Raw genomic sequence first — 110,441 nt, 5'->3', positions numbered from 1 at the left:
AGGCAGGGAGGGCTGTCCGAGCGGCCGATGGAGCCAGTCTTGAAAACTGGTGGGCAGAGATGTCTCTAGGGTTCGAATCCCTAGCCCTCCGCCACGTCTTTACTGGGATCCGCTGGGGTCGGGTGCCGAATCGACACGAGGTGCTCCGGACGTGATCCCCGCGGAAACCCCGCGGTGCCTACGCGGTGATCGCGAACTTCGGTCCCTGGAACTGTCGAGCCCGCATGCCATCATGTCTGCATGACACGGCCGCTCATCCAACACTTGTCGATGGTTTCTGTCCCTCTTGAGGTCTACGCCGACGAAGAATTACTTGGATCAGCGACTGGCTTCATCGTCGCTAGCGGCGACCGTCTCTATCTAGTTACAAATTGGCACGTTCTCGCGGGAAAAGATCAAATGACAGGTGAATCGCTGGGCAAAAAGAATGCGATTCCGACGAAGGTCAGGATTACAACGGTGAGGTCCGAAGGTAATCTTGTAAAGCAGCATGTAGAGGAAGTTTCGATCACATGTCAGAAGGACCCTGACGATGAGAGCGAGTGCTTGTGGAAGATGCATCCGACGTACGGCGCTAAGGTGGATGTCGTTGCACTTCCACTGCCCGAGAACTTTCAGTATGCGCCAGAACCGCTCGATCTTGACAAACCGCACCACGCCAATCATCCTGAACTCATATTCGATATTTCCGTACCTGATCGGGTAGTAATAATCGGATACCCGCGTGGCATCGATGGCGGTACTCCGTGGGCAGGTGTGTGGATGCAAGGCAACATCGCGAGCGAGTTCGGCATCGGACACGGAGGTTTGCCGAAGTTCTTAGTGGACTCGCGTACAAGGACCGGGATGTCCGGTTCGCCCGTCTATTTCTATCCTCGCGGACAGAGGGCGTATTTCACTGACGGGTCATACGACTATCTCAACCCTGACGCGAGTATTGTGATCGGGGTTTACTCGGGACGAACCGACAGCGAGTCGGATCTCGGTACCGTCTGGCGAATTTCTCTCGTGCGTGAAATCCTGGAGTCGGGCGTGCCGGGTTTGCCGTATTTGTAGCGGTCTCATCGGGCGGCGACGAACGCCTCGAACTGGGCAATCCGCAAGTTGTAGTCGGCTTGGTACAGGTGGCCGTAGATGCTGTCGGTCGTGGCGACGGACCCATGCCCCATCCACCGGCTCACCTCGTAGGGCTTGAACCCTGCGGCGAGCATCAGCGATGCGTAGGTGTGGCGGAGGTCGTGGAAGCGCATCTGCTCCGCGATGTCGAGCCGTCGTGCTGCGGGGACCAGGTGGTATTGGCGCACCCGACCCAAGTCCAACGGCTGCGTCCAGTCCAGGGCGCGCGAACGAGTGTTGCCCGGGAAGAACAGCGCGTTGGGGTCGCCCGGGGCGGGGTGGGCTACGAGCAGCTCGCGCAGCTCTCCAACCAGCGCCCGGCTCAGTAGCGGAACGTTGCGCGTGCTGCGGGCGGACTTGGGCGTGCCGACGGTCCAGACGCCGTTCAGCCGCTTCAACGTCTGGCGCACTTGAACATGCCCGGCTCCAAGGTTCACGTCGCGGATGCGGAGGCCGGTGATCTCGGCGGACCGGAGCCCCGTCTGCGCAGCGAAGCGCACTGCCGTCCCGTGCGGGGCGACGGCGTCGAGGGCTGCGGCAATGGACGCCACCTGCGCCGCGGACAGGAACACGGGCGCGAAGTCCTCAGCGGTGCCTGCACGCGGAACCTGGACGGCGTCGCAGGGGTTGTGGCTGATGAGCCGGTGGCGGACGGCGTACCGGAACACCTTCGACACCGCGACGTAGTGGTTGCGGACGGTGTTAGTCGACAGCCCCTGATCAATCAGCCCGGCAATCCACTTCTCGACATGCTCGGAGGTCACGGCGGCGATGCGCTGCTTCCCGAAGTGCGGCACGACGCGCGCCTTGTACAGCAGCACGTAGCCCTCGTACGTCGTCGCCTTCAGTCGCGGGCTCCTCGCAGCCAATGATGCGTCGAGGACGGCTTCGAAGGTCTTGCCCCGCCCGGCCAGCGGCTCAGTGCTCGCGCCCGCAGCCTGCTCGCCTTCCACCTTCATGGCGAACCGATCCGCCTCACGCTTCACGGTGAACGTGCGCTGGCGCTCCTTGCCGTGCTCCCTCCACCGCACCTCGTATGCGGCGCCGCTCTTCCGCTCGACCGGTCGCACATGCGCCATCAGACAGCCCTCCGCACTTCGCGAGATGGGTCGAAGTCGCCCAATTTCCACGGTGTCTCACTCGGGTGCTGCCATGCGTACCGGCCGTAGACGTAGCAGCGGGACAAGCCACCGTTCCGGTCTTTCACTCGACCGACGCGAGTGACCACGACTGGGTAGCTGGGTGCCTCCATGACCACGTCGCCCACTTCGAGCGTGCGGACCGGGACGTAGCGCGTCGGCGGGTTGAAGTTGATCTGGCTCTTGTCCACGGCAGGTGGGGCTAGGTAGAGCCCCAGCCCCTTCGCTTCGATGTAGTCGCGGACGTCGATGGGCTTGCCGCGTCTCTTCGAGCTCATGCGACGGCCTCCTTGGAAGGGTGGCGGGACAGGATGCGGGAGACGATGGCGCTCGACCACTCGCCGCCGCGCTTGGTGGGGTGGCCCTCCGCGGCCAACGTGGAGGAGATCACTCGCGTGGTGGCACCTGCGGCGCGCAGGGCGCACATGCGCTTCAACGCCGTCTGCTCCAGCGGGATGGGGATGAGGTCGCCGTCGATGGCGGCCCACCCGTACGGGGAGCGGCCGACCGCGTGCCCGCCGCGTGCAGCCCTGGCCTTCCGACCGTCGCGGAGGCGCTTGGAGATCGTGGCGCGCTCCAACCCGGCGAACACGCCGACCATTTCGCGCATCGCCGTGCGGAGCGGGTCGTCCGGGTCGTCGCGTTGGACCTCGCCGCTGCTGACGGTGAACACGCGGGACTCCGGTCGGCGCCACACCTCAGCCAACAGCGCCTCCTGCGTGGTGACAGAGCGGGCGAGCCGGTCGAGGTCCTTCACGACAATGCCGTCAGCGTCGCCGGTCTGGACAAGGTGCAGTGCGCTGGCCAGGCCGGGCCGCTCGGTGACGGGCTTCACGCCAGAGATACCTGCGTCCACTTCCGTGGCGACGACCTCGTGCCCGTTGCGGGTGGCCCAGGCGGCGATCATCCGCTCCTGCACGTCCAGGCCGTTGCCCTCTTCGACCTGCGTGTCCGTGGACACGCGGAGGTAAGCGACGAGCCGCATCAGCGCCACCCCAGCTCTGCGCTCGCACTGCCCGGGAGGTAGCCGACGTGGCCCGCTTCGGGCAGGTACACGACCGAGCCCTCGTCGGTGGTGACGGCGACGAGTTCGCCCGCCTCGTATTCCATTGGGTACGACGGCTGGGATGCGAGGCGCACTTCGGCGTCGCCGGGCATGTCGCTGAGGAAGTCGATTAGCTCCGCAACGGTCAGCTTCTGCATCATGGTCTCTCCTTGGTTTCTGTGGGGCGCCGCTATTTCTTCAGAATTGGCGGCGGAGCTACTCTCGCTCGCTGCCCACAGGATCAAAACTCCCGGTCAGAGATCCGATTCTCTGGCCAGAGAATGCCTCAGCTCACCCCGGAGGGCGCTCTAGGGGTTCTCGTGGGCGTATGGGTGGTTAATGGGCCAGCGAGGCACATGCCCGCGTCGCGGTCGGCGGGTAGGTTCCGCCGCTGGCCCGTCTCGGGTGCCTAGGCGAGGTCTCTGCGGCGCCGGTGCTCGCGTTAGAGTCGGCGCTGCGCAGCGTGGCGCCCAGTCGGCTCGTCGGTCACCCGCGCCCGCAGCTCGGCCTCCGACAGCCGCGGGTGCTCGTCGGACGCCTGCACCTGCATCGGCTGCACCTTCCGCGGCTCGTCATCGCGGCGCATCGGGCTCGCCTCAGCCACGGTTCTCGACGCCTTCCGCCGGGTGGAGCTTCCGGCGCACTGCCGCAATGGCGCGCCAGCCGAGGTCTATGGCTTCCTGGTCGAGTTCCGGGTCGTCGGCCACGTACAGCGCGTCGGTCAGCAGCTTGAGCATCGCGTCGCGGTCCAGGGTTGGGCGAGGGTCGCCTGCATCAGTCATCGGTCAGCCCTTCCGTCGCTGCACGTTGCGGTGGTGGCGCCTGCGAGTGGTGTCCTCGTCAGCAATCTGCTGGTCGTCCTTCGGGCGATAGGCCCGTTCGAGCGTCGCCGCCTCGATCTCGTCGTCGGTCCGCGTCTGCATCGGGCGCGCCCGCTCGTCCTCGACCACCGTTGCTTCCAGCTCGGGAAGGTTCTCGACGTCCATCAAGATGTCCCCGGAGATCTGCTCGAACTTGGAAACCCGCACGTCCATCGACAGCTCCTGCTTACTGGTGAAGCCGTTCCTGTCCAGAAGGTCCTTGGCGGCGGCGATCTTGTCGCGATCCGATGTGTTTAGATTCATCATGATTTGCTCCATCGTGAAAGCGGCCTTGTCTGCTGCTTCTGCAATGCGCTGTTGAGCTCGTCGCCGAACCTGCGGCGCTCTCCCTCCGTGGGTAGAACAGACATTCCTGCCCTTCATGGGTGGTCGCTTACATGGGTCACCATTCCTCCGATGCGCAATGCACAGCACGCTCGGCGTTCTTCCATCCGCCCAAAGGCCCCCACTCTGGCCTCCGGAACTTCCGACGGCTCCAACCCGGCTAGCGACCGCCCACGGCCGATGAACGCGGCGGAGCAGCGGCGGGAGATGTTCCGGGCGCCCACCCTCTCGGTGCCGGAGGGTGAGACCGCAGCTGAGCGCACGCGACGCCGCCAGGCCGGAGGGTACGGGCGCCAGGTTCGTCGCTGAGCGCCCAACGCTGGGCCGCTCCGGCACACCCGCGGAGCGGCTCGGTGTCGGCGGTGGCTGGCAGACTGCCTGCGTGACGAACTATCGGGTCTGGGGTCGAGTTGCCGGGCACCACCTTCCGCAGCAGAACGTGAAGATCGGGCACATCGGCCTCGGGCCGGGCACCGGCCTGCGCACCGTCGGGCTGCGCGTGGAAAACATGGACGCAACCTTCTCCGACTACTCCGCAGCCAACGGCCCCTCGCTATCGCTCAACGTCCAATCGCCCTGTTTCATGTGGGTCGACGTCGAGGCCGACACTGCGCGCGCGGCCCAGCATCTGGTAGCGGCGAACGAGATGCCGCTGCTCGTGAGCATCTTGTCGATGCGCAGCCCTGGTAGCGGTTACTGGGCGGAGATCACGGGCTCATTCGACACCGTCAACGGCACCAACGGCGAGCTGAGCGGGCCGGTGTCGATCTTCGCGCGCTATCCGGAGAGCCCGATGACCTTCGAGGCGCTCACCACCCACGCGCAGGACTTTGCCACCATCGCGGCGCATCCGCCGCTCGCCGTCGCGTCCAAGTTGCTCGCACGCGGGTTCCGGCTCGCGTCGTATGGCGGGCATGTGTTCGAGCAGTCCGCCGCGCTGCTCGCCTACTTCCAGGTGTTGGAGGCGTGCGCTCGGATCGTCCCGAGGGACGTGGAGAACAGCACTGCCGACGCTCAGATCCAAGCTGCGTTGCTCACGCTGCGGCGGAAGCTGGCGGTCGGAGCCAAGCAGCATCGACAAGTCGAGGATGTGCGCACTGCTACCAAGGCGTTCAACCGTGCGGAGCTGCGCTTCGTGTCGGACCAGATCGACAACGCGGCGCAGGTGCTCGGGCTTCCGAGCGAGTGGAAGGTCCGCGCGCACGCCCTGACGGCGCTGCGGAACAAGCGCCTCAGCCACCCCGGCGGAGAGGCGACAGAGGCCGAGCTGCTGCCCTGGTTTCCTTCGCCGAGTGCCCCGTCCGGCGCCTTCGAGGTGGCCCGGGCGATCCTCGTCGCCACCGTCGAGTGGTTCCAGCGCTCCGACGCCTGAGCGCATCCCCGCGGAAAACCCCTCCAACCACGCCGCACCACACTGATCCGCAGTGAACCGGAACGTACCGCTGCGCACCCTCGAGAGCGGGGCGGATCCCAGTGTTTAGGCGGATAGAGCGGCTCAATGTGGTGCGATCCGGTTCGTAGAGGACTGGTCGGGTAGCGGTGCCTCCGAAGTCTTGAAAACTGGTGGGCAGAAATGTCTCTAGGGTTCGAATCCCTAGCCCTCCGCCATCTGAGAGCCCGTCCTTCTCGCCGACGCGGCCGTGCGCCGCGGGAGGGCTCCGCTGCGCGGGCACCGGGCTCGTAGGGCCGACGTCTCCCTCTCCTGGCGTGCGATGTCCTCTCCCTCGGTGCCGTCGCTAGCCTGACGTTCTTCCGCAGGCGGACCTGTGCCTCTGCAGCGTGGTCGCCTCGGCGATGCGGGCTGCCCGGCGGTCGAGAAGGAGAGCTCGTGACCGACGAAGACGTCCCCGGACCCCGGACCGAGCGCCTTCGCGCGGGCGTGTACGCCTCGCACGACGGCACGGGCACGACCGTGATGGCGTGGCCCCGGTCCCTGGCGCTCGGGGACGGCGCGGCGGTCGACGGGCGGCTGCGGCAGCTCGTCGAGGGCGTGCCGGGCGGCGCCGACGACCCCGTGACCGCGCGGCTGCGCGAGGACGGCTGGCTCGTCCAGGAGTTCGGCGACGAGGACGGTGCCGGTTTCGTCATCCGACCGCTGCGGGCCGCGGCGGAACCCGCTCCGGCGCCTTCCGCGGACCTCGACCTCGACCTCTCGAGGTTCGCCGTGGTCCGCCGCGACGGCCCGGACCTGCTGGTGGAGTCGCCGCTCGCCAGTGCCGAGATCGTGCTGCACCGGCGGTCGCTCCTCGCCGAGGCGCTCTCGGGCGGCAGCGGGCTCGCCGCGGCCCTGCACCGCGAGCTACGCCGGCACGGTTTCCTCACGGCACCGGGCGGTCCGGAGGACACGGAGCTCCGCTTCCGCCAGTGGGCACCCCACGAGCTGCTCTTCTGGGATCGGAGCCGACCGGGCCACCGCGGGGCGATCGGCGACTTCGGGGGCACGTGGTGGGGCGGGAAGGCGGGCTTCGCCCCGGAGGGCGCCGTCCCCACGCCGTTCGGCGGGCGCCGGGCCGCGCTCCCACCGGTCGACATCGCCGCCCTGAGGGCGGGCGACCCGCCCTACGCCGAGGTGGTCGAGCGAAGAGCGTCCCTGAGGCAGCACGACGAGTCCGCGCCGATCGATGTCGCCGAGCTCGGGGAGCTCCTCTTCCGGACGGACCGGGTCCGCGGGACCCGCGTCGACCACGGGACGGAGGTGGTCTGCTCGCCGCGACCGTCCGGCGGCTCGCTCGCCGAGCTCGAGCTGTACCTGGTCGTCTCGCGCTGCGCCGGGCTCGATCCGGCGTTCTACCACTACGACGCGCACCGCCACGAGCTCGAGGAGGTGTGCGGCATCGGCCGTCCCGCGGTGCGCAGGATGATCCGCGGCGCGAGCCGGGCGTCGGCGACGGACGCCGTCCCGCAGGTCCTGATCGTCGTCTCCGCCCGCGTCGGCCGCGTGATGTGGAAGTACGAGAAGATGGCGCTCGAGCTCGTCATGAAGGACACGGGGGTCCTCTACCAGGCGCTCGCCGGAGCGTGCAGCGCGATGGGGCTGGCGGGATGCCCGCTCGGCGTCGACGACCCCGTCGCCTTCGCCGAAGCGACCGGTCGCGATCCCCTCCTCGAGTGCAGCGTGGGCCAGTTCCTCGTCGGCTCGAGCCCGCGGTCGACCCCGGCGGTGGCGGCGTGAGCCTCGTCGTGGACACGAGCGCCTGCGTGGTCGACCGGGAGGGCTGCACCTACGGCATGACCGCCTCCGGCGACGTCGTCCTCACGGGCGAGATCGCCGGCTGGATCCGCCTCGTCGCCGCCTGGACCGAGGCGGGGATCGACGTCGACGAGCGCGCGCGGTCGCTCGATCCCGTCCGGGCCGATCAGCTCCGGCGCGTGCGGAGCGCGATGCTCTCCCTCGGCGTCCTCCGCGAGGCGCCCGTCGCCGGTCGCGTCAGCTTCCTCGGCGAGACGGCCCTCGCGGAACGGGCGGTGGTGCTCAACGGCCGCGCCCTGCCCGAGTCCTGCCTCGCCGTCGGCCCCGTCGCGGAGCGGTGGCTGATCGACGAGGTCCGACAGCATCGGGAGCGGACCTTCGGGGCGGTCCTGCTGCACGCGGGCGGGGCGCTCGTCGTCGGGCCGGCCTCCGGGTCGGACCTGCTCCCGGTGCTCGTCGCCGTGGCGGAGCGCGGCGTCGAGGCGGGCAGGCCCGTCGAGGGCGTCGTGCGACAGGCCGTCGCTCAGCTCGCCCGCCGCGTCGAGGCCGGCCGCACGGACCCGTGGCGGGCCAGGACGGTGACCGCGGCGGGATCGGTGCTCACCCGCATCAGCCCCCATCCGTGGCAGGCCGGGCAGCCGGAGGCGACCGGCCCGTTCGAGGAGCGGGCGACGACGGTCGTCGATCCCGACTTCGGGGTGCTCCGGCTGATCGAGGAGGCGGATCTGCCGCAGGTCCCGCGCCACCACTCCCGGGTCCGCGTCGCCTGCGACGCCGTCGTCGCGAGGCGCGACGTCGAGGTCGTCGGCGAGGGCGCCGACTTCGCGGCGGCGCGGTCCGACGCGGTCCGCCGGGCGCTCGCGGTCCGCGCGGAGTCGGTCCTCGATCCGCGCCGGGTGCTCGACGGCGCCGGTCGGGCGGTCGCCGCTCCCACCGCGAGCCTCGAGGAGCTGCGCGAGGCCGTCCGCCGCGTGGTCGCCGCGCCCACGGCGTCCACGGTTCCGGGCCGGCTGCTGGCCGACGGTTCCACCCTCCGCGTGCCGGTCTCGCTCGCCTTCCGCTGCTCGGACGCGGCACCGGCGACCGGAGGTCTCGGAGTCGCCGAGACGGCGGAGGAGGCGCTGAGGCTCGCCCGGGAGACGGCTCCCGCCTCCGATCCGCGGGCCGTCGTCGTCGACCTGGACCACGACCCCGTCGTGGCGAGACTCGGACTCGTCGTCCGGAAGGTGGTGATCCTGCCGTGAGCGCGAACGAGACCGTGGTCGCCGGCCAGGAGGACGGACTGCTCCAGCGAGCGCTGGCCGGCATCGGCGCAGCGAGGGGCGTGACCGTCCGAGCGTCCGACACCTGGCGGATCCCCGACCCTCCCGCGAACGAGGTGCCGTGGCTGCCTGCGCACGTCGAGGTGAACCGCCTCGTGATCGGGCCCCTCGTGCGTCCCGGCGTCCCCGGGTGCCCGCGGTGCCTGGCGCTCCGGCGCGAGCGCCTGGGCGGCGCGGAACCCTGGCGGCGGCAGCTGCGAGAGGAGTGCGCGGAGCAGCTCGAGGGCCGGCGCCCGGAGGCGCTCGACGAGCTGGCGGCCGAGGTCGCGGCGATCGCGCTCGAGCGCCTGCTCGCTCAGGAGCGGGACGACGCGGGCGCCGCGCGGCGGGTCGCCGTGGTCCGCCTCGACACGCTGGAGGTGGAGTCGCACGCCTTCCTCCCCGAGCCCCTCTGCGAGCTCTGCGGCGACCTCCCGGACGACACCGCCGTGCTCGCCCAGCACGTCCTCACGCCGCAGCCCAAGTTCACTCCGTTCGGCGCGCGGATCCGCGACGTCGTGCGCGAGGCCGACGTCCTCCGCTCCCTCTACATCGACCCCTTCTGCGGGACGATCGCCGCCACGCGCCGCGGGGACGAGGGCGGGCTGGTCATGGCGGCCGCGCCGATGCCGATGCGCCTCGACGGTCTCGTCGAGCCGGGCTACGGGCGCGGCCGCGACTACCGGTCCGCCGAGGTCACCGCGGTGCTGGAGGCGCTCGAGCGCTACGGGGGAGTCGCCCCGGGCGGGCGCCGCTCGACGGTGCGCGGGAGCTACCGGGAGCTCGCCGCCGAGGCCGTGCACCCCGACGTCTTCGGCCGCCACCCGGACGAGTCCTACGACGATCCGGCCTTCCGCTACCGGCGTTTCGACGAGGACGTGCCGATCCAGTGGGTCTGGGCGCACTCCTTCGCCGAGGGCCGCGCGCGCCTGGTCCCCGAGGCCCTCGCCTACTACTTCTCGCAGCGACTGCGCGGGGACGACCCCGTCTCGTACTACGAGGTCTCGAACGGCTGCGCGCTCGGCTCCTCCTGGGAGGAGGCCGCCCTGCACGGTCTGCTGGAGACGGTCGAGCGCGACGCGTTCCTCTGCACCTGGTACACCCGTAGCACGCCCGCCGGCATCGACCTGACCAGCTGCCGCGATCCCCTCGTCCCCGCTCAGGCGGCGGCGATCACCGCGGCCACCGGCTACGACATCGCCGCCTTCGACGTCACGACGGACTGGGGCATCCCCGCGGTGTGGCTACTGGCGACGCGGCAGGGCGGCTCCGGACCGGCCGCCCTCTGCACCGCCGGGGCGGGCCTGGACCCCGAGCGCGCCCTGCTCGGCGCGCTGAACGAGCTCGGCCCGATCCTGGCGGACCTCCTCCGGCGCTACCCGGGCGAGGAGGCGCACGCCGCGGAGATGGTGCGCGACCCCTCCGCCGTGCGGACGATGCTCGACCACTCCGCCCTTTACGCGCACCCGGACGCCCGCCACCGCCTCGACTTCCTCCGCGGCGGTCCGAGGATCTGCGCCGACGACATCGGTGGCGCGGACCGCGTGCGCCCGGACGCCGCGGACCTCGCGGTCGATCTCCGTGCCGCGGTGGACCGGATCGGCGAGGTGCTCGTCGTCGACCAGACCACGCCGGAGCACCGCGCGGGCGGATTCGCCTGCGTGAAGGTGCTCGTGCCGGGTGCCGTGCCGATGGCGTTCGGCCACCGCAACCGCAGGATCGACGGGCTTCCCCGGCTCCTCGAGTTGCCGCGGCGGCTCGGCACGCTCGACCGCGATCTGCGCCCGGACGAGCTGAGCCCCGATCCGCACCCGTTCCCGTGACGTCCGCATCAGGGAGCGAAGGCGCGTGGAACGACCCGGATCTCCGGGGCTCGGAGGTCGCCCATCCGCGCCGACCCGAGACCGCCGACCCGCGGCGGCGCGAGCGCATCCTCGACGCGATGCGCGATCTCGTCCTCCGCTGGGGCTACCGCAAGGTCTGCATGCAGGACGTGGCCGACGCCGCGCACGTCGGCAAGGGCACGCTCTACCTGCACTGGAGCAGCAAGGACGAGCTCCTCGACGCCGTCCTCGTCCGCGAGGCGGGCCGGATCGACGCCGAGCTCGGGGCGGCCCTCCTGCGCCGGCCGGAGCTGGTCGCGTTCGGCCTCACGGCCGCGATGCTCTACCACGGGACCATGGCGGTGCCGCTGCTCGGCGCCTACAACCGCGGAGACAGCGCGGTCCTCGGTTCGCGCGGCGCCCGGCCCGGAGCGCCCGACCGGCTCGGGCTCTCGCTCGTCTCCCGGCTCTCCGACCCGAACTACCTCGGTGCTCTCAGCCGGCACCACCTCGTGCTCGGCGATGCGCGCTCGGAGTCCGGGCGGCTGGCCGTCGGAGCGGTCGTCGGCGGCTTCGTCCTGCGGCCCGAGGGCGCCGGCGACGCGGATCGGGACGGCGACTGCGCCCGGCTCCTCGGCACGGTCCTGCAGCGGTCCTTCGGGCAGCCGACCCACGACCGGCACGCCGAGTACGCCGCGGCGGTCGCCGAGACGGTCTCGCCGGAGGGCCGGTGGACTGCTCCGTCGACATCGCCGCGGACAGCAGAAGGCTCCCGTCTTGCGTGAAGCGGGACGGGAGCCCGGTGCGGCACGCGGAGGGACGCGTGCTCGCGAGCCGTGCCGAGGGGTCGACCGGCGCGCACTCGGCGGTCAGGCGGCGGGGCCGCCGCAGCAGATGTAGCAGACGCAGTTGGAGTCGGCGAGCTCCTTCATGCCGTGACCGGCGGTGAGGGACTCGACCACCCCGCCCTGGTCCGCCACCTCGAACACGGTCATCGGCAGGTCCCGGACGTCCGTCAGGTGCTTCTCGTTCATGGTCTCTACTCCTTCACTCGGTGCGCGTCGCGCCCGGGACGATCCCCGAGGCGTCTCCTCGACTCTGCGCCGGTCTGCGTCGGGCCCACCCCTCCGATGAACGGGTGACCGGGATCCGCGCTCGGTCACCCGACCGCTCGGCGCATCCGTGGTGGCGCTGTCATCCGCCAGATGGCGGGCGAAAGCGCGTCGCTGTCCGGATGACTCCGGGCCGCTGCGTCGGCAAGGTGGCCGGTGGCGTCGATCCCCTCGCGAGGAGTCGCCCCACCCGCACTGCCTGTCGAAGGAGACACGATGCACGTCCACGGACCCACCACGAGATCCCGCCGCCTGACGTCGGCACTTGCCGCGGCCGCGGTGGTGCTGCTGCCGCTGACCGGCTGTCAGAGCGCGACCCCGTCGCCCCCGGCCGGCGAGCGCCCGGCCGAGTGCGACGGCGTCGGGCTCACCCGCGTCGGCTACTCGCCGTACTCCAACTCGGGCGGCTACTTCCCGCTGGTCGAGAAGGGACTGCAGAGCGTCCTCGGCGACTGCGGCATCGACGTCGTCACCTCCGACCCCGACGGCGAGTCCGGCGAGCAGGTCTCCGGCATCGAGAACCTCGTCGCGGCCGGCGCCAAGGCGGTGATCGTGTGCCCGACGGACCCGAAGGCGATCTCGCCGGTGGCGCGCCGCCTGGCGGGGCAGGACGTCCTCGTCATCGGCCTCGCGACCGACATCCCCGAGGCGGATGTCGTCTTCAACCTCGACGACCGCGCCTTCGGCGAGCTCGAGGGCGAGAGCGCCGGCGGCTGGCTCGCGGCGAACCGCGCGGACGAGAAGCCCACCGTCGCGATCCTGCACCAGGACTCGGGCGGTGCACCGCTGATCGCCCGGCACGAGGGCGTGATCGCGGGGCTCGACGCGGCGCTCGGGGAGGGGGAGTGGACGCTCGTCAGCGAGGTCGAGGCGTATCAGGAGGACACCGGCAACGCGCAGACCTCGACCGTCCTGCAGGCGCACCCCGATCTCGACCTGATCGTCGGCCTGAACGACTCGAGCGCGCTCGGGGCGCTCTCCGCGGTCAAGGCCTCGGGACGCACCCCCGGCGAGGACGTGGCGATCGTCACGGGCGGCGAGGACGCGCGGATCCTCCAGGGAGTCCTGTCCGGGGAGGTCGTCTCGACGGTGGGACTCTTCCCGGTCCAGCAGGGCGAGATCATCGCCCGGGCGGTCCTCGAGCTCTCCTCGGGCGGCGACGTGGAGCGCGAGCAGATCGTGCCCGTCGAGCTCGTGACGGCGGAGAACGCCCAGGGGATCCTGGACTCCCTCGGATGACGGCACCGCACGGCAGCGCCCCCGTCCTCACCGTCTGCGGAGTGAGCAAGTCCTTCGGCGGGGTCGCGGCCCTCACCGGCGTCGATCTCACGGTGCACGCGGGCCGGATCCTCGGACTGGCCGGCGCCAACGGGGCGGGCAAGTCCACCCTGATCAACATCCTGACCGGCCAGCTGCCACCCGATTCCGGCGAGCTGCGGGTGGACGGGGAGCCCGTCTCGTTCTCCAGCCCTCGGGAGGCGCAGCAGAAGGGCATCGGCGTGGTGCGCCAGGAGCTGGATCTCGTTCCGGATCTCACGATCGCCGAGAACCTCTTCCTCGGCGATGAGCGGGTGTTCCAGCGGGCGCTGCGGCTCGACCGGCGGCGGATGCGCGAGGCCGCTCGCGCGCTGCTGCGCCGGATGGGGCTCGAGAACGACGTCGACACCCCGGTGCGCGACGTGTCGATCGGCGACCGCCAGCTGATCGCGGCCGCCCGCGCGCTGCGCAGCGCCGGATCCGTCCTGCTCCTGGACGAGCCGACGTCCTCGCTCACGCCGTTCGAGGCGGCTCGCCTCTTCCGCGTGATGCGCTCGCTCAGCGACGAGGGCGTCGGCGTCGTCTTCATCTCGCACCGGCTCGACGAGGTCGTCCAGCTCTGCGACAGCATCGTCGTGCTGCGGGACGGGCGCGTCGCCGGCGAGTTCGGCGCCACCGCGGCCGTGCTGCCGCAGGTGGTCGACGCCATGGTGCCCGGGTCCGCCGCTGTCACCCGGGTCGAGCGGGCGGCCGTCTTCGGCGAGCCCGCCTTCGTCGGCAGTGCTCTGGTGGTCAAGGGACGCCCGCCCGTCGACCTCGCGATCCGGCGGGGCGAGGTGCTGGGCGTCTTCGGGCTCGTCGGCGCGGGCAAGTCGTCGATCGGCCGCTCGATCGCCGGGCTGGAGGCCCTGCAGTCCGGCTCGATGCAGCTGGCCGGCCGGCCCTACCGTCCCCGCTCCGCCGCCGCCGGCTTCGCCCGCGGTGTCGCGTACCTCTCCGAGGACCGCCGCAGCGAGGGAATCCTGCCGCACCTCAGCGTGCGGCGGAACATGATCGTCCGGGCGCCGCGGAACGTCGCTCGAGGCGGCGTCTTCGACCGGCGCGCGGTGACCGCCCTCGTCGCCGAGATGACGTCCCGGCTGCGGATCAAGGCCGCGAGCGACGCCCTCGACATCCGCTCGCTCTCCGGGGGCAATCAGCAGAAGGTCCTCGTCGGGCGCCTGCTCGCCGAGGACCTGTCCCTGCTCGTCCTCGACGAGCCCACCCACGGCATCGACGTCCGGGCCAAGGCCGATCTCATCGACACGGTCTGGGATCTCACCGCGCAGGGCGTCGCCGTCCTGCTCATCAGCTCGGAGATCGCCGAGCTGCGCGCCGCCTGCGACCGGATCGTCGTCGTCCGCAACGGCGCCGTCGTCCGGGAGCTCCCGGCGACCACAGCCACCGAAGGAGAACTCATGTCCGCAGCGACCGGAGGCGTGTCATGACCCGCCTCGACACGCCCGTTCCCGGAGTGGCCCGCGCTCCGCGCCGCGGGTTCGACCAGGAGCGCCTCGCCACGATCGTCCTCCCGGTGGCGCTGGCCGTGATGATCGTCGTCTTCGCCGTCAGCTCGACGACGTTCTTCACCGTGGACAACCTCTTCGTCGTGCTGCGGCAGTCGGCGGTGCTCGGCGTCGCGGCGATCGGCGCGACGATCATCCTGATCGCCGGCCGGCTCGACATCAGCCAGGGCGCGCTGATCGCGGCGTCCGGGATCACCTGCGTCTCGCTCCTGCAGGCCGGGCTGCCGCCGCTCGTCGCCGTCCTCGGGGCGATCGCGCTCGGGGCCCTGCTCGGCCTCGTCAACGGCGTCCTGACCGAGAGCCTCCGGATCCCGGGGTTCATCTCGACGCTCGCGGTGGCGCTGGTGGTGCGCGGTGCCGCTCAGGTCTGGACCAGCGGGCAGTCGATCGCGGCGCCGGTCGTCGAGGGCTTCGACCTCCTGCTCTGGGTCGGCACCGGGTCGATCGGCCCGCTCCCGGTCGCAGTGGTGCTCGTGACCGTCCTCTACGTCGTCGCGTGGCTCGTGATGCGCACGACGACCTGGGGACTGCGGTCCTACGCGATCGGCTCGTCCGGGCGGGCCTCGAGGGTCGCGGGGCTGCGGGTGAACCTGCACGCGATGCAGGTCTTCGTGGTCGCCGGGGCGCTCTCGGCGGTGGCCGGCGTGCTCCTCGCGGGGCGGCTCGGCTCCGGATCCGCGAACAACGGCCAGGGCGCCGAGTTCGACATCTTCGCCGCGGTCGTACTCGGCGGGACCTCGCTCTTCGGCGGCCGCGGCAGCATTCCGCGCACGGCGCTCGGCATCGTCTTCCTCTCGACGCTGAGCAACGGCCTCGTGATCCTGAATGTATCGTCCTACTGGCAGGGCATCGCGACGGGGACCGTGCTGGTGCTCGCCCTGGCGATCGACCGGTTGCGAGCACGCGATGACGAGTGAGGCTGTGACGCATGGAGGGTCTTCTCCGGCGGCTGTCCGAGGGCGGCGAGAGCGGTGCGGACGCGCTGCGCGTCGTCAGCTTCTTCGACAAGCTCCAGCAGTTCCGGGCCGGAATCGACGAGCTGGTGCGCTCGACGGCAATGCTGATCGGGACCGAGGCGGGGTTCGCTGGTCCGGGCGGCGGCTGCGGCTTCGACAGCCTCGGACGCGCGAGGCCGCACGATCCGCCGACCGTGGCGATCAGCACGGCGATCGGCGGGGACACGGCGGACGCCGGCCTGGTCTGGGTGGTGCCCGCGAGCAGCGACCCGGACATGGCGCAGCTGATCCTCGAGCGCATGTCCCTGACAGCGGCCACGATCCTCATCCGGCAGGCCGACGCGGCCCGGCTGGGCGACGGCGAGCCGCTGCGGATGCTCATCGAGGCGCTGCCCTCGATCACGGAGCACCGGGAGGAGGCGCTCCGGCGGCTGGGCTTCCGGCCGGACTGGCGCGTGCGCGTCGTCCTCGCCCGGGGCGCGAGCGGACCGCTCTCGGATCCGCGCGGCTGGCGGGAGTGGTGCGGGCCGGAGCACCGCTGCACCGCTCCCGTGCGCTTCGGGACGGCGCACGCGGTGCTGCTGCACGGTCCCGGGACGCGGCCGGGCACGCTCCCCGAGGGCGCCGAGACCGTCGCCGTCGGCGCGACGGCCTCGGCGCTCTCGCCGCGGGACTCCTACCTCTCCGCGCTGCGCACGCTGCGGCTGTGCTCGCCGGTGCTCGGTCCGCGCGCGCTCGCGCACGACGCGCTCGGCTCGTTGCGCTGCCTCGCCCGGGTCTCCCCGGCGGAGGCCGCCGGCTCGGAGCTTGTGCAGCGGATGCAGCTCCTGGTGCGGACGCCCGTCGGTCTGGGCGAGATCCTCGCCCTGGACGCGTACTGCCGCCACGCGAACGTCCGCGCGGCGGCGACGGAGCTCCTGCTGCACCACAGCTCGCTGGGGCACCGGCTGAAGAACGTGGGCGCGAAGCTGGGGATCGACGTGTTCGACGCCGTGCAGCGCAACGACGCGTGGCTCGCGCTGCAGCTGCTGCGCATCGCCGAGGCGGAGCCGGACGAGGCGTGAGCGCCCTGGGCGCGGCAGGCGGTGGCCGCCGTGGACGCTGAGCTCGCCGCCGCCACCGAGCTGATGCTCCGGCCCGATCTGAACGACGTCGAGGGCACCCGGCGACTGATGGGCTCGTCGACGATGCAGCCGTCGTCCGCCGAGGTGGAGTTCGGCGGGTCCGTCGCGATCGAGTCGCGCTCGGTGCGCCTCGACGGACACGACATCGGCCTCCGGCTCTATCGCCCGTCGGCGTCCGTCGGGTCCGCGCTGCTCTTCCTGCACGGCGGCGCCTTCGTCGCGGGGGACACCCTCTCCGAGAACGCCCGCTGCCTGCGCTACGCGGGGGACGCGGGCTGCCTCGTCGTCTCGGTCGACTACCGTCTCGCGCCGAAGCACGCGTATCCGCACGGCCTCCGCGACTGCCGGGCGGTGCTCCGGTGGATGATCGAGCGAGCGGCCGAGCTCGGGATCGATCCCGCCCGGATCGCGGTCGCCGGCGTCAGCGCCGGCGGCGCACTGGCGGCGGGAGTGAGCATGCTCGCCCTCGACGAGGGGGAGCGGGTGCCGCGGGCGCAGCTGCTGCTGTTCCCCGTGCTGGACGACCGCCTGCACAGCACGTCGATGCGGGAGTTCGACGCCACGCCGGTCTGGGACAACCGCAACGCCGCGGTCATGTGGCGGCTCTACCTCGCCGGTGCGCCGGCCGACGAGTACGCGGCACCGGCGCGACGGGAGTCGCTGATCGGACTGCCCGAGACCTATCTCCTGGCCGCCGAGCTCGATCCCCTGCGCGACGAGGCGCTCCGATTCGGAGCGCGGCTCCTCGAGGACCGGGTCCCCGTCGATCTGCGGCTCTGGGCCGGCACGTACCACGTCTTCGATCAGCTGGTGCCGGACGCCGCCGTGTCGCAGGCCAGCCTCGAGGATCAGGTGCGGTTCCTCCGGCGGACGCTGCGGCCCTGAGCCCGGGCGTCGGCGCGTCGGTCAGCCGGTGTCGTCGCCCGGGCGCGCGGCGTCCACTGCTCGCGCGGCCAGGCGGGCGAACGCCGCGCGGAGCTCGACCGGCTCCACATCGGTGATCGGCGCGTCGAAGCGGGCGATCGACGCGGCGACGCCGGGCCAGGACCAGGAGCCGACGCGGATCCGGCAGCGGCCGTCCGGCTCGACGCTCAGCGTGCCGTCGCCGAGGTACGGGGCGATCTGCACGGCGTCGGCGTCCAGGATCGCCGAGCCCCGGCACGGCCAGGTGTCCGCTCCGGTCGAGCCCTTGAAGCGAGCGGAGAGGAACGCCGCGGGATCACCGCCGGGCACCGTCCGCGGGGTGAAGGCGGCGCCGGTGTGACTGCGGAGCCGGATCCGGTCGACCCGGTAGGTGCGCCAGTCGTCGCGCTCGGGAGTCCAGCCGATCAGGTACCAGCGGCCGCCGGCGAGGACGAGGTGGTGCGGCTCGGTCGTGCGGGCGGCGGGTTCGGCGTCGGCCGGTCCTGCGGGGGAGTCGTAGTCGAAGCGGAGGGTCAGCGCGTCCCGGATCGCGTCGCCGATGCGCAGCAGCACGCCGGCGTCGGCGCGCGCCTCGGCCGGGCGGGTCGCGGTGCCGGCGCTCGCCGCGAGCCCGTCGATCCGGTGCGCGAGGCGGGTCGGCAGCAGTCGGCGGATCGTCAGGAGCGCCCGCTCGGCCGCCTCGTCCAGGTCCGTGCCGAGGGTGCCGGCGGTCCGCAGCGCCAGGGCGATCACGACGGCCTGCTCGTCGTCGAAGAGCAGCGGCGGCAGCTCCGTGCCGGCGGCCAGGCGGTAGCCGCCGTCGGGGCCGCGCGTGGTCTCGATCACGTAGTCGAGCTCGCGCAGGCGCTCGACGTCGCGCCGGACGGTGCGCTCGCTCACCTCCAGCCGCTCCGCCAGCACCGGAGCGGACCAGTCGCGGCTCGACTGCAGCAGCGACAGGAGGGCGAGCAGCCGCTTGGAGGTGGAGGGCGACGAGGAGGAGGGCATGGAACGATCCTCGCGCGCGGAGCGGACGTTCCCTGGCCGGTACCGACGAGATCGTGGTGTCAGCCCCGGAGGAACGGGGAGAACCGCGGCCCCACCACCGCGCAGCGAAGGAGCACACCATGACCGCAGCAGTCGTCGCCCACCTCAACTTCAGCGGAGAGGCCCGCGCCGCCCTCGAGTACTACGCCGCCGTCTTCGGCGGCCAGGCCGTCGTCCGGACGTACGGCGACTTCGGGATGCCGGCGGGACTCCCCGACACCGATCGCGTCGTCCACGGCCAGGTCGTCGGCGCGGGCGGCTTCACCGTGATGGCGTACGACGTCCCCTCGAGCGAGGCGGACCTGCAGGCGGGAGCCGCGCGCCGCGAGAACGGCACGACGATCACCGACCGTCCCTTCTTCCTGGCCCTGCAGGCCGAGACCCTCGAGGAGGCGACCGGCCACTGGGACGCGCTCGTCGACGGAGCGAGCGTCGTCGAGCCACTCGCAGCGTCGGCATGGTCGGCCGGCTTCGGCATGCTCACCGACCGCTTCGGGGTGGTCTGGGCGATCAGCGTCGTCGAGCAGCAGGGCTGAGCGCGGGGCGGGTGGCCGTCTGGCGCGGCCGCCCCTGCCCTCCGGCGCGAATTCCGGGCGACGGATGGCTTTCCGGAGCGCTCTGGGTACTATGTCCCGACGCGGTGGGAGTCCCCTCCTCCGCGCCCGCGGGTCCCAGGCCCGCCCTCAGCTCCACACCCCAGCCCCACCAGCCCCAGCCCACAGACGAACGGGAGACGGATGCGCACGACGCGCCCTTCGACGGACCACTCCGCCGCGGACGAGTCGGCGCGCACGCCGCGACCCCACGTCCGGCACGGACGGCAGAAGCGCCACAGCCTGCCGCGGACCCTCGTCAAGGCCGCTGCGACCGTCTCGGGAGTGGGCATCGTCGCCTCGATCTCGATCGTCGCGATCGCCGCGACGCTGCTCGTGCAGTCCGCCCAGCCGTCCGTCAGCCTGCACCCGATCGCGGCGGGCTCCGAGGTCGCGGCCGGCTCGGTCCCCGAGATCGGCGCCCTCGAGGGCGGCTTCAACGTCCTCGTCGTCGGCAGCGATTCGCGCCAGGGTCAGGGCGACGCCTACGGCGACCCGGACGAGGAGACCAGCGTCCTCAACGACGTCAACATGCTGATGCACGTCTCGGCCGACCACAGCAACGCGACCGTCGTCAGCTTCCCCCGCGACATGTACGTCGACATCCCGTCCTGCGTCAATGCGGTGACGGGGGAGACCATCCCCGCCCGCTACGACACCAAGATCAACGAGGCGATGGGCAAGGACGTCAGCCTCGGCTGCGTCGCCGGCGTCGCGGAGGAACTGCTCGGCGTCCGGGTCGACTACGGCGCGGTCGTGCAGTTCAACGGCGTCATCGAGATGTCGAACGCGATCGGCGGAGTCGACGTCTGCGTCGCGACCGAGATCGCCGACCCGTACACCAACACCTATCTCGAGCCGGGCGTGCACTCGCTCGAGGGCATGGCCGCGCTGCAGTTCCTCCGCAGCCGGCACGGCATCGGCGACGGCAGCGACCTGACCCGGATCAGCAACCAGCAGGTCTTCCTCTCCTCGCTGGTCCGCCAGGTCAAGAGCGCCGACACGCTGCTCAACCCGGTCGCGCTCTACGGACTCGCCAAGGCCGCCCTGGGCAACATGACGCTCTCGGACGAGCTGAACAACGTGAACACCCTCGTGCAGATGGGCCTCGCGCTGAAGGACGTCGACATCGCGAACGTGGTGTTCGCGCAGTACCCGACCGGCTCGGTGTCCGGCGGCGTCGTCCCCGACCGCACCGCGGGCGACGTGCTCGCCACCGCCCTGCAGACGGACCAGCCGATCGCCCTCACCGGCGGCACCGGTGCCGGCGCGACGACCACGGGTGAGCCCGCGTCCCCGGCGGCGACCGAGGCCCCCGCCGCCGGCCCCGCCACGACCGACCCGCTCGCGACCGCGGAGGCCACTCCCGGCGCGACCGCCGCGCCCGGCACGCCCGCGGCCGGCGCACCGGTCGAGCTGCCGGAGGCCATCACCGGCCAACCCGCCGATCAGCAGACCTGCTCGGTCGGGTTCTTCGGCTGACGCCGGAGGCGGATCCGATGACCGACCCCGTCGTCTCGCGCCGGACAGCGGCCCGTCACGGGCGGCTGCGGCCGCACAGCGGCCTCCGGTTCGCCGGGCGGATCCTCGCGGCCTGCGTCGGCGTCGGCGTGCTCAGCACGATCTCGATCGTGGTGATCGCCCTCTCGATGATCGCGGGCAGCGCGCGTCCCTCCGTCGACCTCGGCATCGGCTCGACCGACGCCGGCTCCGCCGTCCCGGAGATCGGCGCGATCGAGGGCGGCGTCAACATCCTGCTCGCGGGCAGCGACAGCGCCGAGGGCTCCGCGGCGGGCGCGTACGGCGACCGCTCCGAGAACCTCAACGACGTCACGATGCTGATGCACATCTCCGAGGACCACTCCACGGTCGAGGTGATCAGCTTCCCCCGCGACATGTACGTGCCGATCCCGTCCTGCACCGACCCGGCGACCGGCACCGTCTCGGACGCGCTGCGCTCCGCCAAGATCAACACGTCGCTCAGCTACGGCGGGCTCGCCTGCACCGTGCAGACCGTGGAGCAGCTCACCGGCCTCGACATCCCCTACGCAGCGCTGATCCAGTTCGACGGCGTGATCGAGATGTCGAACGCGGTGGGCGGAGTCGACGTCTGCGTCGCCACCCCGATCGAGGACGAGTACACCGGTCTGAACCTCACCGCCGGCACGCACACGCTGGTGGGCGCGGAGGCGCTCGCCTTCCTGCGCTCCCGGCACGGCGTCGGCGACGGCAGCGACCTCACCCGCATCTCCAGCCAGCAGGTGTACCTGTCGTCGCTGGTGCGCAAGGTGAAGGACGCCTCGACGCTCTCGAACCCCGTCGCCCTCTACGGCCTCGGCAAGGCGGCCGTCTCGAACATGCAGCTCTCCACGTCGCTCGAGAACGTCAACACCCTCGTGTCGATCGGCCTCGCGGTGAAGGACGTGGACCTCGCCAGCGTCGTCTTCGTCCAGTACCCGACCTACATCGACGGCGACGGCGTCTACCCGAGCGAGGAGGCGTCGGCGACGCTGAACGCCGCCCTCCTGGCCGACCAGCCGATCGCCCTCACCGGCACCACCGGCGGCGGCTCGGAGTCGGCCGACGGGTCGACGCCCGCCGCGACCGGCTCGGCGGCTCCCTCGGATCCGGCCACCTCCGACCCCGCTGCGACCGCGGACCCGGCGACGCCGGCTCCGGGCGAGACCGCCGTCGCCCTCCCGAGCGACGTCACCGGTCAGACCGCCGACCAGCAGACCTGCACCGTCGGACGCACCCTCGACGAGCAGTAGCGCCGCAGCGCCGGGTGTCACGCCCGGCTCCCGGGTGCGGTTATAGTGGTCGTCGTGCGTTCGCCTGGCGGGCGCTCAGGAGACGTCGCATAGTCCGGTCGAGTGCACCACCCTGCTAAGGTGGAGAACCCTTTATTGGGTTCCGTGGGTTCAAATCCCACCGTCTCCGCACTCCTCGAGAGCCCGCTTCCCCGCGGGCCGATAGCCCTCTGCTCCTCCGGTGCCTGCATCGTCGAGGGTCGTGCAGCACTCGTCTCAGCGCATCTTTCTCGCTCGACCGGCTAGCCTGGCGGGATGTCCAGTGCGATCCTCGAGGCCCTGTCCGCAGCTCCCGCCCGGCGGGACGTCGCGTCGATCCGCGGGGCCCTCGCGGAGGTCTCGATCGGCGACTCGGTGCGGGTGCTCGTCCGCTCGCCGCGCTACGGGCTCTACGGCATCGAGGGCGTCGTCCGGCAGGCGGTCGGCGGCGAGCTCGTCGTCGCCGACGTCTTCCTCAACACGGGGACCGAGATCCAGAGCATCGCGCTCGCACCCGAGCCGGACGCGGGAGCCGACGGGAACCGGTCCGTCGACGGGCTCGCCCACGGAGACCCGGTGCGGGTGACCTTCTCGACGCCGACGATCGGCTCCTTCACCGTGACCGGGCCGCTCACCGCCGGCGGCCGCGACCCCTACCTGCTCGTCGGCAGTTGGATCGTCGCCGAGGACGCGAGCGCCGCCCGCCACGTCGACCGGATCGAGCGGCTCAGCGACGTCGCCCTGCACGTCAAGCACGTCCCCGGGCACCGCTCGGCCGCCGTCGAGGAATAGCGGGCACGCAGCGCGACAGCGCCGGGCGTCAGGTCTGGCAGCGCGGACACCAGTAGGTGACCCGCAGCTGCAGCTCGTCGTCACCGAGCTCGCCGCGGCGGATCGCGGTGCCGCAGCGCCGACACGGCTTGCGGTCGCGGCCGTAGACCCAGAGCTGCTGGCCGGGGCGGAGGTTGCCGGTCGTCGTGCGCTCGATGCGCTCGCGGTTCACGGTGATCAGCTTCTTCGCGAGCGCGATCGTGCGCACCAGGTCGCCGCTCTCGCCGACCGGGCGCGTGGGCAGCACGCCGCGGAGGAAGCAGAGCTCGGCCCGGTAGACGTTGCCGAGCCCGGCCATGATCCGCTGGTCGAGCAGCGCCAGGCCGATCGGCCGCTCCGGGTCGGCGGTGAGGCGCCGCAGCGCCTCGTCGGCGTCCCAGTCCGCACCGAGCAGGTCGGGGCCGAGGTAGCCGACGACGTCCTCCTCCGCGGCGCGCGGCACGATCTCGAGCAGGCCGAGTTCGAAGCCGACGGCCTGCCACTCGTCCGTCTCGAGCACGATGCGCGCCTGGAAGGCGGGGCGGTGCCACTTCGGCCGGTCGCCGGTCAGCGAGTAGAGGTGCCAGCTGCCCTCCATCTTGAGGTGCGAGTGGATCACCGCGTCGCCGATGCGCATCAGCAGATGCTTGCCGCGCGGGACGACCGAGTCGATGGTCTCGCCGGTCAGGTCGACCGTCGCGAACTTCGGCACCCGGACGTCGCAGCGGGTCAGCACCTGGCCGTCGAGGGCGTCGGCGAGGTTGTGGGCGGAGCGGTAGACGGTGTCACCCTCGGGCACGGGCGCTCCTCTCGAGGCGGCCGGCGCTCACGCGCGCAGCCTCAGGCCGCGCGGGTTCGCGACGAACCCGGCGGCGGTCAGGGCGTCGCCGAAGGGCGTGCCCAGGGCGAAGACGCCGTCGATCTTCTCGACGGTGAGCTTCTCGACCCCGCGGGAGCGGACCAGCTGCGCGAGCGCTCCGGCCGCATCCGCGAGGACGGTCTCGTCGGAGGAGAAGGTGAGCGCGGTCTTGCCGCCGCGCTCGAGGTAGACGGCGAGCTCGCCGTCGACGACGGCGACCAGAGCGCCCGCCTTGCGACCGGGCCGGTGGCCCTCGCCCTGCGGCCACGGCAGTGCCGCGCCGAACGGGTTCGCCGGGTCGGTCGCGGCCAGCGCGAAGACGGGCCGGGCGCGCTGCTGGGCCTCGTCCTGCGGCGCGAAGGTGCGCAGCCGGTCGACGCTGCCCGCCGTGCCGAACTGCGCGGCGCCGAGCTTCTCGATGAAGTAGCCGCGGCGGGCGCGGCCCTGCTGCTCGAAGCCGCTGAGCACCTTGTAGGCGAGCGCGAAGCCGCCGAGCACCCCCTCCGCCTGGACGGAGCCGCGGGTGACGATGCCGTAGCGCTCGAGCAGCGTCTCGCCGAGCGCGTGCCCGCGGATCGTCGCGTCCGACTCCGCCAGCGGCACGATCGACCAGCGGCCGCCCGCGGTGGGCGGGCCGACGCGGGTCGCCATGGTGGGCCTGGCGGTCATCCGGCCGCGTGGCGCCCTGGCGCGGGCGGGGGCGCGCGGCTGCCGGTGCGCGCCCCCGGTGGAGCCGACGAGGGTGCGCAGCGGAGCGAGCGTGTCGTTCGTGAGCAGGCCCGCCCAGACCAGCTCCCACAGCGCCTCGACCAGCGTCTTGTCGTCGGTGGAGCCGACCGCGTCGGAGAGCTGCCGGAAGAAGTAGCCGCCGCCGGAGCCGAGCACGCCGACGATCTCCTGCTGCAGCTCCCCGAGCGGCACCGCCTCGGCCGCGGGGACGGGCAGCGTGAGTCCGGCGGTGTCGGCGAGGTGCAGGCTCACCCAGCCGTCGTTGCCGGGGAGGGTGCCGGCGCCGGCCCAGAGGACCTCGCCGGTGGCCGTCAGCTCGTCGAGCATGGCGGGCGAGTAGTCGCGCACCCGCGCGGGGAGGATCAGCGACTCCCAGGCCGAGGCGGGGATGGGCGCACCCGCGAGCTGGTCGATGACGGAGGCGACGCCGTCGATGCCGCGCAGCGAGCCGCCGAGGTGCTGCCAGGCCGGCAGGAAGCGGCCGTAGGCGGCGGCGTCGACCGGCTCGACCTCCTTGCGCAGCGCGGCGAGCGAGCGGCTGCGCAGGCGCCGCAGCACCTCGCTGTCGCACCACTCCGAGCCGGTGCCGTTCGGGCGGAACTCGCCCTCGGAGACGCGCCGCTCGCCGGAGAGCCGACGGAGGGTGTCGTTGACGACCGCGACGCCGAGGCCGAGCCGCTCGGCGACCGCGACGGCGGTGAACGGGCCGTGGGTGCGGGCGTAGCGGGCGACGAGGTCGCCGAGCGGGTCGCGCACCGGGTCGATGAAGGCGACGGGGACGCCGATGGGCAGCGGCACGCCGAGGGCGTCGCGCAGGCGCGAGGCGTCCTCCATCGCGGCGTAGCGCTGCTCGCCCGCGAGGCCGACCGGCAGGACGCGCTTGGCGCGGACCAGCTCGGCGACGATCGCCTCGAGCGTCTCGCGCGCGATCGGCGCGGCCTTCGCGACGTCGGCCGACGTCACCGATTCGTCGACCAGCCGCTCGCCGAGCTCGTCGATCGTCAGCGGGCCGAGCAGGCGGAGCAGGTCCGCCGCACCCTCGAGGCCGCGCAGGCGCCGCTCCGGCTCGACCCGCTGCAGCTCGCGCTCGATCTGCGCGAGCACGAGCGGGTCGAGCAGCTCGCGCAGCTCGGCGCGGCCCAGCAGCTCGCCGAGGAGCGTCGCGTCGACCGAGAGCGCGGCCGCGCGGCGCTCGGCGAGCGGGCTGTCGCCCTCGTACATGAACGCGGCGACGTAGCCGAACAGCATCGAGCGGGCGAACGGGCTCGCCGTCGGCGTCTCGACCTCGAGGATCTGCAGCTCCCGGCCGTCGAGCCGCGCGGCGAGGCGCAGCAGCGCGGGCAGGTCGTAGACGTCCTGGAGGCACTCGCGCACCGTCTCGAGGATGATCGGGAAGGTCGGGTAGGTGCGGGCCACGTCGAGCAGCTGAGCGGCGCGCTGGCGCTGCTGCCAGAGCGGCGAGCGCTTGCCCGGGTTGTAGCGGGGGAGCAGCAGGGCCCGCGCCGCGCACTCGCGGAACCGGGCGGCGAAGAGCGCGGAGCCGCCGACCTCGCTGGTCACCAGCTGCTCGAGCTCGTCGCGGTCGAAGAGGAAGAGCTCGGCACCGGGCGGCTCCGACTCGGTGTCGGGGATCCGGACGACGATGCCGTCGTCGCCCGCCATCGCGGCGCCGTCGACCCCGTGCCGCTCGCGGACCCGCGCGCCGATGGCGAGGGCCCAGGGGGAGTGCACCTGCATCCCGTAGGGCGAGTGCAGGACCAGCCGCCAGTCGCCGAGCTCGTCGCGGAAGCGCTCGAGCACGAGCGTGCGGTCGTCCGGGATGCGGCCGGTGGCCAGCCGCTGCTCGTCGAGGAAAGAGAGCAGGTTGTTGGTCGCGTACTCATCCAGGCCCGCGGCGGTGCAGCGCTCGCGGGCGGTCTCGACCGCGGCGCCGCCGATCTCGCGGGTGAAGGCGCCGATCGCCTCGCCGAGCTCGGCCGGCCGGCCCTGCGAGTCGCCCTTCCAGAACGGCAGGCGTCCCGGCTCGCCGAAGGCGGGCGTGACGATGACGCGGTCGTAGGTGATCTCCTGGATCCGCCAGCTGGTCGCGCCGAGCGCGAAGACGTCGCCGACGCGCGACTCGTAGACCATCTCCTCGTCGAGCTCGCCGACCCGGTTGCCGGTCGAGCCGGGCTCGCCGACCATGAAGACGCCGAACAGCCCGCGGTCGGGGATCGTCCCGCCGCTGGTCACCGCGAGGCGCTGCGCTCCGGGCCGGCCGGTGAGGGTGTTCTCGTCGCGGTCCCAGACGACGCGGGGCCGCAGCTCCGCGAACTGGTCGGAGGGATAGCGGCCGGAGAGCAGGTCGAGCGTCGCCTCGTAGGCCGAGCGCGGCAGGGCCACGAAGGGGGCGCTGCGGCGGACGGTGTCGAACCACTCGTCGACGTCGAGCGACTCCAGCGCCGTGGCGGCGACCGTCTGCTGCGCGAGGATGTCGAGCGGGTTGGCCGGCACCATGATCGCCTCGATCAGGCCGGCGCGCATCCGCTCGGTGGTGACGGCGGAGTGCAGCAGGTCGGCCCGGTGCTTGGGATAGAACGAGCCGCGGGAGACCTCGCCCACCTGGTGCCCCGCCCGGCCGACGCGCTGGAGCGCGCTCGCCACCGACGGCGGGGTCTCGACCTGCACGACGAGGTCGACGGCGCCCATGTCGATGCCGAGCTCGAGGCTCGAGGTGGCGACCACGCAGCGCAGCCGGCCCGACTTGAGGTCGTCCTCGATGATCGCGCGCTGCTCCTTGCTGACCGAGCCGTGGTGCGCGCGGGCGAGGAGCGGCTCGTCCTCGGGAGCGGCCTGACCGGTTCCGCTGGTCGCTCCGGCGGCGCCCATGGTGGCGGCCGGAGTGCGGCGGGCCGAGGCGCCGACGACCCCCTCGAGGAGTGCGCCGACCGCGACCGGCTCGCCGGCCTCGCGGGCGCGCTCGGCCTCGGCCTCGCGCCGCTCCGCGTAGATCTCGTTGAGCCGGGCCGTCAGCCGCTCGGCCAGCCGCCGCGAGTTCGCGAAGACGATCGAGGAGGTGTGCGCGAGCACGCGGTCGACGATCGACTCCTCCACGTGCGGCCAGATCGAGCCGCTCTGCGGGCCGGTGGCGCCCATCGTCGAGCCGTCCTGCGAGGCGGTGGAGCCGAGCTCGGACATGTCCTCGACGGGGACGACGACGCTGAGGTCCCACTGCTTCTCGGAGACCGGGGCGACGATCGTGACGGGGGAGCGGCCGGCCAGGAAGCGCGCGACCTCCTCGCGCGGACGGACCGTGGCCGAGAGCCCGATGCGCTGCACGGGCTTGGGCAGCAGCGCGTCCAGCCGCTCGAGCGAGACCGCGAGGTGCGCGCCGCGCTTGGTGGAGGCGACCGCGTGCACCTCGTCGACGATGACCGTCTCGACCCCGCGCAGCGACTCCCGCGCGGCCGAGGTGAGCATCAGGTAGAGCGACTCGGGGGTGGTGATCAGGATGTCCGGCGGCGTCTTCTGCAGCACCCGGCGCTCGGCCGCGGGGGTGTCTCCGGAGCGGACGCCGACGGTCACCGTCGACGGCGCGCTGCCGATGCCCTCAGCACTCAGCCGGAGCGCGGTCTGCGTGACGCCGACGAGCGGCGAGCGGAGGTTGCGCTCGACGTCGACGCCGAGCGCCTTCAGCGGCGAGACGTAGAGCACGCGGGTGCGGTGCTGCGGGTCCTCCGGCGGCGGGCCCTGGACGAGCCGGTCGATCGCCCACAGGAACGCCGACAGCGTCTTGCCCGAGCCGGTCGGAGCGACGACGAGGGCGTGCGCGCCGCTCGAGATCGCCGACCATGCGCCCTCCTGGGCGGCCGTGGGCGCGGGGAAGGCGCCCTCGAACCAGGCCCGCGTGGCGGGGCTGAAGCGATCGAGGACGTGCGGCATGCGTGAATCCTCCCTGCCACCACCGACATTGCCGTGCGCGGGCCCCGCGGGCGAGCCCTTGACGAGCGGCCGAGGCGGCCGGTGATCGTCCGGGGGCACCGGAGTCAGGCGAAGCCCAGCCGCACGAAGGTGCCGATGTCGGCGAGCTCGGCCTGGCTCACGCCGTGGGCCACGCCCTCGTAGACCCTCGCGTCGAGCGCGGTGTGCGCCGGGAACCACTCCGCCGCCGCCGCGACCAGCTCCGGCGGGATCACGGCGTCCCGTGTGCCGCGCCCCCAGAACACCGGCGGACGCTCCTCGGCGAGGGCCTCGTCAGCCGCGTCGCCCTCCGGCAGCGGCACCACGAAGCCCGAGAGGGCCACCGCGAACGCGAACCGCCCGGGGGCTCGCCGCAGCAGCTGCACGGCCAGCGCCGCGCCCTGCGAGAAGCCGAGCAGGCCGACGGGACCGTCGTGCTCGAGCGCGTCGAGCCAGTCGAGGACGCCCTGCGCCGCCGCCTCGACCGCGACCGGGTCCGCGCGCGGCTGATCCGGATCCAGCGGGACCCGCAGCGGCCACCAGGCGTTCGCGCCGCCGTCCAGGGCCAGTGGCGCCCGGAGCGAGGCGAGCACCGGCTCCAGCGGCAGGTAGGCGCCGAGCGAGAACAGGTCGCCCTCGTGCGAGCCGTAGCCGTGCAGGAGCACCAGGAGGGGCCGCCCGGCCCGGTCCTTCGCGGAGGAGGACCACAGCACTGCGTTCGCGTCGATAGCCATCGGACCATCATCGCCGAGCCCGCCGGATGCGAGCCGAAACCGGACTGACATGAACGTCGGGTAAGAATGGCCCTATGAGCGTGCGTACCCCTGATCCCAACTCCGGGTGGCTGTCCGACGATGAACTCGCCGAGATCCGCCGTCGGCTCCCGCTGCTGTACGTCGAGGCGGTGCCCGTGCGCGTCGACGGACTCGGCCAGGTGACCGAGGTCGGGGTGCTGCTCCGGGCGACCGCCTCGGGGCAGATCACGCGCACCATCGTCTCCGGCCGGGTGATGTACGGCGAGACCCTCCGCGACGCGCTCTTCCGCCACCTCGAGAAGGACCTCGGCCCGATGGCGTTCCCACTGCTGCCGGCCAGCCCGCTGCCCTTCCACGTCGCCGAGTACTTCCCGATGCCCGGCATGGGCCCCTTCACCGACGACCGGCAGCACGCCGTCTCGCTCGCCTACGTCGTCCCCGTCACCGGCACCTGCGACCCCCGCCAGGACGCCCTCGAACTGACCTGGATGACCCCCGACGAGGCCTGCTCCGACGCCGTCTCCGCCGAGATGGAGGGCGGGCGCGGCGCGTTGCTGCGGGCAGCGCTCGCATCCGTAGGGAAGCTCCGCTGAAGGAAGGCCCGCAGCGTGCCTTCTCGCGCGCCGCGGGGCGGCGCGCCGCGGTCGGCACTCGCAGGTGGTCGGGTTCCGTAGAGCGTCCGACGTCCGCCTAGCGGAATTCGCTGGCACGCGAATTCCGCCTCCGGCTCGAAGCGCGCTCTCGCGCCGAGACTCGGGCGCCAGAGGGCTTCGCGCCTCAGGGCTCTGTGGTCGCGGCGATTCTCGGGGAGAGCCGTCCGCTCTGGGCTGGCCGCGCTTTCGCGCGGGCACTCCGATAGAACGGGAGCTGCGCATCTGCCGCGTGGGCGACAGACGCTGCGCGATCATGTCCCCCCGCCCGTCTCGAGGGCGAGACGGGATCCTGCTCTACATGCGCGCATTCGCCGCCAGCTGGCCTGAGCCGGGAATCGTGCAACAGCCTGTTGCACGATTGCCCCGGGGCCATATCACGGTGCTCCTCGACCGGCTCGACGAACGGGATGCACGCGACTGGTACGCCGAGACGGCGGTGGAGCGGGCCTGGTCACGGAACATGCTGGCCAACCAGATCATGAACCGCACCCGCGATCGGATCGGCGCGGCACCGACCGACTTCACGGACCGACTCACCCTGTCCGACTCGGACCTCGCGCGGGAGCTCGCGAAGGACCCCTCCGTGTTCGACTTCCTCGACCTCTCCGAGGACGCCGCGGAGCGAGACCTCGAGCAGGCCCTCATGGATCGCATCGTCGACACCCTCCGCGAGCTCGGCGCGGGCTTCGCGTTCATCGGCCGCCAAGTGCATTTCGACGTCGACGGTGACGACTTCTCCCTCGACCTGCTGTTCTTCCATGTGGACCAGCTCCGGTACGTGGTCATCGAGCTCAAGACCGGCAGATTCCAGCCCGAGTACGCGGGCAAGCTCGGCGTCTACATCGCCCTCGTCGACGACCGACTCAGAAGACCGGTGCACGCTCCGACGGTAGGGATCCTGATCTGCGGCAGCCGCAACGAGCACACCGTTCGATACTCACTGGGACGCGCCGATTCTCCGATCGCCGTCTCGACCTACTCGTACGACGCTCTGCCGGCGGCAGAACGAGCCGCCCTGCCCGACGCCGAGCGACTCGCTGAAGCGCTCGACTGGGAACGAGAAGCCCCCGCCTGACGACAGTCGGAGCAGCGCCGACTGCCGTTCCTCCTTCGCCACCGCCGCAGAAGAAGCACCCTCTCCCGGAGACGACGAAGGCCGGGACCCCGACCCGCGACTCCGTCGCGGGAGGACATCCCGGCCTTCACTGACTGGCTTAGTGCAGTCGTCGGCGCACGCGCACGTCGTCAGACGCTGCGCACCCGGACCAGCCGCCCCTCACGAGGCGGACCGGCGATTCGCGTGCCAAGCGAATCGCCGTAGCCGTTCGCAACCCGCTCTGCGGAACGCGACCGTCCACCCAGCCGACCGCGGCGCGCCGCCACGCGGCGCGCAAATGGGCTCAGCCTTGAGCGCGTCGCGCAGGGCGGCGCTCGGCGCCGGCCGGGGCGGAGCTGCCGGAGCCCGAGCCGGTGCTGTAGTACGAGCGCGAGCCGCCCGAGGTGGTCGCTGCGGCGGCGGAGCGGCCGCGGCCGCCGCGCTGTCCGCCGCGAGCGGCGCCGTCGGAGCTCCCGCCGGTGCCGCGGCGGGGACGGTCGGAGCCGGCGCCGGCGGGAGCCGCCGAGCGCTCACCGCGTCCGCCGCGGGGGGCGGTGCCGCCGTCGGTGCGCGCGGCGCGCTTGCGCTGCGCGTTGGCGCCCTGCGAGCGGCCGCCCTGCGACTGGCCGCGGACGGGCTCGACGACGGCGGTCGGGGTGACGTACGCCGCGACGTCGCCGACGAGCTTCGACACGGCGGCCGAGTCGGCGGTGACGAGCTGCGGGGTGACCTGGATGGCCGCCTTCCGCAGGAGAGTCTTCACGTCGCCGCGCTGGCTGGGCAGCACGACGGTGACGACGTCGCCCTCGCTGCCGGCGCGGGCGGTGCGGCCCGAGCGGTGCAGGTACGCCTTGTGCTCCATCGGCGGGTCGACGTGGATGACCAGCTCGACGTCGTCGACGTGCACGCCGCGGGCGGCGACGTCGGTGGCGACGAGCACCTTCACGGTGCCGGCGCCGAAGGCGGCGAGGTTGCGGTCGCGGGCGACCTGCGAGAGGTTGCCGTGCAGGTCGACGGCGGGGATGCCCTGGCCGGTGAGCTGCTTGGCGAGCTTCTTCGCGTGGTGCTTGGTGCGCATGAAGAGGATGCGGCGGCCGGTGCCGGACGCCAGGGTCTTCACGAGGGCGTTCTTGGCGTCGAGGCCGTCGACCTCGAAGACGTGGTGGGTCATCAGCGCGACGGGCGAGTTCGCCTCGTCGACCGAGTGCAGCACCTCGTTCTGCAGGTACTTCTTCACGAGCTTGTCCACGCCGTTGTCGAGCGTGGCCGAGAACAGCAGGCGCTGTCCGCCGCGGGGGGTCTTGTCGAGGATGCGCGTGACGACGGGCAGGAAGCCCAGGTCGGCCATGTGGTCGGCCTCGTCGAGCACGGTGATCTCGACGGCGTCGAGGTTGACGAAGCCCTGCTTCATCAGGTCCTCGAGGCGGCCGGGGCAGGCCACGACGATGTCGACGCCCTGCTTGAGCGCGGCGACCTGGCGCTGCTGCGAGACGCCGCCGAAGATCGTGGTGGTGACGATGCCGTAGGCGTCGGCGAGGGGCTGCATGGCCGCGGTGATCTGCGTGGCGAGCTCGCGGGTCGGCGCGAGGATCAGGCCGAGCGGGCGACCCGGGCGGCGGCGTCCGCCGGCGAGCGCGCCGCCGAGACGGGCGACCATCGGGATGGCGAACGCGAGGGTCTTGCCGGAGCCGGTCTTGCCGCGGCCGAGCACGTCGCGGCCGTTCAGGGTGTCGGGGAGCGTGTCCACCTGGATCGGGAAGGGCTCGGTGATGCCGTTCGCGGTCAGGGCGGTGACGAGGGGTGCGGGGACGCCGAGTGCGGCGAAGGTGGGGATGGTCGACATGGATGGTGCCTTTCGGGGCATCATGCCGATCTGACAGCGCAGGCGGTGGCCGGGCGCGGGTGATCGGCTGTTCGGGCGAAGGTGACGGTGGTCACATCCGTTCGCCGTACGAAGCGGTGCGCGCGGCCGGGGGCCTCATGCACGTGCGCCAGATGGTCGGGATCCAGAGGGATCCGCAACGGAAAATGGGCGTTCTACGACGCGGGGGAGCGCAGTCGTCGCGCTCGCACCTTCCCACCCTAGTGGGTGCCGATCCATCCCCGCATGGTCGACTGCACGCGGGAGCCGTCGAGGTCGGCCAGCTTCAGGCCGACGAAGTCCCGCGCCCAGTCCGAGGTCTGCACCCGGAAGGGCGGCTCCGGATCGCGCAGGGTCTGCAGGATCACGGCGGCGACCTCCGCCGGCTCCTGGGCGTGGCTGGAGGAGAAGGCGGAGGCCGTGCGGTCGAGGTAGGCGCCGAGCGCGCCGGCGTAGGGGCCGGCCTCGGCCATCAGAGCGGAGGAGTCGATGCCGACGTTCTCGACGAAGCTGCTGCGGACCGCGCCCGGCTCGATCAGCGAGACGTGCACGCCGACGGCCGCGGCGACGGGCGCGAGCGCCTCGAAGAAGCCCTCGATCGCGAACTTCGCGGCGCAGTAGTCCTCGTTGAACGGCTGGCCGACGGCGCCGCCGACGCTCGACACCGTCACGATCCGACCGCGCGAGGAGCGCAGCAGCGGCAGCGCGGCGCGGGTCACGGCGACCGTGCCGAAGAAGTTGACCTCCATGACGCGGCGCAGCTCGGCCGGGTCCTCGAGCTCGGTGATGCCGACGTGACCTGCGCCGGCGTTGTTCACCAGGACGTCGAGCCCGCCGTGCACGGACTGGATCCGCTCGAGGCACGCGGTGACGGAGTCGGAGTCGGTGACGTCGAGCCGCTGCACGTCCAGCTCGACCCCGGCACCGCCGATCGCTTCGCGGAGTCCGTCGGCGTGCTCCACGTCGCGGACCGTCGCGACCACCTGCCAGCCCGAGCGGGCGGCCTCGATCGCTGTCGCGCGGCCGATGCCGGTCGAGGTTCCAGTGACGAGGAGGACGGGTCGGGGCATGCTGATTCCTGCTTTCCGGCGCGGGGGCGCGCCGCCCGGAGGCTATCGGCGGAGCCTCCGAGAACGGTCAGCATCGGCGACGGGATCTCGATACGCCCTCTGCGAGGGCTACTCGATCAGCATGTCGGCGCCGCGTCAGCCCCTGTAGCGCTCGCCCACCGGCACCTCGACCGGCAGCGTGTTGCCGGCCTGCGCGAGCGGGCAGGCCCAGGCCGGGTCGTACGCGCAGGAGGGGTTGTAGGCGAAGTTGAAGTCGAGCACGAGCGTCGACGGCGTCGCTCCGGTGCCGAGGTCGGCGCCCTTCACGGTGTCGAGCAGGTAGCGCCCGCCGCCGTAGGTGCCGCCCGGCGTCCCGGCCAGCGCGTCCTTGACGGGCACGAAGAGCCCGCCGCCGTAGGAGCCGAGCTTCCAGACGTCCAGGGTCCCTGCGGAGGGGACCTCGACGGTCCCGACCAGCTCGAACGGCACGACGCCGTCCGTCCCGGTCTCCACGTCCATCCGCCGTGCCTCCTCGGCCGGCGCGACCTCGAGCTCGAACCGCCAGGCCGCGTCGTACGGTGCGATCGGCAGCGAGCGGAAGTGCGCCCGGTCGGCGGGCAGCAGCGGAGTGGCGGGGTGGCGGTCGAACAGCGCGTTGCGGGCCCGGATCCACGACGCGTGCGCGGCGAGCAGGTCGACGTTCGACAGCCGGCGGACCTCGGCGTACATCGCCTGGACGTGGCGGCGCCAGTCGGCGACCTCGATGGCGGAGGCGAGCCGGCGCCGCGGCGACACGGCGTCTTCGTCCTCGCTCCCGTCGTCCTCGCCGGAGGGCCAGCGGAAGCGCAGCAGGTCTGCGCGGGACAGCTCGACGGCCTCCTCGGCCGATCCGTCGGGGCTCACGGTGCGTCCTCTCCTCGGGGGCGGGTATCGGCGCCGACGTCGTGGCGCCAGGTCGGAGCCAGGGCGCGGATGCGGATCCCGCGCCACTGCCAGAACGCCCACATCGACGGCCAGAGCGCCGGCGAGGCGAGCCCGGCGCTGAACTCCAGCCGGTCGCGGAAGAGCGTGCGCCCGTCCGGGAGCGGCGCGACGGCCATCCGGTGGTCCCACGCGGTGATCAGCCGCAGCGCGCCGGACAGCGGAGCGCCGTTGTCGCGGAGGATCCGGACGTCGGGCATCGACGGGACGCGGCGGTAGGAGAGGTCGATCTCCTGCGCGCCCACCGGCACGATCCCGAGGGCGTCCATCGCGACGTCGTGCGGCCCGAGGCCCCAGGTCGGCCGGAAGCCGCCCTCGTCGAGGGACGCGGCGGTCAGGAACGGGGACATCACCTCGCGGAACACGGCGGGACTCTGCAGGGCGCGCCAGGCGGAGTCGGGGTCGGTGTCGAGCACGTGCTTGAGCATCACCTTCACGGGGACCATCCTCCTCCGGGTTCTCCCGGGCGGGAACCGGGTGCGCGCCGAGCCGCGGGCGTGTAGGCGGCGGCGGAGCGGTCGGTACCGTGGAGGCGTGAACGCCGCGCTCCCCGACTCCGACCGCACCGCCGCCGCCCCGGCCGCCGCCCTCGACCAGGGGTCGTACCAGATCCGCTTCGACTGGGGCGCCCGAGGCCTCCGGGACCTCGCCCCGGCACACATCACCGTGCTGGTCGACGCGCTCCCGGGAGGAGCGGACGACGTGATCGACCCCGACGCGATCGGCGGCCACGTCGTCCGCGCCGGCCTGGCCGACCGCACCGCCGTCGCCCGTTGGATCCTCGAGCGCCAGCACGAGAACGGCGGGCGAACCAGCGTCAATGTCGTCGCCGTCGGCGAGGTCGACGCGGCGGGCGAGCCGCGCTTCGCCGTGGAGGACCAGCTGGCCGCGGGCGCGCTGATCGACGCCCTGATCGGACTCGGCATCGACCACGTCTCGCCCGACGCGGCCGTCGCCTCGGCGTCCTACGAGGGTCTCCGCCGCGCCTGCGTCCACCTGCTGACCGCCTCCGCCACCGGCCGCCTGCTCACGGCGCAGGGCCGCGGGGCGGAGATCTCCGCCGCCGCCCGCGCGGACACCGTCGACACGGTGACGGTCCTGCGCTCCCCGCGCTGACGGACCGCGCCTGAGCGTCTCCGCAAGGGGTGCGGCCGCTCTCGACCGGTAAGGGCGGAGCGGCGTAGCGTTCCCCGGGAGCGGAGGACCGCCTCCGCCGACCGTCTCCGCGACAGGAAAGCTGGCCCGAATGAAAGCCGTCCTCAACGACGTCGTCATCGCCGACGCCCCCGACTCCGACCTCATCTCCATCGAGGGCAACTGGTACTTCCCGCCCACGAGCGTGAACAACGACTACCTGGTGCCGAGCAGCACCCAGTACACCTGCCCGTGGAAGGGCGAGGCCCAGTACTACGATGTGAAGTCCGACGACGGGATGCTCAAGGACCGCGCCTGGTCCTACCCGACGCCGTACCCGACCGCGTTCGACCGCGTCGGCAAGGACTTCTCGGGCTATCTCGCGTTCTGGAAGGACGTGAAGGTCGTCGACTAACCCTCGACGCGGTCCGCGCGCTCGGCGCTCCGGCGCCGGTGCGCGCGGACCTTCGCCCGGTTGCCGCAGCGCTGCATCGAGCACCAGCGCCGCGAGCCGGCCCGGGAGGTGTCGAGGTAGAGGATGCGGCAGTCCTCCGCGTCGCAGCGGCGCAGCCGCCCCGGGGTGCCGCCGCCGAGCAGGTCGACCGCCTCGCGGGCGAGGGTCGAGAGCGCCTGCCGCGCTGCCGCGTGCGAGCGGCCGGCCTGGCGCGAGCCGCCGGAGAGCGACGGCGGCACGTCCGGCATCGCAGCGAAGAGGTTGACGACGTCGACGTCCGCCGGGTCGCCCGCGGCACCGCGCTCCGCGGCGACGGCCAGCCGGGAGACGGCGCCGCGGAGCATCAGCGCGTCGTCGAGCCGCGCGTCGCGGGCGGTGGCGTCGACGGCGTCGAAGCGCTCGGCGAGCCAGGCCGCCAGGGCCTCGTCGGAGTCGAGGCGCTCGCCGGGGATCCCGCGCAGCGGCCCGGTGCAGGCGAAGTCGAGCGCCAGGCTCCCGGAGTCGAACCACCAGCGGAGCCCGCCCGCGTCGACCAGCCACTGCCCGGTGCTCGGCACCCGGCCGCGGACGACGCGATGCGGTGCGCCCTCGCTCACGCCGAGCGCTCGCTCGCGGCCGGTCGCGCCGGCACCTCGCGGCGCCGCCACTCGATCGCGTTCGCGGGCTCGAAGCGCCGGGCGCACCTCCCGCAGGCCAGCGGCCGGCTCGGGCGGCGGTGCCGGTAGAAGAGGTGCCCGCTCGGGCAGCTGCCGACCCACGGGGCGAGCTCGTCCGCGGTCGGATTGCTGTGCGTGCGGTCACCGGTGTAGCCCAGTGCCGTCGCCGCCCGCCGCCAGGCCGGACCGTGGCCGGCCTTCGGGCCGGCGAGCGCGTGCGCGACCTCGTGCAGCAGCGTCTGGTGCACCTCCTCGTCGCTCCACCGCGCGGCGAGGTGCCGCGACACGGTGATGCGCCGGTCCTTCCAGTGGCAGGCGCCGCCGCGGGTGCGGGCGTGATCGAAGGCGAAGCTCCACGAGTCGTCCAGGTGCTCGCGCAGCAGCGCGTCCGCCCAGCGGGCGACCTGGTCGAGCTCAGCCATCGGTCGGATCGGCTCCGGGGCTCAGGCCTCGTCGCCCTCGGCGCGGCGGCGGCCGCGCACGGCGCCGTCCGCCCGGGGGCCGCGGGTCGACTCGTCCTGGAACTCGGACGCGGCGGCGAAGCCGAGGCGCGCGACCTCGAGCTCCTCCTCCTCCACGCCGACGCGCTCGCCGAGCGCGGTGGCCGCGTCGAAGTCTCGCGCCGCCTGGCTGTACTCGCCGCTCTCGAAGAGCGCGAGCCCGCGGTGCTTGAGCGCGAAGGAGTGCTCGACGTGCCACTCGTGCGTGCGCGCCTCCTCGACGCAGAGCGTCAGCTCGGAGAGTGCCTCGTCGGAGCGGTCGCGGAGCTGCATCAGGCGCGCGCGGCGGACGCGCGCGGTGAGCAGCTCGGCGCGGTCGCCGGAGAACCGGGTGCGGCGGACGGCCTCGGTGGCGATGTCCCAGGCCTCGTCGAGGCGGCCGAGCAGGCGCAGCAGCTCGGCCTTCTCGGTGAGCGCGGCGAGGGAGCGCAGCGCGCCGATCTCCTCCAGGCGGTCCTGGGCGGCGTCGACGTCGATCTCCTCGCGGAGCGTCGCGGGGTCGTGGCGGATGATGATGCTCAGGGCGGTTCTTCCTCGTGGATGCGGATCCGGATCGGCGCACGCGGCGGCGAGAGGACGGAGGGGGCTCTGGCCCCCGTCCACTGTACGGGCAACCGGGCCGGGCCGCCCGGCCCGGGCGCGCTCAGCCCCGGCGGACCTGGAAGATGCTGCGCGCCGGCAGCGGCGACGGCGTGGCGGTGTCGTCGGTGACGACCGAGGCGCCCCCGAGGAAGTTCTCCAGCTCGCGCCCCTGCACCAGCTTCGCCGGCGCCGGGTCGGAGGCCAGCCGCCGCGGCAGCCCGTCCACCGGCAGCGGGGAGGGCGAGGCGAGCATCACCACGTTGCCGAAGCGCTTGGCCTTCAGCATCTGGGTGTCGGTCATGATCGCCGTGTGCGCGAAGACCGCCGCGAGCGTGGCGGCCTGAGCCCGGGCGAAGGCCAGCGCCCCGCCGTCGGCCACGTTGACCGCCACGACCCCGGTGGGCGCGAGCAGCGGAGCGATCTCGCGGTAGAACTCGGCGCTCGTGACGTGCGCGGGCGTCCGGGCGCCGGAGAAGATGTCGACCACGACGACGTCGACCGTGCCGAGCAGCCCCGGCGGCAGCTTGCCGAGCACCTCGCGGGCGTCGCCCTGGCGGATCCGGATCTGCGCGCCGCGGGGCAGCGGGAGCGCCTCCCGCACCAGGTCGACCAGCGCCGCCTCGATCTCGACGACCTGCTGCCGTGAGCCGGGCCGGGTCGCCGCCACGTAGCGGGGGAGGGTCAGCGCGCCGGCGCCCAGGTGCAGCGCCGTCACGGCCTCGCCCTCGGGCGCGAGCAGGTCGATCGCGTGGCCGATCCGCCGCACGTACTCGAAGGAGAGGTGCGTCGGGTCGGCGAGGTCGACGTGCGACTGCGGGGTGCCGTCGACGACGAGGGTCGCCGCGTCGGCGGAGTGCCGGTCGGGCTCGATCTGCGCGAGGAACCCGCTGGCGAGCACGGCGCGGGGGTGCTCGGAGTCGTCGCCGCGTCGGCGACCGGTGCGTTCGGCCATCCGACCAGTCTGCCTTGCCGCGCAGGACGGGAGGCGGAGCGGGGGAGGCGGGGAGGGCGGGACCCTCGACCCGGCCGTATACCCGAGCCCCGTGCCGGACGCAAGCACCTGCACTTGCGCGGCGTGGCGCGGTGCATCTATAGTTGTACTTTGCGCTCCCGAGTGCCGAGTCGTCATATTGCGGTCGACCAGCCATCGGAACCCGGCATCAGATGGTGGATGCCGATGCCACACTCTAGCCCCCGCCCCGAAGGCCGCGTCAAACCGGTCGCTTCGTCGCTGCGGCCGCGTCACCGCGGTCACGGCAGGGGAGCAGGACGTGTCGGCCCGCCCGGCGGGAGCCCACTCCACACATCCCACAGATTGAGACCCGCGAGGGTCTACGGAGGTTCCTTCCTTGGCTGCTGCGCCCAACGCAACCACCACCTCACCCAAGAACGGACGCGGAGCTTCGCGTCTCTCGTTCGCCAAGATCAGCGACACCCTGACGGTTCCGGATCTGCTCGCGCTGCAGACCGAGAGCTTCGACTGGCTCGTCGGCTCGGAGGCGTGGAAGACCCGCGTCGCCGAGGCGAAGGCCGTCGGCCGGGAGGATCTCCCCGCCAACTCCGGACTCGACGAGATCTTCGAGGAGATCTCCCCGATCGAGGACCTCAGCGAGACGATGCAGCTGAGCTTCACGAACCCGTACCTCGAGCCCGAGAAGTACACGATCGAGGAGTGCAAGGAGCGCGGCAAGACCTACGCCGCTCCGCTGTACGTCGAGGCCGAGTTCATGAACCACCTCACGGGTGAGATCAAGACCCAGACGGTCTTCATGGGCGACTTCCCCCTGATGACGGAGAAGGGCACGTTCATCATCAACGGCACCGAGCGTGTCGTCGTGTCCCAGCTCGTCCGCAGCCCGGGCGTCTACTTCGAGCGCCAGCAGGAGAAGACGTCCGACAAGGACATCTACTCCGCCCGCGTCATCCCCAGCCGCGGTGCCTGGCTCGAGTTCGAGATCGACAAGCGCGACCAGGTCGGCGTCCGCATCGACCGCAAGCGCAAGCAGTCGGTCACGGTCTTCCTCAAGGCCCTGGGCCTGACGAGCGAGGAGATCCTCGAGCAGTTCGCCGGCTACGAGTCGATCGAGCTGACCCTCGAGAAGGACAACATCCTCACCAAGGAGGACGCCCTCCGCGACATCTACCGCAAGCTCCGCCCGGGCGAGCAGGTCGCCGCCGAGGCCGCCCGCGCGCTGCTGGACAACTTCTACTTCAACAGCAAGCGCTACGACCTCGCCAAGGTCGGCCGCTACAAGATCAACCGCAAGCTCGGCATCGACAAGGCGCTGTCCGACTCGGTGCTCACGGTCGAGGACATCATCGCGACCATCAAGTACCTGGTCGCGCTGCACGACGGCCGCACCAACCTGCCCGGTGTGCGCGACGGCGCCGCGGTCGACCTCCGCCTCGACGTGGACGACATCGACCACTTCGGCAACCGCCGCATCCGCGCGGTCGGCGAGCTCATCCAGAACCAGGTCCGCACCGGCCTGTCCCGGATGGAGCGCGTGGTCCGCGAGCGCATGACCACGCAGGACATCGAGGCGATCACCCCGCAGACCCTGATCAACGTCCGCCCCGTGGTGGCCGCGATCAAGGAGTTCTTCGGCACCTCGCAGCTGTCGCAGTTCATGGACCAGAACAACCCGCTCGCGGGTCTGACCCACAAGCGCCGCCTGTCGGCACTCGGCCCCGGCGGTCTCTCCCGTGAGCGCGCCGGCGTCGAGGTCCGCGACGTCCACCCGTCGCACTACGGCCGCATGTGCCCGATCGAGACCCCGGAAGGCCCGAACATCGGCCTGATCGGCTCGCTCGCGTCCTTCGCGCGCATCAACTCGTTCGGCTTCATCGAGACCCCGTACCGCAAGGTCGTCGACGGCGTCGTCACCGCGCAGATCGACTACCTCACCGCGTCCGAGGAGGACGAGTACCTGGTCGCCCAGGCGAACGCCCCCCTCACCTCCGACATGCGCTTCGCCGAGGGCAAGGTCCTGGTCCGCCCCAAGGGCGGAGAGGTCGAGCTCGTCGACGCCGAGCGCGTGCACTACATGGACGTCTCCCCGCGCCAGATGGTGTCGGTCGCGACCTCGCTGATCCCGTTCCTCGAGCACGACGACGCGAACCGCGCGCTCATGGGCGCGAACATGCAGCGTCAGGCCGTCCCGCTGCTGCGCAGCGAGTCGCCCGTCGTCGGAACCGGCATGGAGGGCTTCGCGGCCATCGACGCCGGCGACGTCATCACGGCCGACAAGGCCGGCGTGGTCCAGGAGGTCTCCGCCGACTCCGTCACCGTCCAGCTGGACGAGGGCGGCACGCAGACCTACTTCCTGCGCAAGTTCGACCGCTCGAACCAGGGCACCTCGTACAACAACCGCGTGGTCGTCTCCGCCGGTGAGCGCATCGAGGTCGGCGAGATCGTCGCCGACGGTCCCGCGACCGAGAACGGCGAGCTCGCGCTCGGCAAGAACCTGCTCGTCGCGTTCATGCCGTGGGAGGGTCACAACTTCGAGGACGCGATCATCCTCAGCCAGAACCTGGTGAAGGACGACGTCCTCTCCTCGATCCACATCGAGGAGTACGAGGTCGACGCCCGCGACACCAAGCTCGGCAAGGAGGAGATCACCCGCGACCTCCCCAACGTCAGCCCGGAGCTCCTGGCCGACCTGGACGAGCGCGGCATCATCCGCATCGGCGCCGAGGTCCGCCCCGGCGACATCCTCGTCGGCAAGGTCACGCCCAAGGGCGAGACCGAGCTCTCGGCCGAGGAGCGCCTGCTCCGCGCGATCTTCAACGAGAAGAGCCGCGAGGTCCGCGACACGTCGCTGAAGGTGCCCCACGGCGAGCAGGGCACGATCATCGGCGTCAAGGTGTTCGACGCGCAGGACGGCGACGACGAGCTCGGCTCGGGCGTCAACCAGCGCGTGGTCGTCTACATCGCCCAGAAGCGCAAGATCACCGAGGGCGACAAGCTCGCCGGCCGCCACGGCAACAAGGGCGTCATCTCGAAGATCCTGCCGGTCGAGGACATGCCGTTCCTCGCCGACGGCACCCCGGTCGACATCGTGCTCAACCCGCTCGGCGTCCCCGGCCGGATGAACTTCGGCCAGGTCCTCGAGATCCACCTCGGCTGGATCGCGAAGCAGGGCTGGAAGGTCGAGGGCAAGCCCGAGTGGGCCAAGCGCCTGCCCGAGCACGCCCGCGAGGCCGCTCCCGGCACCAAGGTCGCCACCCCGGTGTTCGACGGTGCGGCGGAGGAGGAGCTCGCAGGGCTCCTCGACTCCACCACCCCGACCCGCGACGGCGAGCGCCTGATCGGCTCGTCCGGCAAGACGCAGCTGTTCGACGGCCGCTCGGGAGAGCCCTTCCCGGACCCGGTCTCGGTCGGCTACATGTACATCCTGAAGCTGCACCACCTCGTCGACGACAAGATCCACGCGCGCTCGACGGGCCCGTACTCGATGATCACCCAGCAGCCGCTCGGTGGTAAGGCGCAGTTCGGCGGCCAGCGCTTCGGCGAGATGGAGGTGTGGGCCCTCGAGGCCTACGGTGCCGCCTACGCGCTGCAGGAGCTCCTCACCATCAAGTCGGACGACATCCTCGGCCGCGTGAAGGTGTACGAGGCCATCGTCAAGGGTGAGAACATCCAGGAGCCGGGCATCCCGGAGTCCTTCAAGGTCCTCATCAAGGAGATGCAGTCCCTGTGCCTGAACGTCGAGGTCCTCTCGGCCGACGGCACCGCGGTCAGCCTGCGCGACACGGATGACGAGGTCTACCGCGCCGCGGAGGAGCTCGGCATCAACATCTCCTCCCGGTTCGAGTCGTCCTCCGTCGACGACATCTGATCCCGCGCCAGCATCTGACGACTCCCCGTCTCTGACGAGACACCCTGTTTTCCGACAAGGAGAAAACATTGCTCGACGTAACAACTTTTGACGAGCTGCGCATCGGCCTCGCGACGGCCGATGACATCCGTCGCTGGTCGCACGGTGAAGTGAAGAAGCCCGAGACCATCAACTACCGCACCCTCAAGCCCGAGAAGGACGGTCTGTTCGGCGAGCAGATCTTCGGACCCTCGCGCGACTGGGAGTGCTCCTGCGGCAAGTACAAGCGGGTCCGCTTCAAGGGCATCGTCTGCGAGCGCTGCGGCGTCGAGGTCACCAAGTCCTCGGTCCGCCGCGAGCGGATGGGCCACATCGAGCTCGCCGCCCCCGTCACCCACATCTGGTACTTCAAGGGCGTCCCCTCGCGCCTCGGATACCTGCTGGACATGGCGCCGAAGGACCTCGAGAAGGTCATCTACTTCGCGGCGTACATGATCATCGACGTGGACGACGACGGCCGTCACGCCGACATGCCCGGCCTCGAGAACGAGCTCCGGCTCGAGATCAAGACCCTCTCGGACCAGCGCGACTCCCGCATCGCGGACCGCCTGGCGCGCCTCGAGACCGACCTCGCCGCCCTGGAGGCGGAGGGCGCGAAGAGCGACCAGAAGCGCCGCACCAAGGACGGCGCCGAGAAGGAGATGGGCCAGATCCGCAAGTCCTTCGACGAGGACATCGCGCGACTGGAGAGCGTGTGGGAGCAGTTCCGCACCCTGAAGGTCGGCGACCTCAAGCCCGAGGACGCCGTCTTCAACGAGCTCGTCGACCGCTACGGCGTCTACTTCGAGGCCTACATGGGCGCCGAGGCGATCAAGAAGCGCCTCGAGCAGTTCGACCTCCAGGCCGAGGCCGAGACGCTGCACCTGCAGATCGCCGAGGGCAAGGGTCAGAAGAAGATCCGCGCCATCAAGCGCCTGCGCGTCGTCAACTCGTTCCTCGCCACCGGCAACTCGCCGGCCGCGATGGTCCTCGACGTGGTCCCGGTCATCCCGCCGGAGCTGCGCCCGATGGTCCAGCTCGACGGTGGCCGCTTCGCCACCTCCGACCTGAACGACCTGTACCGCCGCGTCATCAACCGCAACAACCGCCTCCGCCGCCTGCTCGACCTCGGTGCCCCCGAGATCATCGTGAACAACGAGAAGCGCATGCTCCAGGAGGCGGTCGACGCCCTCTTCGACAACGGCCGCCGCGGCCGTCCCGTCACGGGCACCGGCAACCGCGCCCTGAAGTCCCTGAGCGACATGCTCAAGGGAAAGCAGGGTCGCTTCCGCCAGAACCTGCTGGGCAAGCGCGTCGACTACTCGGGCCGCTCGGTCATCATCGTCGGACCGCAGCTCAAGCTGCACCAGTGCGGTCTGCCCAAGCAGATGGCGCTCGAGCTGTTCAAGCCGTTCGTCATCAAGCGCCTGATCGACCTGTCGCACGCGCAGAACATCAAGGCCGCCAAGCGCATGGTCGAGCGCTCGCGTCCGCAGGTCTGGGACGTGCTCGAGGAGATCATCCGCGAGCGCCCCGTCCTGCTCAACCGCGCGCCCACCCTGCACCGACTCGGCATCCAGGCCTTCGAGCCCCAGCTGGTCGAGGGCAAGGCGATCCAGCTGCACCCGCTCGTCTGCGCCGCGTTCAACGCGGACTTCGACGGCGACCAGATGGCCGTCCACCTGCCCCTGTCGGTCGAGGCCCAGGCCGAGGCGCGCATCCTGATGCTCGCCTCGAACAACATCCTCAAGCCCTCCGACGGCCGTCCGGTCACCCTGCCCACGCAGGACATGATCATCGGCCTGCACCACCTGACGACCATCCGCGAGGGTGGCGCCGGTGAGGGCCGCGCGTTCTCCTCCGTCTCGGAGGCGATCCTCGCGAAGGACCAGGGCTCGCTGCACCTGAACTCGAAGGTCCGCATCCGCATGTCGGACGTGTACTTCGCTCAGGGTCAGACCCCCGAGGGTGTCGAGATCGACGACAAGGGCAAGGTCACCGCGCCCGTCCTCCTCGACACGACGCTCGGCCGCGCCCTCTTCAACGAGGCGCTGCCGGTCGACTACCCCTACTTCGAGCAGGTCGCCGACAAGACGACCATCTCCGGGATCGTCAACGACCTCGCGGAGCGCTACCCGAAGGTGGAGGTCGCCGCCTCGCTCGACCGCATCAAGGACGCCGGCTTCTACTGGGCCACCCGGTCCGGTGTGACCGTCGCCCTCTCGGACATCCTCACCCCGCCCTCGAAGCCCGTCATCATCGCGGGCTACGAGAAGAAGGCGGCCAAGGTCGAGTCCGAGTACGACAAGGGTCTGACCACCCAGGCGGAGCGCCGCCAGGAGCTCGTGAAGATCTGGACCGAGGCGACCGACGAGGTCGCCAAGGCGATGCGCGCGAACTTCCCGATCGACAACACGATCAACCGCATGGTCACCTCCGGTGCCCGTGGAAACTGGCTGCAGGTGCGCAACATCGCCGGCATGCGCGGTCTGGTGAACAACCCGAAGGGCGAGATCATCGCCCGACCGATCATCTCCTCGTACCGCGAGGGACTGTCGGTCGCCGAGTACTTCATCGCCACGCACGGTGCCCGCAAGGGCCTGGCCGACACCGCGCTCCGCACCGCGGACTCGGGCTACCTGACGCGTCGACTCGTCGACGTCTCGCAGGACGTCATCATCCGCGAGGACGACTGCGGCACGACCAAGGGCCTCGACCTGCCGATCATGCTCCAGGACGCCACCGGCGCCTGGATCCAGGACTCGAACGTCGAGAACTCCGTCTACGCCCGCTCGCTCGCCACCGCGGCGACGAACGAGGCCGGCGAGGTCGTGGCCGAGGCCGGCGAGGACGTCGGCGACGTCCTCATCGAGAAGCTCGTCGGTGCCGAGGTGCGTCACATCAAGGTGCGCTCGGTCCTGACCTGCGAGTCGGCCGTCGGCGTCTGCGCGGCCTGCTACGGCCGCTCGCTCGCCACCGGCAAGCTCGTCGACATCGGAGAGGCCGTCGGCATCATCGCGGCCCAGTCGATCGGCGAGCCCGGCACGCAGCTCACGATGCGCACCTTCCACACCGGTGGATCGGCCTCGGCCGACGACATCACGCAGGGTCTGCCCCGCGTGCAGGAGCTCTTCGAGGCCCGCACCCCCAAGGGTGCGTCGCCGATCGCGGAGGCCGCCGGTCGCATCACGATCGAGGACACCGACCGGGCCCGCCGGGTCATCCTCCAGCCGGACAACGGCGACGAGGCGGTCATCTACCCGGTGCTCAAGCGCTCGCAGCTCCTCGTCGAGGACGGCCAGTCGGTCGTGCTCGGTCAGCAGCTGCACGTGGGAACGGTCGACCCCAAGGAGGTCCTGCGCGTGCTGGGCGTCCGCGAGGTCCAGAAGCACCTCGTCGGCGGCGTCCAGGGCGTCTACCGCTCGCAGGGCGTCCCGATCCACGACAAGCACATCGAGGTCATCGTCCGGCAGATGCTCCGCAAGGTCACCGTCGTCGACCACGGCGACACCGACCTGCTGCCGGGTGAGCTCGTCGACCGCTCGCGCTACAGCGAGGTCAACCGTGCGGCTCTGACCGAGGGCAAGCGGACCGCGTCCGCCCGCCAGGAGGTCATGGGCATCACCAAGGCCTCGCTCGCGACCGAGTCGTGGCTGTCGGCCGCGTCCTTCCAGGAGACCACCCGCGTCCTGACGCAGGCGGCCATGGAGGGCAAGCGCGATCCGCTGATGGGCCTCAAGGAGAACGTGATCATCGGAAAGCTGATCCCGGCCGGAACGGGTCTGCCCCGCTACCGGAACGTGTCGGTCGAGGCGACGGAGGAGGCGAAGGCCGAGCGGTACCCCAACCGCATCTTCGCCGACGACGCCGCGTTCAGCGACGCGGACCTCTCGTTCGTCGACTTCGACTCGTTCTCGAGCGACGGCTACGAGCCCGGCAACTACAGCTGAGCACGGTCTGAGTGACGAAGGGCCCCGCCGGGAGACCGGCGGGGCCCTTCGTCGTCCGCGGCACCGTGAGGGCGGGACGACGCGGGACGGCGGCCTCGCGCGGCGCGCGGTAAGGGCACCCTGACTGGGGGTCCGTCGATTTCCCGACAGCGAGCCCGAACGGGGGCCCCGGGATGATTGACTTCTGGGACGTTCGTCCGGTCGATCCCCTGAACCCGCTCAGCAGGGGTCGCGGCGGTGAGGAAACGTGCGGATGAGAGTCCTGATCGCCGTGCTGGCCGCCCTTCTCGTGGTGGTCGGTGCCGTCGTCGTACCGTCGGGCACCGCGGCCGCCGCGGCGGCAGCCACCGCCCCTCCGCCGGCGACCTGCGGCATCGCCGAGCTCGCCCCGGTCCTCCCGGGCGACGACGTCGAGTCCACGGCGGCGGCCTCGCTGGTGCCGATCCTGGTGCTGCACGGCTGGCTCGGCACCGCGACGCACGACGAGTCGCGCACGGGCGCCTTCTCGCACCTGGTCGACCTGGTCGCCACCAACGGCGTCGACCAGCCGGTCACCACCTCCCAGCGCTCGCTCATCGGCGCGTTCCAGGACACCGAGGGCGCCGTCGTCTACACCTTCGACTACCGCGATCTCGCGGCCCGCTGGGTGACCGATCCCGGCATCGCCGACGCCCTGGCCTCCTCGATCGCCTGCCTCACGGCGGCGACCGGCCACCGGGCCGTCGTCGTCGCCCACTCGATGGGCGGCCTCGCCGCGCGCCAGGCCCTCAGCCAGAGCGTCGACGGAGTGCCGGTGGAGTCGATGGTGCGCGAGGTCGTCACCTTCGGCACGCCCAACACCGGCTCGGACCTCGCCCTCCGCCTCGGCCAGATCATCGACTCGACCGGCACGGTCAGCCCCGCGGTGGTCGGCGGACTCGAGCCGCAGTCGCGCCTCGGCATCTCGGCGCTGCTCGCCTCGTGCGGCGCGGCGGCCTCGGAGGACGCGGGCAACGCGGGGGAGTGCACGGGCATGCCCATGATCGACGCGCTGTCCTCGCAGGCGGGGATCGCCCTGCGCACCGGCTCCACGCAGCTCGCGGCCCTGCCGCCGTGGCCGGAGAGCGTCCGCGTGGTCTCGCTCGCCGGCGACATCCGCGTGACCATCGCCTCGGTCCTAGGGTCGCGGACGGGCTCGGTGTCGCTCGGCGACATCATCGTCGCGCCGCCGTCGGCCGAGGCGGGCGTCGACGACTACGTCGTGTCGACCTGCTACTACACGCTGCTGTCGATGCCGGACGTCCCGTCGGTGCTCGCGGAGCTGAACCCGATGGCGCGGCTGGGCGACGCGCTGCGCTTCTCGGCGATGGTGGTCGCCATCGATGCCAGCCCCTGCCACCACGCCAAGCTGATGCGCAACGTCGAGCTCGCCGGCCACGCCGAGGCGGAGGTCGCCGGTGCGGTGGCGGACGAGCTCGGCATCCCGCGCCTCGGCGCCGTGCGCGCGGGGCAGCACCTCCTGCCGCCGTCGGACGAGCCCCGCCATCCCTTCCGCCCCTGATCGGCGGGACATGATGTCCGGAGTTTTGACGCGGCCCTGATCGAGCGCCTACGGTCGAGATCGGCCGAAGGGGCGGCCGCCTGGGGGACAGGCAGCGCGGCTCGCGCGGCTCGCACGCCGAGCGCGAGCCGCGCCCGTCCGGCGCGTCCGGCTGCCTCTGTGACCTCCCGAGTAGCCGATGTGCGCGACGACTGTCGGCGATCGTCTACGCTCGGGGGCACCGGGGACGCCGAAGCCGCCCCGCTCACCCGCCTCCGGAGGCACGATGGGCACCGACACCCCGCCCGAGGTCCCGCCGCGACCGGCCCGACTCAGCCGCGAGCAGGTCCGGACCCGGCTCCTCGACGCCGCCCTCGCGGTCGTCCGCGCGGAGGGCCTGCGCGTCGGCGTCTCGCACCTGCCGCTCGAGGACGTCATCCGCTCCGCCGGAGTGCCGCGCAGCACGGTCTACCGGATCTGGCCCACCCGCCAGGCGTTCTACGACGAGCTGGTCGCGGCGATCCCCGAGCGGATCCTCACGGCCCGGCTCGACCCCACCTCGCTCACCGCGGGGGACGCCTACCTGCACCGCCGCCTCGCCGAGCAGCCGACTCCCGAGCAGATGCGCGAGATCCTCGTCGCCTCGCTCACCGTCGCGATCGAGGCCAACTACGACAACGTGTTCGCCTCGCAGCACTGGCGCAACTTCGTCGCCCTGATCGGCGCGGTCGACTCGCACTCGGAGTCGGCCCGCGTCGCGATCCACGAGGCCCTGCACTCGCGCCAGGTGCACTTCATCGAGAACATGGCGAAGTACTACCGGCACACCCTCGCCGAGGCGGGCCTGCGCCTGCGCTCGGGGCGGGAGGAGGAGTACGCCGTGCTCGCCTCCGCCATCTCCTCGTTCGTCGAGGGACTCTGCGTCGCCCGGATCGCCGCGCCCGAGCTGGTGACCGGACCGATCGATCCGGGTCGGCCGGACTCGGCCTCGCTCGTGGTGGCGGGCACGCTGATGCTGATCGACGGGTTCTGCGAGCCCGTGCCGCCCGCGCCCGCGCCCACCCGGTCCGCACCGGCGGAGGACGCCGCGCTCTAGCGGTCGGCGGGAGGCTCGTCCTCGGCGACCGGCTCGAGCATCCCGTCGACGATCGAGCGGATCGTCCAGGCGGTGAGGCTCCACTCGACGGGCTCGCCGTCCAGGCCGGGCGCCGTGACGACGGCGTCGAGCTCGTCGTCGAGCAGCCGCCCGCGGTGCACCAGCCCGTCCGTGACGATCGCGGTGAGGTGCGCGAGCTGGAGCGTGGTGAAGCCGGGCCGGAGCGAGGCGCTGAACTGGTCCAGGACGTCCTGGTAGTAGTCGCGCAGCCGCTGGCTGAGCATGGTCTCGAGCCGGCGGGCGGTGGCGCGCACCGCCTCGCGCGCGGGCCCCTCCTCCATCGAGAAGGTGCACGCCAGCAGCGCGTTGTAGGAGGACCAGTCGACGGAGGCGCGAAGGGTCTCCACGCTGGAGTTCGCACCGATGCGGATCATCTCCCAGGCCACCTGACGGCGGCCCACCGCGGTGCCGAGGTGGGCGGAGGAGCGCTCGTAGACCTCGGTCATCGCCCGCTGGGCGTCGGGATCCGCGCCGTCGGCGAAGCGGTCCGCGACGAAGATCTCGCCGATGAGGTCGGCGACGAACTCCTCCCGCGTGCTCCAGATCCGGTAGACCGAGCTGCGCGGCACGGCGGCCAGGCGGATGTACTCCTCCATCGGCAGGTGGGCGAAGCCGACCGTGAGACCGTGGGCCGAGATGACCTCGCGGGCGGCGCGGAGCATCCGGGCCCGCACCTGGTCGGCGGGGATCCGGGTCGAGCGGAAGGCGGTCTCGTCGGAGTCGTTCATCGTCACGGAGACTAGCCCTCCTGGGCGGGGCGCGAGCAAGGAGGGGGTTCCGCGGTCGGCGGAGATGCGCTGATGGTCGTCGGGACGGAATGTCCCGTGCGTGGCTCGGCCGGTCCTCCTTTCGCTACGGTTCGATCCAGGACGGACCCGACCGTCCTCGCAAGGGGTTTCCGTGGCGGAATTCGAGAAGTTCGCTGTGACCGTGGTGAGCGGTCTGTCCATCGAGCGCGCGGCTCTCGCGGCGCTCCTCGTCGACGTCCTCCCGCACCTGAGTGTCGCGGACCCGGACGCCGCCGAGGCGGACACGATCGCGGTCCTGGACCTCGACCGGGTCGCGCCCGAGGTGCTGACCAGCACGCTAGCGGAGGTCAGCGCGCGGCATCGCGGCCTGGTGGTGCTGTCCGCGTCGGACTCGCTCGAGGCCGTCCGCGCCGTGCTCCGCCTCGAGCGCACCGCCTTCGTCTGGAAGGGCGACGAGCCGGGCGAGCTCGTCGCGGCCCTGGTGTCGGTCGCGTCCGGCCGCTCCTGGATCTCGGAAGCGGCCCGGCACCGCTTCCTCGCCGCCGGCGAGCACCGCCGGCCCGTGCTCAGCCGGCAGGAGAGCCGCGTCATGCGCTCCTACGGGTCCGGCACGGCGGTCAAGGACGTCGCCCTCGACATGCGGATCGCCGAGCACACCGTGCGCACCTACATCAAGCGGATCAAGGCCAAGTACCTCGACGCCGGCATCGCGCTGGAGTCACGGGTCGACTTCTACCGCCACCTCGACGGGCACGACGTCGCGATCCGCAACGGCCGCGACCGGGTGCGGCCCGGCCTGCAGGAGACGGGCGGCGGCGTGCGAGGCGAGGTCGCCTCGTGAGGCGAGCAGGATCGCGTTGCCGCTCCCGCGCCCCTCGGCGTAGCTGAGCGGACCGACGGCGGCGACCACCGGCAGCACGCGCTGCACCTCCCGCCGGAGCCGCCGCAGGCGTCGGTGATCGGCGTCGTCGGCGACGTTGACCGCGAGCAGGCCGAAGCCCTCGACCAGCCCGGCGAGACCGCCGAGCACCTCGGTGCGGTAGAAGGGCTCCGGGATCTCGTCGCCGTCGTAGACGTCCAGCACGACGAGGTCGGCCCGCGGCACGGCGAGGGGTCCGGCGGCGTCCGCGGTGACGCTGCGCAGCCTCGTCCCGGTGGGGAGCGGTGCGTGCGCCAGCACGAACTCGACCAGCCCGGCGGCGCGCTCGACGACCGTCTGCTCGGACCCCGGCCGGGTCGCAGCGACATGGCGCGCCAGCGCCAGCGCCCCGGCGCCGAGGTGGAGGACCGTCACCGGGACGCCCGGCGGCGCGAGCGCATCGACCGCGGCGCCGAGCCGGGCCAGGTACTCGAGGCCGAGCTGCTCGGGCGCGCGGAGGTCGATCAGGGACTGCTCCGAGCCGTCGATCTCCAGCACCAGCGAGCCCTCGCGGATCGGGTCGGGCTCGAGCGAGACCAGTGCTCCACCGGGGAGACGGGCGGAGGGGGGCACCCGCCCACGCTAGCGGGCGCTCCCGCCTCGCGCCGGACCGCGGCCGCGGCTACGGTTGCAGCCATGGCCGCCCTCATCCTGCTCGACGTCGACGGCGTCCTGAACCCGTCCGTCTCGAGCGACCGCGCGGCGGGCGGCCACCGGCTGATGCTCGAGCCCGAGCGCGAGGAGCTGGTGCGCCGCCTCGCCGCCGTCGGCACGATCGTCTGGGCCACCACCTGGCCGCCGAAGCTCACCTCGGTACTCGCGGGCGATCTCGGTCTGCCGGCCGGCACCGAGGCCATCGTCTTCGGCGGCGGACTCCCTCGCGACCCGCGCTTCCCCGGGCAGACCGGCAAGCTCCAGCCCGTCGCCGTCTGGCTCGAGCAGGCACGGGAGAGGGTCGCGATCGACGCCGTCGTCTGGATCGACGACAACCTCCGCGGCGACGCCGTCGACTGGGCCCGCGAGCAGGAGACGCCGTTCCACCTGATCGTGCCCGAGGCGGCCGCCGGCCTGACGGCGGACGAGGTCGCCGGCGCGGAGTCGTTCCTCGCGGATCTCGGTGTCCGGCCGGCGTCACACGGCGACATCCGGGAATAGCGGTCCCCCTCCCGCTGGTTGGGTGGAGGGTGCGGACGCGTGCGATCGATCGCCGTCCGCTCCTCCCCACCCCACCGAACCGTGCGCGGCTCCGGCCGCGATCCGGTCGTGAGACACCGCGATGCACCGAAGGAAAGACACTGTGACGCTCCTCCCCGCCCGCACCTCGCTGCGCGTCCTGCTCGGCACGACCGCGGCCGCCGCCGCCCTCGTCCTGGCCGGCTGCGCCCCCGCCTCCACCGACGACGTGGTCTCCGGCTCCAGCGACGACAGCACCGCCTCGACCGCCTCCGGGCTGACGCTCGCCGAGGTCGAGGAGTCCGGGAAGCTGACCATCGGCACCGAGGGCACCTACTCCCCGTTCTCCTTCCACGCCGACGGCGGCACGGGCGACCTCACCGGCTACGACGTCGAGGTGATCACCGCGGTCGCCGAGAAGCTCGGCGTCGAGCCGGAGTTCGAGGAGACCCAGTGGGACGCGATGTTCGCGGGTCTGGACGGCGGCCGCTTCGACGTGATCGCCAACCAGGTCTCGATCAACGACGAGCGCGGCGCGAAGTACGACTTCTCCGAGCCGTACTCGGTGAGCCCCGGCGTGGTCGTCGTGCCGGCCGACGACACCGAGATCACCTCGCTCGACTCGCTCTCCGGCAAGACCACCGCGCAGTCGCTCTCGAGCAACTGGTACACGCTCGCGCAGGACAGCGGCGCGACCGTCGAGGGCGTCGAGGGCTGGGCCCAGGCCGTCGCCCTCGTCGAGCAGGGCCGCGTGGACGCGACCCTCAACGACCGCCTCACCTGGCTGGACTGGTCGACGACGTACCCCGACCAGGCCGCTGGCCTCAAGGTCGCCGTGACGACCGACGACAGCTCCTCCAGCGCCTTCACCTTCCCGAAGGGCTCGGACGACCTCGTCGCCGCGGTCGACGGCGCCCTCGACGAGCTGCGGGCCGACGGCACCCTCGCCTCCATCTCCGAGCGCTACTTCGGCGCCGACGTCTCCCAGTAGCCACGCCTCCGGCGGCGGGTCTCGATACGCCCCTTCGGGGCTTCTCGACCAGCAAGAAGGACGCCTGCGGCGCTGGTCGCCGCTTCCGGCTGCCGGCTGCACCATGCTGATCGAGTAGCCCGCGCAGCGGGCGTATCGAGATCCTCCGTCACCGAGACGCGAGTCCGCCGACCACCGTCTCGACCACGGCGGGTCTCCATATGCCCTTCCGGGGCTACTCGACCAGCAAGAAGGACGCCTGCGGCGCTGGTCGCCGCATCCGACCGCCAGCTGCACCATGCTGATCGAGTAGCCCGCGCAGCGGGCGCATCGAGATCCACCGTCACCGGGACGCGAGTCCACAGACCACCGTCCCGGACACGGCGGGTCTCGATACGCCCCTGCGGGGCTGCTCGACCAGCATGGGTCGACCGACACCCGCGTTTCGCAAGGCCGAGCGGTTCCGAGAAATGCGTGCCAGCATTTCTCGGGAGCGGACGCGACCCGCTCTGCTCACGCGCCAACTCGAGAAGCCGACCGCGGTCTTCTTCCGCTTCAGAGGAAGAAGACACAGCAGCACCGCATGCGTGCCAGCATTTCTCGGAAGCGGACGCGACCCGCTCTGCCCCACGCATCCACCTCGAAATGCCGACCGCGGTCTTCTCCCGCCTCCGGCGGGAGAAGACAAGATGGAACTGTTCTTCAGGTCGTTCTGGCCGATCCTGTCGGGCGGCATCGTCGGCACGATCCCGCTGGCGCTGTCGAGCTTCGTGCTCGGCCTGGCCCTCGCGCTGGCCGTCGCGCTGATGCGCCTCTCGCGAGTGAAGGTCCTGGCCTGGATCGCCCGGGCGTACATCTCCGTGATCCGCGGCACCCCGCTCCTGGTGCAGCTCTTCGTGATCTTCTACGGCCTGCCCAGCCTGGGCGTCAGGATCGACCCCTGGCCGAGCGCGATCATCGCCTTCGCCCTGAACGTCGGCGGCTACGCGGCAGAGGTCATCCGCGCCGCGATCCTCAGCGTGCCCAAGGGGCAGTGGGAGGCGGCGCACACCATCGGCATGGGCCGCGGACTCGCGCTGCGGCGGATCATCCTGCCGCAGGCCGCGCGGGTGTCGGTGCCGCCGCTCTCCAACACGTTCATCTCGCTGGTCAAGGACACCTCGCTCGCCTCGCTGATCCTGGTGACCGAGCTCTTCCGCCAGGCGCAGAAGATCGCCACCGCCTCGAGCGAGTTCATGCTGCTCTACCTCGAGGCCGCCCTCATCTACTGGCTCATCTGCCTCGTCCTCTCCAGCGGCCAGAGCCTCCTCGAGAAGCGATTGGACCGCTATGTCGCCCGTTGACGCCTCCTCCGGCACCGCAGGCCGCCCCGCCGACGGCGACCGGCCCGTCCTCCGCGCCACCGGGCTGCGCAAGTCCTTCAGCGGCGTCGAGGTCCTCCGCGGCATCGACCTCGAGATCCGCCGCGGTCAGGTCATCGCGCTGATCGGCCCGTCCGGCTCGGGCAAGACGACGGTGCTGCGCTCGTTGAACAGCCTCGAGGTCCCCGATGGCGGCGTCCTCGAGCTCGCGGACGGCTCGGTGCTCGACTTCGGCGGGCCGGTCGGCAAGCGCGCGCTCACCGCGCTGCGCGACCGCTCGGCGATGGTCTTCCAGCACTTCAATCTCTTCCCGCACCTCACCGTGCTGCAGAACGTCACGGAGGGCCCGCTCCGCGTGCAGCGCCGCCCGGCGTCCGACGTGGTCCCGGAGGCGGAGGCGCTGCTCGAGCGCGTCGGTCTCGGCGGCCGCGGCGGCGCCTACCCCTTCGAGCTCTCCGGCGGCCAGCAGCAGCGGGTCGGCATCGTCCGGGCCCTCGCGCTCCGGCCCGACCTGCTGCTCTTCGACGAGCCGACGTCGGCGCTCGATCCCGAGCTGGTCGGCGACGTCCTCTCGCTGATGCGCGAGCTGGCGGGCGAGGGCTGGACGATGCTCGTCGTCACGCACGAACTGGAGTTCGCCCGGCAGGTCGCCTCCGAGGTCGTCTTCATGGCCGACGGCGTGGTCGTCGAGCGCGGCGCCCCTGCGCAGATCCTCCGCGAGCCGCAGGAGCCGCGCACCCGGCAGTTCCTGCACCGCCTGCTGCACCCGCTCGAGTAGCGCACCGGCCCGCAGAGGCGTCCACCGGCCCGCGGCGGCGTCCCCCGTCCCGGGGTGGGCGCGGCGGTCGCTCGACCCGTGCGGACCCGTGCCTAAGCTGTCGGAGTGACGGGGAACAGCGAAGCCGAGACCACGCGGATGCCGACGACGGGCGACGGGACCGAGCCGACCCGGGAGTACGTCTGGCCCGAGCCGGAGCCGGGCGGCCGACGTCCCGCGACCGGCGCCACCGCCGTGCAGGAGGCGCAGCCCGCGTCGCCGTCCCCGCTCGGCTCCGTCGAGCCGGAGCCGGAGCCCGCCCGCCGGAAGGGCAACCGCCTCGCCGGCCTGGCCATCGCCCTGCTCACCACCGCGGTCTTCGCCGCCCTGTACCTCGTCGCCCTCACCGCGATCCGCGTGCTGATCGACGCCGTCGCGGGCGACCCCGCGTCCATCGCGCTCGCGCAGGGCCCCACGGCCGTCTTCCTCCTCCCGGTGGCCGCCTTCTTCGTCGGCCTCGCCCTGATCGTCCTCGCCGTCAACCGCGCGGGCTGGTGGGCCTACGTCCTCGGCGGCTTCTTCGTCGCCCTGCTCGCCGGCGCGGCGGCCCTCGTCGGCGCCTGGTCCGCGGTCGGCGGCTTCGCCGTGCCGCAGGACCGCACCGCCGTCGTCGACTTCCTCCGCGACCCCGCGACCCTCCTCGCCGTCGCCGCGGCCGCAGTGCTCGCCCGGGAGGTCAGCGTCTGGGGCGGGAGCCTCATCGCCGGCCGGGCGCGCGGGGTGAAGCGCCGCAACGCCGAGCGCGACGCCGCCGCGCAGTCGTGACGGCCGCCGGCCCGGGGGAGCAGGGCCGCGGCGCCGGGCTCGGCTACGGCATCGCCCTCGCGGCGTTCGCGTCCTTCCTCTACCTCGCCCTCGTGGTCTGCGCGTTCGGCGTGCTCAGCCTGCTGCTGGACCAGGACGTCGTCCCCGAGCGCGACGCCGGCCCGATCCTCGGCCCGGTCGTGGTGGCGGTCTGCGTCCTCGCCGTCCTCGTCTCGATGATCACACTCGCCGCCCGGCCCGGCGTCAGCCGTCTCGTCGGCCCCTCGCTGCTGACGGCGGTCGTCGTCTACGCGCTCTTCCTCCTGGTCGGCGGCGCGATCTACGGCCTGGGCCTGGGGGAGCCGGGCGCCATCCTCCGCTTCGTCGTCGACCACGCCGCGACGCCCTTCGCGATCGCCGCGGGCGTGCTGGCCGGAGCGGTGCAGATCCTCTTCCTCGCGATGCTCGCCCGCCGCGACGCCGGCGGCGGGACCCCGCACTGGGGCTGGGAGGGCGACGAGCGCGAGTGAGGCTCCCGGGCGGCGTTCTCTCCCAGGGCGAACGCCGTCCGGTTGACCGCCCCCGTCACTCCCCGTAATATTCTTCGGGTGTGCGCTTTGTCGTGCGCTCGTGTCGTGCCTCCGGGCCGGCGCAGTGCCGCGCTTCGCTCCACCGGGTCCGCGAGGACCCGCGGGTTCGTCCGATCGGGCGGCCCCCACGGCATACCCCTCCTCCTCCAGGTCTCCGCTCGTCGGGGCCGAGAGGGAGTCGGGTCCAGATGAACTCGGCCGTCCCGGAGACGGGCAGGCCGAATGTCGACCATCGATCCGCTGTCACCGTGCAGCATTCAAGGAGCAAATCAGTGCCAACGATTCAGCAGTTGGTCCGAAAGGGACGCACGCCGAAGGTCACCAAGACCAAGGCGCCCGCCCTGAAGGCCAACCCCCAGCAGCGCGGCGTCTGCACGCGCGTCTACACGACCACGCCCAAGAAGCCGAACTCGGCCCTCCGCAAGGTGGCCCGCGTGAAGCTCTCCAACGGCACCGAGGTCACGGCCTACATCCCCGGTGAGGGCCACAACCTCCAGGAGCACTCGATGGTGCTCGTCCGCGGCGGTCGTGTGAAGGACCTCCCCGGTGTCCGCTACAAGATCGTTCGCGGCGCCCTGGACACCCAGGCCGTCAAGAACCGCAAGCAGGCTCGCAGCCGGTACGGCGCGAAGATGGAGAAGAAGTAATGCCTCGTAAGGGACCCGCTCCTAAGCGCCCCGTCGTCGCAGACCCCGTCTACGGCGCCCCGGTCGTCAGCCAGCTCGTGAACAAGATCCTCCTGGACGGCAAGAAGGGCCTCGCCGAGCGCATCGTCTACGGCGCGCTCGAGGGGGTCTCGACCAAGAACGGCCAGGACGCCGTCGTCACGCTCAAGAAGGCGCTCGACAACGTCCGTCCGACCCTCGAGGTCCGCAGCCGCCGCGTCGGCGGCTCGACCTACCAGGTCCCCGTCGAGGTCAAGCCGCACCGCGCCAACACCCTCGCCCTCCGCTGGCTCACCAGCTACGCGAAGGCCCGTCGCGAGAAGACGATGACCGAGCGTCTCATGAACGAGATCCTCGACGCGTCGAACGGTCTGGGCGCCGCTGTCAAGCGTCGCGAGGACACCCACAAGATGGCCGAGTCGAACAAGGCCTTCGCGCACTACCGCTGGTAGCGCACCCCGCGCCCGCCCCCGGCGAGCGCGACCCCCGGTCCCGCGGCGCGCGCCTCAGTGCGCGCGCCGCGGGACCGGACCCGGCGGCGGATCCTCGGATCCGGCGTGGACGGGCGACCGCCACCATCACGATCCCAGCCGATCGGCCATGAACCCGTTGCGCTGGCTCCATCACCTATCGGAGGAACTCCGTGGCACAAGATGTGCTCACCGACCTGAACAAGGTCCGCAACATCGGCATCATGGCCCACATCGATGCCGGCAAGACCACCACCACCGAGCGCATCCTGTTCTACACGGGTATCACGCACAAGATCGGTGAGGTCCACGACGGCGCCGCCACGATGGACTGGATGGCGCAGGAGCAGGAGCGCGGCATCACGATCACGTCCGCCGCGACGACGTGCTTCTGGAACAAGAACCAGATCAACATCATCGACACCCCCGGTCACGTCGACTTCACGGTCGAGGTCGAGCGCTCGCTGCGCGTCCTCGACGGCGCCGTCGCCGTCTTCGACGGCAAGGAGGGCGTCGAGCCCCAGTCCGAGACCGTCTGGCGTCAGGCCGACAAGTACGACGTCCCGCGCATCTGCTTCGTCAACAAGATGGACAAGCTCGGCGCCGACTTCTACTTCACCGTCGACACGATCATCAACCGCCTCGGCGCCAAGCCGCTGGTCATCCAGCTGCCCATCGGCGCGGAGTCCAGCTTCGAGGGCGTCGTCGACCTCGTCGAGATGCGCGCGCTCACCTGGCGCGGCGACTCGAAGGGTGACGTCGCGCTCGGCGCGAAGTACGAGATCGAGGAGATCCCCGCGGACCTGGCCGACAAGGCCGCCGAGTACCGCGAGAAGCTGCTCGAGACCGTCGCGGAGACCTCCGACGAGCTGCTCGAGAAGTACTTCGGCGGTGAGGAGCTCACGGTCGCCGAGATCAAGGGCGCCATCCGCAAGCTGACCGTCAACTCGGACATCTACCCCGTGCTCTGCGGCTCCGCGTTCAAGAACCGCGGCGTCCAGCCGATGCTCGACGCGGTCGTCGACTACCTCCCCTCCCCGCTCGACGTCCCCGCCATCGAGGCGCACGACGTCCGCGACGAGGAGAAGGTCATCATGCGCCACGCGGACTCGACCGAGCCCTTCTCGGCGCTCGCGTTCAAGGTCGCGGTGCACCCGTTCTTCGGTCGCCTCACCTATGTCCGCGTCTACTCGGGCAAGCTCGACTCCGGCGCCCAGGTCATCAACTCGACCAAGGGCAAGAAGGAGCGCATCGGCAAGATCTTCCAGATGCACTCCAACAAGGAGAACCCGGTCGACTCGGTCACCGCCGGCCACATCTACGCCGTCATCGGCCTCAAGGACACCACCACCGGTGACACCCTGAGCGACCCGACCGCGCAGGTCGTGCTCGAGTCGATGACCTTCCCGGAGCCCGTCATCGAGGTCGCCATCGAGCCCAAGACGAAGGCCGACCAGGAGAAGCTCGGCACCGCGATCCAGAAGCTCGCGGAGGAGGACCCCACCTTCCGCACCGAGCAGAACCAGGAGACCGGTCAGACGGTCATCAAGGGAATGGGCGAGCTGCACCTCGACATCCTGGTGGACCGCATGAAGCGCGAGTTTAACGTCGAGGCCAACGTCGGCAAGCCGCAGGTGGCCTACCGCGAGACGATCCGCCGCACGGTCGAGAAGTACGACTACACCCACAAGAAGCAGACGGGTGGCTCGGGCCAGTTCGCGAAGGTCCAGATCTCCATCGAGCCGATGGAGGTCGAGGCCGACAAGACCTACGAGTTCGTCAACGGCGTCACCGGTGGTCGCGTCCCCCGCGAGTACATCCCCTCGGTCGACGCGGGCATCCGCGACGCCATGCTGGTCGGCGTCCTCGCCGGCTACCCCATGGTGGGCATCAAGGCGACCCTGACCGACGGCGCGGCGCACGACGTCGACTCCTCGGAGATGGCGTTCAAGATCGCCGGCTCCATCGCGTTCAAGGAGGCCTCGCGCAAGGCGCAGCCGGTCCTCCTCGAGCCGCTGATGGCCGTCGAGGTCCGCACGCCCGAGGAGTACATGGGCGACGTCATCGGCGACCTCAACTCGCGTCGCGGGATGATCCAGTCGATGGAGGACGCCGCGGGCGTCAAGGTCATCAAGGCCAACGTCCCGCTGTCCGAGATGTTCGGCTACATCGGCGACCTGCGCTCGAAGACCTCGGGCCGCGCGGTCTACTCGATGACGTTCGAGACCTACGCCGAGGTCCCCAAGGCCGTCGCCGAGGAGATCGTCCAGAAGAACAAGGGCGAGTAGCACTCGTCCCACCCCCGCCGCGGTTCTGCGGAACCGCGGCGGGCCTGGTAGTGTCGTGCGGGTTTGCTGCCGCGTTCTGCGCGCCTCGGATCCTCATCGGATGGCCCGCGCGACCACTGCCGGTAACATACCTACACAAAACCCCCGCAAGTCCTCCTGTCCTCGTGCCGCCCCGTGCGGCGTCGGATGCGGATGCTTGCACCTAAGTCCTGAGGAGGACCCACAGTGGCTAAGGCCAAGTTCGAGCGGACCAAGCCGCACGTCAACATCGGAACCATCGGTCACGTCGACCACGGAAAGACCACCCTCACCGCGGCGATCTCGAAGGTTCTGGCGGACAAGTACCCGTCCGCGACCAACGTCCAGCGTGACTTCGCGTCGATCGACTCCGCTCCCGAGGAGCGCCAGCGCGGCATCACGATCAACATCTCGCACGTCGAGTACGAGACGCCGAAGCGCCACTACGCGCACGTCGACGCCCCCGGTCACGCCGACTACATCAAGAACATGATCACCGGCGCGGCTCAGATGGACGGCGCGATCCTCGTGGTCGCCGCCACCGACGGCCCGATGGCTCAGACCCGTGAGCACGTCCTCCTCGCCAAGCAGGTCGGCGTGCCGTACCTCCTCGTCGCCCTGAACAAGGCCGACATGGTGGACGACGAGGAGATCCTCGAGCTCGTCGAGCTCGAGGTCCGCGAGCTGCTGTCCTCGCAGGGCTTCCCCGGCGACGACGCCCCCGTGGTCCGCGTCTCCGGCCTCAAGGCCCTCGAGGGCGACGAGGCGTGGACCCAGTCCATCCTCGACCTCATGGACGCCGTCGACGCCTCCGTCCCGGACCCGATCCGCGACAAGGACAAGCCGTTCCTCATGCCGATCGAGGACGTCTTCACGATCACCGGTCGTGGAACCGTCGTCACCGGTCGCGCCGAGCGCGGCACCCTCTCGCTGAACTCCGAGGTCGAGATCGTCGGCATCCGCCCGACGCAGAAGACCACGGTCACCGGCATCGAGATGTTCCACAAGCAGCTCGACGAGGCCTGGGCCGGCGAGAACTGCGGTCTGCTCCTCCGCGGCACCAAGCGCGAGGACGTCGAGCGCGGCCAGGTCGTCGTCAAGCCGGGTTCGGTCACGCCGCACACGGACTTCGAGGGCACCGCGTACATCCTGTCCAAGGACGAGGGTGGGCGTCACAACCCGTTCTACGGGAACTACCGCCCCCAGTTCTACTTCCGCACCACCGACGTCACCGGCGTCATCACGCTGCCCGAGGGCACCGAGATGGTCATGCCCGGCGACACCACCGACATGACGGTCGCGCTGATCCAGCCGATCGCCATGGAGGAGGGCCTCGGCTTCGCCATCCGTGAGGGTGGCCGCACCGTGGGTGCCGGAACGGTCACCAAGATCGTCAAGTAGGTTCTCCTACTGATCTCTCGAGAGGGGTCGTCCGCTTCGGCGGGCGGCCCCTCTCGTCGTTCCCGGTGCAGGTCGGCCCCGGTCTCGATCCGCTCGGCGGAGGCTGACTAGCGTGGGAGGCATGCCCTTCGTGAAGACGAACCCGTCCGCTCCCGCGCAGTTCTTCGAGTGGGAGGCGGCGGGACTGCGCTGGCTGGCCGAGGCCGAGGAGGCCGGGGGAGCGCGCTGCGCCGAGGTGCTGCTCGTCGAGCCCGGCCGCATCGAGCTCGAAGAGGTCCGCTTCGCCCGCCCGACGCGGGAGGCCGCCCGGCGCTTCGGGGGCGCCCTCGCGCGCACGCACGACGCGGGAGCCGCCGCCTTCGGTGCGCCGCCGGTCGGCTGGTCCGGCCCCGCCTTCATCGGACGCCGCACGATGCCCTGCACTCCGGAGGACTCCTGGGGCCGCTTCTACGCGGAGCAGCGGGTCCGGCCCTTCCTCCGCCCGGCCCTCGAGGCGGGGAACCTGTCCTCCGCCGACGCCCGCACCGTCGAGAGCGCCCTCGACCTCGTCCGGGCCGGAGCCTTCGACGACGACGACGTCCCGGCGCGCCTGCACGGCGACCTCTGGAACGGCAACGTGCTGTGGTCGGACGAGGGCGCGGTGCTGATCGACCCGGCTGCGCACGGCGGCCACCGCGAGACGGACCTCGCCATGCTGGCACTGTTCGGGCTGCCCCGGCTCGACGACGTCCTCGCCGGCTACGAGGAGGTCCACCCGCTGCGGCCGGGCGCCGCCGATCGCGTGCCGCTGCACCAGCTCCACCCGCTCGCGGTGCACGCCGCCGGCCACGGACCCTCCTACGGCCGGGCCCTCGCCGAAGCCGCGGCCCGCGTCCTCGCTCTCTGATCTCCCCGGCGCGTCCCGCACCGTTCGTCCAGGCGACGTCGCCACACTGAGGCTCGCGCGGCCCCCTGCCCGCACGGATCAAGGAGGAACCATGGTGGACTTCGGCAAGCTCGGACGACAGGCCGGCGAGCTGCTCAACAGCAAGAAGGTCCAGGAGACGCTCCGCAGCGAGAAGGCGGAGGGCGTCTCGGACCAGGTGCTCGAGAAGACCGGCGACATCGCGAGCCGCCTCACCAAGGGCAAGTACGACGACCGCATCGAGGACCTCAAGCGCCAGGCCGACAAGCGCCTCGGCAACGAGTAGCGCAGGGCCGGGGGCGCCCGTCAACCCGCTGACGGTGCCGGAGCCCCCGCCCTATCGTCGGGTCGATGGCCGATCCGCTCACTCAACGACTCCGCCGGACCGACTCGAGCGGTCGCGGCTACAGCCGGGTCCGCTCCGGTACCGGCTTCAGCTACCGCGACCCCAAGGGCGCCACGGTCACGGACCCCGAGCTGCGGGACCGCTTCGACCACCTCGGCATCCCGCCGGCCTGGCAGGAGGTCTGGATCGCGCCGTACCCCAACGGGCACATCCAGGCCACGGGCGTCGACGGCGCCGGTCGGCGGCAGTACATCTACCACCCGACCTGGCGCGAGCAGAAGGACCGGATCAAGTTCGACCGGGCGCTCCGTCTCGCGGAAGCCCTTCCCGGCGCCCGCCGCCGGGTGACGATCGCCCTCCGCGACGACGGGCCCACCCGCGAGCGCGCGCTGGCGACCGGCTTCCGGATGCTCGACACCGGCTCGCTGCGGGTCGGCAGCGAGCAGTACGCGAAGGAGCACGGCAGCATCGGCCTCACGACGCTGCTCTGCTCGCACGCGACGACGCACGGCGATCGCGTCGCACTGGCCTTCCCCGGCAAGAGCCACCAGGCCTGGACGAGCGAGATCCTCGACCACGACCTGGCCCGGGTGGTCCGGGCACTGAAGCGCCGCGGCCCGAACGCCCGGCTCCTGGCCTGGAAGGACGGCCGCGTCTGGCGCCCGGTCTCCGCGGCCGACATCAACGACTACGTGCGCGAGCGCGCCGGCGACGACTTCACTGCGAAGGACTTCCGCACTCTGCACGGCACGGTCGCCGCGGCGCTGAGCCTCGCGAAGGCGGGCCCGCAGCCCACCCAGCGGCTGCGCACGAGGGCGATCTCGCAGGCGATGAAGGACGCGTCCGAGGTGCTCGGGAACACGCCGACCGTGGCTCGCGCGAGCTACGTCGACCCGCGGGTGCTCGATCACTTTCGGGCGGGCGAGACGATCGATCCGTCCCGCCCCGGGTCGGCCGAGACGACGCTGCGCGCACTGCTCTTCGAGTGAGCGGCCCGCGCCGGCCGGGCCCGCTGAGGCCCGGGATTCCGCGGCCGGACGTCCGCGGCCACCGACCTCCGCGCCGCGACACGCCCGGGTTGCACGGGTGCTGGATCCGTGAGAGACTCTTCTAGTTCAAAATTTCCGCCCGCGCAGCGTGCTGCGAGGGGGTGGAACACTGCCAGGCAGTGCCGAGACGGCGCCCCAGCGGCTCGACCCGAGAGGGCGGCCCCGCGAGTGCGACGTCGAGGCGGCGGGTAGCAGAACGACAACAACCGACAACTCAACGGGCTCTCCGTGCGTCGTGCGTTCTGCACGGCTCTCAGAGCGCCTCGAGCGCGGTGCTTTTGACAGAAGAACACTGGTGCACTTCCTCCGGTTCTCCGGATGTTCCTTCGCGAGCGCGTCCTATGCGACACGAGCCCGGCTCCGGCCGGGGGAGTGGCGTACGACGCAATAACAAGAGAGTGAGAGATCACACATGGCGGGACAGAAGATCCGCATCCGACTGAAGTCGTACGACCACGAGGTCATCGACACGTCGGCGCGCAAGATCGTCGACACGGTGACCCGTGCCGGTGCAACGGTCGTCGGCCCCGTGCCGCTTCCGACCGAGAAGAACGTGGTCTGCGTGATCCGTTCTCCCCACAAGTACAAGGACAGCCGCGAGCACTTCGAGATGCGCACCCACAAGCGCCTCATCGACATCATCGACCCGACGCCCAAGGCCGTCGACTCGCTGATGCGCCTCGACCTCCCGGCCGACGTCAACATCGAGATCAAGCTCTAAGGAGGAGTGCCACCATGTCTGTCACTGTTTCCCCCACGCTGAAGACCAGCAAGGGCCTCCTCGGCACGAAGCTCGGCATGACCCAGGTCTGGGACGAGAACAACAAGCTCGTCCCCGTCACGGTCATCGAGATCAGCCCCAACGTCGTGACCCAGGTCCGCACGGAGGAGAAGGACGGCTACACCGCCGTCCAGCTCGCCGCCGGTGCGATCGACCCGCGCAAGGTGAACAAGCCCGCCGCCGGTCACTTCGACGCCGCGGGCGTCACCCCCCGCCGCCACCTCACCGAGGTCCGCACCTCCGACGCCGCCGACTACTCGGCCGGCCAGGAGCTGACCGTGGACGCCGTCTTCGAAGCCGGCACCAAGGTCGACGTCGTCGGCACCTCCAAGGGCAAGGGCTTCGCCGGTGTCATGAAGCGTCACAACTTCAAGGGCGTCTCGGCTTCGCACGGTTCGCACCGCAACCACCGCAAGCCCGGCTCCATCGGCGCCTCCTCGACCCCCAGCCGTGTCTTCAAGGGCATGCGCATGGCCGGTCGCATGGGTGGCGAGCGCGTCACCGTGCTCAACCTCAAGGTGCACTCCGTCGACGCCGAGAAGGGTCTGCTGCTCGTCAAGGGCGCCGTCCCCGGTGCGCGCGGTCGCCTCGTGTTCGTTCGCAACGCCGTGAAGGGAGCGTAGTTCCATGGCTACCTCTGTCGACATCATCGACGTCCAGGGCAACAAGTCGGGTGCGTTCGAGCTCCCCGCCGAGCTCTTCGACGTCCAGACCAACATCCCCCTGATCCACCAGGTCGTCGTGGCGCAGCTCGCCGCGGCGCGCCAGGGCACCCACTCCACGAAGAACCGTGGCGAGGTCTCGGGAGCCGGCCGCAAGCCGTTCAAGCAGAAGGGAACCGGTCGCGCTCGTCAGGGCTCGATCCGCGCCCCGCACATGACCGGTGGTGGCGTGGTCCACGGACCCACCCCCCGCAGCTACGCGCAGCGCACCCCCAAGAAGATGATCGCCGCGGCTCTGCTCGGTGCTCTCTCGGACCGCGCCCGCGGCTCGCGCGTGCACGTGGTCGAGTCCCTCGCCCTCGGCGAGACCCCGAAGACGAAGGACGTCCTCGTCCTGCTCGACGCCCTCTCGGTGTCGCGCAACGTCCTCGTGGTCCTCGAGCGCGACGACTTCATCGCCGAGCTCTCGCTCCGCAACGTGCCGTTCGTGCACATCCTGCCGTCCGACCAGCTCAACGCGTACGACGTGCTCGTCTCCGACGACATCGTCTTCACGAAGGCCGCACTCGACGCGTTCGTCGCCTCGAAGTCCGGCGCCAAGAAGGAAGAGGTGAACGCATGAGCCAGTCCGCCGCGTTCAACAAGGACCCCCGCGACGTCATCATCTCGCCGGTGGTCTCGGAGAAGTCCTACGGCCTGATCGACGAGGGCAAGTACACCTTCGTCGTCGACCCGCGCTCCAACAAGACCGAGATCAAGCTCGCCATCGAGAAGATCTTCGGTGTCCAGGTCGCGTCGATCAACACGCTGAACCGTCAGGGCAAGACCCGCCGCACGAAGTTCGGGGCCGGCAAGCGCAAGGACACCAAGCGCGCGATCGTCACGCTGAAGTCCGGCTCCATCGACATCTTCACGAGCGTCGGCTGAGCCGAAGAAGCGTAGAGGAAACAGACAATGGCTATTCGTAAGTACAAGCCCACGACCCCCGGTCGCCGCGGCTCCAGCGTTGCCGACTTCGCCGAGATCACCCGATCGACGCCTGAGAAGTCGCTCCTTCGCCCGCTGTCCAAGACCGGTGGCCGCAACAACTCCGGTCGCATCACGACGCGTCACATCGGTGGTGGCCACAAGCGCCAGTACCGTCTGATCGACTTCCGTCGGAACGACAAGGACGGCATCAACGCCAAGGTCGCTCACATCGAGTACGACCCCAACCGCACGGCGCGCATCGCGCTGCTCCACTTCGTGGACGGCACCAAGCGCTACATCCTGGCTCCGAACAAGCTCTCGCAGGGCGACGTCGTGGAGTCGGGCTCGGGCGCCGACATCAAGCCCGGCAACAACCTGCCGCTGCGCAACATCCCGACCGGTACGGTCATCCACGCCATCGAGATCAAGCCGGGTGGCGGCGCCAAGCTCGCCCGCTCGGCCGGCACCTCGGTCCGCCTCGTCGCCAAGGACGGCCCCTATGCGCAGCTCCGCCTGCCGTCGGGCGAGATCCGCAACGTCGACGCGCGCTGCCGCGCCACGATCGGCGAGGTCGGCAACGCCGAGCAGTCGAACATCAACTGGGGCAAGGCCGGCCGCATGCGCTGGAAGGGCGTCCGCCCGACCGTCCGCGGTGTCGCGATGAACCCGGTCGACCACCCCCACGGTGGTGGAGAGGGCAAGACCTCCGGTGGTCGCCACCCGGTCAGCCCCTGGGGCCAGTCCGAGGGACGCACCCGTCGCCCCAACAAGGAGAGCGACAAGCTCATCGTTCGCCGCCGCACCGCCGGTAAGAAGCGCAAGTAGGAGTTGTAGAAGATGCCTCGCAGTCTCAAGAAGGGCCCCTTCGTTGACGACCACCTGCTCCGCAAGGTGTTCACGGCCAACGAAGCCGGCAACAAGAACGTCATCAAGACCTGGTCGCGCCGCTCGATGATCATCCCGGCGATGCTGGGTCACACCATCGCGGTCCACGACGGTCGCAAGCACATCCCCGTGTTCGTGACCGAGACCATGGTCGGCCACAAGCTCGGCGAGTTCGCCCCCACTCGGACCTTCCGCGGTCACGAGAAGGACGACAAGAAGGGCCGTCGCCGCTGACGCGGCGACGAGAAGGAGGAGAGAAATGGTGGAGTCGATCGCACGCGTGCGACACATCCGCGTCACCCCCCAGAAGGCTCGCCGTGTCGTGAACCTGATCCGCGGGAAGCAGGCGGAGGAGGCCCTGGCCATCCTCAAGTTCGCCCCGCAGGGTGCGTCCGAGCCCGTCTACAAGCTCGTCGCCTCGGCGATGGCCAACGCTCGCGTCAAGGCCGATGCCTCGAACGAGTACCTCGACGACCAGGACCTGTTCGTGTCCCGCGCCTTCGTCGATGAGGGAACCACCCTCAAGCGATTCCAGCCCCGTGCTCAGGGTCGTGCCTTCCGCATCAACAAGCGCACCAGCCACATCACCGTCGTGCTGGCCACTCCTGAGGAGGGGACCAAGTAATGGGTCAGAAAGTAAACCCCTACGGTTTCCGTCTGGGAATCACCACCGACCACGTGTCGCGCTGGTTCTCCGACAGCACCAAGAAGGGCCAGCGGTACAGCGACTTCCTCGCTGAGGACGTCAAGATCCGCCGGCTCCTCGCCACGCAGCTCGACCGCGCGGGCGTCGCCCGCATCGAGATCGAGCGCACCCGCGACCGCGTCCGCGTCGACATCCACACCGCCCGCCCGGGCATCGTGATCGGTCGCCGCGGCGCCGAGGCCGAGCGCATCCGCGCCGACCTCGAGAAGCTCACCGCCAAGCAGATCCAGCTGAACATCCTCGAGGTGAAGAACCCCGAGGCCGAGGCTCAGCTGGTCGCGCAGGGCATCGCCGAGCAGCTCTCCGCCCGCGTGGCCTTCCGCCGCGCGATGCGCAAGGGTCTGCAGGGCGCGCAGCGCGCCGGCGCCAAGGGCGTCCGCATCCAGGTCTCCGGCCGCCTCGGCGGCGCCGAGATGAGCCGCTCGGAGTTCTACCGCGAGGGACGCGTGCCGCTGCACACCCTCCGCGCGAACATCGACTACGGCTTCTACGAGGCGAAGACCACCTTCGGCCGCATCGGCGTGAAGGTCTGGATCTACAAGGGCGACATCACCAACAAGGAGCTCGCTCGGGAGCAGGCGAACAGCAAGTCGTCGCGCCCCGAGCGTAGCGACCGTCCGCGTCGCGCCCCCCGCCAGCAGAGCGAGGCGCCCGTCGCAGCAGGAGTTGAGGCATAACCATGTTGATTCCGCGTCGAGTCAAGCACCGCAAGCAGCACCACCCGGGCCGTTCCGGCCAGGCCACCGGTGGCACCAAGGTGTCGTTCGGTGAGTACGGCATCCAGGCCCTCACCCCGGCCTACGTGACCAACCGTCAGATCGAGTCCGCTCGTATCGCCATGACGCGCCACATCAAGCGCGGTGGGAAGGTGTGGATCAACATCTACCCCGACCGCCCGCTGACCAAGAAGCCCGCCGAGACCCGCATGGGTTCCGGTAAGGGCTCGCCGGAGTGGTGGGTCGCGAACGTCAAGCCGGGTCGCGTCCTCTTCGAGGTCGCCGGCGTCGACGAGCAGCTCGCTCGTGAGGCCATGACCCGTGCCATCCACAAGCTGCCCCTCAAGGCACGCATCATCAAGCGCGAGGAGGGAGACGCATAATGGCGATCGGATCCAAGGAGCTCGTTCCCACCGAGCTCGACACCTTCGAGGACGAGCGTCTCGTCTCGGAGCTGAAGAAGGCCAAGGAGGAGCTGTTCAACCTCCGCTTCCAGTCGGCCACCGGCCAGCTGGACACCAACGGCCGCCTGCGTGCCGTCAAGCGCGACATCGCCCGCATCTACACGGTCATCCGTGAGCGCGAGCTGGGCATCCGCGCCACCCCCGCCCCCGTCGAGGCTCCGGCCAAGGCGGAGAAGAAGCCGAAGACCAAGAAGGCCGCCAAGGCCGAGGTCGCGGCGACCGAGTCGAACGAGGAGGCCAAGTAATGGCAACCGTCACTGACAGCGCCGGCCACGAGTCGGCCGCCCACGACATCAAGGAGGCGGGTGCTCGCGGTTACCGCAAGACCCGTCGCGGCTACGTGACCAGCGACAAGATGGACAAGACCATCGTCGTCGAGGTCGAGGACCGGGTGAAGCACCCGCTGTACGGCAAGGTCATCCGCCGCACGTCCAAGGTCAAGGTCCACGACGAGCTGAACTCCGCCGGCATCGGCGACTCCGTCGTCATCAGCGAGACCCGTCCCCTCAGCGCCACCAAGCGCTGGCGCCTGGTCGAGATCCTCGAGAAGGCCAAGTAGGCCCCGGCCCGCTTGAGTTAGCAGGAGAGACACATGCTTCAGCAAGAATCCCGAGTCAAGGTCGCCGACAACACCGGCGCCAAGATGCTCCTCACCATCCGCGTGCTCGGTGGCTCCGGCCGCCGCTACGCCGGCCTCGGTGACGTCATCGTCGCGACCGTCAAGGACGCGATCCCCGGCGGAAACGTCAAGAAGGGCGATGTGGTCAAGGCCGTCATCGTCCGCACCATCAAGCAGACCCGTCGTCCCGACGGCTCGTACATCAAGTTCGACGAGAACGCCGCCGTGATCCTGAAGAACGACGGGGACCCCCGCGGCACCCGCATCTTCGGACCGGTCGGTCGCGAGCTCCGCGACAAGAAGTTCATGAAGATCGTCTCGCTGGCACCGGAGGTTATCTAGTCATGGCCAAGATCAAGAAGGGTGACCTCGTGCAGGTCATCTCGGGCGCGACCCAGGCCCGCGGCGGAGACCGCGGCAAGCAGGGCAAGGTTCTCGAGGTCCTGGTCGAGAAGAACCGCGTCGTCGTCGAGGGTGTGAACTTCGTCAAGAAGCACAACCGCGTCGGCCAGTCGCAGCGCGGCTCGAAGGAGGGCGGCATCGAGACCATCGAGGCCCCCCTCCACATCTCGAACGTCGCGGTCGTCGACCCGAAGACCAAGAAGCCGACCCGGGTCGGCCACCGCAACGTGGCCGTCACCAAGGACGGCGTGACCAAGACGGTTCGCGTTCGCTACGCGAAGGCGTCGGGTGAGGAACTGTAATGACTGACACCACCGCAGTGGCTGCGAAGGTTCAGCCGCGGCTCAAGGCCAAGTACCAGGCCGACATCATCCCCGCTCTCAAGGAGCAGTTCGGCTTCTCGAACATCCACCAGGTCCCCGGCCTGGTGAAGGTGGTCGTGAACACCGGAGTCGGCGAGGCGGCCCGCGACGGCAAGATCATCGACGGCGCCATCAAGGACCTCACCGCGATCACGGGCCAGAAGCCCCAGGTCACGAAGGCCCGCAAGTCCATCGCGCAGTTCAAGCTGCGCGAGGGCCAGGCCATCGGCGCGCACGTCACCCTCCGCGGTGACCGCGCGTGGGAGTTCCTGGACCGCCTGCTCTCGGTGGCGCTGCCGCGCATCCGCGACTTCCGCGGTCTCTCGGACCGCCAGTTCGACGGCAACGGCAACTACACCTTCGGCATCACGGAGCAGTCGATCTTCCACGAGATCGACCAGGACCGCATCGACCGCGTCCGCGGCTTCGACGTGACCGTGGTCACCACCGCGAAGACCGACGACGAGGGTCGCGCGCTGCTCAAGCAGCTCGGCTTCCCGTTCAAGTCGGCGGACAACGCGTAGCACGACCCCCGAGGCCGGAGGGCGGATCACCCGCCCTCCGGCCTCGCTGTGCACCCGCCCGCCCCGCGGCGCGGAAGCACTCTCAGAGCTCCGGTCCTCTCCCGGGAGGATCGGCCGTCGGCCCTCGACCGCCGGCCCTCAGCCGTGTACCATGGCTCGTTGGCCTGCGCTCGCGCGGCCGCATGGGCGTCGACGTCGTCGGCGCCGTCCCACACCACAGGTCGTCACTCTTGTAAAGGGTGCCGAAACCAGGCGAGAAAGGCACCATCAGCCATGACCATGACTGATCCGGTCGCAGATCTGCTGACCAGAATCCGCAACGCGAACTCCGCGCACCACGACTCCATCGCCCTCCCCGGCTCGAAGCTCAAGGCGAACATCGCCGAGATCCTCAAGCGCGAGGGCTACATCTCCGACTGGAAGGTCGAGGAGGCGCGCGTCGGCACGACGCTCTCCATCTCCCTCAAGTACGGACCGAACCGCGAGCGCTCCATCGCCGGCATCAAGCGCGTCTCGAAGCCCGGCCTGCGCGTCTACGCGAAGTCGACCGAGATCCCCACCGTCCTCGGTGGCCTCGGCGTCGCCATCCTGTCCACGTCGAGCGGTCTGCTGACCGACCGTCAGGCCGAGAAGAAGGGCGTGGGTGGGGAGATCCTCGCCTACGTGTGGTAACCCCATGTCGCGAATCGGAAGACTCCCCATCGAGATCCCGGCGGGCGTCGACGTCTCCGTCGCCGGATCCCTCGTCACCGTCAAGGGCCCCAAGGGCGAGCTGACCATCCCGGTCGCCAGCCCCATCCAGGTCGCCGTCGAAGGCGGCCAGGTCCTGGTCTCCCGCCCCGACGACGAGCGCGAGTCGCGCTCGCTCCACGGCCTCACCCGGACGCTCATCGCGAACGACATCATCGGTGTCACGCAGGGCTACTCCAAGGGCCTCGAGGTCGTCGGAACCGGTTACCGCGTGCTGGTGAAGGGCTCGGACATCGAGTTCGCCCTCGGCTTCTCGCACCCGGTCGTCGTCACCCCTCCCGCGGGCATCTCGTTCACGGTCGAGGGCAACAACAAGGTCACCGTGCACGGCATCTCCAAGCAGGCCGTCGGTGAAGTGGCCGCCAACATTCGTAAGATCCGCAAGCCCGAGCCCTACAAGGGCAAGGGCGTGCGCTACGCCGGCGAGGTCGTTCGCCGCAAGGCCGGAAAGAGCGGTAAGTGATCATGGGACTCGGAACCAGAGGAAAGAGCAAGTCCGCTGCGCGCGGTCGTCGACACGACCGTCTGCGCAAGAAGGTCGTCGGCTCCGCCGAGCGCCCCCGTCTCGTCGTCAACCGATCGGCCCGTCACGTCTTCGTGCAGATCGTCGACGACTCGCTGGGTCGCACCCTCGCGTCCGCGTCGACCCTCGAGGCCGACCTCCGCGTGTTCGACGGTGACAAGACCGCCAAGGCCCGCCGGGTCGGCGAGCTTCTCGCCGAGCGCGCGAAGACCGCAGGAGTCGAGGCGGTCGTCTTCGACCGCGGAGGCAACAAGTACGCCGGTCGCGTCGCCGCGATCGCCGATGGAGCACGAGAGGCAGGGCTCAACCTGTGACCGCCGCAGAGAGCAAGGAACCCGAGGTCGCCGCCGTGTCGGAGGCCCCCGTCGAGACCGCTGCGTCCACGCAGCCCCAGCAGGAGGCTCGCGAGCCCCGTCGTGGTGGCCGTGACCGCAACCAGGGTGGCCGCGACCGCGGTGGCCGCGACTCCGAGAAGAGCCAGTTCCTCGAGCGCGTCGTGACCATCAACCGCGTGTCGAAGGTCGTCAAGGGCGGTCGTCGCTTCAGCTTCACCGCGCTCGTCGTCGTCGGCGACGGCAACGGACTCGTCGGAGTCGGCTACGGCAAGGCCCGCGAGGTCCCCACCGCCATCTCCAAGGGCGTCGAGGAGGCGAAGAAGAACTTCTTCCGCGTCCCGCGCGTCGGCTCGACCATCCCGCACCCCGTCCAGGGTGAGGCCGCTGCCGGTGTCGTGCTCCTGCGCCCCGCGTCGTCGGGTACCGGTGTCATCGCCGGCGGTCCCGTCCGCGCCGTGCTCGAGTGCGCCGGCATCCACGACGTCCTGAGCAAGTCGCTCGGCTCGTCGAACACCATCAACATCGTCCACGCGACGGTGACGGCCCTGCAGCAGCTCGAGGAGCCGCGCGCCGTCGCCGCTCGTCGCGGGCTCGACTTCGACCAGGTCGCGCCGCCCCGGCTCGTCCGTGCCGAGGCCGACGCCCTCGCCGCCGCGTCCAAGTCGAAGGCAGGTGCCTGATGGCCCAGCTCAAGGTGACCCAGATCAAGTCGAAGGTCAGCGAGAAGCAGTACCAGCGCGACACGCTGCGCTCGCTCGGCCTCAGGAAGATCGGTCAGAGCGTCGTCCGCGAGGACAACTCTCAGAACCGCGGATACGTGAAGACCGTCGCCCACCTGGTGAAGGTCGAGGAGATTGACTAATGGCTGAGAAGAACCAGGCCGTCGCGGAGTCCACGACTCCCGCGCAGGCCTCGACCAAGGAGCACGTGCTCAAGGTCCACCACCTCCGACCCGCAGTGGGCGCCAAGAAGGCGAAGACTCGCGTCGGCCGCGGTGAGGGATCCAAGGGAAAGACCGCCGGTCGCGGCACCAAGGGCACCAAGGCCCGCTACCAGGTGCGCGTCGGCTTCGAGGGTGGGCAGATGCCGCTGCACATGCGCACCCCGAAGCTCCGCGGCTTCAAGAACCCGTTCCGCGTCGAGTACCAGGTCGTGAACCTGTCCGCTCTCGCGGAGCTCTACCCTCAGGGCGGCGACGTCACCATCAGCGACCTGGTCGCGAAGGGTGCCGTCCGCAAGAACGAGAAGGTCAAGGTTCTCGGCGACGGGGACATTGCGGTTACGCTGAACGTCGCGGTCGACAAGGTCTCCAGCTCTGCCGAGCAGAAGATCGTCGCCGCGGGCGGATCCATCAAGTAGCACCAGCAGCTTGTCGGTCGGGCTTGCCACGACGACTCCCCACGGGCACCTCGCCCCTGGAGAGCGCGTGGCAAGCTCGACCTGTATCCCGCACCAAGAACTGAGCAGGAGACCCTAGGTAGATGTTTGGCGCCGTAGCGCGGATCTTCCGCACCCCCGACCTCCGCCGCAAGATCGGCTTCACTCTCGCGATCGTGGCGATCTTCCGGCTGGGATCCTTCATCCCCGCTCCGTTCGTCGACTTCGAGGCCGTCCAGGCCTGCCTCGCCGGCAACCAGGGCACCTCGGGTCTCTACGAGCTCGTGAACCTCTTCAGCGGTGGAGCCCTGCTCCAGCTGTCGATCTTCGCGCTCGGCATCATGCCGTACATCACGGCGTCGATCATCGTGCAGCTCCTGCGCGTGGTCATCCCGCACTTCGAGACCCTCTACAAGGAGGGCCAGTCGGGCCAGGGCCGTCTGACGCAGTACACCCGCTATCTCACGATCGCGCTGGGCGTCCTGCAGTCGACCACCCTCATCACCGTCGCCCGCTCGGGCGCGCTGTTCGGCAACTCCGGTGTCCCGGAGTGCTCGGCGCTCATCATCACCGACGAGTGGTACTCCATCCTGCTCATGGTCATCACCATGACCGCGGGCACCGGCATCATCATGTGGATGGGCGAGCTCATCACCGAGCGCGGCATCGGCAACGGCATGTCGCTCCTGATCTTCACCTCGATCGCCGCCCAGTTCCCCACCTCTCTCTGGTCGATCGCGCAGTCGCGCGGCTTCGAGACCTTCCTCCTCGTCCTCGCGGTCGGGCTCGTGCTCGTCGTCGCGGTCGTCTTCGTCGAGCAGTCGCAGCGGCGGATCCCCGTGCAGTACGCCAAGCGGATGGTCGGGCGCAGAACGTACGGCGGCAACAACACGTACATCCCGATCAAGGTCAACATGGCCGGCGTCGTGCCCGTCATCTTCGCCTCGTCGCTGCTGTACCTGCCCGCGCTCATCGCGCAGTTCAACCAGCCCGCGGCCGGCCAGGAGGCGCCGTTCTGGGTGACCTGGATCACGAACTACCTCACCAAGGGCGATCACCCGCTCTACATGGCGCTGTACTTCCTGCTGATCGTCGGCTTCACCTACTTCTACGTCGCGATCACCTTCAACCCGGACGAGGTCGCCGACAACATGAAGCGCTACGGCGGCTTCATCCCCGGCATCCGCGCCGGCCGTCCGACCGCCGAGTACCTGAACTACGTGCTGACCCGGGTGACGCTGCCCGGCTCGGTCTACCTCGGTCTGATCGCGCTCGTGCCCCTCGTGGCGCTCGCGCTCGTCGGCGCCAACCAGAACTTCCCGTTCGGCGGCACGTCCATCCTGATCATCGTCGGAGTCGGACTCGAGACGGTGAAGCAGATCGACTCCCAGCTGCAGCAGCGCCACTACGAAGGGCTCCTCCGATGACCTCGACCCCGGTCGGCTTCCGTCTGCTGCTGATCGGCCCTCCGGGCGCCGGCAAGGGGACTCAGGCCGCTCGGCTCAGCGAGGTCCTGAAGGTCCCCGCGATCTCGACCGGAGACATCTTCCGCGCCAACGTCGCCAACGAGACCGAGCTCGGCCTGCAGGCCAAGTCCTACCTCGACGCCGGCCGCTACGTGCCCGACGAGCTGACCAACGCCATCGTGCATGACCGGCTGCAGGAGGCCGACGTCTCGACGGGCTTCCTCCTCGACGGCTACCCGCGCACCACGGAGCAGGTCGACGAGCTCGACCGCATCGTCGCGGCGGACGGCAACCGGCTCGACGCGGTCGTGCAGCTGACCGCCGATCCCGACGAGGTCGTCGCACGTCTGCTCAAGCGCTCCGCGGAGCAGGGCCGCAGCGACGACACCGAGGAGGTCATCCGGCACCGTCTCGCCCTCTACGAGGAGCAGACCGCGCCGCTGATCGACATCTACGCCGCGCGCGGGCTCGTCATCGTCGTCGACGGCCTCGGCCCGGTCGACGAGGTCACCGAGCGCATCGTCGTCGCCCTCGAGGGCCACCGCGTCGGTCGCCTCGTCGGCGACTCGCCGGCCGCCTGACCCGTGGCGCTGCGCTCCTCCCTCTACAAGACGCCGGCCCAGCTGCGATCGATGATCGCGCCCGGGCTGGCGACCGCCGCATCTCTGGACGCTGTCCGTGCCGCCGTGCGACCCGGCGTCAGCACGCTCGAGCTCGACGCGATCGCCGAGGCCGCGATCGTCGCGCTCGGCGGGCACTCGAACTTCCAGCTCGTGCCGGGCTACCGGCACACGATCTGCGCCTCGGTGAACGAGGAGGTCGTGCACGGGATCCCCGGCGGCCGCGTCCTCGAGCCCGGCGACATCGTCTCCATCGACAGCGGCGCCGAGATCGACGGCTGGAACGGCGATTCCGCCATGACGATCGTCCTGCCCGATGCCGAGCGCCCCGACGAGGTCGCGCGCCGCGAGGCGCTGTCCCGCGTCACCGAGGGCTCGCTCTGGCGCGGCATCGCAGCTCTGGCGTCCGCCCGGCACCTCAACGAGGTGGGCGCGGCGATCGAGGAGTACATCGAGGACGAGGCGGAGGCCTCCGGCGCCGTCTACGGCATCCTCACCGACTACATCGGCCACGGCATCGGCCGGACGATGCACGAGGCGCCGCCGGTGTTCAACTACCGGGTCCGCCAGCGCGGCCCGGAGGTGAAGCCCGGTCTCGTCGTCGCCATCGAGCCGATGGTCACCGCGGGCAGCGCGGAGACGGTCGTCCGCGAGGACGAGTGGACCGTCGCCACCATCGACGGCAGCATGTCGGCGCACTGGGAGCACTCGGTCGCGGTGCACCGCGACGGCATCTGGGTGACGACGCTCGCCGACGGCGGCGCCGCCGGCCTCGCGCAGTACGGGATCGTGCCGACGCCGATCGCGTAGGGGAGGACTTCGTCGCGGTGATGCGACCCATTGAGGGTCGCCGTCGCGTTGTCGAGTCTTCCGCGGTGAGGGCGGTCCACTGGACCGCCCGGCTGGCCGCCTTGGAGGAGCTGGTCAGGGCGACCGACAGCTAGCTGTCGATCACCCTGACCAGCTCCTCGATGAAGCCGCCGAAGTCCGCGGAGCGGCGGATCAGGCGCTGCACCTCCGCGCGGTCGGCGAAGACCTCGACGAACTGGTCGAACACCGACTGGAAGCTGCTGCGCCCGGCCGAGGCGAAGGCGATCATCGCGATCACGTTCACCCGCTGCTCGCCCCACGCCATCGGCACGTCGTTGACGACGATGGCGATCGCGGTCCGACGCGCGCTCATCGCCATCGCGTGCGGGACGGCGAGGTTGTCGGTGAACGCGGTGGAGCTCATCCGCTCGCGCTCGATCGCGCCGTCGACGTAGTCCTCGTCGATGATGCCGCCGGCGATCATCCGCTCGCCGAGCAGCCGGATCATCGCGGCTTCGTCGCGGGCGTGCACGTTCCGGAAGAAGAGCGACTCGTCGAAGAACTGCAGCAGCTCGTCCTTGATCCGCGCGCGGCGGCGGTGCCGGCGCACCCGGGCGATCGCGCGGCGCACGGCGTCCACGTCGTGGTCGGTGAGGAACGGCTGCACCACGACGACGTCCTCGGAGGCGGGCCGCTCGTCGATCGTGGTGATCACCAGATCCGCGGTGAGGCGGTCCCAGTCGACGTCGCTCCTGGTGATCAGCGAGCGGACCTCCACCTCGGTGCCGAGCGAGCGCTCGACCCGCAGCCGCAGCATGTGCGCGAGGTCGTAGTAGTTGGGGCAGACGATGACGCAGGAGAGCCGCTCCTCGCGCCGGGACACCCGCTCGAGGAAGGAGCCGACGTGCAGGGCGATGTAGGCGATCTCGTCCTCGTTGACGGTGATCCCGCGCAGTCGCTGCAGTCCGCTCGCGAGGAACACCGCGATCTCGTAGGTCATCGGGAAGCTGGTCTTGATCGAGCGGGTGAGCGGGTTCCGCGAGTAGCCGCCCTCGGCCGCCCGCGCGACGAGGTTCCGCACATGCAGTGCGAGGCGGACGATGAAGCCCTCGTCGTCCAGGTCGACGAGATAGGCCTCGTTCACATCGGCGACGAGCTCGCGGACGACGGCGACGTCCTCCGGATCGAGGTAGTTCTCGACGACGGCGGCGACGGGCTCGTTCTGCCCCGGCGTCGCCACCCGCGTCGTCATCAGGATCGCCAGCTGGGCGAGCTCGGCGTCGGTGAGCCGCGTGGCGAAGTGGCGCTCGACGAGCTCGGCGAGCAGGGCGGCGAGCTCGCCGTGCACCGCGGGGGAGGGGCGCGAGCCGGACGGGTCGCCGATGCCCCGCGAGACGCGGTCGACGGCGATCGCGATGTGCAGCAGCACGCTGTTCACGCCGTAGTCGTTGATGTAGTAGCCGCGGGTCTCGAGCTCGGCCAGCAGCTCGGTCTTGAACGCGCCGAGACCGGGGGAGGCGAACTCGCGCTGCACGTCGTCGAGCGTGAAGACGCCCTGCGCGCTCTCGTCGCGGAACATCCGCGAGATCAGCCGGCGCCGGGCCTCCTCGCTGCCCTCGAGACGAACGGAAGGACCCCGGCGCACGAGGGCCAGGCCGGACTCGTCCGCCAGCGCCTTCACCCGGCGCAGATCGGCGTCGATCGTCGACTCGCTGACGGAGAGCGTGTCCGCCAGTGCCGCGAGGTCGAGTCCTTCGTCGGAGTCGACCAGGCGCCGGACGATGCTGTACAGCCGGTCGCGCGGGGTGTCGGGCTCGTCGTCGCGGAGCAGCCGCGTCTCGAGGAAGGCCGTGTACGCGTCGCGGGCGAGCCGGTAGCCGTTCGCCGACGACTCCACGGGCTCGAGCGGGGCCGCCTGGGCCTTCACCGCCGTCACGTAGCTGCGGACGCTCCGGGTGGTGACTCCGAGCCGGTCGGCCAGCTCGTGCGCGGTCACCCAGCCGTCGGCGCGGGAGAGGTACTCCAGCAGTCGTTCGCGGTTGTCAGGCATCGGTCTTCCAGTCAACCATCTCCGGGTCGGCGGGGTCGGACCCGCGCCGAAGCCGCCGGGAGCGCTCTTCCGCCCCCGCGGAAGATTGTCTGCGGGGGGCGGACGCGCGGCCCCCGAGATGCTTGGATGAGGCAAGACCCGGACGCGAGGAGGCGAACGAGGTGCGCACGATCCTGATCGTCTGCGGTGCAGGCGCGTCGAGCACGTTCCTGGCCCACCGGCTGCGAGCGGGCGCGAAGCAACGCGGCATCGATGCCGTGTTCCGATCCGAGACCCTTCCCGGTCTCGCGGACGCTCTGCCCCAGGCGGACGTCCTCCTGGTCGGACCGCACCTCGAGCCGCAGTTCGACGAGCTCCGCCAGCGCGCGGTGCACGTCGGCGCCGCGGCAGCACTCCTCCCGCACGACGTCTTCGGGGCGCACGGTGCCGATGCCGTGCTCGACACCCTTCCCGTCCTCTTCGCCGCTCGCGCGGTCGTCGCAGGATCGGACGGGGACGCCTCACCTCCCGCCCCGGGCCTCGCGCCCGGCGCCGGGAACCACTGACGCAGTTCCGACTGCAGGATCAAGGAGAAACGTTCATGGTCGAGCGCACCGTGCAGGTTGCATCGTCGAAGGGCCTCCACGCCCGCCCCGCCTCGCTCTTCAGCCAGGCTGCGGCGAAGTCGGGTCAGAAGGTCCTGGTGAAGAAGGGCGAGGGCACCGCGGTGAACGCGGCCTCGATCCTCGGCATCATCTCGCTCGGCATCGAGCACGGCGACTCGCTGACCCTCTCGGTCGAGGGCGACAACGAGCAGACCGTCCTCGACGAGCTCAGCGACTTCCTCTCCACCGATCACGATGCGTGACGCATAGCGTCACGAAAGGCGGCAGCCCCGGCGCACACGGCGCCGGCAGCCGCGGAAGACCGCGAGTCGTGACGGCGACCCTCAATGGGTCGCATCAGCTCCTCCTGACTTCCACCCCCTCGACCCCCACCGCCCTCTCACCGACGAGACGCACGACAGGAACCGGGAACCCATGACGCTGTCCACTCCTTCCACCGCCTACGCCTCCGCGAAGCTCCAGGGCACCGGAGTCGGCCGCGGCCTGGCCCTCGGGCCGGTGCTGCGCATGCCCGACCCGCTCCCCGAGCCCGAGGACACCGCCAGCACCCGCTCCGTCGCGCAGGAGGAGGAGCGCGCGGTCGCCTCGCTGTCGGCGACCGCCGCGACCATCCGCCACCGCGGTGAGCGCGCCGGCGGCTCGGCGAAGGACGTCCTCGACGCGCAGGCGCTGATGGCGGAGGACCCCTCGCTCGCGGACGACGTCAAGGCGCGGCTCGCGACCGGCAAGACCGCCGAGCGCGCGGTGCACGAGGCGTTCGCCGGCTTCCGCGACCTGCTGGTCGCGATGGGCGGCTACATGGCCGAGCGCGCGACCGACCTCGACGACGTCTCGCAGCGGGTCGTCGCCCACCTGCGCGGCGTCCCGGCGCCCGGCGTCCCGGAGTCGGACGAGCCGTTCGTGCTCGTCGCCCGCGACCTCGCGCCGGCCGACACCGCGCTGCTCGACCTCGAGAAGGTCCTCGGCCTGATCACGAGCGACGGCGGCCCGACCTCGCACACGGCGATCCTCGCCCGCGAGAAGTCGATCACCGCCATCGTCGGCACCACCGGCGCACTCGACCTGCGCGACGGCCAGCTCGTCATCCTCGACGCCTCCTCCGGTGTCGTGACGGTGAACCCGTCCGACGTCGAGATCGGCGACGCGAAGTCCTCGATCGCGGAGCGCGCCGAGATGCTCGCCGCCCCCGTCGTCCCCGGCGCACTCGCGGACGGTCACGCCGTGCCGCTGCTGGCGAACCTCGGCTCGGCCGACGGCGCCGAGAACGCCGTCGAGCTCGGCGCGGAGGGCGTGGGCCTGTTCCGCACCGAGTTCCTCTTCCTCGACGCGAAGGAGGCCCCGACCGTCGCCGAGCAGGCCGAGCAGTACACCCGCCTCCTCGCAGCCTTCCCCGGCCGCAAGGTCGTGGTGCGCGCGCTCGACGCCGGCGCCGACAAGCCGCTCGCCTTCCTCAACGACAACCACGAGGAGAACCCGGCGCTCGGTCTCCGCGGCCTCCGCGCCCTGCGAGCGAGCGAGCAGATCCTCCGCGACCAGCTCACCGCGCTCGCCCAGGCCGACGCCGCGACCGACGCCGACCTCTGGGTCATGGCGCCGATGGTCGCGACGGTCGACGAGACCCGCTACTTCACCTCCATGGCCAAGGAGCTCGGGATCCGCACCGCCGGCGTGATGGTGGAGGTCCCCTCCTCCGCCCTGCTCGCCGACCGGATCCTCGGAGTCGCCGACTTCGCCTCCATCGGCACCAACGACCTGACCCAGTACACCCTGGCGGCGGACCGGATGCTCGGCACCGTGTCCGCCTTCCAGGACCCGTGGCACCCCGCCGTCCTCCGCCTCGTCGGCGAGGTCGGCCGCGCGGGCGCCGCACTGGGCAAGCCCGTCGGCATCTGCGGCGAGGCCGCCGCGGATCCGCTGCTCGCCGTGGTCCTCGTGGGCCTCGGCGCGACGACCCTCTCGATGTCGCCGTCGGCTCTCGCCGACGTCCGCGCCGAGCTGGCCGAGCACACCCTCGAGGACGCGAGGCGCTACGCCGAGCTCGCCCTCGCGGCCGACAGCGCGGCGGACGCCCGGTCCGCCGTCACCGAGGCGATCGCCGCCTCCTGATCCCGGGGATCGCGCGGCCCGCATCCGCGCGATCCTCCGCAGCACCACCCCGCACCACCGCACCATCCCGCACCACCCCTGCACCACCCCGTCTCGTCCCGCCCCGCGGGAGCCCGGCCCGCCTCAGGAGCGACCGGATCTCCCACCCTCAGAATCGGAGAACACACCACATGACAACGACGTCAGCGACGTCGACGCGCGGAGGTACGCGCGTCCACGTCCAGCGATTCGGCACCTTCCTCTCGGGGATGGTCATGCCGAACATCGCGGCCTTCATCGCGTGGGGTCTCATCACCTCGCTCTTCATCGCCGCGGGCTGGCTGCCCAACGGCATCCTCGGCGGCTTCGGCGACGCGGCCCAGATCGGCTGGGAGGGTGCCCGCACCCAGCTCGCCGCCGGTGAGGACGGCGCGACCTTCCAGCAGTACATCGGTCTCGTCGCCCCGATGATCACCTACCTGCTCCCGCTGCTCATCGCGAACACCGGTGGCCGCATGGTCTACGGCCAGCGCGGTGGCGTGGTCGCCTCGATCGCCACCATGGGCGTCATCGTCGGCGCCACCATCCCGATGTTCCTCGGCGCCATGATCATCGGCCCGCTCGCCGCGTGGCTGATGAAGAAGGTCGACTCGATCTGGGACGGCAAGATCAAGCCCGGCTTCGAGATGCTGGTCAACAACTTCTCCGCCGGAATCCTCGGCATGCTCCTCTCGCTGGGCGCGTTCTTCGGCATCGCGCCGATCATCTCGTTCCTCACCAAGATCCTCGGCGACGGCGTCGACCTCCTGGTGAACGCGGGCCTGCTGCCGCTGACCTCGATCTTCATCGAGCCGGCCAAGATCCTGTTCCTCAACAACGCCATCAACCAGGGCGTCCTCACCCCGCTCGGCACCGTCATGGCGCAGGACCAGGGCAAGTCGTATCTGTTCCTGCTCGAGGCCAACCCCGGCCCCGGCATGGGCGTGCTGCTCGCCTTCGCGATCTTCGGAGTGGGCATCGCCCGCGGCTCCGCCCCCGGCGCCGCGCTGATCCACTTCGTCGGCGGCATCCACGAGATCTACTTCCCCTACGTGCTGATGAAGCCCGCGCTCGTCGCGGCCGTCATCCTCGGCGGCATGACGGGCGTCGCGACCAACGTCGCGTTCGACTCCGGCCTCGTCGCCCCGGCGTCCCCGGGATCGATCATCGCGGTGCTCCTGCAGACCTCGCGTGACAGCTACCTCGGCGTGATCCTCTCGGTCCTGCTCTCGATGGCCGTGTCGTTCGTCGTCGCGTCGTTCATCATCCGCGGCAGCCGCAAGCGCGACCTCGACGCCATGGAGGCCGGTGACGACAAGCTCGCCGCCGCCGTCGCCGCCAACTCGTCGAACAAGGGCAAGGAGAGCGCCGTCGGCTCGCTCCTCAACGCGAGCGGCGCGTCCAACCAGGACGGCGCCTCGGCGACCGCCACCGCCACGCAGGTGCGCAACATCGTCTTCGCCTGCGACGCCGGGATGGGATCGTCCGCCATGGGCGCCTCCGTCCTGCGCAACAAGATGAAGAAGGCGGGCTTCGAGGACGTCACGGTCACCAACAAGGCGATCGCGGCTCTCGAGGACGACGTCGACCTGGTCATCACCCAGGCCGAGCTGACCGAGCGGGCGCGTCAGCGCACGCCGGGCGCGATCCACGTCTCCGTCGACAACTTCATGAACAGCCCCAAGTACGACGAGGTCGTCTCGCTCGTCGCGGAGCAGCACGGCAAGTAGTCGGGAACACCCCTGAGGGAGCCCGTAGGGTGCGACGTGGCGGAGACGCTCCGCTCGCCCCTGCGGGTTCCCTCATTCGTTCACCACCCACGGAAAGGACGCACGCCATGAGCGATGTGCTCACCATCGGACAGATCAACGCCTCCGGCACCGCCACGTCGAAGGAGACCGCCATCAAGGAGGCCGCCGACATGCTGGTCGGCGTCGGCGCCGTCACGCCCGCCTACCACGAGGCGATGCTCGCCCGCGAGGCGACCGTCTCCACCTACATGGGCAACCTGCTCGCCATCCCGCACGGCACGAACGACGCGAAGGACGAGATCCGCTCCTCGGCGCTGTCCTTCGTCCGCTACGCGCAGCCGATCGACTGGGACGGCAACGAGGTCCGCTTCGTCGTCGGCATCGCCGGCGTCAACAACGAGCACCTCGAGATCCTCTCGAAGATCGCGATCATCTTCTCCGAGGAGGACGAGGTGCAGAAGCTCCTCGACGCCCCGGACGCGCAGTCGCTCTACGCGCTGCTGGGCGAGGTCAACTCCTGATGCCCACCGCCGTCCACTTCGGCGCCGGCAACATCGGCCGCGGCTTCGTCGGGCTGATCCTGCACGGTGCCGGCTACGAGCTCGTCTTCGCCGACGTCAACGCGGCACTGATCGACCAGCTCGCCGCCGCCGACAGCTACGAGGTGCACGAGGTGGGGGAGTCGTCCGCGACGCACGTCGTCGACGGCTTCCGCGCGATCAACTCGGCGAGCGACGAGGAGGCCCTCGTCCGCGAGATCGCCGCCGCGGACATCGTCACCACCGCGGTGGGGCCGAACATCCTGCGCTTCGTCGCCCCGGTCATCGCGAAGGGCCTCGCGGCCCGCGCGGAGTCGGCGCCCCGCCTGGCCGTGATGGCCTGCGAGAACGCGATCAACGCGACCCGGCTGCTGCAGACCGAGGTCGCCGCGAGCCTGGGCGCGGACGAGTGGGAGCGCCTGCGCACCCGCGCGGTCTTCGCCGACACCGCGGTCGATCGCATCGTGCCGAACCAGGCGGCCGGCCAGGGTCTCGACGTCACGGTCGAGAGCTTCTTCGAGTGGGTCGTGGACCGCACGCCGTTCGAGGGCTCCGAGCCCGAGATCCCCGGGGCGACCTGGGTCGACGACCTCGAGCCGTTCATCGAGCGCAAGCTCTTCACGGTGAACACCGGGCACGCCACCGCGGCGTACGTCGGCTTCGCGGCCGGCGCGCACAAGCTGTCGGACGCGCTCGCGCTGCCCGAGGTGCACGACGCGGTGAAGGCCGCGCTCGAGGACACCAAGACGCTGATCGTCGAGAAGCACGGCTTCAGCGACGAGGAGCAGGAGGCCTACCTCCAGAAGACGCTGAAGCGCTTCGCGAACCCGGGTCTGACCGACACGGTGGACCGGGTCGGGCGCCAGCCGCTGCGCAAGCTCTCGCGGCACGAGCGCTTCATCGGCCCGGCGGCCGAGCTCGCCGAGCGCGGGCACGTGCCGAGCGGACTGCTGACGGCGATCGGCGCGGCCCTCCGCTTCGACGTGCCGGAGGACCCGCAGAGCGTCGAGCTGAAGGAGAAGCTGGCGGCGCTGTCGCCGGAGGAGTTCGTCACCGAGGTGACCGGCCTCGGCGCGGACCACCCGCTGTTCGAGCAGGTCGTCGCGGTCGTCCGCGGCTGACCTCCGCGAGGCCGCGTCCGGAGGGGCGGGATCGGGTGCTCCGGCATCCGGTCCCGCCCCTTCGCAGTTCGCGTCGCGATCCGGAACGCGACCCGGACTAGAAGAGGCGCCAGCGGGTCAGCGGCCAGGCCACGGCGAAGACGCGCCCGACCACGCGCTCGATCGGCACCGTCTTCACGCAGGAGTCGATCGGGCCCGGCGCCCCGCGGCAGTCGCCGAGCGAGTCGTTGGAGTTGGAGCGGTGGTCGCCGAGGACGAAGAGCGTGTCCTCCGGCACCGTGTACTCCTGGAAGCAGCGGGTGGAGGCCGGTTGCGAGTCGCAGTCCTGGGTGCCGGGGGCGAACGGGAAGTCCTCGAAGACGTAGTCGCCCGCGAGCGGCTGCCCGTCCACGAGCACGTGCCCCTCGGCGTCGCAGCAGGAGACCGTCTGGCCGGCGGTCGCGATCACGCGCTTCACGAGGAACTCCTCGTGCGACGGGCCGATGCTCGTGACGTCGCCGAAGTACTTCACCGCCTCGGAGAGCGGGTTCCCGACCGCGTCGGTCGCGCCCCAGCGCGCGTCCCGCGAGAAGACGACGATCTGCTCCGACTCCGGCTCGCCGTGGAGCGCCGCGGTGCGGTCGACCAGGATGCGGTCGCCGAAGAAGCCGCCGCCCTGCAGGGTGTTCTCCATCGAGCCGGTCGGCACGGTGTACACCTTCACGAAGAAGGTCTGCACGAGGGCGATGACGACGATCGCGACGAGCACGGTCACCAGGGGGTGCGAGTACCAGCTCCGCCGGCTCCTCGCCGGGCCGTCCGTCGTCTTCTCCGTGCGCGCCATCCGCGGTCCCTTCGACGAGGGAGAGCCTAGGCGGCGGCCGTCGTGCTCGCGCTCCGCGGCGCGCACACCGCCGTCCCCGACGGGTGCCCGCCCCCGCCCTGAGGCGACACGCCCGGGCTGGCGGAGAAGCGGGGATTCGCGTAGTATCGACCCTTGGTGTTTGCGCGTGCTCCGGCACGCCCGCGCACCGCTCCCCAGGCTCCGCCCGGGGGGAGGATCGTCGCGGAAGCATTCGCACGACCAGTACACACACTACTTCCGAACGACAGTGAGGCTATGGCCAAAAAAGACGGTGTCATCGAAATCGAAGGTGCGGTTGTCGAGGCGCTCCCCAACGCGATGTTCCGCGTGGAGCTCACCAACGGACACAAGGTTCTCGCCCACATCTCGGGCAAGATGCGTCAGCACTACATCCGCATCCTCCCCGAGGACCGCGTGATCGTGGAGCTCAGCCCCTACGACCTGACCCGCGGCCGGATCGTCTACCGCTACAAGTAGACGTTCGCTCCGCTCAGTTCGCGACGTGCGTGTCCTGTAAGGAACGGCCCCGGCATCCGCCGGGAGCACGACGCCAGCGAAAACAAGGAACAGAACAATGAAGGTCAACCCCAGCGTCAAGCGCATCTGCGACCACTGCAAGATCATCCGCCGCCACGGCAACGTGATGGTCATCTGCAGCAGCAACCCCCGCCACAAGCAGCGCCAGGGCTAGTCCTCCGGGACTCCCGGCGCTCCTGCGAGGAGCGCGGGCGGGAAACCGCCCAGCAGCACGGCAACACACCACCCCGCAACGTCAGAAATCGCGCAGCACCCCGGGTCTCCCGGAGTGAACGGCGAGGACACCTTCGGTCGGAGGCCGAGGCACCGACGTTGCTTCACACCTCCACTCACTCACAGGAGAAGCCACCATGGCACGTCTGGCAGGAGTAGACATCCCGCGCGAGAAGCGCGTGGAGGTCGCACTGACCTACATCTACGGAGTCGGCCGCACGAGCGCGCTGAAGACGCTGAGCGACACGGGGATCGACGGCAACATCCGCGTCAAGGACCTCACCGACGACCAGCTCGTCGCGCTCCGCGACTACATCGAGGGCAACTACAAGGTGGAGGGAGACCTCCGCCGCGAGGTCGCCGCCGACATCCGCCGCAAGGTCGAGATCGGGTCCTACGAGGGCATCCGCCACCGTCGCGGCCTCCCGGTCCGTGGACAGCGCACCAAGACGAACGCTCGCACCCGCAAGGGCCCGAAGCGCACCGTCGCCGGCAAGAAGAAGGCCGGCCGCAAGTAACGCGGGCGACACGGACCTAGAGGAGATAACAAGTGGCTACCCCCAAGTCGGCCGCGCGCAAGCCGCGCCGCAAGGAGAAGAAGAACATCGCTGTGGGCCAGGCCCACATCAAGTCGACGTTCAACAACACCATCGTGTCGATCACCGACCCCGCCGGGGCCGTCATCAGCTGGGCCTCGTCCGGTGGAGTCGGCTTCAAGGGCTCGCGCAAGTCGACGCCGTTCGCCGCCCAGCTCGCTGCCGAGTCGGCCGCGCGTCAGGCGCAGGAGCACGGCATGAAGAAGGTCGACGTCTTCGTGAAGGGCCCGGGCTCGGGTCGCGAGACCGCGATCCGCTCGCTCCAGGCCGCAGGCCTCGAGGTCGGCTCGATCAACGACGTCACCCCGCAGGCGCACAACGGCTGCCGCCCGCCGAAGCGCCGTCGCGTCTAACGCAGCACTCGCAGCCGTCGGCCGGCCGAACGAAGCGCTCTCCAGCGCGACGTGAGGCCGGCCGGCGGATCGCGCATTTCTTTCACAACTTCAGACTCGCAAACGCACGTGTCATATAGCGGACACGTGATCGAAAGGAATCAACAGTGCTTATCGCACAGCGTCCGACGCTCACCGAGGAGAACATCTCGGAGTTCCGTTCCCGCTTCGTCATCGAGCCCCTCGAGCCCGGCTTCGGCTATACGCTCGGCAACTCGCTGCGTCGCACCCTGCTGTCCTCCATCCCCGGCGCCGCTGTCACCAGCATCCGGATCGACGGAGTCCTGCACGAGTTCACGACCGTCCCGGGCGTCCGCGAGGACGTCACCGAGATCATCCTGAACATCAAGGGACTCGTCGTCTCCTCCGAGCACGACGAGCCGATCACCGCCTACCTGCGCAAGCAGGGCGCCGGCCAGGTCACCGCCGCCGACATCTCGGCTCCGGCCGGTGTCGAGATCCACAACCCGGACCTCGTCATCGCGACCCTGAACGACAAGGCGAAGTTCGAGCTCGAGCTCACCATCGAGCGCGGCCGCGGCTACGTGTCGGCGACCCAGAACCGCAGCGAGTTCTCCGAGGCCGGCCAGATCCCGGTCGACTCGATCTACTCGCCCGTGCTCAAGGTCACCTACCGCGTCGAGGCCACCCGTGCCGGCGAGCGCACCGACTTCGACCGCCTCGTCGTCGACGTCGAGTCGAAGCCGGCGATCACGCCGCGCGACGCCATCGCGTCGGCCGGTCGCACGCTGACCGAGCTGTTCGGACTCGCCCGCGAGCTGAACAACGCGGCCGAGGGCATCGAGATCGGCCCCGCGCCGGTCGACGCCGTCCTCTCGACCGAGCTGTCCATGCCCATCGAGGACCTCGACCTCTCGGTGCGCAGCTACAACTGCCTCAAGCGCGAGGGCATCAACAACGTCAATGAGCTCGTCGCCCTCTCGGAGACGCAGCTCATGAACATCCGCAACTTCGGTCAGAAGTCGGTGGATGAGGTCAAGGAGAAGCTGACGGAGCTGGGCCTGTCGCTGAAGGACTCGGTCCCCGGGTTCGACGGCGCCCACTTCTACAGCTACGACGACGAGAGCATCTAGGTCTCCGCTCCGGCGTTCGACCTTCTGACACCCCTTTAGTACTGGAGTAAAGCCATGCCCAAGCCCACGAAGGGCCCCCGCCTCGGAGGCGGTCCCGCACACGAGCGTCTGCTGCTCGCGAACCTGGCCGCGGCCCTGTTCACGCACAAGAGCATCAAGACGACCGAGACCAAGGCCAAGCGCCTGCGTCCCCTCGCCGAGCGTCTGGTGACGTTCGCGAAGCGCGGCGACCTGCACGCCCGCCGCCGCGTCCTCGCGACCATCGGCGACAAGAGCGTCGTGCACGAGCTCTTCACCGAGATCGCGCCGCTCGTCGCCGAGCGTGAGGGCGGCTACACCCGCATCACGAAGATCGGTCCCCGCAAGGGCGACAACGCCCCGATGGCCGTCATCGAGCTCGTCCTCGAGCCCGTGACGCCGAAGGTCAAGAAGTCGCGCACCGGCGCCGCTCCCGTCTCGGCTCCGGTCGAGGACGAGGCCGTCGTCGCGGACGCCCCCGCCGAGGACGCCACTGTCGAGGAGGCGCCCGTCGCCGACACGACCGAGGCCGACGCGACCGTCCAGGACGCGCCCGTCGAGGACGCCCCGGTCGAGACGACCGCCGAGACCAAGTAGTCCCGAGCACGTCTCGAGAGCCCTCCGCCCCCTCGGGGACGGGGGGCTCTCGTCGTTCCCGGCCGTGGCACTCCTGAGTGCTCGGTGGCGCGGAACGTCGCTTACGATGGCGGGATCGTCCCGACAGAGGGTCGGGATGCGTCCGGTACCCGGACCCCCGTCCTCGTCGGCCAGCAGGAGGAGTTCCGTGCGCGCGCACCATGCGGTCCTGCTCCTCGCCGCTACGGCCCTGCTGGCGGGCTGCTCCTCCACCGGGGTCGTCGACGTGCCGGAGTCGGCGCGCACGACGGCACCGAGCTCGGTCGCCGCCCCCGAGTCCGTGCCCAGCGCGACCGCTGCGACCGTCGCGGCGTCGGCTCCCGCCCTCGACTGCTCCGCGGCACTGCCCGCCTCAGCGGTCGAGACGGCGGTCGGACTGCCCGCCGGAACGGCCGTGCTCGTCCAGGCGGAGGACTCCTGCTCCTACGGCATCGCCGGAAATCCGTCCGCGGTCCTCGTCAGCGTCGGGCCCGCGCGGCTCGCGGAGACGTTCGCCGGTGCGGGGGAGGCCGTCGGCGCCGTGCCGGCTCCGCTGGGGGAGGCGGCCTACCGGCTCGAGGGCTCGGCGGCGACGCCGTCCCAGCTGGCCGTCCTGGCGGGCGGCTACGAGCTGCACGTCGAGTCCTTCGTCGGGGACCAGGACGTCCTCGCCGACTGGGCGGTGGCCGTCTTCGACTCGCTCGGCGTCCGGCTCTCGGCCGGCTGATCCGGCGACCCGGAACGGCCCGGCGGACGACCTAGACTCGTCGGGTGCTCCACCGCGTCCGCCTCGATCTGGCCTACGACGGCACCCACTTCGCGGGCTGGGCGCTCCAGCCCGGCCTCCGCACGGTGCAGGGCGTCCTCGAGGACGCGCTCGGCGTGCTGCTGCGCTCGGAGGAGCGGACGGTGGTCACCGTCGCGGGCCGGACCGACGCCGGCGTGCACGCGAGCGCGCAGGTGGCGCACCTGGACCTCACGCCCCAGCAGTGGTCGCGCCTGAACGGCAGCCCGCGGGCCGGCACCGAGAAGGTCGCGCCCGAGGTCGTGCTCCAGCGCAAGCTCCAGGGCATCCTCGGTCAGTACTCGGACCTGTCCGTGCACCGGGTGACCCGGGCGCCCGAGGGCTTCGACGCGCGCTTCTCCGCGCGCTGGCGGCGCTACGAGTACCGGCTCGCCGACCGCACCTCGCTGCGGCGGCCGCTCGAGCGCGGCTTCACGACCTGGATCAACGAGGCGGTCGACGAGGGCGTGATGGCGCAGGCGGCCGAGTCGCTGCTCGGCCTGCACGACTACGCCTCGTTCTGCCGCGCACGCGTCGGAGCCACCACCATCCGCAGCCTCCTCGACTTCACCTGGGAGCGGGACGAGGACGGCGTGCTGCACGCCCACCTGCGCGCCGACGCCTTCTGCCACAGCATGGTGCGCGCCCTCGTCGGCTCCTGCGTGGCCGTGGGGATCGGCAAGCTGGAGGCCGGCGAGCTCCCGCTGCTGCGCGACGCCGCCCGCCGCACGAACGCCTTCGCGGTCATGCCGGCGCGCGGCCTCATCCTGCGCGAGGTCGATTACCCTGAGGACTCGGAACTGGCCGAGCGGGCGGTGCTCACCCGGGTGAAGCGCACCCTGCCCGGCGGGGACGCCCAGGGGGAGGACGACGAGTGATCCGCAGGAACCACCGCGGGAGGGCGCTCGTCGCCGCGCTCGTCCTGCCGGCCGGGCTGCTGCTGGCAGGCTGCTCGTCGTCGGCGATCGACGTGCCGGACCGGGCGCCCGCCGCCGCGGTGGACACCACCGCGCCGACCGCCGTGCCCACCGCGGTGCCGACCACTCCCGCGGCCGAGTCGACCGCCGGTGCGACGGTCGAGGTCCTCGACTGCGCCGCGGTGCTGCCGGTGACGGCGATCGAGGCGGCCCTCGAGCTGCCCGAGGGCTTCGTCACCGCCTCGGACCAGGGCTCGGGCTGCGCCTGGGCGATGGCGGGCAACCCCGCCGCGCTCGTCCTGCAGACGGCGACCGGCGCCACCACGGCCGACGTCACCGCGCAGGAGTCCGAAGCCCCCGTCGAGCCGAGCGGGCTGGGCGACGCCGCCTTCTTCCGCGCCGGCGACCCGGCGGTCGACCCGGCCGCCACGGTCGTCGTGCTGGCCGGGGACCGGCTGCTCTCGCTCCGCTCCTACGTCGGCGGCCAGGCCCCGCTCGAGGAGCTGGCGACCGAGGTCCTGGCCGCGCTGGGACAGGACGACTCCTGACCCGGACCGCCCGGGGGAGCGCGGCGGCGAGCCCGTGAGCTTCCGCTCCGGTGCGGATTGCTGTACTGTCGACCCTTGGTGTTCTCGGCCGCGTGCCGGCACCCGAAGTTGAGCCCTCCACCGGATCGGTTCGGCCCCCTCGCGGGTCGAACGGCCACGGAGCGGGATTCACGAACTCCTCACTCCGATCAGAAAGCAGCACTCACGTGACTCGCACTTTTTCTCCGAAGCCGGCTGACGTCCAGCACGACTGGATCGTCATCGACGCGTCCGACGTCGTGCTCGGCCGTCTGGCCACCCACGCCGCTGCGCTCCTGCGCGGCAAGCACAAGCCGACGTTCGCGCCGCACATGGACATGGGCGACTTCGTCATCATCGTCAACGCCGAGAAGGTGGCCCTCACCGGCCAGAAGCTCCTCCAGAAGAAGGCGTACCGCCACTCCGGCTACCCGGGCGGCCTCACGGCCACCACGTACGCCGAGCTCCTCGAGAAGAACCCGATCCGCGCCGTCGAGAAGGCCATCCGCGGAATGCTCCCCAAGAACTCCCTCGGTCGTGCGCAGCTGCGCAAGCTGAAGGTCTACACGGGCACCGAGCACCCTCACGCGGCTCAGCAGCCCAAGGCGTACGCCTTCACCCAGGTCGCCCAGTAGGCTCCGGCCCTCCCCGACACCCCAGACTTCGAAGACAAAGGATCACCTACACCGTGGCGAAGATCGCAGACCAGATCGACGTGGCTCCCGAGAGCTACTCCACCGAAAGCCCGGCCACCGAGGCGTCCTCGACGCCCCGCGCCGTCCTCAACGTCTCCGGCGCAGCCGTGGGCCGTCGCAAGCAGGCCATCGCCCGCGTGCGCCTGGTCCCGGGCTCCGGCAGCCTGACCGTGAACGCCCGCGAGTTCGCGGAGTACTTCCCCAACAAGCTGCACCAGCAGCTGATCAACGACCCGTTCAAGGTCCTCGACCTCCTCGGCTCGTACGACGTCGTCGCGAAGATCACCGGCGGCGGCCCCTCCGGCCAGGCCGGCGCGCTCCGCCTCGCGATCGCGCGTGCGCTGAACGAGATCGACCGCGAGAACAACCGCGCCATCCTGAAGAAGGCCGGCTTCCTCACCCGCGACGCTCGCGTCATCGAGCGCAAGAAGGCCGGTCTCAAGAAGGCCCGCAAGGCGTCCCAGTTCTCGAAGCGCTAGTCGCTGCGGCCCCCGTGGCCGCCGATCAGCAGCTTCAGAAGGGGACTGGCATCATGCCGCGCCTGTTCGGAACAGATGGCGTCCGTGGCCTCGCGAATCGCGACGTCACGGCCGACCTGGCCCTCGGCCTCGCTCAGGCGGCCGCCCGTGTACTCGGTGCGGCCGCCCGGGCGGAGGGCCGTCGGCCCCTCGCCGTCCTGGCCCGCGATCCTCGGATCTCGGGCCAGTTCATCGGTGCCGCCGTCGCGGCCGGCCTCGCGAGCGCCGGCGTCGACGTGCTGGATGCGGGAGTGATCCCCACGCCCGCCGCCGCCTACCTCATCGCCGACGAGAGCGCCGACTTCGGCGTGATGATCTCGGCGTCGCACAACCCCGCCGCCGACAACGGCATCAAGTTCTTCGCGGCCGGCGGCCGCAAGCTCCCGGACGAGCTCGAGAACCGCATCGAGGCGGCTCTCGGCGTCCCGCCGCTCACGCCGCTCGGCCCCGACGTGGGCCGCATCCGCCGCTTCGCCGACGCCGAGGACCGCTACGTCCTCCACCTGCTCGGCTCGCTCGGCAGCACCCGCCTGGACGGACTGCACGTGGTCATCGACTGCGCGCACGGCGCCGCCGCGGGCATCTCGCCGGAGGTCTTCACCGACGCCGGCGCGACCGTCACCGTGATCGGCAACGATCCGGACGGCATCAACATCAACGACGGGGTGGGCTCGACCCACCTCGACCACGTCGCCGAGGCGGTCCGCGAGGCGGGCGCCGATCTCGGCATCGCGCACGACGGCGATGCGGACCGCTGCCTCGCGGTCGACGCCGAGGGGCGCGTCGTCGACGGCGACCAGATCATGGCGATCCTCGCGACCTCGATGGCCCGTCGCGGCGTCCTCCGCGACAACGTGCTCGTCGCCACGGTGATGAGCAATCTCGGCCTCAAGACCGCGATGGCCGACGCCGGCATCCGCGTGATCGAGACCGGCGTGGGCGACCGCTACGTGCTCGAGGCGATGAACGACGGCGGCTACTCGCTCGGTGGCGAGCAGTCCGGTCACGTCATCATGAGCCGCTTCGCGACGACCGGCGACGGCGTCCTCACCGGGCTGCAGATCGCGGCCGAGGTGGCGCGGACCGGCAAGTCGCTCGCCGAGCTCGCCTCGGTGATGCGGGTGTTCCCGCAGACGCTCGTCAACGTCCGCGGCGTCGACCGCGAGGGCGTGCACGACGACGCCGTCATCGCGGCCGCCATCGCCGAGGCGGAGCGCGAGCTCGGCACCGGCGGGCGCGTGCTGCTCCGACCCTCGGGCACCGAGCCGATGGTGCGGGTCATGGTCGAGGCCTCCACCAAGGAGACCGCCGACCGGCTGGCCGAGTCCCTCGCGGCCGTCGTGCTCGAGCAGCTGCGCGTCGCGGTCTAGCGTCCTCGCCCGCCGCTGGCCCGGGGATCTCGAGACGCCCCTGCGGGGCTGCTCGATCAGCATGATTCCGCCTGCTCGCCGGGCGAGGCACGGCATGACTCGGCCTGCTCGCCGCGTGCTGGTCGAGCAGCGCCGGAGGCGCGCATCGAGACCTGCCGCCTCCCATGCTGGTCGAGTAGCGCCGGAGGCGCGTATCGAGACCTGCCGTCGTCGGCGCGTCAGCGGCCGGGACTCCGCGTCAGATCTTGCGGAGGAGCACCGAGGAGACGGTGTGGTCGGCCTGCTTGCGCAGGACGAGGCTCGCGCGCGAGCGCGTGGGCCGCACGTTCTGCAGCAGGTTCGGCTCGTTGATCGAGGACCAGATGCTGCGGGCCCGCTCGCGCGCCTCGTCGGGCGTCAGCGAGGCGTAGCGGTGGAAGTAGGAGTTCGGGCTCGCGAAGGCGCCCTGCTGCAGCGCGAGGAACCGCTCCTCGTACCAGCGCGCGATGTCGCTCGTCCGCGCGTCGACGTAGACCGTGAAGTCGAAGAGATCGCTGACCGCGAGGCCGTGCCCGGGCGCGGGCGGCTGCAGGACGTTCAGTCCCTCGACGATCAGCACGTCGGGCCGCCGCACCACGATCTCGGCGTCGCGGACGATGTCGTAGGAGAGGTGCGAGTAGAACGGAGCGCGCACCTCGGCCGCCCCGCCCTTCACCTCCGAGACGAAGCGCAGGAGCGCGCGGCGGTCGTACGACTCCGGGAAGCCCTTGCGGCTCATCAGCCCGCGCCGCTCCAGCTCGCTGTTGGGCAGGAGGAAGCCGTCGGTCGTCACGAGCTCGACGCGCGGGGTGTCGTCCCAGCGGGCGAGCAGCTCGCGGAGCAGGCGGGCGATGGTCGACTTGCCGACCGCGACCGAGCCGGCCACGCCGATCACGAACGGGGTGGGCTGCGCGCGCTCGCCGAGGAAGGTGCTCGTCGCCCGGTGCAGCTGGCGCGCGCCGCCGGCGTAGAGGGTGAGCAGCCGGGACAGCGGGAGGTACACCTCGGCGACCTCGGTGAGGCTCAGCCGGTCGCCCAGCCCGCGCAGCTGCACGACCTCGGTCTCGCTCAGCGGCAGCTCGGTGCTGCGGGCGAGCTCGGCCCAGTCGGAGCGGACGATCTCGACGAACGGGGAGGGGTGCGCCTCGCGCCCGGGTTCGCGAGCTGACGAGGACATCTGCACGATCCTAGCGGCCGTCGCGGCTCGGCCCCGTCGCCGCAGGAGCGCCCCCGCGCGCGATTAGGATCGAGCGCATGTGTGGAATCGTTGGATACGTCGGCGCGCGCGACAGCCTGGCCGTGCTGCTCGGGGGACTGAAGCGACTGGAGTACCGCGGGTACGACTCCGCCGGTGTGGCCGTGATCGACGCCGACGGCCGGATCGACAGCCGCAAGCGCTCCGGCAAGCTCAGCGTCCTCGTCGACGACCTCGAGGCGCACCCGATCGCGCAGGGCACCACCGGCATCGGGCACACCCGCTGGGCGACCCACGGCGGCCCGACCGACCGCAACGCGCACCCGCACCTCGCGGACGACGGGCGCCTCGCGGTCATCCACAACGGCATCATCGAGAACTTCCAGCCCCTCAAGGAGGAGCTGCTCGCCGAGGGCGCGGTCTTCGAGAGCGAGACCGACACCGAGGTCGCCGCGCACCTGATCGCCCGCGAGCACCGCCGCACCGGCGATCTCGTGCTCGCGTTCCAGGCCGTCGTCGCGCGCCTCGAGGGCGCCTTCACGCTGCTCGCGCTGCACCAGGACCAGCCCGGCGTCGTCGTCGGCGCGCGCCGCAACTCGCCGCTCGTGATCGGCCTCGGCGACGGCGAGAACTTCCTCGGCTCCGACGTCGCCGCGTTCGTCGAGTTCACCCGCCGCGCGGTCGCGATCGGGCAGGACCAGATCGTCACCATCACGCCGGACGAGGTGACCGTCACCGACTTCTTCGGAAACCCCGTCGAGACCGAGCCGTTCGAGATCGCCTGGGACGCCTCCGCCTCCGAGAAGGGCGGCTGGTCGAGCTTCATGGCCAAGGAGATCAGCGAGGGCCCGGAGGCCGTCGCCAAGACGCTGCTCGGCCGCATCCAGGACGGCGCGATCGTGCTGCCGGAGCTCGCGTCGCTCGACGCGACCCTCACCGACATCGACCGCATCACCGTGATCGCCTGCGGCACCGCCGCCTACTCCGGCATGGTCGCCAAGTACGCGATCGAGAAGTGGGCGCGCGTGCCCGTCGAGGTCGAGCTGAGCCACGAGTTCCGCTACCGCGACCCAGTGCTGACCCCGCGCACCCTGGTCGTCTCGATCAGCCAGTCCGGCGAGACCATGGACACGCTGATGGCCGTCAAGTACGCCCGCGAGAAGGGCGCGAAGACGCTCTCCGTCTGCAACACGCAGGGGGCGACGATCCCGCGCGAGTCCGACGCCGTGCTCTACACCCACGCCGGCCCGGAGGTCGCGGTCGCCTCGACCAAGGCGTTCGTCGCGCAGATCGCGGCGCTCTACCTCTTCGGCCTGCACCTGGCCGCGGTGCGCGGTGCGGCCACGCCCGAGCTGATCGCCTCGCAGGCCGCGCAGCTCGCCGCGATCCCGGAGAAGCTCTCGCGGGTGCTCGACGCCTCCGAGGCGATCGCGCAGCTCGCGGGCTGGATGGCGGACACCCGCGCGGTGCTCTTCCTCGGCCGCCACGTCGGCTACCCGGTGGCACTCGAGGGCGCGCTCAAGCTCAAGGAGCTCGCCTACATCCACGCCGAGGGCTTCGCTGCGGGCGAGCTCAAGCACGGGCCGATCGCGCTGATCGAGCCGGGTCAGGTCGTCTTCGTGATCGTGCCGAGCCCGAGCGAGTCCTACGAGCTGCAGCGCAAGGTGATCTCGAACATCCAGGAGATCAAGGCGCGCGGGGCACGGGTGATCGCGATCGCCGAGCAGGGCGACGCGGCCGCGATCCAGATCGCCGACGAGGTCGTGCCGATCCCGCTGGCCGACCCGCTGTTCGAGCCGCTGCTCGCCGTGACGCCGCTGCAGATGTTCGCGATGGAGCTCGCCTCGGCCAAGGGCCTCGACGTCGACCAGCCGCGCAACCTCGCCAAGTCGGTCACGGTCGAGTGACCCTGCCGTGATCGTCGGGATCGGCGTGGACGTGGTGGATCTCGCGCGCTTCGAGCGGGCGATCTCCCGCACGCCCCGGCTCCGCGAGCGGCTGTTCGCCGAGAGCGAACGCGACCTGCCGACGCCCTCGCTGGCGGGACGGTTCGCGGCGAAGGAGGCGCTGATCAAGGCGCTGGGCGACTCCGCCGGCGCGCGCTGGCACGACATGGTGGTCGAGCGGGACGAGCACGGGAATCCGTCCTTCGTCCTGCACGGCGCGGCGCGCGCGGCGGCGGAGTCGCGCGGGATCGCGCGGGTGCACCTCTCGATGAGCCACGACGCCGGGGTCGCCTGCGCGTTCGTGGTGGCCGAGTCGTGATCGCGCCGCTGGCCTTCCGCGAGGCGCTGATCGATCTGGACGCCGTCGCGGCGAACACGGCGCGGCTCCGGGAGCTGACGTCCGCGCCCCGGCTGATGGCGGTCGTCAAGGCGAACGCCTACGGGCACGGCGCGCTCGCCGTCGCGCAGGCGGCGCTCGCCGGCGGCGCGGACGCGCTCGGCACGGCCGATCTCGACGAGGCGGTCGCGCTCCGCGAGGCCGGGATCCTGGCGCCGGTGCTCTGCTGGCTGCACGACCCCGAGCAGGACTTCGACACCGCCCTCGAGCACGGGATCGAGGTCGCCGTCTCCTCGGTCGGTCAGCTCGACCGGCTCGCGCAGGCCGCCGAGGACCGCGGCGTGCGCGGGGCGGTGCAGCTCAAGGTCGACACCGGACTCAGCCGCAACGGGGCGGCGGAGGCGGAGTGGGTGCCGCTCGCGCAGTCCCTCGTGCAGCACGCGGCGCGCGGCTCGCTGCAGCTCACCGGGCTGTTCTCGCACCTCTCCAACACCTCGCGCGAGGAGGACCTCGCGCAGCTCGCGCTGCTGCGCCGCGCGGAGGAGGTGCTGCGCGCGCACGGCACGCCGGCGCCGCTGGTGCACCTGGCCGCGACGGCCGCGGCGCTCCGCCTGCCGGAGGCGCGGCTCGACCAGGTGCGCACCGGGATCGGCGTGTACGGGCTCTCGCCGTTCGACGACGAGACGTCCCTCGGGCTCGGCCTGGTGCCGGCGATGACCCTGCAGGGGCGGGTGGCCGGAGTGCGGCGAGTGCCCGCGGGGACGGGCGTCAGCTACGACTACGCCTACCGCGCGTCCGGCGAGACGACGCTCGCGCTGGTGCCGTTCGGCTACGCCGACGGGATCCCGCGCGCCGCCTCCGGTGTCGCCGAGGTGTCGATCGGTGGGCGCCGGCACCGCATCGCCGGGCGGGTGGCGATGGACCAGTTCGTCGTCGACGTCGGGGATGCTCCCGTCGTGGTCGGCGACCCGGTGACGCTCTGGGGCGACCCGACCACCGGGGTCCCGTCGGTCGACGAGTGGGCGCGCTGGTGCGGCACCATCAACTACGAGCTCGTCACCCGGGTCGGGCACCGCGTTCCACGGAGGACGGTCGGCGGCTCTGCGGGAGGCGTCCGTGCCTGAGCGGGACTGGTTCGCCGACCGCACCGTCGAGATCGCGGATCCGGAGGCGATGGAGGAGCTCGGCCGCTCCCTCGGCCGGGTGCTGCGCGCCGGCGACCTGCTGGTGCTGACCGGGCCGCTCGGGGCGGGCAAGACGACCTTCACCCGCGGGCTCGGCGAGGGGCTCGGGGTGCGCGGGCCGGTGACCAGCCCGACCTTCGTGATCGCGCGGACGCACCCGCCGCTGCACGGCGGTCCGCCGCTCGTGCACGTGGACGCCTACCGCGTCGGCTCCGCGGTAGAGCTGGACGACCTCGACCTCGACCTCGAGCACTCGGTCGTCGTGGTCGAGTGGGGCGCCGGTCTGCTCGACGGCGTGGCGGACTCGTGGCTCGACGTCGTCCTGGAGCGCCCGACCGGCGGCTCCGACGCGGAGGACGGCGAGGAGCCGATCGAGCCGCGCACGGTGCGCTTCCGCGGCACCGGCTGGCGCTGACCGCTCTGCTGACGGCGGGTCTCGAGACGCCGCTGCGCGGCTGCTCGACCAGCACGGTCCGCCTGCTGACCGGACAGCCGTCGGAGAGGTCCGCCGGCCGTGCTGATCGAGCAGCCCTCGGAGAGGGCGTATCGAGATCCACCGAGCAGCTGCGGAGCGCCGCGGGCTCCTCGGCCGGTGCCCCGTCGCCCGCGGGTACCCTGTCAGGGTGCTGCTCGCGATCGACACCTCCTCCGGAACCTCCGTCGCCGTCGTCGGCGCGGACGGGGCGGTCCGGGCCGAGCGCACTGAGACCGACACCATGCGGCACGCCGAGGTCGTCGGCCGGCTGATCGAGGAGGCCCTCGAGGCGGCCGGCATCGGCCCGGACGCGATCGAGGCCGTCGCCGTCGGCATGGGCCCCGGCCCCTTCACCGGACTCCGGGTCGGCATCGCCGCCGCCCGCGCCTTCGCGTTCGGCCGCGGCGTGCCCACCCTCCCGGTCGTCTCGCACGACGCGGTCGCACTCGGCGTGCTGCGCCACGGCCGTGCGGACGGTTTCCTCGTCGTCACCGACGCGCGCCGCCGCGAGCTCTACTGGAGCGCCTACGCCGGCCTCGACGAGCAGGGCCTGCCCGTCCGCACCGCCGGACCCGGCCTCGACAAGCCGCCCGCGCTGCCCTTCCCCGAGCTTCCCCGCCTCGAGGCGGAGACGGTGTCCGCCGCCGAGCTGGGCGTCGTGGCCGCGCTCACCCGCGCGGCCGGTCGCGCCCCCGCGGCGGACGAGCCGCTCTACCTCCGCTCGCCCGACGTCACGCTCTCCGCCGGTCCCAAGCGGGTCACCGCGTGAGCGCGGAGCTGCGCGACGCCACCGTCCACGACCTCGACGCGATCATGGCGATCGAGGAGTCCGAGTTCACCAGCGACGCCTGGTCCCGCACGATGATGCGCGAGGAGATCCGCAGCCGGCACACCCGCTACCTGGTCGCCAAGGACGCGGGCGAGCTGGTCGGCTACGCCGGGCTGCTCTGCCCGGTCGGCGCGCACGAGGGCGACGTGCAGACCATCGCGGTGCTCGCCTCCGCGCGCCGCACCGGACTCGGCAGGCGCCTCCTGCGCGCCCTCGTCGCCATCGCCGCCGAGCGCGGTGCCCGCGAGGTCTTCCTCGAGGTCCGTGCCGACAACCCGGCCGCCCAGTCGCTCTACCGCTCGGAGGGCTTCGAGGAGATCGGGGTCCGCCCCGCCTACTACCAGCCCGACAACGTCGACGCGCTCGTGATGCGCGCGCCGATCGCCGCCCCTCGACAGGAGTCGCCATGACCGCCGGTCCGCTCGTCCTCGGCATCGAGACCAGCTGCGACGAGACCGGGATCGGCATCGTCCGCGGCACGACGCTCCTCGCCAACACCATCGCCTCGTCGATGGAGGAGCACGCCCGCTACGGCGGCGTCGTGCCCGAGGTCGCCGCCCGCGCGCACCTCGAGGCGCTCGAGCCGACGCTGCGGACGGCGCTCGCCGAGGCCGGCGTCACGCTGCAGGAGCTGGACGCGATCGCGGTCACCAGCGGCCCCGGGCTCTCCGGGGCGCTGATGGTCGGCGTCGGCGCCGCCAAGGCGCTGGCGGTCTCGCTCGGGAAGCCGCTCTACGCGGTCAACCACCTCGTCGGGCACGTCGGCGCCGACGTCCTGCGCGCCGACGGCGGTGAGGGCGGCCCGGTCGAGGTGCCGACCATCGCGCTGCTCGTCTCGGGCGGGCACACCTCGCTCCTGCACGTGCGCGATCTCGTCTCCGACGTCGAGCTGCTCGGCGAGACGATCGACGACGCGGCCGGTGAGGCGTTCGACAAGGTCGCCCGCGTGCTCGGCCTGCCCTACCCCGGCGGCCCGCAGATCGACCGCGTCGCCGCCGACGGCGATCCGCGGGCCATCCGCTTCCCCCGCGGCCTCACCCTCCCGAAGGACAGGGAGAAGCACCGCTACGACTTCTCCTTCTCGGGGCTGAAGACCGCCGTCGCACGCTGGGTGGAGAAGCGCCAGGACGCGGGCGAGGAGGTGCCGGTCGCCGACGTCGCCGCGAGCTTCCGCGAGGCGGTCGCCGATGTGCTGCTCACCAAGGCGATCGCGGCCTGCGTCGACCGGGAGGTGCCCCGGCTGCTGCTGGGCGGGGGAGTGGTCGCCAACGCGCGGGTCCGCGAGCTCGCCGAGGAGCGCTGCGCGGCGGCGGGCATCGCGCTGCGGATCCCCCCGCTCTCGCTCTGCACCGACAACGGCGCGATGATCGCGGCGCTCGGCGCCCAGCTGATCGAGGCGGGGCACGCGCCCTCGAGCCTCTCCTTCGGCGCCGATTCCACGCTGCCCGTCACCGAGATCCAGGTGCGCTAGGCGCTCTACCGCAGTGCCGTCTCGCGTCACAAGCGCCGTCCAGGGTTTTGACAGGCCTCCGGGGACGCTGCCACTCTGAGCGCATCCACTCGTTCCTGATCAAGGGGGATCTTCCATGACCGCTCCGTACACGCCCGCGTCCGACCGCTACAACATCCTGGCGATCATCGGCTTCATCGCCTCGTTCTTCATCGCGATCGTGGGGATCGTCCTGGGCTTCATCGCTCTCTCGCAGATCAAGCGGACCGGAGAGAAGGGCCGCGGACTCGCGATCGCCGCCGTCGTGATCGGCTTCGTCGCGATCATCGTCTACATCGTCCTGTTCGTCACCCTGTTCTCCCTCGCAGGCATCGCGGGCACGACGAACTACTGATCCACTCCGCCCCGCCCTGCACGGCGGGGACGGCGGAGCGCTCGAGGAGGGCGACGTGAACGACGAGTACAACGGCGATCCGGCACCGGGGTCGGTGCCGCCCCCGCCGCCGCGGTACGCGCCGCCCTCCGGAGCACCGTCCCCCGTTTCCGCTCCGGCGCCGGCGGCGGCCGGCGCCGCGTCCGGCTGGACCGGGGAGGCCGTTCCCTCCGGAGCCCCGGGCGGCCCGGAGGCCTTCGACGGCGCCGCGCATCCCGGCGCTCCCGCGCCGCGCCCGCCGCTGAACGGCCTCGCCGTCGCCGCCCTGATCTGCGGCATCCTCGGGCTCGCGCCCGCCGCGATCGTCCTCGGGCACGTCGGCTTCGCGCAGGCGCGCCGCTCCGGGCAGCGCGGCCGCGGACTCGCGATCGCCGGCTTCCTCCTCGGCTACCTCGCGCTCGTGCTGCTGCTGGTCGGCGCTCTCGCCTACTCGGCCTTCGTCGGCGGACTCCGGACGGACGGCTACCTCCCGGCCTGAGCCGGTCGGCGGCCTCGTTCTAGACTTCGAGGCATGAGCGACAGCAGCCGGCCCGGGTCCGACGACCGACAGGGCCCTCCCGTCCCCCCTGCTCCCCCCGTGCCGCCGGCGCCCCCAGCCCCGCCCGTGCAGTCCGGTGGCACTCCGGTGCCCCCGGCCCCGCCCGCGTACTCGGGTGGCACCCCGACGGCACCGGGACAGGGTGCCCAGGACACCCCGCCGCCCGCGTACGGGACGCCGCTCCCGCCGGCCCCGAGCGCCGCGCCGTCGCAGTACGCCTACGTCCCGGCGCCCACGACGGTGCCCAAGACCCTGAGCCTCACCGGCATGATCCTCGGCATCGTCGGCCTGGTCATCTCGATCTTCGGCTGGGGCTTCGGCTTCATCCTGTCCGCGCCCGCGATCGTGCTCGGCTTCCTCGGCCGCCGTCGCGAGCCGGGAGCACGCGGCTTCGCGCTGACCGCGATCATCACCGGCATCGCCGGCGTCGTGGTCTCGCTGATCTACCTCGCCGTCACGATCGTGATCTTCGTGGTCGCCCTCGACGCGGCGACCTCCTCCTCCGGCTACTAGGCGCCGGCCCCCGGTCTCACACGACGCGCTCGGCGAGCAGGGCGCGGTGGCGCCCCTGGATCCTGGTGAGGATCAGGACGGCGCTGCCCCGCCCGGCCAGGCCGAGCTTCCTGCGGAAGCACGCGGGGTCGACGTCGACGCCGCGCTTCTTGATCTCCAGGACGCCGATGCCGCGGGCGCGCAGCTCGCGCGCGAGGGTGCGCTCGTCCAGGGGCAGCTCCGCGAGCACGCGGAAGCTGCGCAGGAACGGCGACGCGGACGGCTCGTCGCCCGTGAGGTAGGCGATGCCGGGCGAGAGCATCCGCGAGCCGCTGGTGCGGGCCAGCTCGCCGAGCAGGCGCGCGCGGATGGCCGACCCGTCCGGCTCGTGCACGAACGCGCCGAGGTCGCCCACCTCCTCGTCGTCGCTGTCGGCCGGTGCGGCGAGCTCCACGGCGCCGGACGCCGAGAGCAGGAGCGCGGACCGGCGGACACCCGGCCGCGCCAGCGGACCGAACCACAGCCCCGTCTCGACGAGCTCGCCGTCGACCGACACCCACTGCGCCTCCGCGTCCGCGGGGATCCGCTCGCGGTCGAAGCCCGGCCCGAGCTTCACGCCCACGGGCCGCGCCTCGGCGAGGCCGAAGGCGAAGTCGAGCGAGGGGGAGTAGTCGTCGGGATCGTCGAGGCGCCGGGTCTCGCGGTGGCCGGCGGTGCGGCGGGCCGGATCGAGGTAGACGGCGTCGAAGCCGTCCAGGTCGAACGCCTCGGCGTCGCCGTGCACGGCCTGCGCGGAGGGGAACGGGGCGAGGTTGAAGCTGGCCAGGGTCGCGGTGATCTCGTCCGCGTCCACCGCGGTCACCTCGAGGTCGATGGCGGCCATCGCGAGGGCGTCGCCGCCGATGCCGCTGCCGAGGTCGGCGATGCGGGTGAGCCGGGCGGAGGAGAAGCGGCCGGCGTGCAGCGCGGCGACCCGGAGGCGGGTCGCCTGCTCGAGCCCGGCGTCCGTGAAGAGCATCGACCGGGCGAACTCGCCGAACTTCCCGGTCGCCTTCGCCCGCAGCCGCGCCTGGGTCAGCACGGCCGACACCAGGCCGGGGGAGTGGCCGGCGGAGCGGAGCGCCGCGACGGCGCGCACCAGGTCGTCCGCGCGGTAGCCGTCGAGCGAGTCGAGGAGCCGGAGGCCCTCGGGGGAGAGGAGCTCGACCAGCTCGGCGCGTTGCATCCGGCCATGCTAGGCCACGCCCTCCGCACGACGCGGCGCGCCTGCCTGGCACTCTGATTGCACGAGTGCCAGCGGAGCCTCTACAGTGGAGCTAGCACTCTCGGAGCGTGTCTGCCAACGGCGGCGCTCCGCCCCCGTCGTCGTCAAGAAAGAGGTCAACCGTGTCGGTGTCCATCAAGCCGCTCGAAGATCGCATCGTCATCAAGCAGGTCGAGGCCGAGCAGGTCACTGCTTCCGGTCTCGTCATCCCCGACACCGCCAAGGAGAAGCCCCAGGAGGGCGAAGTCGTCGCCGTCGGCCCCGGCCGCATCGACGACAACGGCAACCGCGTCCCGCTCGACGTGGCCGTCGGTGACAAGGTCATCTACTCCAAGTACGGCGGAACCGAGGTCAAGTTCGGTGGGGACGACCTGCTGGTCCTCTCCGCCCGCGACGTCCTCGCGGTCGTGGTCCGCTAGAGACGGATCCCCGAAGGGCCCGGCGACGACAGTCGCCGGGCCCTTCGTCTTTCAGCGCAGTGGGCCCGGCGACGCGAGTCGCCGGGCCCACCGTCGTGCGCCCGGTCCTCTTCGCGACCGGTGGCCTGATCCTGACGTCCGGTGACTGTTCCGGGCGGTCCGCGGGCGTCGGCCCTGCGTAGCATCGGACGGGTGCCCGCCTCCCGCCTCCCCGCCGATCCCGCCTCGCCGACGACGGGCGACGCCGCGGCCGGCGAGGGCGTCGAGGCCCTGCCCGTGAAGGGCGCCGGCGGCGCGCTGTCGTCGACCGGCCTCTGGTTCGGCTTCGCCGCCTACCTGCTCTGGGGCGCGATGCCGCTCTACTTCATCGCGATGGCCCCCGCCTCGCCGTTCGAGATCGTCGCGCTGCGCGTGCTCTTCTCGCTGGTCTTCTGCCTGCTCCTGCTGACGGTGACGCGCAGCTGGCGCGGCTTCGCGGCGCTCTTCCGCGAGCCGCGGCTGCTCGGCGTGATGGCGATCGCCGGCGTGCTGATCTACATCAACTGGCAGGTCTACGTCATCGCGACGACCACCGGCCACGTGATCGAGGCGGCGCTCGGCTACTTCATGAACCCGCTCGTCACGGTGCTGCTCGGCGTGATCGTGCTGCGCGAGCGGCTGCGGCGGGCGCAGTGGATCGCGATGGCGATCAGCGCCGTCGCCGTCCTTGTGATCGCCGTCGGCTACGGCTCCTTCCCCTGGGTCTCGCTGGCGCTCGCCTTCTCCTTCGGCCTCTACGGCCTGGTGAAGAGCCGGGTCGGCGGCCGGATGGACGCGGTCGGCGGTCTCACGCTCGAGACGCTCTGGCTCACGCCGCTCGCGATCGTGCAGCTGCTGGTCGTCGGCTCGACCGTCGGCCTGACGCTGGCGACGGAGGGCACCGGGCACGCGCTCATCCTCGCCTCGGCCGGCATCGTCACCGCCGTGCCGCTGCTGCTCTTCGCGGGCGCCGCCCGGCGGCTGCCGCTCTCGATCGTCGGCTTCATCCAGTACCTGACACCGGTGCTGCAGTTCGTCGTCGGCGCCTTCCTCCTGCACGAGGAGATGCCGCCGGAGCGCTGGATCGGCTTCGCGCTCGTCTGGGCGGCCCTGGCGATCTTCTCAGTCGACCTCGTCTCGGCCGAGCGCCGGAGGCGACGCGTGACGGCCGGACCTGCGGATCGCGTCGCGGGAGAGCGCTCCGACGACGAAAAGTAACGATCAGGTCGCGAAACGCATCTGAAACACCCCCGTATTGTTCACGGCTTCTCCGAAGGTTAGGTTGGCCGAGCGGTTGCCTCCGGCACCGCTCCCACGACAGAACCTCTCAAGGAGAAACATGCGCGTTCACGCGAAGGCCGGGACGGCCCGTACGCGATCCCTCCGGGCGACCCTGAGCGGGGTCGCCTTCCTGGGCGCCAGCGCTCTCGTCCTCGCCGGTTGCGCCAGCGGCGGCGGCGGAGACGCGGGCACCGACGGCGGCGAGTCCGGCGACCTGTCCCTGAAGATCGGCACGATCCTCCCGCAGACCGGCACCCTGGCCGTCCTCGGCCCGCCCGAGATCGCGGGCGTCGACCTCGCCGTCAAGGACATCAACGACGCCGCTGCCGGCCTCACCATCGATGTCGAGCAGAAGGACTCCGGCGACACCACGACGGACATCGCGACGCAGTCCGCGACCTCGCTGATCGCCGACGGCGCGAGCGTCATCATCGGTGCGGCCTCCTCGGGCGTCTCGAAGACGTTCATCGACCAGGTGACCCAGGCGGGCGTCGTCCAGATCTCGCCGGCCAACACCTCGCCGGACTTCACCACCTACGACGACGACGGCTACTACTGGCGCACCGCCCCCTCGGACGTGCTCCAGGGCCGCATCCTCGGCAACAAGATCCTCGGCGACGGCAAGACCAACGTCTCGATCCTGTACCTGAACGACGCGTACGGCACCGGCCTCGAGTCGAACATCAAGGAGACCCTCGAGGCGGGCGGCGCGACCGTCGCGGCCGAGGAGATCTTCGAGCCGGCCTCGACCGACTTCAACTCGGCGCTGACCTCGCTGCTCGCCCCGAACCCGGACGCGCTCGTCGTCATCTCGTTCGACGAGATCACCACGATCGCCGAGCAGCTCGCGGCCAAGGGCTTCGACTTCGCGAACCTCTACGGCACGGACGGCAACTACGGCGTCATCACCGATGCGGACACCAACGTCGACATCGACGGCGCCCAGTTCACCAACCCCGGTGTGCAGGCGTCCGACGAGTTCCAGTCGAACCTCCAGGCTCTCGTCGAGGAGCAGGGGAACGACGCGCTGACGGTGTTCAGCTACGCCCCCGAGTCGTACGACGCCACGGTGCTCGCCGCGCTCGCCGCGCTCAAGGGTGGCGCGACCGACGGAGCGACGATCCGCGACAACCTGCAGGACGTCTCGACCGAGGGCACGAAGTGCACCACGTTCGCCGACTGCGCCGCGCTGCTCGCCGACGGTGAGGACATCGACTACGACGGCCTCTCCGGCCCGATCTCGTGGGACGAGAACGGCGACCCGACCGAGGCGTCCGTCTCGATCTACAAGTACGGCCCCGGCAACGTCACCTCGTTCGAGGAGACCGTCGACGGCTCGCTGAACTAGCACCCCGCCTGCGGCTCCGGCCGCGACGCGCGAAGGGGCCCGGTCATCCGATCGGGCCCCTTCGTCGTCCCCGGGAGTCGTTGCTCGGCTGCTGACCGGCAGGGACGCGGCGCTCGGTGCTGGGGGACCGGTGGGCGGGTCTCGATACGCCGCTGCGCGGCTGCTCGACCGGCATGGTCTCGCTGCGCGGCTGCTCGACCAGCATGGCCGAAGTGGCGTCGGTCGCCGGCGGGCTGGCCGCACAACGCGTCGAGCGCGCGCCCCCGGGGGGACGCGCGCTCGGCGGCGGGGCGGTGCGGCCTCAGGAGGCGCGGAGGAGCTCCGCCTCCTGAGCCAGGCGGTAGGTCACGAACGAGCGGCTGTAGTTGCGGCGCTTGCCGCCGGTGGTCTCGGCGATGACGACCTGAGCGTAGACGCCGACGACGGACCAGCGCTCGTAGTCGCCGATCGCACCGGTGCCGAAGGTCGCGCCGAGGGCGACGGGTGCGGGGGTGTAGCTCTTCATGGGTCGGCTCCTTCGAAGACGGGGACCGCGGCGCCGGGAGGGGACGCGGAAGGGGAAGGAATCGGTGCCGGGGAGAGCGGGAATCCGGCCCTGATCAGGGGGAGAGGAGTCCGGTCGAGGTGTCGGCGCCGATGTTTCTTGTCCCCAAAATTACGGCACGGCGGCCGCTGTCCTGGCCCTCGGGCGGGGGGTGCCAGCGCAGAGAGAGACTCGATGTCCGTGGTGCGCCGGCGCTCACTGCCAGCGGCAGGAGTCCTCGGCGATGAAGCGGTAGAGCGCCCCGCGCACGGCGTCGGAGACACCGACGGCGACGACGCCCGAGGTGCCGTCGTCGAGCGTGACGGCGACCGGGAAGAACGTGCCGCGCTTGTCCTCGGAGACGGTGTGCGTGTTGCAGTTGTTCGGCACGATCGCGAGGTCGACGCGGGTCGTGGCGGCGCCGGCGTCCATCGGCACCCCGACGGGCCAGCTGTCCTGTCCCGAGGCGGGTCGGAGCAGGATCGTGCGTCCGACCGAGTCGATCGAGACGCCCCCATCGGCCCCCGTCGGCGTCAGGGTGAGCGGCAGGTGCGCGACGGGCTGTCCGCCCTCCTGCGCCACCGTGACGGCGTCTCCGGGCACGATCGACACCACCTCCGCCACGCGCTGTGCGAGGCAGTCCTCGCCGTGGATGCGCGGCAGGCTGCCGAGCGGATCGTCCGGCGCGACCACGGCCGTCCCCGAGACCCCGCCCTGCGTGAAGGCGAGCCTCACACGGGCGTCCGCGCCGGGGTCCGCGCAGTCCGGGGGAGCGAGCTGCAGCCGGAGCGCGGTCGTCGTCCCCGGGCGCACCGTGGTCGGGCCGTCGGTGGCGGCCGGGTCGGTGAAGGCGGGGGAGTCGAGCCGCGCCTCCCAGACGTCCAGGGGCTCGTCGGCGGTGTTGGTCACCAGGACCTCGAGCCGGCGGGGACCGTAGTCGTCGCGGTTCTGCTGCACGCCGACGGAGACGCCCGCCGGCAGGTCCGAGACCGGCCCGGGTGCGCAGCCGGAGAGGAGCCCTGCCGCGAGCGCGACGACGACCAGAGCGGCGCTGCGGCGCATCCGGTCCTCCTCCTCGACGACGACGGGCCCGCCCCCGCCTCTCGGCGGGTGACGGGCCCGGGGGTGCGGCGGACTCAGCCGCCGACGGTGGGCGTGCTCGTGGTGACCTCGTTGGTCGTCGCGAGCGTGCCGAGGTAGAGCTCGATCACCTTCGGATCGTTCATCAGCTCGCGGCCGGGACCCTCGTAGGCGTCGCGGCCCTGGTCGAGCACGTAGCCGCGGTCGCAGATCTGCAGCGCGCGGCGGGCGTTCTGCTCGACGATCATGATCGAGACGCCGGCGCGGTTGATCCGCTGGACGTTGACGAAGGTCTCGTCCTGGCGCATCGGCGAGAGACCGGCGCTCGGCTCGTCGAGCAGCAGCATCGACGGGTCCATCATCAGGGCCCGCGACATCGCGACCATCTGGCGCTCGCCGCCCGAGAGCGAGCCGGAGCGCTGCTTGAGGCGCTTGGTCAGCTCGGGGAAGAGCTCCGTCACGAACTCGAGGCGGTCCTTGAACATCTTCGGCTTCTGGTACATGCCCATCTCGAGGTTCTCCTCGATGGTGAGCGACGGGAAGACGTTGTTGTTCTGCGGCACGAAGCCGACGCCCTTGGAGACCAGCTTGTCGGCCTTGAAGCCGGTGATGTCCTCGCCGTTGAGCAGGACCGTGCCCTGGCGGATGTTCACCAGCCCGAACATCGCCTTGAGCAGCGTCGACTTGCCGGCTCCGTTGGGGCCGATGATGCCGACGAGCTCGCCCTTCTTCACGTAGACGTTCGACCCGTTCAGGATGTTGACTCCCGGCACGTACCCCGCGTGGAGGTCGTGCGTCTCGAGCGTGTTCTGGGTCACTTCTCGTCCTTTCCGAAGTCGACGGCGGGCGCGTCGGTGGTCGGCGCGATGCTCGTCGGTGCGCCGTCCGCGGGGACGGCCGTCGCGGGGGCGGCGTCCACGGCGTGCGCGACGGCGGGGGACGGCGCAGCGGTGGCCGCGTCGTCGCGGTGCGGGTGCACGTCGACGCCGGCCGCCTCGGCCCGCTTCTCGACGTCCTCGCGGACGAGGTCCGAGTCCATCTCCTCCGCCACCTCGAGCTGGCCCTCGATCGTGCCGAGGTCGGTGTCGTGGTGCGCGCCGAGATAGGCGTCGATGACCGC

Annotated in this window: 120 protein-coding genes and 2 tRNA genes (1 of these 122 cut by a window edge); 93 read left to right on the top strand and 29 right to left on the bottom strand. The window is 71.2% G+C overall.

Features of this window, described 5'->3' with window-relative positions:
• Window positions 1–6 precede the first annotated feature (6 nt).
• Together MT353_RS04035 and MT353_RS04030 are read left to right on the top strand one after the other, a co-directional pair.
• A tRNA-Ser gene (locus tag MT353_RS04035) sits at window positions 7–94 on the top strand.
• A gap of 146 nt (window positions 95–240) precedes the next feature.
• Window positions 241–1,056, top strand: a complete 816-nt coding sequence (locus MT353_RS04030) for a trypsin-like peptidase domain-containing protein (RefSeq protein ID WP_243623646.1) — start codon at window positions 241–243, stop codon at window positions 1,054–1,056.
• 5 nt (window positions 1,057–1,061) lie between these two features.
• On the opposite strand, the gene MT353_RS04025 is transcribed toward MT353_RS04030, so the two are convergent.
• The 7 genes from MT353_RS04025 to MT353_RS03995 form a co-directional block, all read right to left on the bottom strand.
• Window positions 1,062–2,195: a site-specific integrase gene (locus MT353_RS04025; protein ID WP_243623645.1), complete on the bottom strand. Its 1,134-nt coding sequence runs from the start codon at window positions 2,193–2,195 to the stop codon at window positions 1,062–1,064.
• Window positions 2,195–2,533 carry a hypothetical protein gene (locus MT353_RS04020; protein WP_243623644.1) on the bottom strand — a complete coding sequence of 113 codons (339 nt, stop codon included), beginning with the start codon at window positions 2,531–2,533 and terminating at the stop codon, window positions 2,195–2,197. The genes MT353_RS04025 and MT353_RS04020 overlap by 1 nt, the downstream gene beginning before the upstream one ends.
• On the bottom strand, window positions 2,530–3,240 hold the full coding sequence (locus MT353_RS04015; protein WP_243623778.1) for a recombinase family protein: 711 nt from the start codon (window positions 3,238–3,240) through the stop codon (window positions 2,530–2,532). Before MT353_RS04015 ends, MT353_RS04020 begins: the two co-directional genes overlap by 4 nt.
• Window positions 3,240–3,461 (bottom strand): hypothetical protein, encoded by a 222-nt coding sequence (locus MT353_RS04010; protein ID WP_243623643.1) that lies wholly within the window; start codon window positions 3,459–3,461, stop codon window positions 3,240–3,242. The genes MT353_RS04015 and MT353_RS04010 overlap by 1 nt, the downstream gene beginning before the upstream one ends.
• 281 nt (window positions 3,462–3,742) lie before the next feature.
• Window positions 3,743–3,886: a hypothetical protein gene (locus tag MT353_RS04005; protein ID WP_243623642.1), complete on the bottom strand. Its 144-nt coding sequence runs from the start codon at window positions 3,884–3,886 to the stop codon at window positions 3,743–3,745.
• A gap of 10 nt (window positions 3,887–3,896) precedes the next feature.
• Window positions 3,897–4,082: a hypothetical protein gene (locus MT353_RS04000; RefSeq protein ID WP_243623641.1), complete on the bottom strand. Its 186-nt coding sequence runs from the start codon at window positions 4,080–4,082 to the stop codon at window positions 3,897–3,899.
• 3 nt (window positions 4,083–4,085) lie between these two features.
• A complete protein-coding gene (locus MT353_RS03995; RefSeq protein WP_308197504.1) occupies window positions 4,086–4,595 on the bottom strand; it encodes an HGGxSTG domain-containing protein in 510 nt (169 codons plus the stop codon).
• Window positions 4,596–4,887: 292 nt separating this feature from the next.
• On the opposite strand from MT353_RS03995, the gene MT353_RS03990 reads away from it, so the two are divergent.
• The 5 genes from MT353_RS03990 to MT353_RS03970 all read left to right on the top strand — a co-directional run bounded on the left by MT353_RS03990 (window position 4,888) and on the right by MT353_RS03970 (window position 11,604).
• Entirely contained in the window at window positions 4,888–5,877 is a 990-nt protein-coding gene (locus tag MT353_RS03990) for a hypothetical protein (protein WP_243623639.1), read from the top strand.
• Between the two features lie 456 nt (window positions 5,878–6,333).
• Entirely contained in the window at window positions 6,334–7,677 is a 1,344-nt protein-coding gene (locus MT353_RS03985; RefSeq protein ID WP_243623638.1) for a SagB family peptide dehydrogenase, read from the top strand.
• Window positions 7,674–8,939: a hypothetical protein gene (locus MT353_RS03980; RefSeq protein ID WP_243623637.1), complete on the top strand. Its 1,266-nt coding sequence runs from the start codon at window positions 7,674–7,676 to the stop codon at window positions 8,937–8,939. Before MT353_RS03985 ends, MT353_RS03980 begins: the two co-directional genes overlap by 4 nt.
• Complete coding sequence (locus MT353_RS03975) at window positions 8,936–10,819, top strand: TOMM precursor leader peptide-binding protein (protein WP_243623636.1); 1,884 nt, start codon at window positions 8,936–8,938, stop codon at window positions 10,817–10,819. The genes MT353_RS03980 and MT353_RS03975 overlap by 4 nt, the downstream gene beginning before the upstream one ends.
• 119 nt (window positions 10,820–10,938) lie before the next feature.
• On the top strand, window positions 10,939–11,604 hold the full coding sequence (locus MT353_RS03970; protein WP_243623635.1) for a TetR/AcrR family transcriptional regulator: 666 nt from the start codon (window positions 10,939–10,941) through the stop codon (window positions 11,602–11,604).
• Between the two features lie 84 nt (window positions 11,605–11,688).
• Here MT353_RS03970 and MT353_RS03965 read toward each other — a convergent pair whose 3' ends face one another.
• Window positions 11,689–11,853: a thiomuracin/GE37468 family thiazolyl RiPP peptide gene (locus MT353_RS03965; protein WP_123445007.1), complete on the bottom strand. Its 165-nt coding sequence runs from the start codon at window positions 11,851–11,853 to the stop codon at window positions 11,689–11,691.
• 294 nt (window positions 11,854–12,147) lie between these two features.
• Between MT353_RS03965 and MT353_RS03960 the strand changes: the two genes are divergently transcribed.
• The 5 genes from MT353_RS03960 to MT353_RS03940 are packed head-to-tail and all read left to right on the top strand — an operon-like array spanning window position 12,148 to window position 17,718.
• The gene (locus MT353_RS03960; RefSeq protein ID WP_243623634.1) at window positions 12,148–13,170 is read left to right on the top strand and encodes a sugar ABC transporter substrate-binding protein; all 1,023 of its coding nucleotides are present in this window, start codon (window positions 12,148–12,150) and stop codon (window positions 13,168–13,170) included.
• A complete protein-coding gene (locus MT353_RS03955) occupies window positions 13,167–14,675 on the top strand; it encodes a sugar ABC transporter ATP-binding protein (protein WP_243600534.1) in 1,509 nt (502 codons plus the stop codon). Before MT353_RS03960 ends, MT353_RS03955 begins: the two co-directional genes overlap by 4 nt.
• Entirely contained in the window at window positions 14,672–15,670 is a 999-nt protein-coding gene (locus tag MT353_RS03950) for an ABC transporter permease (RefSeq protein ID WP_123733488.1), read from the top strand. The genes MT353_RS03955 and MT353_RS03950 overlap by 4 nt, the downstream gene beginning before the upstream one ends.
• 11 nt (window positions 15,671–15,681) lie before the next feature.
• Window positions 15,682–16,773, top strand: coding sequence for a helix-turn-helix domain-containing protein (locus MT353_RS03945; RefSeq protein WP_243623633.1), 1,092 nt, complete (start codon window positions 15,682–15,684; stop codon window positions 16,771–16,773).
• 30 nt (window positions 16,774–16,803) lie between these two features.
• A complete protein-coding gene (locus MT353_RS03940) occupies window positions 16,804–17,718 on the top strand; it encodes an alpha/beta hydrolase (RefSeq protein WP_243623632.1) in 915 nt (304 codons plus the stop codon).
• Between the two features lie 21 nt (window positions 17,719–17,739).
• Here MT353_RS03940 and MT353_RS03935 read toward each other — a convergent pair whose 3' ends face one another.
• Window positions 17,740–18,744, bottom strand: coding sequence for a YafY family protein (locus MT353_RS03935; RefSeq protein ID WP_243623631.1), 1,005 nt, complete (start codon window positions 18,742–18,744; stop codon window positions 17,740–17,742).
• A 119-nt stretch (window positions 18,745–18,863) separates the two neighbouring features.
• Here MT353_RS03935 and MT353_RS03930 point away from each other — a divergent pair, with 119 nt between their 5' ends.
• From MT353_RS03930 to MT353_RS03910, 5 genes are all read left to right on the top strand, one after another.
• Entirely contained in the window at window positions 18,864–19,319 is a 456-nt protein-coding gene (locus tag MT353_RS03930) for a VOC family protein (protein WP_243623630.1), read from the top strand.
• A gap of 201 nt (window positions 19,320–19,520) precedes the next feature.
• A complete protein-coding gene (locus MT353_RS03925; protein WP_243600538.1) occupies window positions 19,521–20,858 on the top strand; it encodes an LCP family protein in 1,338 nt (445 codons plus the stop codon).
• Between the two features lie 17 nt (window positions 20,859–20,875).
• Window positions 20,876–22,147 carry an LCP family protein gene (locus MT353_RS03920; protein ID WP_243623629.1) on the top strand — a complete coding sequence of 424 codons (1,272 nt, stop codon included), beginning with the start codon at window positions 20,876–20,878 and terminating at the stop codon, window positions 22,145–22,147.
• Window positions 22,148–22,225: 78 nt separating this feature from the next.
• A tRNA-Ser gene (locus tag MT353_RS03915) sits at window positions 22,226–22,316 on the top strand.
• Window positions 22,317–22,441: 125 nt separating this feature from the next.
• Window positions 22,442–22,957 (top strand): hypothetical protein, encoded by a 516-nt coding sequence (locus MT353_RS03910; RefSeq protein WP_243623628.1) that lies wholly within the window; start codon window positions 22,442–22,444, stop codon window positions 22,955–22,957.
• Window positions 22,958–22,985: 28 nt separating this feature from the next.
• On the opposite strand, the gene MT353_RS03905 is transcribed toward MT353_RS03910, so the two are convergent.
• The 3 genes from MT353_RS03905 to MT353_RS03895 form a co-directional block, all read right to left on the bottom strand.
• Window positions 22,986–23,774 (bottom strand): DNA-formamidopyrimidine glycosylase family protein, encoded by a 789-nt coding sequence (locus MT353_RS03905; protein ID WP_123445013.1) that lies wholly within the window; start codon window positions 23,772–23,774, stop codon window positions 22,986–22,988.
• A 27-nt stretch (window positions 23,775–23,801) separates the two neighbouring features.
• Entirely contained in the window at window positions 23,802–28,484 is a 4,683-nt protein-coding gene (locus MT353_RS03900; RefSeq protein ID WP_159423422.1) for an ATP-dependent helicase, read from the bottom strand.
• Between the two features lie 104 nt (window positions 28,485–28,588).
• On the bottom strand, window positions 28,589–29,236 hold the full coding sequence (locus MT353_RS03895; protein WP_243623627.1) for an alpha/beta hydrolase: 648 nt from the start codon (window positions 29,234–29,236) through the stop codon (window positions 28,589–28,591).
• A 74-nt stretch (window positions 29,237–29,310) separates the two neighbouring features.
• Between MT353_RS03895 and MT353_RS03890 the strand changes: the two genes are divergently transcribed.
• Together MT353_RS03890 and MT353_RS03885 are read left to right on the top strand one after the other, a co-directional pair.
• Window positions 29,311–29,850: an NUDIX hydrolase family protein gene (locus MT353_RS03890; RefSeq protein WP_123445016.1), complete on the top strand. Its 540-nt coding sequence runs from the start codon at window positions 29,311–29,313 to the stop codon at window positions 29,848–29,850.
• 358 nt (window positions 29,851–30,208) lie between these two features.
• Window positions 30,209–30,985, top strand: coding sequence for a PDDEXK nuclease domain-containing protein (locus MT353_RS03885; RefSeq protein WP_308197503.1), 777 nt, complete (start codon window positions 30,209–30,211; stop codon window positions 30,983–30,985).
• A 325-nt stretch (window positions 30,986–31,310) separates the two neighbouring features.
• Here the strand turns inward: MT353_RS03885 and MT353_RS03880 are convergent, their stop codons facing one another.
• From MT353_RS03880 to MT353_RS03865, 4 genes are all read right to left on the bottom strand, one after another.
• A complete protein-coding gene (locus MT353_RS03880; protein WP_132436051.1) occupies window positions 31,311–32,849 on the bottom strand; it encodes a DEAD/DEAH box helicase in 1,539 nt (512 codons plus the stop codon).
• A 239-nt stretch (window positions 32,850–33,088) separates the two neighbouring features.
• Window positions 33,089–33,937 carry an SDR family oxidoreductase gene (locus MT353_RS03875; protein ID WP_243600543.1) on the bottom strand — a complete coding sequence of 283 codons (849 nt, stop codon included), beginning with the start codon at window positions 33,935–33,937 and terminating at the stop codon, window positions 33,089–33,091.
• Window positions 33,938–34,072: 135 nt separating this feature from the next.
• On the bottom strand, window positions 34,073–34,645 hold the full coding sequence (locus MT353_RS03870) for a DUF1684 domain-containing protein (protein WP_243623777.1): 573 nt from the start codon (window positions 34,643–34,645) through the stop codon (window positions 34,073–34,075).
• A gap of 170 nt (window positions 34,646–34,815) precedes the next feature.
• Window positions 34,816–35,343 (bottom strand): hypothetical protein, encoded by a 528-nt coding sequence (locus tag MT353_RS03865; protein WP_243623626.1) that lies wholly within the window; start codon window positions 35,341–35,343, stop codon window positions 34,816–34,818.
• Between the two features lie 88 nt (window positions 35,344–35,431).
• On the opposite strand from MT353_RS03865, the gene MT353_RS03860 reads away from it, so the two are divergent.
• Both MT353_RS03860 and MT353_RS03855 read left to right on the top strand, forming a co-directional pair.
• Window positions 35,432–36,013 carry a 2-phosphosulfolactate phosphatase gene (locus MT353_RS03860; protein ID WP_243623625.1) on the top strand — a complete coding sequence of 194 codons (582 nt, stop codon included), beginning with the start codon at window positions 35,432–35,434 and terminating at the stop codon, window positions 36,011–36,013.
• Window positions 36,014–36,143: 130 nt separating this feature from the next.
• Complete coding sequence (locus tag MT353_RS03855; protein ID WP_123445021.1) at window positions 36,144–36,446, top strand: DUF427 domain-containing protein; 303 nt, start codon at window positions 36,144–36,146, stop codon at window positions 36,444–36,446.
• Here MT353_RS03855 and MT353_RS03850 read toward each other — a convergent pair.
• Genes MT353_RS03850 through MT353_RS03835 form a run of 4 tightly spaced genes read right to left on the bottom strand, consistent with a single transcriptional unit; the run spans window position 36,443 to window position 39,175 of the window.
• Window positions 36,443–37,081 (bottom strand): CGNR zinc finger domain-containing protein, encoded by a 639-nt coding sequence (locus MT353_RS03850; RefSeq protein WP_243623624.1) that lies wholly within the window; start codon window positions 37,079–37,081, stop codon window positions 36,443–36,445. The genes MT353_RS03855 and MT353_RS03850 overlap by 4 nt on opposite strands.
• A complete protein-coding gene (locus tag MT353_RS03845) occupies window positions 37,078–37,563 on the bottom strand; it encodes a SprT-like domain-containing protein (protein ID WP_243615311.1) in 486 nt (161 codons plus the stop codon). Before MT353_RS03845 ends, MT353_RS03850 begins: the two co-directional genes overlap by 4 nt.
• A gap of 21 nt (window positions 37,564–37,584) precedes the next feature.
• Entirely contained in the window at window positions 37,585–38,244 is a 660-nt protein-coding gene (locus tag MT353_RS03840; RefSeq protein WP_185019941.1) for a hypothetical protein, read from the bottom strand.
• A 40-nt stretch (window positions 38,245–38,284) separates the two neighbouring features.
• Window positions 38,285–39,175, bottom strand: coding sequence for a spermidine synthase (locus MT353_RS03835; protein WP_123445023.1), 891 nt, complete (start codon window positions 39,173–39,175; stop codon window positions 38,285–38,287).
• 397 nt (window positions 39,176–39,572) lie between these two features.
• On the opposite strand from MT353_RS03835, the gene rpoB reads away from it, so the two are divergent.
• The 4 genes from rpoB (at window position 39,573) to MT353_RS03815 (ending at window position 49,647) form a co-directional block, all read left to right on the top strand.
• Window positions 39,573–43,064 carry a DNA-directed RNA polymerase subunit beta gene (rpoB, locus tag MT353_RS03830; RefSeq protein WP_123702077.1) on the top strand — a complete coding sequence of 1,164 codons (3,492 nt, stop codon included), beginning with the start codon at window positions 39,573–39,575 and terminating at the stop codon, window positions 43,062–43,064.
• A gap of 68 nt (window positions 43,065–43,132) precedes the next feature.
• Window positions 43,133–47,032, top strand: coding sequence for a DNA-directed RNA polymerase subunit beta' (locus MT353_RS03825; RefSeq protein WP_123445025.1), 3,900 nt, complete (start codon window positions 43,133–43,135; stop codon window positions 47,030–47,032).
• Between the two features lie 253 nt (window positions 47,033–47,285).
• Window positions 47,286–48,572 (top strand): triacylglycerol lipase, encoded by a 1,287-nt coding sequence (locus MT353_RS03820; RefSeq protein WP_243600548.1) that lies wholly within the window; start codon window positions 47,286–47,288, stop codon window positions 48,570–48,572.
• Between the two features lie 265 nt (window positions 48,573–48,837).
• Window positions 48,838–49,647, top strand: coding sequence for a TetR/AcrR family transcriptional regulator (locus tag MT353_RS03815; protein WP_243623623.1), 810 nt, complete (start codon window positions 48,838–48,840; stop codon window positions 49,645–49,647).
• Here the strand turns inward: MT353_RS03815 and MT353_RS03810 are convergent.
• Window positions 49,644–50,435, bottom strand: a complete 792-nt coding sequence (locus MT353_RS03810; RefSeq protein ID WP_243623622.1) for a hypothetical protein — start codon at window positions 50,433–50,435, stop codon at window positions 49,644–49,646. The genes MT353_RS03815 and MT353_RS03810 overlap by 4 nt on opposite strands.
• Before the next feature lie 172 nt (window positions 50,436–50,607).
• On the opposite strand from MT353_RS03810, the gene MT353_RS21865 reads away from it, so the two are divergent.
• The 37 genes from MT353_RS21865 (at window position 50,608) to map (ending at window position 77,142) form a co-directional block, all read left to right on the top strand.
• On the top strand, window positions 50,608–51,297 hold the full coding sequence (locus MT353_RS21865) for a LuxR C-terminal-related transcriptional regulator (protein ID WP_123735020.1): 690 nt from the start codon (window positions 50,608–50,610) through the stop codon (window positions 51,295–51,297).
• A 714-nt stretch (window positions 51,298–52,011) separates the two neighbouring features.
• Window positions 52,012–52,530, top strand: coding sequence for an HAD domain-containing protein (locus tag MT353_RS03800; protein WP_243623621.1), 519 nt, complete (start codon window positions 52,012–52,014; stop codon window positions 52,528–52,530).
• Between the two features lie 142 nt (window positions 52,531–52,672).
• Window positions 52,673–53,539, top strand: a complete 867-nt coding sequence (locus tag MT353_RS03795) for an amino acid ABC transporter substrate-binding protein (protein WP_374204684.1) — start codon at window positions 52,673–52,675, stop codon at window positions 53,537–53,539.
• A 668-nt stretch (window positions 53,540–54,207) separates the two neighbouring features.
• Window positions 54,208–54,861, top strand: a complete 654-nt coding sequence (locus MT353_RS03790; protein ID WP_243623620.1) for an amino acid ABC transporter permease — start codon at window positions 54,208–54,210, stop codon at window positions 54,859–54,861.
• Window positions 54,848–55,657 carry an amino acid ABC transporter ATP-binding protein gene (locus tag MT353_RS03785; protein WP_243623619.1) on the top strand — a complete coding sequence of 270 codons (810 nt, stop codon included), beginning with the start codon at window positions 54,848–54,850 and terminating at the stop codon, window positions 55,655–55,657. Before MT353_RS03790 ends, MT353_RS03785 begins: the two co-directional genes overlap by 14 nt.
• Window positions 55,658–55,762: 105 nt before the next feature.
• Window positions 55,763–56,461 carry a hypothetical protein gene (locus MT353_RS03780; protein WP_243600553.1) on the top strand — a complete coding sequence of 233 codons (699 nt, stop codon included), beginning with the start codon at window positions 55,763–55,765 and terminating at the stop codon, window positions 56,459–56,461.
• A complete protein-coding gene (locus tag MT353_RS03775; protein ID WP_123445035.1) occupies window positions 56,458–56,970 on the top strand; it encodes a DUF6121 family protein in 513 nt (170 codons plus the stop codon). Before MT353_RS03780 ends, MT353_RS03775 begins: the two co-directional genes overlap by 4 nt.
• Before the next feature lie 332 nt (window positions 56,971–57,302).
• Window positions 57,303–57,677, top strand: a complete 375-nt coding sequence (rpsL, locus tag MT353_RS03770; RefSeq protein WP_011186743.1) for a 30S ribosomal protein S12 — start codon at window positions 57,303–57,305, stop codon at window positions 57,675–57,677.
• A complete protein-coding gene (gene rpsG, locus MT353_RS03765) occupies window positions 57,677–58,147 on the top strand; it encodes a 30S ribosomal protein S7 (protein WP_056037355.1) in 471 nt (156 codons plus the stop codon). The genes rpsL and rpsG overlap by 1 nt, the downstream gene beginning before the upstream one ends.
• 191 nt (window positions 58,148–58,338) lie before the next feature.
• On the top strand, window positions 58,339–60,453 hold the full coding sequence (gene fusA / locus MT353_RS03760; protein WP_123445036.1) for an elongation factor G: 2,115 nt from the start codon (window positions 58,339–58,341) through the stop codon (window positions 60,451–60,453).
• 225 nt (window positions 60,454–60,678) lie between these two features.
• The gene (tuf, locus tag MT353_RS03755; protein ID WP_123445037.1) at window positions 60,679–61,872 is read left to right on the top strand and encodes an elongation factor Tu; all 1,194 of its coding nucleotides are present in this window, start codon (window positions 60,679–60,681) and stop codon (window positions 61,870–61,872) included.
• A gap of 103 nt (window positions 61,873–61,975) precedes the next feature.
• Window positions 61,976–62,758 carry a fructosamine kinase family protein gene (locus tag MT353_RS03750; protein WP_279400543.1) on the top strand — a complete coding sequence of 261 codons (783 nt, stop codon included), beginning with the start codon at window positions 61,976–61,978 and terminating at the stop codon, window positions 62,756–62,758.
• Window positions 62,759–62,849: 91 nt separating this feature from the next.
• Window positions 62,850–63,062 carry an antitoxin gene (locus tag MT353_RS03745; protein WP_123735027.1) on the top strand — a complete coding sequence of 71 codons (213 nt, stop codon included), beginning with the start codon at window positions 62,850–62,852 and terminating at the stop codon, window positions 63,060–63,062.
• A gap of 65 nt (window positions 63,063–63,127) precedes the next feature.
• Window positions 63,128–64,111 (top strand): DNA topoisomerase IB, encoded by a 984-nt coding sequence (locus MT353_RS03740; RefSeq protein WP_243586255.1) that lies wholly within the window; start codon window positions 63,128–63,130, stop codon window positions 64,109–64,111.
• Window positions 64,112–64,583: 472 nt separating this feature from the next.
• Entirely contained in the window at window positions 64,584–64,892 is a 309-nt protein-coding gene (gene rpsJ, locus MT353_RS03735; RefSeq protein ID WP_005050520.1) for a 30S ribosomal protein S10, read from the top strand.
• 14 nt (window positions 64,893–64,906) lie between these two features.
• Window positions 64,907–65,575: a 50S ribosomal protein L3 gene (gene rplC, locus MT353_RS03730; RefSeq protein WP_104224566.1), complete on the top strand. Its 669-nt coding sequence runs from the start codon at window positions 64,907–64,909 to the stop codon at window positions 65,573–65,575.
• A gap of 4 nt (window positions 65,576–65,579) precedes the next feature.
• Window positions 65,580–66,236 carry a 50S ribosomal protein L4 gene (rplD, locus tag MT353_RS03725; RefSeq protein WP_123445041.1) on the top strand — a complete coding sequence of 219 codons (657 nt, stop codon included), beginning with the start codon at window positions 65,580–65,582 and terminating at the stop codon, window positions 66,234–66,236.
• Window positions 66,233–66,541 (top strand): 50S ribosomal protein L23, encoded by a 309-nt coding sequence (rplW, locus tag MT353_RS03720; protein ID WP_123445042.1) that lies wholly within the window; start codon window positions 66,233–66,235, stop codon window positions 66,539–66,541. Before rplD ends, rplW begins: the two co-directional genes overlap by 4 nt.
• Before the next feature lie 27 nt (window positions 66,542–66,568).
• The gene (gene rplB, locus MT353_RS03715; RefSeq protein ID WP_123445043.1) at window positions 66,569–67,408 is read left to right on the top strand and encodes a 50S ribosomal protein L2; all 840 of its coding nucleotides are present in this window, start codon (window positions 66,569–66,571) and stop codon (window positions 67,406–67,408) included.
• A gap of 12 nt (window positions 67,409–67,420) precedes the next feature.
• Window positions 67,421–67,702, top strand: coding sequence for a 30S ribosomal protein S19 (rpsS, locus tag MT353_RS03710; RefSeq protein WP_055787078.1), 282 nt, complete (start codon window positions 67,421–67,423; stop codon window positions 67,700–67,702).
• A gap of 25 nt (window positions 67,703–67,727) precedes the next feature.
• The gene (gene rplV / locus MT353_RS03705; protein WP_123445044.1) at window positions 67,728–68,093 is read left to right on the top strand and encodes a 50S ribosomal protein L22; all 366 of its coding nucleotides are present in this window, start codon (window positions 67,728–67,730) and stop codon (window positions 68,091–68,093) included.
• The gene (gene rpsC, locus MT353_RS03700; protein ID WP_056037327.1) at window positions 68,093–68,851 is read left to right on the top strand and encodes a 30S ribosomal protein S3; all 759 of its coding nucleotides are present in this window, start codon (window positions 68,093–68,095) and stop codon (window positions 68,849–68,851) included. Before rplV ends, rpsC begins: the two co-directional genes overlap by 1 nt.
• Before the next feature lie 2 nt (window positions 68,852–68,853).
• Window positions 68,854–69,273, top strand: coding sequence for a 50S ribosomal protein L16 (gene rplP / locus MT353_RS03695; RefSeq protein WP_123445045.1), 420 nt, complete (start codon window positions 68,854–68,856; stop codon window positions 69,271–69,273).
• Window positions 69,273–69,599, top strand: a complete 327-nt coding sequence (rpmC, locus tag MT353_RS03690) for a 50S ribosomal protein L29 (RefSeq protein ID WP_123733513.1) — start codon at window positions 69,273–69,275, stop codon at window positions 69,597–69,599. Before rplP ends, rpmC begins: the two co-directional genes overlap by 1 nt.
• The gene (gene rpsQ, locus MT353_RS03685; RefSeq protein WP_123445047.1) at window positions 69,599–69,913 is read left to right on the top strand and encodes a 30S ribosomal protein S17; all 315 of its coding nucleotides are present in this window, start codon (window positions 69,599–69,601) and stop codon (window positions 69,911–69,913) included. Before rpmC ends, rpsQ begins: the two co-directional genes overlap by 1 nt.
• 33 nt (window positions 69,914–69,946) lie before the next feature.
• Window positions 69,947–70,315 (top strand): 50S ribosomal protein L14, encoded by a 369-nt coding sequence (gene rplN, locus MT353_RS03680; RefSeq protein ID WP_123445048.1) that lies wholly within the window; start codon window positions 69,947–69,949, stop codon window positions 70,313–70,315.
• A gap of 2 nt (window positions 70,316–70,317) precedes the next feature.
• Window positions 70,318–70,677: a 50S ribosomal protein L24 gene (rplX, locus tag MT353_RS03675; protein WP_123445049.1), complete on the top strand. Its 360-nt coding sequence runs from the start codon at window positions 70,318–70,320 to the stop codon at window positions 70,675–70,677.
• Complete coding sequence (gene rplE / locus MT353_RS03670; RefSeq protein ID WP_123445050.1) at window positions 70,677–71,261, top strand: 50S ribosomal protein L5; 585 nt, start codon at window positions 70,677–70,679, stop codon at window positions 71,259–71,261. The genes rplX and rplE overlap by 1 nt, the downstream gene beginning before the upstream one ends.
• A gap of 273 nt (window positions 71,262–71,534) precedes the next feature.
• Window positions 71,535–71,933 carry a 30S ribosomal protein S8 gene (gene rpsH / locus MT353_RS03665; RefSeq protein WP_123445051.1) on the top strand — a complete coding sequence of 133 codons (399 nt, stop codon included), beginning with the start codon at window positions 71,535–71,537 and terminating at the stop codon, window positions 71,931–71,933.
• Window positions 71,934–71,937: 4 nt separating this feature from the next.
• Window positions 71,938–72,474 carry a 50S ribosomal protein L6 gene (gene rplF / locus MT353_RS03660; RefSeq protein WP_243600556.1) on the top strand — a complete coding sequence of 179 codons (537 nt, stop codon included), beginning with the start codon at window positions 71,938–71,940 and terminating at the stop codon, window positions 72,472–72,474.
• A 2-nt stretch (window positions 72,475–72,476) separates the two neighbouring features.
• Window positions 72,477–72,848: a 50S ribosomal protein L18 gene (gene rplR, locus MT353_RS03655; RefSeq protein ID WP_123445053.1), complete on the top strand. Its 372-nt coding sequence runs from the start codon at window positions 72,477–72,479 to the stop codon at window positions 72,846–72,848.
• Window positions 72,845–73,549, top strand: a complete 705-nt coding sequence (gene rpsE / locus MT353_RS03650) for a 30S ribosomal protein S5 (RefSeq protein WP_123445054.1) — start codon at window positions 72,845–72,847, stop codon at window positions 73,547–73,549. Before rplR ends, rpsE begins: the two co-directional genes overlap by 4 nt.
• Entirely contained in the window at window positions 73,549–73,731 is a 183-nt protein-coding gene (gene rpmD / locus MT353_RS03645) for a 50S ribosomal protein L30 (protein ID WP_173232138.1), read from the top strand. The genes rpsE and rpmD overlap by 1 nt, the downstream gene beginning before the upstream one ends.
• The gene (rplO, locus tag MT353_RS03640) at window positions 73,731–74,228 is read left to right on the top strand and encodes a 50S ribosomal protein L15 (RefSeq protein WP_123445055.1); all 498 of its coding nucleotides are present in this window, start codon (window positions 73,731–73,733) and stop codon (window positions 74,226–74,228) included. Before rpmD ends, rplO begins: the two co-directional genes overlap by 1 nt.
• A 122-nt stretch (window positions 74,229–74,350) precedes the next feature.
• Entirely contained in the window at window positions 74,351–75,673 is a 1,323-nt protein-coding gene (secY, locus tag MT353_RS03635; RefSeq protein ID WP_123445056.1) for a preprotein translocase subunit SecY, read from the top strand.
• On the top strand, window positions 75,670–76,293 hold the full coding sequence (locus MT353_RS03630) for an adenylate kinase (protein WP_123445057.1): 624 nt from the start codon (window positions 75,670–75,672) through the stop codon (window positions 76,291–76,293). Before secY ends, MT353_RS03630 begins: the two co-directional genes overlap by 4 nt.
• Before the next feature lie 3 nt (window positions 76,294–76,296).
• Window positions 76,297–77,142 (top strand): type I methionyl aminopeptidase, encoded by an 846-nt coding sequence (map, locus tag MT353_RS03625; protein WP_123735030.1) that lies wholly within the window; start codon window positions 76,297–76,299, stop codon window positions 77,140–77,142.
• A gap of 130 nt (window positions 77,143–77,272) precedes the next feature.
• On the opposite strand, the gene MT353_RS03620 is transcribed toward map, so the two are convergent.
• The gene (locus tag MT353_RS03620; RefSeq protein WP_123735031.1) at window positions 77,273–79,192 is read right to left on the bottom strand and encodes a BglG family transcription antiterminator; all 1,920 of its coding nucleotides are present in this window, start codon (window positions 79,190–79,192) and stop codon (window positions 77,273–77,275) included.
• Between the two features lie 161 nt (window positions 79,193–79,353).
• Between MT353_RS03620 and MT353_RS03615 the strand changes: the two genes are divergently transcribed.
• The 6 genes from MT353_RS03615 to MT353_RS03590 all read left to right on the top strand — a co-directional run bounded on the left by MT353_RS03615 (window position 79,354) and on the right by MT353_RS03590 (window position 85,332).
• Entirely contained in the window at window positions 79,354–79,737 is a 384-nt protein-coding gene (locus MT353_RS03615; protein ID WP_165909035.1) for a PTS sugar transporter subunit IIB, read from the top strand.
• 35 nt (window positions 79,738–79,772) lie between these two features.
• Entirely contained in the window at window positions 79,773–80,039 is a 267-nt protein-coding gene (locus tag MT353_RS03610; RefSeq protein WP_243600557.1) for an HPr family phosphocarrier protein, read from the top strand.
• 265 nt (window positions 80,040–80,304) lie between these two features.
• The gene (ptsP, locus tag MT353_RS03605) at window positions 80,305–81,903 is read left to right on the top strand and encodes a phosphoenolpyruvate--protein phosphotransferase (RefSeq protein WP_243582597.1); all 1,599 of its coding nucleotides are present in this window, start codon (window positions 80,305–80,307) and stop codon (window positions 81,901–81,903) included.
• Between the two features lie 170 nt (window positions 81,904–82,073).
• Window positions 82,074–83,651 (top strand): PTS mannitol transporter subunit IICB, encoded by a 1,578-nt coding sequence (locus tag MT353_RS03600; RefSeq protein WP_123735034.1) that lies wholly within the window; start codon window positions 82,074–82,076, stop codon window positions 83,649–83,651.
• Window positions 83,652–83,758: 107 nt separating this feature from the next.
• The gene (locus MT353_RS03595; RefSeq protein WP_123445065.1) at window positions 83,759–84,193 is read left to right on the top strand and encodes a PTS sugar transporter subunit IIA; all 435 of its coding nucleotides are present in this window, start codon (window positions 83,759–83,761) and stop codon (window positions 84,191–84,193) included.
• Window positions 84,193–85,332 carry a mannitol-1-phosphate 5-dehydrogenase gene (locus MT353_RS03590; protein ID WP_243623617.1) on the top strand — a complete coding sequence of 380 codons (1,140 nt, stop codon included), beginning with the start codon at window positions 84,193–84,195 and terminating at the stop codon, window positions 85,330–85,332. Before MT353_RS03595 ends, MT353_RS03590 begins: the two co-directional genes overlap by 1 nt.
• A gap of 97 nt (window positions 85,333–85,429) precedes the next feature.
• Here MT353_RS03590 and lepB read toward each other — a convergent pair whose 3' ends face one another.
• Window positions 85,430–86,155, bottom strand: a complete 726-nt coding sequence (gene lepB, locus MT353_RS03585) for a signal peptidase I (RefSeq protein ID WP_243615320.1) — start codon at window positions 86,153–86,155, stop codon at window positions 85,430–85,432.
• Window positions 86,156–86,431: 276 nt separating this feature from the next.
• On the opposite strand from lepB, the gene infA reads away from it, so the two are divergent.
• From infA to glmM, 12 genes are all read left to right on the top strand, one after another.
• A complete protein-coding gene (gene infA / locus MT353_RS03580) occupies window positions 86,432–86,653 on the top strand; it encodes a translation initiation factor IF-1 (RefSeq protein ID WP_022883252.1) in 222 nt (73 codons plus the stop codon).
• 97 nt (window positions 86,654–86,750) lie between these two features.
• Window positions 86,751–86,867 (top strand): 50S ribosomal protein L36, encoded by a 117-nt coding sequence (gene rpmJ / locus MT353_RS03575; RefSeq protein ID WP_055787164.1) that lies wholly within the window; start codon window positions 86,751–86,753, stop codon window positions 86,865–86,867.
• A 196-nt stretch (window positions 86,868–87,063) separates the two neighbouring features.
• Complete coding sequence (rpsM, locus tag MT353_RS03570) at window positions 87,064–87,444, top strand: 30S ribosomal protein S13 (RefSeq protein ID WP_056037260.1); 381 nt, start codon at window positions 87,064–87,066, stop codon at window positions 87,442–87,444.
• A gap of 32 nt (window positions 87,445–87,476) precedes the next feature.
• The gene (gene rpsK, locus MT353_RS03565; RefSeq protein WP_056037257.1) at window positions 87,477–87,875 is read left to right on the top strand and encodes a 30S ribosomal protein S11; all 399 of its coding nucleotides are present in this window, start codon (window positions 87,477–87,479) and stop codon (window positions 87,873–87,875) included.
• Between the two features lie 146 nt (window positions 87,876–88,021).
• On the top strand, window positions 88,022–89,008 hold the full coding sequence (locus MT353_RS03560) for a DNA-directed RNA polymerase subunit alpha (RefSeq protein WP_123445069.1): 987 nt from the start codon (window positions 88,022–88,024) through the stop codon (window positions 89,006–89,008).
• Between the two features lie 54 nt (window positions 89,009–89,062).
• Window positions 89,063–89,623 (top strand): 50S ribosomal protein L17, encoded by a 561-nt coding sequence (gene rplQ, locus MT353_RS03555; protein WP_243615321.1) that lies wholly within the window; start codon window positions 89,063–89,065, stop codon window positions 89,621–89,623.
• Between the two features lie 187 nt (window positions 89,624–89,810).
• Window positions 89,811–90,368 (top strand): hypothetical protein, encoded by a 558-nt coding sequence (locus MT353_RS03550; RefSeq protein ID WP_243615322.1) that lies wholly within the window; start codon window positions 89,811–89,813, stop codon window positions 90,366–90,368.
• A 44-nt stretch (window positions 90,369–90,412) separates the two neighbouring features.
• Window positions 90,413–91,303, top strand: a complete 891-nt coding sequence (locus MT353_RS03545; protein ID WP_243582569.1) for a tRNA pseudouridine(38-40) synthase TruA — start codon at window positions 90,413–90,415, stop codon at window positions 91,301–91,303.
• Window positions 91,300–91,890, top strand: a complete 591-nt coding sequence (locus tag MT353_RS03540; protein WP_243623616.1) for a hypothetical protein — start codon at window positions 91,300–91,302, stop codon at window positions 91,888–91,890. Before MT353_RS03545 ends, MT353_RS03540 begins: the two co-directional genes overlap by 4 nt.
• Before the next feature lie 206 nt (window positions 91,891–92,096).
• A complete protein-coding gene (rplM, locus tag MT353_RS03535; RefSeq protein WP_123445074.1) occupies window positions 92,097–92,543 on the top strand; it encodes a 50S ribosomal protein L13 in 447 nt (148 codons plus the stop codon).
• 53 nt (window positions 92,544–92,596) lie between these two features.
• The gene (gene rpsI / locus MT353_RS03530; protein ID WP_123445075.1) at window positions 92,597–93,082 is read left to right on the top strand and encodes a 30S ribosomal protein S9; all 486 of its coding nucleotides are present in this window, start codon (window positions 92,597–92,599) and stop codon (window positions 93,080–93,082) included.
• Window positions 93,083–93,135: 53 nt separating this feature from the next.
• Window positions 93,136–94,491, top strand: a complete 1,356-nt coding sequence (gene glmM / locus MT353_RS03525; RefSeq protein ID WP_243600563.1) for a phosphoglucosamine mutase — start codon at window positions 93,136–93,138, stop codon at window positions 94,489–94,491.
• Between the two features lie 238 nt (window positions 94,492–94,729).
• Here glmM and coaA read toward each other — a convergent pair whose 3' ends face one another.
• Window positions 94,730–95,686, bottom strand: a complete 957-nt coding sequence (gene coaA / locus MT353_RS03520) for a type I pantothenate kinase (RefSeq protein ID WP_123445076.1) — start codon at window positions 95,684–95,686, stop codon at window positions 94,730–94,732.
• A gap of 77 nt (window positions 95,687–95,763) precedes the next feature.
• On the opposite strand from coaA, the gene glmS reads away from it, so the two are divergent.
• The 10 genes from glmS (at window position 95,764) to MT353_RS03470 (ending at window position 103,409) form a co-directional block, all read left to right on the top strand.
• On the top strand, window positions 95,764–97,611 hold the full coding sequence (glmS, locus tag MT353_RS03515; RefSeq protein WP_123702134.1) for a glutamine--fructose-6-phosphate transaminase (isomerizing): 1,848 nt from the start codon (window positions 95,764–95,766) through the stop codon (window positions 97,609–97,611).
• A 7-nt stretch (window positions 97,612–97,618) separates the two neighbouring features.
• Complete coding sequence (locus MT353_RS03510; RefSeq protein ID WP_243600564.1) at window positions 97,619–97,969, top strand: holo-ACP synthase; 351 nt, start codon at window positions 97,619–97,621, stop codon at window positions 97,967–97,969.
• Window positions 97,966–99,111 carry an alanine racemase gene (gene alr / locus MT353_RS03505; RefSeq protein ID WP_243600565.1) on the top strand — a complete coding sequence of 382 codons (1,146 nt, stop codon included), beginning with the start codon at window positions 97,966–97,968 and terminating at the stop codon, window positions 99,109–99,111. Before MT353_RS03510 ends, alr begins: the two co-directional genes overlap by 4 nt.
• Before the next feature lie 49 nt (window positions 99,112–99,160).
• Entirely contained in the window at window positions 99,161–99,586 is a 426-nt protein-coding gene (gene tsaE / locus MT353_RS03500) for a tRNA (adenosine(37)-N6)-threonylcarbamoyltransferase complex ATPase subunit type 1 TsaE (protein ID WP_243600611.1), read from the top strand.
• A gap of 208 nt (window positions 99,587–99,794) precedes the next feature.
• A complete protein-coding gene (gene tsaB / locus MT353_RS03495) occupies window positions 99,795–100,415 on the top strand; it encodes a tRNA (adenosine(37)-N6)-threonylcarbamoyltransferase complex dimerization subunit type 1 TsaB (protein WP_243623615.1) in 621 nt (206 codons plus the stop codon).
• Complete coding sequence (gene rimI / locus MT353_RS03490; RefSeq protein ID WP_243623614.1) at window positions 100,412–100,885, top strand: ribosomal protein S18-alanine N-acetyltransferase; 474 nt, start codon at window positions 100,412–100,414, stop codon at window positions 100,883–100,885. The genes tsaB and rimI overlap by 4 nt, the downstream gene beginning before the upstream one ends.
• The gene (tsaD, locus tag MT353_RS03485; protein WP_123735044.1) at window positions 100,882–101,946 is read left to right on the top strand and encodes a tRNA (adenosine(37)-N6)-threonylcarbamoyltransferase complex transferase subunit TsaD; all 1,065 of its coding nucleotides are present in this window, start codon (window positions 100,882–100,884) and stop codon (window positions 101,944–101,946) included. The genes rimI and tsaD overlap by 4 nt, the downstream gene beginning before the upstream one ends.
• A 115-nt stretch (window positions 101,947–102,061) precedes the next feature.
• Entirely contained in the window at window positions 102,062–102,319 is a 258-nt protein-coding gene (locus MT353_RS03480) for a DUF4190 domain-containing protein (RefSeq protein WP_123735045.1), read from the top strand.
• A gap of 55 nt (window positions 102,320–102,374) precedes the next feature.
• The gene (locus MT353_RS21860) at window positions 102,375–102,836 is read left to right on the top strand and encodes a DUF4190 domain-containing protein (protein WP_243623613.1); all 462 of its coding nucleotides are present in this window, start codon (window positions 102,375–102,377) and stop codon (window positions 102,834–102,836) included.
• 33 nt (window positions 102,837–102,869) lie between these two features.
• A complete protein-coding gene (locus MT353_RS03470) occupies window positions 102,870–103,409 on the top strand; it encodes a DUF4190 domain-containing protein (protein WP_243623612.1) in 540 nt (179 codons plus the stop codon).
• Window positions 103,410–103,425: 16 nt separating this feature from the next.
• Here the strand turns inward: MT353_RS03470 and MT353_RS03465 are convergent, their stop codons facing one another.
• On the bottom strand, window positions 103,426–104,613 hold the full coding sequence (locus MT353_RS03465) for a class I SAM-dependent methyltransferase (RefSeq protein ID WP_243623611.1): 1,188 nt from the start codon (window positions 104,611–104,613) through the stop codon (window positions 103,426–103,428).
• Window positions 104,614–104,774: 161 nt separating this feature from the next.
• Here MT353_RS03465 and groES point away from each other — a divergent pair, with 161 nt between their 5' ends.
• The 3 genes from groES (at window position 104,775) to MT353_RS03450 (ending at window position 107,718) form a co-directional block, all read left to right on the top strand.
• On the top strand, window positions 104,775–105,071 hold the full coding sequence (gene groES / locus MT353_RS03460; RefSeq protein ID WP_068251574.1) for a co-chaperone GroES: 297 nt from the start codon (window positions 104,775–104,777) through the stop codon (window positions 105,069–105,071).
• 270 nt (window positions 105,072–105,341) lie between these two features.
• Complete coding sequence (rarD, locus tag MT353_RS03455; RefSeq protein ID WP_243623775.1) at window positions 105,342–106,307, top strand: EamA family transporter RarD; 966 nt, start codon at window positions 105,342–105,344, stop codon at window positions 106,305–106,307.
• Between the two features lie 121 nt (window positions 106,308–106,428).
• The gene (locus tag MT353_RS03450) at window positions 106,429–107,718 is read left to right on the top strand and encodes an ABC transporter substrate-binding protein (protein ID WP_243586270.1); all 1,290 of its coding nucleotides are present in this window, start codon (window positions 106,429–106,431) and stop codon (window positions 107,716–107,718) included.
• Between the two features lie 301 nt (window positions 107,719–108,019).
• Here the strand turns inward: MT353_RS03450 and MT353_RS03445 are convergent, their stop codons facing one another.
• The 4 genes from MT353_RS03445 to MT353_RS03430 form a co-directional block, all read right to left on the bottom strand.
• A complete protein-coding gene (locus MT353_RS03445; protein WP_123445088.1) occupies window positions 108,020–108,223 on the bottom strand; it encodes a hypothetical protein in 204 nt (67 codons plus the stop codon).
• 234 nt (window positions 108,224–108,457) lie between these two features.
• Window positions 108,458–109,303 (bottom strand): hypothetical protein, encoded by an 846-nt coding sequence (locus MT353_RS03440; protein ID WP_243623610.1) that lies wholly within the window; start codon window positions 109,301–109,303, stop codon window positions 108,458–108,460.
• Between the two features lie 74 nt (window positions 109,304–109,377).
• A complete protein-coding gene (locus tag MT353_RS03435) occupies window positions 109,378–110,139 on the bottom strand; it encodes an ABC transporter ATP-binding protein (RefSeq protein ID WP_123445090.1) in 762 nt (253 codons plus the stop codon).
• Window positions 110,136–110,441: the final stretch of an ATP-binding cassette domain-containing protein gene (locus tag MT353_RS03430; RefSeq protein ID WP_374204668.1), read on the bottom strand. Its footprint extends 795 nt past the window's final position; 306 of the gene's 1,101 nt are visible here — the last part of the coding sequence; its start codon lies off the right edge, out of view; the stop codon is at window positions 110,136–110,138. Before MT353_RS03430 ends, MT353_RS03435 begins: the two co-directional genes overlap by 4 nt.

Source organism: Rathayibacter sp. VKM Ac-2927 (assembly GCF_022815525.1).
Taxonomy (GTDB): Bacteria; Actinomycetota; Actinomycetes; order Actinomycetales; family Microbacteriaceae; genus Rathayibacter; species Rathayibacter festucae.
This window is presented reverse-complemented; position numbering and strand designations above follow the sequence as displayed.

Excerpts from the sequence above, each read along its gene's own strand:
- MT353_RS03960 (WP_243623634.1), top strand. The coding sequence starts at position 12,148 with ATGCACGTCCACGGACCCACCACGAGATCCCGCCGCCTGACGTCGGCA.
- rplV (WP_123445044.1), top strand. The coding sequence starts at position 67,728 with ATGGTGGAGTCGATCGCACGCGTGCGACACATCCGCGTCACCCCCCAG.
- MT353_RS03740 (WP_243586255.1), top strand. The coding sequence starts at position 63,128 with ATGGCCGATCCGCTCACTCAACGACTCCGCCGGACCGACTCGAGCGGT.
- MT353_RS03745 (WP_123735027.1), top strand. The coding sequence starts at position 62,850 with ATGGTGGACTTCGGCAAGCTCGGACGACAGGCCGGCGAGCTGCTCAAC.
- MT353_RS03885 (WP_308197503.1), top strand. The coding sequence starts at position 30,209 with ATGCGCGCATTCGCCGCCAGCTGGCCTGAGCCGGGAATCGTGCAACAG.
- MT353_RS03910 (WP_243623628.1), top strand. The coding sequence starts at position 22,442 with ATGTCCAGTGCGATCCTCGAGGCCCTGTCCGCAGCTCCCGCCCGGCGG.
- rplW (WP_123445042.1), top strand. The coding sequence starts at position 66,233 with ATGAGCCAGTCCGCCGCGTTCAACAAGGACCCCCGCGACGTCATCATC.
- rpmC (WP_123733513.1), top strand. The coding sequence starts at position 69,273 with ATGGCGATCGGATCCAAGGAGCTCGTTCCCACCGAGCTCGACACCTTC.
- MT353_RS03470 (WP_243623612.1), top strand. The coding sequence starts at position 102,870 with ATGAGCGACAGCAGCCGGCCCGGGTCCGACGACCGACAGGGCCCTCCC.
- rpsC (WP_056037327.1), top strand. The coding sequence starts at position 68,093 with ATGGGTCAGAAAGTAAACCCCTACGGTTTCCGTCTGGGAATCACCACC.
- lepB (WP_243615320.1), bottom strand. The coding sequence starts at position 86,155 with ATGGCGCGCACGGAGAAGACGACGGACGGCCCGGCGAGGAGCCGGCGG.
- MT353_RS03900 (WP_159423422.1), bottom strand. The coding sequence starts at position 28,484 with ATGCCGCACGTCCTCGATCGCTTCAGCCCCGCCACGCGGGCCTGGTTC.
- MT353_RS03445 (WP_123445088.1), bottom strand. The coding sequence starts at position 108,223 with ATGAAGAGCTACACCCCCGCACCCGTCGCCCTCGGCGCGACCTTCGGC.
- rplR (WP_123445053.1), top strand. The coding sequence starts at position 72,477 with ATGGGACTCGGAACCAGAGGAAAGAGCAAGTCCGCTGCGCGCGGTCGT.
- MT353_RS04005 (WP_243623642.1), bottom strand. The coding sequence starts at position 3,886 with ATGCGCCGCGATGACGAGCCGCGGAAGGTGCAGCCGATGCAGGTGCAG.
- rplN (WP_123445048.1), top strand. The coding sequence starts at position 69,947 with ATGCTTCAGCAAGAATCCCGAGTCAAGGTCGCCGACAACACCGGCGCC.
- rplB (WP_123445043.1), top strand. The coding sequence starts at position 66,569 with ATGGCTATTCGTAAGTACAAGCCCACGACCCCCGGTCGCCGCGGCTCC.
- MT353_RS04025 (WP_243623645.1), bottom strand. The coding sequence starts at position 2,195 with ATGGCGCATGTGCGACCGGTCGAGCGGAAGAGCGGCGCCGCATACGAG.
- MT353_RS03895 (WP_243623627.1), bottom strand. The coding sequence starts at position 29,236 with ATGGCTATCGACGCGAACGCAGTGCTGTGGTCCTCCTCCGCGAAGGAC.
- MT353_RS03630 (WP_123445057.1), top strand. The coding sequence starts at position 75,670 with ATGACCTCGACCCCGGTCGGCTTCCGTCTGCTGCTGATCGGCCCTCCG.
- MT353_RS03920 (WP_243623629.1), top strand. The coding sequence starts at position 20,876 with ATGACCGACCCCGTCGTCTCGCGCCGGACAGCGGCCCGTCACGGGCGG.
- glmM (WP_243600563.1), top strand. The coding sequence starts at position 93,136 with ATGCCGCGCCTGTTCGGAACAGATGGCGTCCGTGGCCTCGCGAATCGC.
- rplF (WP_243600556.1), top strand. The coding sequence starts at position 71,938 with ATGTCGCGAATCGGAAGACTCCCCATCGAGATCCCGGCGGGCGTCGAC.
- MT353_RS04030 (WP_243623646.1), top strand. The coding sequence starts at position 241 with ATGACACGGCCGCTCATCCAACACTTGTCGATGGTTTCTGTCCCTCTT.
- MT353_RS03945 (WP_243623633.1), top strand. The coding sequence starts at position 15,682 with ATGGAGGGTCTTCTCCGGCGGCTGTCCGAGGGCGGCGAGAGCGGTGCG.
- MT353_RS03890 (WP_123445016.1), top strand. The coding sequence starts at position 29,311 with ATGAGCGTGCGTACCCCTGATCCCAACTCCGGGTGGCTGTCCGACGAT.
- MT353_RS03950 (WP_123733488.1), top strand. The coding sequence starts at position 14,672 with ATGACCCGCCTCGACACGCCCGTTCCCGGAGTGGCCCGCGCTCCGCGC.
- ptsP (WP_243582597.1), top strand. The coding sequence starts at position 80,305 with ATGCCCGACCCGCTCCCCGAGCCCGAGGACACCGCCAGCACCCGCTCC.
- tsaD (WP_123735044.1), top strand. The coding sequence starts at position 100,882 with ATGACCGCCGGTCCGCTCGTCCTCGGCATCGAGACCAGCTGCGACGAG.
- rplE (WP_123445050.1), top strand. The coding sequence starts at position 70,677 with ATGACTGACACCACCGCAGTGGCTGCGAAGGTTCAGCCGCGGCTCAAG.
- rpmJ (WP_055787164.1), top strand. The coding sequence starts at position 86,751 with ATGAAGGTCAACCCCAGCGTCAAGCGCATCTGCGACCACTGCAAGATC.
- MT353_RS03935 (WP_243623631.1), bottom strand. The coding sequence starts at position 18,744 with ATGCCCTCCTCCTCGTCGCCCTCCACCTCCAAGCGGCTGCTCGCCCTC.
- MT353_RS03810 (WP_243623622.1), bottom strand. The coding sequence starts at position 50,435 with ATGAACGACTCCGACGAGACCGCCTTCCGCTCGACCCGGATCCCCGCC.
- rplD (WP_123445041.1), top strand. The coding sequence starts at position 65,580 with ATGGCTACCTCTGTCGACATCATCGACGTCCAGGGCAACAAGTCGGGT.
- MT353_RS03620 (WP_123735031.1), bottom strand. The coding sequence starts at position 79,192 with ATGCCTGACAACCGCGAACGACTGCTGGAGTACCTCTCCCGCGCCGAC.
- rplX (WP_123445049.1), top strand. The coding sequence starts at position 70,318 with ATGGCCAAGATCAAGAAGGGTGACCTCGTGCAGGTCATCTCGGGCGCG.
- rpsM (WP_056037260.1), top strand. The coding sequence starts at position 87,064 with ATGGCACGTCTGGCAGGAGTAGACATCCCGCGCGAGAAGCGCGTGGAG.
- MT353_RS03815 (WP_243623623.1), top strand. The coding sequence starts at position 48,838 with ATGGGCACCGACACCCCGCCCGAGGTCCCGCCGCGACCGGCCCGACTC.
- MT353_RS03600 (WP_123735034.1), top strand. The coding sequence starts at position 82,074 with ATGACAACGACGTCAGCGACGTCGACGCGCGGAGGTACGCGCGTCCAC.
- rpmD (WP_173232138.1), top strand. The coding sequence starts at position 73,549 with ATGGCCCAGCTCAAGGTGACCCAGATCAAGTCGAAGGTCAGCGAGAAG.
- rplC (WP_104224566.1), top strand. The coding sequence starts at position 64,907 with ATGTCTGTCACTGTTTCCCCCACGCTGAAGACCAGCAAGGGCCTCCTC.
- MT353_RS03610 (WP_243600557.1), top strand. The coding sequence starts at position 79,773 with ATGGTCGAGCGCACCGTGCAGGTTGCATCGTCGAAGGGCCTCCACGCC.
- rpsS (WP_055787078.1), top strand. The coding sequence starts at position 67,421 with ATGCCTCGCAGTCTCAAGAAGGGCCCCTTCGTTGACGACCACCTGCTC.
- MT353_RS03930 (WP_243623630.1), top strand. The coding sequence starts at position 18,864 with ATGACCGCAGCAGTCGTCGCCCACCTCAACTTCAGCGGAGAGGCCCGC.
- MT353_RS03440 (WP_243623610.1), bottom strand. The coding sequence starts at position 109,303 with ATGCGCCGCAGCGCCGCTCTGGTCGTCGTCGCGCTCGCGGCAGGGCTC.
- coaA (WP_123445076.1), bottom strand. The coding sequence starts at position 95,686 with ATGTCCTCGTCAGCTCGCGAACCCGGGCGCGAGGCGCACCCCTCCCCG.
- MT353_RS03785 (WP_243623619.1), top strand. The coding sequence starts at position 54,848 with ATGTCGCCCGTTGACGCCTCCTCCGGCACCGCAGGCCGCCCCGCCGAC.
- MT353_RS03835 (WP_123445023.1), bottom strand. The coding sequence starts at position 39,175 with ATGGCCGAACGCACCGGTCGCCGACGCGGCGACGACTCCGAGCACCCC.
- MT353_RS03970 (WP_243623635.1), top strand. The coding sequence starts at position 10,939 with ATGCGCGATCTCGTCCTCCGCTGGGGCTACCGCAAGGTCTGCATGCAG.
- MT353_RS03880 (WP_132436051.1), bottom strand. The coding sequence starts at position 32,849 with ATGTCGACCATCCCCACCTTCGCCGCACTCGGCGTCCCCGCACCCCTC.
- MT353_RS04015 (WP_243623778.1), bottom strand. The coding sequence starts at position 3,240 with ATGCGGCTCGTCGCTTACCTCCGCGTGTCCACGGACACGCAGGTCGAA.
- MT353_RS03855 (WP_123445021.1), top strand. The coding sequence starts at position 36,144 with ATGAAAGCCGTCCTCAACGACGTCGTCATCGCCGACGCCCCCGACTCC.
- MT353_RS03845 (WP_243615311.1), bottom strand. The coding sequence starts at position 37,563 with ATGGCTGAGCTCGACCAGGTCGCCCGCTGGGCGGACGCGCTGCTGCGC.
- MT353_RS03595 (WP_123445065.1), top strand. The coding sequence starts at position 83,759 with ATGAGCGATGTGCTCACCATCGGACAGATCAACGCCTCCGGCACCGCC.
- rpsQ (WP_123445047.1), top strand. The coding sequence starts at position 69,599 with ATGGCAACCGTCACTGACAGCGCCGGCCACGAGTCGGCCGCCCACGAC.
- MT353_RS03865 (WP_243623626.1), bottom strand. The coding sequence starts at position 35,343 with ATGGTCCCCGTGAAGGTGATGCTCAAGCACGTGCTCGACACCGACCCC.
- tsaE (WP_243600611.1), top strand. The coding sequence starts at position 99,161 with ATGGAGGAGCTCGGCCGCTCCCTCGGCCGGGTGCTGCGCGCCGGCGAC.
- MT353_RS03875 (WP_243600543.1), bottom strand. The coding sequence starts at position 33,937 with ATGCCCCGACCCGTCCTCCTCGTCACTGGAACCTCGACCGGCATCGGC.
- MT353_RS03870 (WP_243623777.1), bottom strand. The coding sequence starts at position 34,645 with ATGTACGCCGAGGTCCGCCGGCTGTCGAACGTCGACCTGCTCGCCGCG.
- MT353_RS03820 (WP_243600548.1), top strand. The coding sequence starts at position 47,286 with ATGAGAGTCCTGATCGCCGTGCTGGCCGCCCTTCTCGTGGTGGTCGGT.
- rplP (WP_123445045.1), top strand. The coding sequence starts at position 68,854 with ATGTTGATTCCGCGTCGAGTCAAGCACCGCAAGCAGCACCACCCGGGC.
- MT353_RS04010 (WP_243623643.1), bottom strand. The coding sequence starts at position 3,461 with ATGATGCAGAAGCTGACCGTTGCGGAGCTAATCGACTTCCTCAGCGAC.
- rpsG (WP_056037355.1), top strand. The coding sequence starts at position 57,677 with ATGCCTCGTAAGGGACCCGCTCCTAAGCGCCCCGTCGTCGCAGACCCC.
- MT353_RS03800 (WP_243623621.1), top strand. The coding sequence starts at position 52,012 with ATGGCCGCCCTCATCCTGCTCGACGTCGACGGCGTCCTGAACCCGTCC.
- MT353_RS03450 (WP_243586270.1), top strand. The coding sequence starts at position 106,429 with ATGCGCGTTCACGCGAAGGCCGGGACGGCCCGTACGCGATCCCTCCGG.
- MT353_RS03955 (WP_243600534.1), top strand. The coding sequence starts at position 13,167 with ATGACGGCACCGCACGGCAGCGCCCCCGTCCTCACCGTCTGCGGAGTG.
- rplQ (WP_243615321.1), top strand. The coding sequence starts at position 89,063 with ATGCCCAAGCCCACGAAGGGCCCCCGCCTCGGAGGCGGTCCCGCACAC.
- rpsH (WP_123445051.1), top strand. The coding sequence starts at position 71,535 with ATGACCATGACTGATCCGGTCGCAGATCTGCTGACCAGAATCCGCAAC.
- MT353_RS03480 (WP_123735045.1), top strand. The coding sequence starts at position 102,062 with ATGACCGCTCCGTACACGCCCGCGTCCGACCGCTACAACATCCTGGCG.
- MT353_RS03790 (WP_243623620.1), top strand. The coding sequence starts at position 54,208 with ATGGAACTGTTCTTCAGGTCGTTCTGGCCGATCCTGTCGGGCGGCATC.
- glmS (WP_123702134.1), top strand. The coding sequence starts at position 95,764 with ATGTGTGGAATCGTTGGATACGTCGGCGCGCGCGACAGCCTGGCCGTG.
- MT353_RS04020 (WP_243623644.1), bottom strand. The coding sequence starts at position 2,533 with ATGAGCTCGAAGAGACGCGGCAAGCCCATCGACGTCCGCGACTACATC.
- MT353_RS03590 (WP_243623617.1), top strand. The coding sequence starts at position 84,193 with ATGCCCACCGCCGTCCACTTCGGCGCCGGCAACATCGGCCGCGGCTTC.
- infA (WP_022883252.1), top strand. The coding sequence starts at position 86,432 with ATGGCCAAAAAAGACGGTGTCATCGAAATCGAAGGTGCGGTTGTCGAG.
- MT353_RS03925 (WP_243600538.1), top strand. The coding sequence starts at position 19,521 with ATGCGCACGACGCGCCCTTCGACGGACCACTCCGCCGCGGACGAGTCG.
- secY (WP_123445056.1), top strand. The coding sequence starts at position 74,351 with ATGTTTGGCGCCGTAGCGCGGATCTTCCGCACCCCCGACCTCCGCCGC.
- MT353_RS04000 (WP_243623641.1), bottom strand. The coding sequence starts at position 4,082 with ATGACTGATGCAGGCGACCCTCGCCCAACCCTGGACCGCGACGCGATG.
- rplO (WP_123445055.1), top strand. The coding sequence starts at position 73,731 with ATGGCTGAGAAGAACCAGGCCGTCGCGGAGTCCACGACTCCCGCGCAG.
- MT353_RS03965 (WP_123445007.1), bottom strand. The coding sequence starts at position 11,853 with ATGAACGAGAAGCACCTGACGGACGTCCGGGACCTGCCGATGACCGTG.
- rpsJ (WP_005050520.1), top strand. The coding sequence starts at position 64,584 with ATGGCGGGACAGAAGATCCGCATCCGACTGAAGTCGTACGACCACGAG.
- MT353_RS03465 (WP_243623611.1), bottom strand. The coding sequence starts at position 104,613 with ATGCAACGCGCCGAGCTGGTCGAGCTCCTCTCCCCCGAGGGCCTCCGG.